This window comes from Caballeronia eucalypticola (assembly GCF_047608185.1).
Lineage (GTDB): Bacteria > Pseudomonadota > Gammaproteobacteria > Burkholderiales > Burkholderiaceae > Caballeronia.
Map to the genome: position 1 here is coordinate 1 of NZ_JBLKRU010000023.1, position 115,343 is coordinate 115,343.

The following is a 115,343-nucleotide window of genomic DNA, read 5'->3' on the forward strand; positions in this document are numbered from 1 at the left end:
ATTTCTGATATGACTTTCCGTGTCAAGCGTCGATGTTCAGATTTTTATTTCACTCATATTCGAGTGGGCGCTGCAATTTCCTGAGGGCGGCGTAGCAGTAAAACTCGACGGTGAATCAGGCTGATATTCGCGGGTTGGTTACCGCATTACAGAGATCCGTTTCGTGAGTCTGCCGCTAGCTTTGTGCGCAAGTCGGAATGAACCGTTGCCAAGAAATGACGCGGATAACTCGAATACCGGGCTACGCCGCCTTCAGGAAACTACCGTTTCATTGCGAACTGCTTTTTTGCTGCCTTCACCTGCCTTACTCCGAGCGCGGGCTCGCCTGCGCCATGCCCAACCGGCCGATGTCCCAGATGAAGCCCGCCAGTTCGCGAGCCACCGCGACGATGGCCACATTGGTGCTTTTGCCGCGCGCCACCAGCTTTCGATAGCGCCGGCACAGGCGCACCTGCGCGTCCCACGCCCGATCGACGATAACCTTTGGCAAGCCCTCATGACGACGCTGGATCTCGGGGCTCACTTTGGCCGTATGCCGATAACTCCAGGCCGCCTCGATGAGCAGTTTGCGGGCAAAGGAATTGCCGGTCTTCGTGATACCGCCTTGGCGCCGTTTGCCTCCCGAGGAATACTCCGAGGGCGTCACGCCAAGCCAGGCCATCAACTGTCGGGGGTGCGCAAAGCGACTCAAATCGCCTAACTCCGAGAGCAAGCCCACGGCAGCGGTGAACTGGATACCGCGCATCGATTGCAGAGCAAGCACGGCGGGATAAAAGCCCCAGCGTGGCACGGCATCGCGCATGGCCGATTCCAGACGCTGGCATTGTGCAAACCGATCCTCGATGGCGCGGCGTAACTCGTTAAACGCGAAATCCTGCCACTCGTTGCCAAACGAGAATTTGCTTAACCAGTTGCGGTGCGCCGGTCCCCAATTGGCCACCCCCACGTAGCGCACGCCGTGCGAGAGCAAAAATGCCTTCAGTGTCTGGCGCGCGCGCTTAAGCTCGTCGCGCGATTTTGCCCAGGTTCGGGCGAGATCGCGAAACGCTTCGTCTTCGACGGTGGGGATGTTGACGGCGCTGAGATCGCCGGCGCGCAGCGAGCGCACGAGCTTGATGGCATCGCGCCGGTCGGTCTTCACGCGATCGCCGGGTTTGCGCGGTATCTGCGTGGGGGCGCACACCATGCACTGGATGCCTTTGTCGCTCAGGCGCCGCTGCAAGACGTAGCCAAAGGGGCCCGCCTCATACACGACACGCACGTGCTTGGCCTTGGACAACAGCCGCTTGCACAGACGATCAAGATCGGCCTGAGTGGTGCCGATCTTGCCCAGCACCTCCACCTCACCGCCGTCCAGCGCGTAAGCGACGGTGATGGAATCCTTATGAACATCCAGTCCGACGAACAATGTGCTAACGTTTTGCATGCTGGCCTCCGGGTTGTAAATGAACACTTCGAGTGAGCGGTTCGCCCTCACTTTTACGGCTCTGGCTTTATGCTAACCCGCGCGGTTCAACTCTTCCTGTGGGGCCAGCCCTTACTTCCACGGAAGTCATACTGACTTAGCGGACAATTGCCCAGGAAGAACGGAGAGATTGAGTATCGAGGCAAGGTTGGCGCTCAGGTCGACGTGGCTTCGGCTCGCGCCGCCGCGCGGCTTTGCGCCGAGGCATGTGTTGCAGCGCTGGAAAGAGAGTTGGGGGGGCGAGACCGGATCGTTCGGATTCTGAAAATCACGGGCTTCGTCGCATCCGCGCCAGGGTTCAATGGCCAGCCTAATGTAATCGACGCAGCATCGGAAACGTTTATTGAACTGCTCGGCGATGCCGGCCGGCACGCGCGCAGTGCCGTTGGCGTGGCGGAGTTGCCCCACGACGCTTGCGTTGAAGTGGAGTTGATTGCCGCCATACGCTGATCGGTTATGCAAGGATCTCGTTCAACTAACTTTTCCGGCAATAACGCCATAATGTATGATCCAATCAAGCCGCATCGCAGCGTGAAACACCGGGGAAATGGTTATCGCTAAAACGATTTCGCTGCGAGCCGAGTGCTTCCTCAATCCCTTGGAGCGGATGCTCGGTCCAACAGATCGCGTGCTGACGACAGATCGGGACGGCGGAGCCACTTGTAACGTTCGGCGTGAAAAATCTACGCTACGGTGAAGTGCAGCGAGGCCTGGTCGCAGAAGAGGAAATTATGGCAACACGCAAAGCCGCTGTATCCCGCACCAAACCCTCTCGCGTTAAAGAGGTTGCCAAGACGAGCCCCGATGTCCGTGCCACGAAACGCGCGAAGGCAGACGTGGAAGAGGAGGCCGCCAGCCCCGAGCTCGGGATGTCGCAGACTGATGCAGCGCTCAATGCCATTCGGTCCCGTATCATCGATCTGACAATTCCGCCGGGAAGCCGGATCGATGAGCCGCTTCTGCTCAACAATTTCCTGCTCGGCCGAACACCGGCGCGCGAGGCGATCAACAGGCTGGTCGCGGAAGGGTTCGTCAATATTGTGCCAAACCGCGGTGGCACATTTGTTCGCAAGCTCGACTTCGAAGAGATAGGTGAGATTCTCGTCGCGCATCAACTGGCAGAAAATATTCTAGGGCAATTGTTGCGTTTCGAGGCGACGCTTGCCGACGATCTTTCCGCTATCCAGGAGCGGTATCGCAAGGAAGTGCGGGATCGCCGGTATCTGAACATCACGGCGTTGAACGAGCAGTTTCATATGCGCATGAATCAATCAGTTGGGAACAGTTTTTTTTATGAATTCGCTCAATCGACGCATCGGCATGTCCGGCGACTTCTCGTGCATCTTTACAAGCTCGAAGCAGCGGCCGAACCAGGCCAGCAAGACGAACAGTTCAAGCGCAACCTGGACGAACACGACCGCATTATCGAAATCGTGAGAAACAAAGACCGCGCCGCACTGGTCGAGCTTCTTCCCGATCACGCGCGCGCGACACAAGAGCGGTTCGTCCACATTCTTGCCGGTAAGACGGTCGATCCATTTCCCATCCTGCTTCAGCCGCTGGAAGAGCACAGCTAAAGCTCGCTCTTAACCGGGCACGGCATTCGCCGCCCGGCCGTTTTCTCAGTCCGTCCAAAGCGTCCGCATGCCCTCCTTGTGCTTCCACAAGGAGGCTGACCTAGGTCATCTTTCAATCGTAAAAACCATAGCAATTTCCGTCACTTAAAGTGTTGACCGCGATTTTGACGCGTGCCAGTATATGTCACGGATACGTCACTAGGGAGCACCATGTCAACCCCCGCCAAGTCTGGCAATAACGCGGTTTCACTTTTGAGTGCATTGGTCATCCAGGGTGTCGTAGACGAGTTCATCGTGCCTGCCTATACGGACGCGACGAAGATAAAGCTTATCGTCAAGTTCGATCCGACATCGATTCTGATGACGAGGATCAAGAGCGGCGAGCGCGGCGATGTGATCGTCGCAATCGACAGGAACATCGACGAACTCATTGAGGCGGGAATAGTGAGCGAACGGGGGCGTGTGCCGCTAGTGCGTACCGGAGTGGGTGTAGCGGTGCGCGCAGGTGCGCCCAAGCCCGACATCTCTACGGTGTCGGGCTTCACGCAGTCTTTGCTCAATGCGCGTTCAGTTGCCTATTCGCGCACTGGTGCGAGTGGTATCTACTTCGCGGCACTCATCGAAAAGCTGGGCATTGCCGACGAAATCAATTCGCGATCGACAATTATCGACAAGGGGCTGATAGCCGAGGCGTTGTTGACAGGAACCGCCGATATTGCCGTGCAACAGTTGAGCGAACTCGCAACCGTTGCTGGTGTTGATGTGGTCGGACCGTTGCCCGCGGAGATTCAGCACACCACCGATTTCTCGGTCGCGCTGTTTTGCACTGCTCTGGACAACCAGGCAGCGATCAAGCTGGTCTCCCTGCTGGTCTCGGAAGATGCGCAACGCGAGTATCGCCGGTTCGGTCTTGAGATTTTTTAGATTAAATATCAGTTATTTAAATAGCAATCCTGATAATAAGCCGATGAGGTAGTCATGATCTACAAGTTTGATTTCAGTTTCTTGCTGCAGTATTGGCCCGAACTACTGCGCGGTGTCTGGCTGACACTACGCATGACCTTACTCTCCATATTGCCGGGTTTTGCCGTGGGTACGCTGTGCGCGCTCGGGCGTATCTACGGACCGGTCAATCTCGCCAGAGCCATCAAGACCTATGTGGAACTGATTCGAAATACGCCGCTGATCATTCAGGTTTTCTGGCTATTTTTCGGTTTATCGGCTTTGCACTTTCGGATCTCCGCGTTGGCGGCAGCGGTCATCGCTCTGGTTGTCAATGTGAGCGCTTACACCGCGGAGATCATGCGCGCCGGATTCGAGGCTATCCCTAAAGGCCAGCTCGAGGCAGCATCCTGTCTGGCGATGAGCCGCCGCCAGATGATCTGGCATATCGAGTTGCCCCAAGCGGTGGAACGCGTCTATCCAGCCTTGGTCAGCCAGTTCGTCTTGATGATGCTGGCGACCTCGATCATGTCCCAGATCTCCGCTGACGAATTGACGGGCGCGGCGGACCTGATTCAGTCGTTCACGTTCCGCGGCTTTGAAGCTTATATCGTGGTCGCGGTGATCTACCTGATCATCGTTTCACTGATGCGCCTTGTGATGCTGGCGAGCGCAGCCATGCTGTTTCCGCGCCTTCGCGCGCTCCGCTCCCCGCTGTGAGACATCATGCTATTCAATCTGACTCCTGAACAGTTTTTTTATATCTTCAGAGGCGCCGGCTGGACGATTGTGCTGTCCATGCTGGGTGTTGCAGGAGGTGTGCTGCTGGGCATTCCAATCGCGCTTGCACGCGTGTCGCGGCATACCTGGCTCAAACGCGCCTCAGGTCTGTATGTGCAGATCAATCAGGCAATTCCTCTGCCGGTCACCATGTTCGTCGTGTATTTCGGCATGAGCATTGGCGGATATACTGTGCCTGTTCTGGTGGCTGCGGCACTTGCGTTGACGGTGAATGCGGCGGCCTATCTCGGTGAAATATGGCGGGGATCGATCGAATCCGTGCCGTCGACGCAATGGGAAGCGAGCGAGTCTCTGGCATTGAGCTATGTGCAACGCATGCAATACGTGATTCTTCCGCAGGCGTTGCGGATCTCCATCCCGCCCACCGTGGGATTTGTGGTGGCGCTGGTCAAGAACACTTCGTATGCGGTCGTCATTGGCATGTCGGAGCTCACGTACTCGTCTCGAGTGGTCAACAACACAACCTTCCAGCCGTTCGTGATCTTCACGATAGCAGCCGGACTCTATTTCATGATGTGCTATCCCTTGTCGGTCCTGAGCCTCAGGCTCGAGCGAATCGTAAGGCAGGCTTGAACTCAGGAGATGTCATGGCAAACGAAGAAAACGAAGCAACCGATTCGATGGTTCGGTTCGAGAAGGTCAGGAAATTCTACGGCGAAATCGAAGTGCTCAAGGGCATTTCCCTGAATGTCTCGCGCGGCGAGGTGATATCGCTGATCGGTCGCTCGGGCTCCGGCAAAAGCACGGCGCTACGGTGCATCAATGGTCTCGAGGCTATTAACGAAGGGCAACTGCATGTATGCGGCCGCGCGCTGCATGACGCCCACATTGACCTGCGCGCGCTGCGACGGGACGTGGGTATCGTATTTCAAAGCTATAACCTGTTTCCGCATCTGACCGTACTGCAAAACATCACGCTTGCGCCGAGAAAGGTACGGCGTTTACCGTTGAAAGAGGCGACGGATCTGGCGTTGCGCGTGCTGAATCAGGTCGGATTGTTCGAGAAGGCGAATGCCTATCCATCGGAGTTGTCGGGCGGCCAGCAACAGCGCGTTGCGATCGCACGCTCGCTTGCCATGGAGCCGCGCCTGATGCTGTTCGATGAGGTGACCTCTGCCCTTGATCCTGAACTGACGGGCGAAGTGCTGCGCGTGATCGAGAAGCTCGCAGCGGACGGCATGACGATGGTGATCGTCACGCATGAAATGGCCTTCGCCCGCTCAGTTGCGGATCAGCTAGTGTTTATGAATCAAGGCATCGTTTGGGAAACAGGCAATGGCGACATGTTGCGGCAACCGAGAACCGAAGAGTTGCAGCAGTTTGTGGGCAGCGGTCTTTGAATGAAACTGGACCATCATTGGAGTGGACCATGCCGCGTCTATGCGCGAACCTGAAGTGGCTATTTACCGAGCGCCCGTTTCTCGAGCGATTCAGCGCTGCCGCGAATGCGGGATTCACGGCCGTTGAATATGCCTCACCGTATGAGCATTCCGTTCCCCGGCTCAGGGAGCTGCTTAAAGCGTATGGCCTGACACAGGTTCTGATCAATACGCCGACTGGCGATCCGGCAAGCGGTGCGGGATCCGGACTTGCCTGCCTTCCGGGACGTCAACAGGAGTTCCGTGACTCCGTTAAAAAGGCGCTCGATTATGCGGTCGGACTCGAATGCGGCCTGGTGCATGTGATGGCCGGAATCCAGCTGGCTGGAACGTCCCGCGACGCTGCGTTCGCGGTCTATTTGACGAATATCGCGTGGGCCGCCGAACTCGCCGGACAGGCGAACGTGCGGTTGTCGCTAGAGGCAGTCAATCAGCATGACGCTCCGGGCTTCTTCCTCCAGACGCAGGAGCAGGGAGCCGCTGTTATCGCGGCGATTGGATCGCCGTATCTCGGCTTGCAATTCGATGTCTACCACTGCCAGATATCGCAAGGCGATGTGACGCGTCGAATGGAAGCAGTGATGCCCTTGATTGCGCATATGCAGATCGCGGACGCGCCGCTACGCAATGAACCCGGAACCGGCGAGATTGCGTGGGACTACGTGTTTCGACGTATCGACGAGCTGGGGTATCAGGGTTGGGTAGGCTGTGAATACCGTCCGGCGAGCGATACCGAGAGCGGCTTGAAGTGGCGCAATCGCTACGCGGTGTAACGGTCACTTGCTTGGCCAGCCTCGTCGCCGGTAGTTTGCTCCGACGCCAGTTACGATTGAACCTCAGCGAACAAGGCGTGACCCTCGGCAGGTGCAAGTCTCAGGCCGGTGACGTTCCGGCCTTTTCGTTCCTCCACGGCAACCATCGTCGCTTCAGTCTCACTCGTTTCCCCACCCTCCAGGCGTACCTCGATCGGCCGCATAGCGACTCCGATCGGTTGGCAACGTCGCCAACTTAGCTGATACAGCGAGCGTGCCAAGGCGGAACAGCCGGGCTCTTTTTATTGGAAGCTTCGCAGATTCCACACGCAGTATCCCATCGGATAGAGCGTGGTCTCGCCGTCTATTACTTCGTTCAAGTCTAAGGAAATAGCCTCCCGCGGTTTGGTTCACGCTCGTCTGCGCTGGAAGGCGGAAATCCGTTGGCGAAAAAAGCGCCTTGGTTAAAATTTTTTTGAATTATGTGCGCTCGGGGTGTTTCATTTTTGGATGAGAACAGTTATTGGTCGGCGAATGGTCACGGTTTTATGCTCGATTACGAGTTTGGTTTGCGATGCTGCCTGATTCACTGTCTGTCTATCTGTACGCCTGAAAGAGCGTGAACGCATCGGACGGGAGACCGGCGAACTCATGTCAGAATTGTGGAGTCCCGCGACTCAGGTAGCGCGGACCTATCGCATTTGCCCAGGAGCTTCGTTTCTCATGATCCTCATTGCGCTATTCGGTTGCGCCTTGTGCAGGGACCGGGTACGAAAGGCAGCTTGCGGAGAGGGCTGCTTGTTGCCGCGCTGCCAGTGACGGTGGCGCTCTCGCTTGCACTGATATCGGACATTGACAGTCCGGGTGGGGGATCGTCCATGTTCAACCACGGAATCCGGTGAGACGTCTCCTGTCATTGGGGAAATGATGCATGTTGACGTTATCAATGAGGCACTGATGAAAGACGTTGCAAGCGGGCCGGGTGAACATCAGTTTTCAGGGTTGATTTCAATCTCAGGCGCATATCGGGTCACGAAACACTGGTCTGCCCGACTCACGTGGAATCATGTGGTCTCGCGGTATGACCGTGACACTGACGTCATTTTGGCTGGTATCGGTTATCGATGGTAAGCAAATTCGAGCTCGTGGCTTTTAGCGATAAAGGGCCTGATATATGCGCCGCATGGCTCGATAGATTCGCGGACGAATTCGACAAGCGATGTATCGAGGACTTGAACGCGTAGACCAGCTCTTCGTGCTGACGCAGGTCGGCTACAACTTGACGCGTATGCGCACACTTGCGGGTTGAGGGGTAGGAAGCAACGAGTAACCCCGATATCGTGAACCCGCGAGCAACGTGGAGGGCCCGAAAACGTGTTCCGCGTTTCAAAAGTGCGAACCCGGCATCCGTCGTAATGCATCTGAGCGCATCAACGACCGATATTTCACCGGCCTGTTGCTCATCACATGAGCAAGGAAACCCCGTTTTGCAAACGGAAAGCATCGCGAATTGTATGAAGCTAAAATTTCCAGATTCGGGCAAAGATCTATCGTCTCGTGGTAATTTTTTACATTGAAACCGGTTGAAAAACAGTTGCAAATTGCCTGCGAAACTACTATTGGTACCTTCAGGTGAACCGTCGCGGGTGAAACACAGTGATGTGGTTAGTTACCTTTCTGCTTAAAGTTATCTGCGCCCTATGCGACGTTCTACTTGATTTCATCGATTGTGGAATCAGGGGCAGCGGTCTCCTCTCGTCATCGCCGACCGTTAAAGCGACGTGACCACGTGCCAAGGCATGTGACACGCTGGTCAATTTGAAGGCGTCATTACCTCGCGCAATGAGAACTACATAGGAATACTTCATGAAAATTGGTATGCGCCTCCTGAGCCAGCTTGAACCGCCGTTACGGATCTCGATGACACTTGTCGTGGCTAGCCTAATGAGTGTTGCTATTCAAGCACGCGCCATGACGTCAAATTCAACACGCTGATCGTGGGCGCAATGCTCAGGCGGCTCGCTATTCAGGCTTCATAGGGTACGGAACGTATGGCAGCGTTCGTCGATCATCCAGCGGTTCTTTTCATAGTGCTTTTCGCACTGTTTGTCTCCGCAGTTGCGTTTGGTGCGTTTGTCCTACGGCGTATCGCCGTGCTGTCCGAACAGGACCGCGAGGATTTCACCATTATCCAGACCTCTACGTTGACGTTGCTCGCGCTCCTCGTTGGATTTAGCCTGTCAATGGCGGTAGGCCGCTACGATCTGCGCAAGACGTTGGAGGAAGGCGAGGCCAACGCGATTGGAACCGAATATGCGCGATCGGATTTAGCTGACCCTATTGTCAGCGCAAAGATGAAGGCCCATCTCATCAGCTACACGAAGCTCAGACTAGCCGACTTCGGGACGCGTAACCCGCAGGAACTCGCCAGCATTGGCCGAGATACGGCAGCGCTTCAAACGGAACTTTGGCGCCTCGCCACTCAGGTAGCGCAAGACAAGCCAACGCCAATTGGAGCGCTTGTTGTCGCGGGGATGAACGACGTGCTCAATTCTCAAGATTATTCCGAGGCAGCACGCATAAACCATATTCCCCTCGGCGCATGGTTTCTCATGATCTTGATTGCACTATTTGGCTGCGCTGTGCAGGGATACGGTGCCAAGGGAAATGTGCGCAAGGGCCTGCTCATTACCGTTCTTCCCGTCACGGTCGCGTTATCGCTTGCCTTGATAGCGGATATCGACAGTCCGCGAGGAGGGATCATTCGCGTTCAAGCGCAGGATCTTACGAGGCTTCTTCATTCGCTGGAAGGGTAGCAGTTAAACACGCTCCTACTGGTCGCCGCGATGAATGCCGACTTTCGCCGGTCACCATTGGAGGCAACATGCTGCTTTGGATTTTCGCACTTACACGCTGCGTTGATTGGCACGGCTCGGGCTTTCGATGTGACAGGTTACTTGACAGGACTGCGTCGTGACTACCCTGATAATCAGACTCAAGGACGAGTTCAAAAAGGCGATCCCGCCGACGATCTTCTTCTTCGTCATTCTGCACATTGTTGCACTCATACGCGCCCTCATGATCAGAGGGACGGGCGTTTCGATTCCCGCATCAGCGTCTGTATTGATCGCATCTCTTGTGCTCGGCAAGTCCGTGCTGGTCGCTGACATGCTTCCTTTTATCAACCGCTTCCCTGACAAACCGCTTGTATGGAACGTCGGATGGAAGACTTTGATTTATACACTTGTCGCACTTGTTGTCCATTTCCTGGAGCGTCTCTTCGATTACTGGAAGGAAGCACCGAGCATTGCGGCGGCGAATCACAATTTGTGGGTTGAATTGAGCTGGCCGCGCTTCTGGGCGATCCAGATCTTGCTGGCTACCCTCATCCTCATGTACTGCGTGATCGTGGAATTGGCACGGGTCATTGGCCGTCAGAAGCTGAAGTCGATATTTTTTGGCCCGCTTCCAACCCGGCCTGAATAGTCGCGCGGCCGAACGGAGGTGATCTGCTGCGTAGGTCAGGCCGGTGTCGAGAAGACACCGATGGCTGCTTTTGAATGAGCCTGGCAAATCACGAAGCCCAAAGCCTCCCTGACATGTGATTGCAAGCTGAAACGAGTACGCTCACTGCGTGCAGCCGCTCAACGGGAGCCGCGCACTGTCACTCATTGCATATCACGGGACGCACATGTTCACTCGCTCGACAATCGGCATCGCAATCATCGTCATGGCGGTCTCCAGCACCGCCGCACTGGCGCAGGCTCCCGCGCCGAAGATCACCCGCATCCGGGGCGACATCGTCTCGCTAAACGGCAATACGCTGGTTGTCCATCGCAACAGCGGCGACACGGTCTCGATCACGCTCCCCCCCGATGTGCAGATTGGCGCCGTGAAAAGGATCAAGTTATCCGACATCAAGCCCGGCTCCTTTATCGGCACCGCGGCCACGACTGGCGTGAACGGCGAGATGACGGCTACGGAAGTGCACGTGTTCGACGAATCCGCGCGTGGTACCGGCGAGGGGCACCGCGCGTTCGACCTGGGTCCGAACAGCACGATGACGAACGCCAATGTCGATTCCGTGGTGAAGTCGACGAGCGGAAATGTCCTGCAACTATCGTACAAGGGCGGCACGAACACGGTGACCGTACCGGCCAACGTACCGGTCGTGTCATTCATTTCCGCGGATCGCTCCGACCTCACCGCCGGCAAGAAGGTCATTGCCACGGCCGCCCCAGCCGCCGGTGGCCAATTTACGGCGCAACGGATCCTCGTCGAGAAAAACGGCGTCGTACCGCCCATGTGATTTGCGATTTGGGTGAGCCGCACAGCCCGTGATACAACGCTCGAAGGGCGCGCACCTTCGGGCTTGAAGTCTAATCTCCACCTACGTCTGTAGGTCCTCGCGAATACGCCGTCACTATTCGGATAATCGTCAAGGTGAAAGGGCGGGGCTCAGCCTGTGTCGCCGCCGGCGACCGGCAACACCGAACCGGTGATGTACCCAGCCTCGTCTGAAGCCAGGAACAGGATGGGCGCCACCTGTTCATCGAGGCTGCCGTAGCGCTTGAGAAAAGTTGATTCGGTGACCTGCTTCACCGCTTCGCTCATCCAGGCCTTTTCCTGCTCGCTGTCGCCCGCGGTGTTACGCGGGACAAGGCGCGGCGGGGCATCGGTCCCGCCCGGGGCAGTCGCAACCACGCGAATGTTGTGCTCAGCGTATTCCATTGCTAACGACTGCGTCATGGCGTTGACACCGCCCTTGGCAGCCGAATACGGTATGCGGCGAATGCCACGCGTGGCATTGGAGGACACGTTGACGATGGTGCCGCCGCCGCGCCTGAGCAGATGCGGCAGCACTGCATGGCAGGCATACAAGGTGGGCATCAATGAGCGGCGGATTTCGGCGTCAATCTGCGCGGGCTCGAACTCGGCGAAGGGACGCATGCGAATTGCACCGCCTACGCCGTTCACCAGGATGTCGATGCCCCCAAATTGCTGAGCTGCGAACGCCAATGCTGACGCCGCCCCTTCGTATGTCTCAAGGTCTGCGACGAAACCTGCTGTCTCTGCCCCTTTCGCCTCGGCGGCGACCTCGGCGACGAAGCCGGCCCGGTCAACGAAGAGCACTCTGGCACCTTCCGCGGCCGCACGCAGTGCCACGCCGCGCCCGATGCCCTGGGCGGCGCCGGTGACGACCATGACCTTGCCCGTGAATCGTTGCGTGTTCATGCGGTCTCCGGCTCTGCATTAGGTGTGAACTTCTCATAGTGGAAACTATGAGGCTTCACGCCGTTGTCGTCGAAATACTTACGCACCGCGTCGACCATGGGCGGCGGCCCGCAGAGATAAACATCAACGTCCCCATCATTTAACGCGTCGGCCGGCATGTGCTGCGTCACCCAGCCTTTGCGGGGATGGGTCGAGTTCGCCTCGGCTACGACGGTGGCGTAACTGAAATTCGGCAGCTTCTTGGTATAGGCATCGACTGCTTCGACTTGTACCAGGTCGAGGTCGCGGGTCACACCATAAATTAGGTGGATCCTCTGTTTCGAGTCAGCTCGCGCGAGCACCTCCAGCATCGACAAGAACGGTGCGAGTCCCGTACCGCCAGCGAGCAATAACAGCGGCCGCTCAACGGCGCGCAGATAAAAGCTGCCAAGGGGACCGGTCAGCTCTGCCTTGTCGCCAGGCTGTGCAGAGTCGAGCCAGGTAGTCATGACACCACCGGGAATCTTCTTAATCAGAAAGCTGATTTTTGTCTCGCCAGGCGCCGATGAGAAGGAATACGAACGATGTTGGCCACTGCCAGGAACATCGAGGTTGACGTACTGGCCCGCCAGGAACACGGGTGCCGCGGTGTCCACGTCCAGCTCGAGAACGACAGCCGCGTCGTTATGCGGTTCGACCTTGGTTACCGTCGCGACAAACTTGCTTTTCTCGGTCTTGCATACAGCGGAAGATGCCGGCACAGCAATGACACAGTCGCTTTGCGGAACCATCTGGCACGTGAGCACTAGGCCGCTATTCTTTTCATCGTCGCTTAGCGCGTCTTCAATATAATCGTCGCCAAGGTCGTAGCGGCCGCTCTCGGCGCGGCACTTGCAAGTACCGCACACGCCATCGGAGCAATCCATCGGCAAGTTGATTTTTGCGCGAAAGGCCGCATCAAGTACTTTCTCACCCGGCTTGCATACGACGAAGCGGGTAACGCCGTCCTCGAAGTTCAGTGCAATGTTGTAGCTCGACATAGTGTCTCCTCTACTGCTAATAGCTTGCCGACGCGCAAATCAGACGTGGTACACGTCCAGTACCTGACGGATATAGTCGTTCTTCAACGCAATCCGCTTGTTCGAAATCAGCAAGTTGTCTCCAACCTGGCGCAAGGTAACGAACGTGGTGCCGAAGAAACAGTCGGTCATCTTGTAGCGGTGGCTTTGCGTGTTGAAGTTGTAACGCACGTCAACTTCGTTGCCGCGTTCGGCCAGCACTTCTACATTGGTAACGTTGTGACTCGTCCGGGGTTCAGGCATCGAAGCGCCACTGCGTTCGGTCTTGATGCGAAACACACGGTCTTCCAGGCCACCACGGTCCGGGTAATACATCAGCGAAATCTGGCTCTCATGGTCATCGGTCAGCCGGTCGTCGTCATCCCACGCCGGCATCCAATAGGTGACGTCCTCGGTGTAGCAAGCGAGCCAGTCATCCCACTCCCGGTCATCGAGCAGGCGCGCCTCGCGATATAGCACGGCGCATATCGTGTGATAGTCGAAGCTCATGCCACTGCCTCCCCTTGTTCTTTCTTCAGGGCGTCGCGCATCACCTTTACCCAGTACTCGTGCTGGGTGACGAAGAGACCTTCATCTTCACTGCGCTCGCCCGAGATGAGGGGCGTAAGACCCATGTTGTTTGCGTTCTTGTCCGGACCCTCGACCCACAATGGAGCGCCGCGAGACAGGTCGTTCCACAACGCAGTGGTGCCGGCGTAGCCAGCCTGGCAAGCGCGGAATTCCTCGAGGTCATCAGCGGTGCCCATTCCCGAGACGTTGAAGAAGTCTTCGTATTGGCGAATTCGGGTGGCGCGGTCGGCTGCGCTCTCGCCCTTCGGCGCGAAGCAGAAGATGCTGACTTCAGTCTGGTTAACGCTCAATGGGCGGACCACGCGAATCTGGGTACTAAATTGGTCCATCAAAAACACGTTCGGATACAAGCACAAATTGCGAGTTTGATTGACGATGAACTCTGCTTTTGCTTCGCCGACCCGCGCCTTGATTTCTTCGCGTTGGTGATAAACCGGACGCACTTCCGGGTTCATCGAATTGGTCCAGAGCAGGATATGCCCGTGGTCGAAGCCATACACGCCGGCTACGGACTTGCTCCAGCCATTCGCATCGACGGCCTTGGTGCCATCGTCTTTACGACGCCCCATCGTCGCAGCGTAATTCCAATGCACGGTGCTGACGTGGTAGCCATCGCAGCCGTTCTCCATCTGCATTTTCCAATTGCCATCGTAGATATACGAGGAATTGCCACGCAACACTTCCAGCCCGTCAGGCGCCTGGTCAACGATCTGGTCGATGATGACTTTGGTTTCGCCAAGGTAATCCTCAAGCGGTATGGCGTCGGCGTTGAGGCTGCCGAAGAGGAAGCCCCGGTAGCTTTGGAAACGCGGGACTTTTTTCAGGTCGTGCGAGCCGTTTAAATTAAATTGAATCGGATACTGCGTGGTCTTCTCATCCTTCACCTTCAACAGCTTGCCGGTGTTGGCGAAAGTCCAGCCGTGGAACGGGCAGGTGAAGCTGCCTTTGTTGCCATGCTTGCGCCGGCACAACATCGCACCCTTGTGAGCGCAGGCGTTAATAACAGCATGCAATTCGCCGCTTTTATCGCGGGTGACAACGATGGGCTGACGGCCGATCCATGTGGTGTAGTAGTCGTTGTTATTGGGAATTTGACTTTCGTGCGCCAGATATACCCAGTTGCTTTCGAAGATGTGTTTCATCTCCAGCTCATACAAATCGGCGTTGGTGAAAATATCCCGGCGGCAACGAAATACACCGGTCTGCTTATCATCCTGGACGGCGGTATGAAGCAGTTCATCCAACTGCCTGGACTTTTCAATAATTGCGGACATGCGGGCTCTCCCTATGCGAGCTCCAAACAGGGAGCCCTTGCATCGGCGACAATGATTTCTGCAGAGAAATAAGCGGCGGCGCTATTAAACCGCCGCTTATGGCAATTACGCCGTGACTGATACGCGGGGGCGCAGAACAACCTGGTTGTCCTTGCCCTGAACCAACGGACTCAACACGAAGTTGAATTCGATCTCCTTGTACGCGTCATCCTTCAAACCGAGCGCGCCGCCGCCGCTCTTTTCGACCACATGCGGTATCAAGTCCTCGCGAGTAGCGTAGGCAAAGTCGTCCCAAATCAGCGGGTCGCCTTCAATATTGATTTGCGTGGTCAGCTTGCGGTGATTGTCACCGCTGACGAAGAAGTGCACGTGCGCCGGCCGGTTGCCATGGCGACCGAGTACGTTCAGCAGTTGCTGGGTCGCGCCGTGCGGCGGGCAGCCGTAACCAACGGGCATAAGCGTACGGAACTCGTACTTGCCGTCGGCGCCGGTCTTGACCGCGCCGCGCAAATTGAATTCGCTCTGCGCCCCCGTCGGGTCGAAGTGAGAATAAAAGCCCTTCGAGTTGGCGTGCCAGCACTCCACAATTGCATTCGCCACGGGTTTGCCGTCCGTGCCGGTCACGGTGCCGCGGATGACCAGGGGCCCTGCGTCCTGATCGGGATTGATGTCAATCCTGGCGACGCCATCAAGTACCGGCGCACCGGCGACATACAACGGACCTTCGATGGTCCGCGGCGTGCCGCCATTGATTTCGGCTTCTTGGTCCGCGGCATCCATGCGAATGTCGAGGTACTTTTCTAAACCGAGGCCAGCAGCGAGCAATGCCGCTTCGCCATCTTGGCCAAGCTTATTGAAATAAGTGACGCCGGCCCAGATTTCATCGGGCGTCATATCGAGGTCGTCGATCGCTTTGAATAGATCACCTAGCAGGCGACTAACGATTTGTTTGGCTCGAGTATTGCCGTCCTGACTACCGACGTTTGTCGCAGCCTTCAGCAAGTCCTGCACTTCCGTCGTATCGAAAACTTTCGTCATTGTCTTCTCCAGAATCTTTGTGCTTTTGTGGGGGTTAACCCCTGTTTCAACGTGATTCCCTAAATGCTCGAAAGGTATAATCGGGCGTTGAACAGAGCGTAAAAGCAGGATAATTGACGTCAGAAAGGCTCGTCCAACACTGATTTAGTATCGGGCTATATCTAGGGGGTATTGAAATGGAACTCCGGCATCTTCGCTATTTCGTAGCGGTCGCCGAGGAACGCAATTTCACGCGAGCCGCTCAGCGACTCCATATGGCTCAACCGCCTTTGAGCCGGCAGATTCAGCAGCTCGAGGAGACACTCGGGGTGCAGCTCTTCGAGCGCAACTCGCGTCCGCTGAAGCTGACGGAAACGGGCAAGTTTTTCTATTCTCATGCCGTTCAGCTGCTCGCTCAAACGGCCGAGCTTGAATCAATGACCAGGCGGGTGGGCAATATCGAGCGAAGTTTGTCGGTCGGCTTTGTGGGTTCAACCTTGTACGGAATGCTGCCCAAGATTATCCGGCGCTTTCGCGATGAAAATACCACCGTCGAACTCAGCCTTCACGAGATGTCGACGATGGACCAAATCAGGGCGCTCAAAGACGGGCGCATTGACATCGGCTTCGGCCGTATTCGACTTGAAGACGCCAACATCCGTCGCGTGGTGCTTCGCGAGGAAAAAATGATCGTTGCCCTGCCGGAGGGGCATCCACTTTCCTTGAGCAAGCCGGTCCTTGCCCTTCGAGACCTGGTGAACGAGACGCTCATCATCTTTCCGAAGACGCCGCGGCCGAGTTATGCCGACCAGGTGTTGTCCGCGTTCCAGGACCGCGCTCTCAAGCCTCAGCGAATTTACGAGACGAGGGAGTTGCAAGTGGCGTTGGGACTTGTTGCGGCGGGCGAAGGCATTTCTATCGTGCCAAGCAGCGTGCACGGACTCAAGCGCGGCGACGTGAGCTATAAAGAACTGGACGATCCTACCCTCGTGTCTCCAATCATCATGAGCACGCGCTTGCTCGACGAGTCGCAGGACATCAGGGAAATACTTGAGCTTATTTATCGTCTGTACGAGGAGGAGCATATACCCTACGTTCCGCGTACTGACCTTGGGCGTTGAAGTTCGTCATACCGCAGGGGTATGACACTAGACGTCGACGGTGTTGGACAGGTCTTATTCGGGCGGGCAATACTTCAGCAGCCCAATAACTCCTTCATTTCAGGTATGAACGCCCAAATCACCTCAGTCGAAGCGATTCTGGTTGATCTTCCGACCATTCGCGCGCATCAGCTAGCCATGGCAACGATGCAGCAACAAACCCTGGTCATTGTCCGTCTGCGCACGAGCGACGAGATCGAAGGTCTTGGTGAAGCCACCACGATTGGCGGTTTGTCGTACGGCGAGGAGAGTCCCGAGGGAATCAAGCTCACCATCGACACGTACCTCGCGCCCGCGCTTATCGGCCTGGATGCGACCAATATCAACGGTGCAATGCTGAAGTTGAACAAGGTCGCTCGTGGAAACCGATTCGCGAAATGCGCCATCGAAACAGCTCTGTTGGACGCGCAAGGCAAGCGCTTGGGTGTGCCGGTATCGACCTTACTGGGCGGCGCCGTTCGAAAGACACTTCCGGTCCTGTGGACGCTTGCCAGTGGAGACACCCAGCGCGATATCGATGAAGCTGAAAAGTTACTTGCGGAACGCCGCCACAACACTTTCAAATTGAAGATCGGGCGTCGTGGCGTTCGCGAGGACGTTGCTCATGTTTCGACAATCAAGGCTGCGCTTGGCGACCGGGCCAAGGTCACGGTCGATGTGAATCAGGCGTGGAGTGAAACTGACGCCGCGCTGGGAATCGCAGCGCTTGAAGCGGCGGGCATCGACCTTATCGAGCAGCCCACGCCACGAGAGCAGCGAGGAGCGCTCGCCAGACTTGCATCACGGTTCATCGTGCCGATCATGGCCGACGAGGGCGTGACGGGCCCTGAGGACGCCCTTGAACTCGTGCGTGGCGCATGCGCGGACGTGTTCGCGCTGAAGATTGCCAAATCGGGTGGCATCTACGAAATGATGCGTACCGCCGCCATCGCCGATGCAGCCGGCGTGTCCTTGTACGGTGGCACGATGCTCGAAGGCAGTATTGGCTCGATTGCGTCGGCGCACGGATTCAGCGCGCTTCCACAGCTTGACTGGGGCACGGAACTATTCGGGCCGCTTCTGTTGAAAGATGACATTGTCACCGCACGGCCTCAATACCTGGACTTTGACCTGCATTTACCGGAGGGGCCGGGTTTGGGCCTTCATATCGATGAAGAAAAGCTCGCGTTTTATCGTCGTGACAAGAAAATTTGAATCCATGGTCAAGACGGTTTTAGCCGTATAGAACCATCCAAATTTCAAGCCTATGGACCTGAGAGACCCATACTTTAATGAGGGATGTTTATGCTGTATCTCGTAAGAATGGATGTACACCTGCCGCTCGATATGCCGACGGCTCAATCCGACGAAATCAAGGCACGAGAAAAGGCCTACTCGCAGGCGCTTCAACACCAGGGGAAATGGCAACAGCTTCATCGTGTGGTGGGTGAGTACGCGAACTACAGCATTTTCGACGTCGAATCTCATGACGAGCTGCATACGATTCTGTCAGGTCTGCCGCTGTTTCCTTATATGAAGATGAACGTGACTGCACTTGCGCATCATCCATCGTCCATCCGCTGACGTTGCGCGTGATGGCGCTGGTTTGCCTAAATTCCCAGCATCTGCGCCATCGCCCGTACTGCATTCGACGTTGAATTCAGCAGGCCCGATGCTTTCATCAGGTCTTGTCGCATGGCGGCGTCGCCATCGTGAAAAAACCGGTTCGGACCGGTCACGACGATAGCGCCCAGCGCGCGGCCGGACGGCGCGGTCAGCGCCGTTCCCACTGCGCTGATACCGGCGACGTTCTCGTTGTCGTTAGTCGCCCAGCCCCGGCCCCGTACCAAGTCCAGCTCCGCAAAAAGCGTGGTCCGGTCCGTGACGGTGCGTTCCGTGCGCGCCGCGTAGGGCTCCGGTCCGATCAGCGCGTCACGTTGCTCGGGTGTCCGATGACTCAGCAGAATCTTTCCTGAAACCGACGCATGGAGCGGCGCGCTAACCGTTGTGTCGAAATACGGCGCGACGCTGTAGTTGCCCGCGACGCATTCCAGTGTCGCCCGCAGATTGCCAAAGAACACGATCAACAGCACGGACGGACCATGGCGCTCCTGCAAGTCACGCATGAGTGGCGTCGTGTCCCGGCGCAAGCGGCTCAACGGATGCTCAAGCGGCAGCAGGCACGCCGCGCGGGGTGTCGGGCAATACAGCGGACCTTCCCGGTAGACATAACCGGCGAGATCGAGCGACTGAAGCAGCCGGTGACAAGTGCTCGCGGGCAAGGCCACGCTGTCCGCGATCTCCTGAAGGCTCAGCGGCCGGGCCGCCTCGTGCAGCCGCGAAAGGATGTTCAACCCGCGGGCAAGCGCGCCGCTGTCGGTATCGCGTCGCTCGGTGACGCCTTCGTCCCGGATAACGTCCGCCATGTCTAGCAAACTCCGGCCGAACAAGGGATAAGCCGGCAGTCTTGCAGGTACGCGCCAAAGCCGATTGAGCAGAATTGCATATATGAATTGCTTGGTTGGTGAGCTGGGGAAAGCCCCATAGAATTCAAAAAACGGAAAAAACATTCCGAAATATTGTACAGCCTAGTTTTCTTTCCGACAGCGTACAACGCCTGCTAATTCGCTGAAACAGTGCATACGCGTCCCCCGCGGGGTGGTGAGCGCCATGTGAATGGGCAGCGGACGAGTGACGTCTACTAAGTATGCCTAAGCAGATGGGTGCCTGTTCGTCACTCGCGCTTCTGCGCGAAGCCTGACGCCCATTAGCGCTTCATATGCCTACTCACGCTTCACCTTTCTATCCGGTGTGTCATGTCGATTCCGTCTCCCGCCAGTTTCCCTGATAGCCCGCTGTCCCGTGCGCTCGCCCAGCCGCTGATGCTGGGCCTCTTCCTGCCGATCCAGAGCGGCGGCTGGTCCATGTCGACCCTGCCGCGCACGACCGACTGGACCTTCGAGTACAACGCGCGTCTCACGCGCCATGCCGAGGCGCTCGGCTTCGACCTGGTGTTCGGTCTCGCGCAATGGCTGGGCAAGGACGGTCATGGCGGCGACATGCGCTACCGCCGCGAATCGCTCGACTCGTTCATGACGATCGCGTCACTCGCGTCAATCACCGAGCGCATCCTGCTGATATCGACGCTGCACATTCTCTATGGCAACTGGCATCCGCTGCATCTCGCGAAATTCGGCGCCACGCTCGACCATATCTCCGGCGGCCGGTGGGGCCTGAACATGGTCACGGGGCATTCGATCGATGAAGCCGAGATGTTCGGCCGCGACGGTCACTTCGAGCACGACACGCGCTACGAGATGGCCGCCGAGTTCGTGGACCTGATGCAGAAACTCTGGTCGCTTGACGACAACCTGACCTTCGACGGCAAGTGGTATCGCACGCGCAACGCTTTCGTTTCGCCGAAGCCGCGCTTTGGGCGCCCGGTGCTCGTGAACGCGACGAGTTCCGCTGCCGGGATCGACTACGCCGCGAAGCATTCGGACCTGATCTTTATTACGAGTTCCGCCGGCGCGCAGATCGACGCGGCGCTGGACGTGCTACCCGCGCACACCGCGCAGGTTCAGGCGGCGGCGCGCGCGAACGGCCGCGAGGTCCGCACGCTCATCAATCCGACGATCGTCTGCCGCCCGACGGAGCGCGAGGCGCACGTCTATCTCGATGCAATCGCGTCGCACGCGGATTTCGGCGCGGTCGATGGTTTTACGGGCCGCCGCAGCGACGCAAAAGCCTGGAAAAACCATCAACGCGAGCAGCGCGTGCTGGGAGGCAACATCCAGATCATCGGTTCGCCGGAGCACGTGGTGGATGACTTGCTGCGGTTGAAGGCGGCGGGTATCGACGGCGTCCAGCTGACTTTCTTCGATTTCGAGCCGGATCTGAAATATTTCGGCGAGGCTGTCTTGCCGCTGATGGAACAGGCCGGACTTCGAGTGCGCGTGCAATCGGCTGCGTGAACACCATATTATTCGTTAAGGAATCCTGCAGATGGGAATGACCGATTCGACATTGACGGAAGCATTGCGTGACAGCGCCGTGCAGCCCGGCTCGCCCGCGCTGCGCGAACTGGTGGCTGCCATCGCGGCGGGCGCCGAAGCGCGCGAGCGTGGCGAGGCCGACGCGCGCGAGCCCATCGCACTCGTGCGCGCGGCGCGTCTGGGCGTGTTCCGTTTGCCCAAAGAGGAGGGCGGGGCAGGCGCCACGCTGCCGCAGTTGTACGAACTGGTGCTGGATCTGGCCGAGGCCGATTCAAACATTCCGCACATCCTGCGCAATCACTTCGCGTTTATCGAAAAGGCGTTGCGCGCGCGCCATCTACCGCAATACCAGCGATGGAACCATCTCGTGCAGGACGGCGGCCTCTTCGGTCTCGGTGCGAGCGAACTCGGTACGCAGCATATCGGCGACGGCGATGGCAACACGCGCCTCGAGCCTGCAGAAAACGGATATCGGCTGACGGGGACGAAGTACTACAGCACGGGGAATCTTTACTTCGATCACATCATCGTGAATGCCAAGACGCCGAACGGGAAGTTCGTCGGCGCGCGCGTGTCGGTCGGGCAACCGGGCGTCGATGTGCGGGATGACTGGGATGGCATCGGCCAGCGCAACACGGCGAGCGGCACGACGGTGTTCACGAATGTCGATGTCGCAGCGGAGGATGTGCTGGTCCTCGCGGACGATACGAAGATCGCGCATCAGGCTACCTTCGCGCAGCTTTATCTCACGACGATCGTCGCCGGCATCCTGCGGCGCATTGCGAAGGATGCCGTGACGCTCGTGCAGAAGCGCGAACGCAACTATTACCACGCGGTGGCCGCGCGTCCCGCCGACGATCCGCTGTTGCAGGAAGCCGTTGGCGAGCTGCAGAGCGCGGCGTTCGTGGCCGAGGCCGCGGTGCTGAACGCGGCAAGCGCGCTTGGCGCGGCGTTCGACAGCGTGCTGGCGGGCAAGCCCGACGAAGCGTTGTTCGTTGAAGCCGCGCTGCGCAGCGCGAAGGCGAAGGTCGTGATCGATCAACTGGCGCTCCAGTCGGCGACCCGGCTATTCGATGTCGGCGGCGCGTCTGCCGCGCGCCAGGCGGCGCAACTGGATCGCCACTGGCGCAACATCCGCACGATCGCCTCGCACAACCCAGGTCTCTACAAGGCGCGCGCCATTGGCAACCATGCGGTCAACGGCGTGCCATTGCCTTCCGCAGCGTTCTTCTGAGCCGTCATCTCCCTATCGCCAAATCAAACAAGGCTTCCTTACGATGAGTCAAACGAACACGCCATCGATCACTCCCGCTGCATTGCGCGCCGCGCTGGCCGAACGCCGCGAACTTGCCATTCTCGATGTCCGCGAGGAAGGTGTCACGGCACGCCGCCGCCTGTTCTATTCGTCCATCGCGCCGGTTGGACGCCTGGGCCTGCTTGTCGCGCAACTGGTGCCGCGCTTTGCCACGCCCATCGTCCTGGTCGATGAAGCGGGCGAATATACGTCGCGCGCGGCGGCCTTGCTGGCAGGCTTCGGTTATACGGATGTCTCGATACTGGCCGGCGGCGTGAGCGGCTGGGAAGCGGCTGGATTCGAAGTGTTCAGCGGGACCAACGTGCCGGGCAAGGCGTTCGGCGAGGTGATCGAGCATCGGCTGAAAACGCCGAACATCGATGCATTGACGCTCAAGCGCTTGCAGGACGCGGGCGAGGATCTCGTCGTGCTCGACAGCCGTCCATTCCCCGAATTCAAGACGATGAACATTCCGGGCGGCGTCGAATGCGCGGGCGCTGAACTGGTCTATCGCGCGCTCGCGGCGGCGCCGTCGCCCGAGACGCTGATCGTGGTGAATTGCGCCGGGCGAACGCGCAGCATTCTGGGCGCGCAATCGCTCGTGAACGCGGGCATTCCGAATCCGGTCGCCGCGCTCTCCGGGGGATCGATGTCGTGGCTGTTGTCAGGCTTCGACCTTGAACACGGCCAGATTCGCACGGCGCCTCGTGCCGAGGGCGCTGCGCTCGACCAGGCGCGCACGCTGGCCAAGCGCACCGCCACGCGAGCTGGTGTGGTCGAGATCGATCGCGCCACGCTGACGCGCTTCGAAGCCGAAGCGAGCGTGCAGACGCTGTACCGGTTCGATGTCCGTGATCCGCTGGAGTACGTTGCGGGTCATCGCGCGGGATGGCGTTCGGCGCCCGGCGGCCAGCTCGTTCAGGCCACCGATGAATACGTCGGCACGCTCCACGCCCGCGTCGTTCTCACCGACGACGACGGCGTGCGCGCACGCATGACGGCGTCGTGGCTCGTGCAACTGGGCTATCTCAACGTGTTCGTGCTGGCCGACGACGACGCTTACCGGGCGCTCGAAAGCGGCCCCGAACCCGTGTCGGTATTCGGTACGCCCGAGCGTACGCGCTGGATCAACGCCGACCAGCTTGCGCTCGCACTAGACGCTGGCGGCGCGCAGGTCGTGGACGTGGACAGCAGCCTCGCGTTTCGCACCGCGCACATTGCCGGGGCACGTTTCGTCGTGGCGAGCGCGCTGGAAGACTGGCTGGAGAGGCTCGACCCGTCGCGACAGCTTGTCCTCACGTCCTCCGACGGCGTCCTCGCCGGGCTGCTGGCCAGCCAGTTGCGCGGACGTATCGACGGGGTGGCGGCGCTTCTGGGCGGCACGCAGCGCTGGCTGTCGCTCGGTCTACCTCATACCGCCGGCGACGAAGGCAACCTCACCGGCGACGACGACGCGTGGTACAGCCCGTATCACCACGCCCCGGATCAGGCGGCGAAACAGATGCAGATTTATCTCGCGTGGGAATTGCAACTGGTCGGGCAGCTCGAACGTGACGGCATTGCGTCGATCGACGTGATCGATTTCGACACGCCTACGCACGCTCGCAGCGAGCAGCGCCTCGCGGCGCTGCAAGGCTCGCCCAACCTCTTGTAAAGCGATAAAACCATGCGTGCGCCACGAACTCTGCATCTAAACACCAATATCACCGGCACGGGCCGCCATCCGGCCGGCTGGCGTACGCTCGACAACGCGAAGTCGATCATCGATCTCCAGTTTTTCACCGAGATCGCGCAGACCGCGGAGCGCGGCAAGCTCGACGCCGTGTTTCTCTCCGATGCCGTTGCGTTAAGCGGGCACGCGCACGGACCGGCCCAGTCGCTCGAACCCACCGTACTCCTAACCGCGCTCGCGGGCGTCACGCAACACGTCGGCCTGATCGGCACGGCGTCGACTACGTTCAACGATCCATACAACCTCGCGCGGCGTTTTGCGTCGGTGGATCATGTGAGCGCAGGCCGGGTTGCCTGGAACGCCGTGACGACCTACGACCCGAACGCGGCGGCGAACTTCAGCATGTCGGGCGCGCTGGACAAAGCGGCGCGTTATGCGCGCGCCGAGGAATTCGTCGATGTCGTGCTAAAGCTGTGGGATAGCTGGGAAGACGACGCGCTGATCGCCGACCGCGCGAGCGGACGCTACGCCGATCCGGCTCGCGTGCATGCAATCGAACACGCGGGCCATCACTTTCAAGTGCGCGGGCCGCTTAATCTTCCGCGCAGTCCGCAGGGACGGCCCGTGCTCGTGCAGGCTGGCGGATCGGAGGCAGGCGTCGCGCTCGCCGCCCGTTACGCCGATGCGGTCTTTACCGCGCAGACCACGTTCGAGAGTGCGCAGGAATTTTATGGCGACATCAAGGCGCGTGCCGTGGCACAGGGACGTCATGCCGATCATCTGCTCGTGCTGCCGGGGCTGTATCCCGTCATTGGCGGGACGCTGGCCGAAGCGCGCCGGCGCAAGGCCGACATGGACGCGTTGCTCGATCGCCGCGCCGAGCTGGCCAAGTTCGCGCGCGCGCTGGGTATCGACATTGACGATCTGCAACTGGACGCACCGTTGCCCTACGCATTAATCGACAAAGGCAACCGCGCCGATGTCTCCAACGGATTTATCCGCGCGACCGTCCTGCTCGCACGCAGCGACAACCTGACGGTGCGCGATCTGCTGGACCGTAATCCCGGCGCGCATCGGATGATCGTGGGCACGCCGGAGACGATCGCCGACGATATTGAACGCTGGTTCACCGGCCGTGCCGCCGACGGCTTCAACCTCAACGCGGACGTGTTCCCTTCAGGGCTCGCGGCGTTTGTGGATCACGTGGTGCCGCTATTGCAGCGCAAGGGCATCTTCCGCCGCGATTACGAAGGCACCACCTTGCGCGAACACTATGGGCTTGCACGTCCGGCAAGCCGCTACGCCGATCCCGATGCACGCCTGGTCGAGCACACGCCCGAAGCGCTCTCGTGAACGCTATTGAGCGCCATGCCTCGTCTTCGTATCCGTCACTCATTTCCTTTATTTCATTTCAAAGGTGCTTATGTCTAGCAGAGAATCCACTTTGAAGGCGACTGCCGCACCGGATATTGCTCCACCGGCGTTGGCGCCGGCGCCGCGTCGCGTGATATTGCGCGAGCCGCTCTTGCGGGCCGTCGTACCGGTGCTGTTGATCGTCGTGTGGCAACTCGTTTCGTCCCTGGGACTGGCCAGCGAGTTCGTGCTGCCTGCGCCCGCGTCGGTGCTCGCGGCTTATCGCGAGTTGTGGCAGTCCGGCGATCTCCAGGATGCGTTGAAGATATCGCTGGCGCGAGCGGCCGTGGGTTTGCTGATCGGTGGCGGTGCGGGCTTGCTGCTCGGCGTGGCGGCGGGTCTGAGCAAGTCCGCCGAACGCGGCTTCGATACCGTCCTGCAGATGGTTCGGACTATTCCCTTCATCGCGCTCGTCCCTATTTTCGTGGTGTGGTTCGGCATTGGCGAAGTGTCCAAGATCGCGCTGATCGTGGGCGCGGCCATCTCGCCGATGTATCTCAGCACTTATCACGCCATACGCGGCATCGACCCGAAGTTGCTGGAGCTCGGGCGCACGTTTCGCCTGTCGCGCGCGCATCAGATCCGGCTCATCATCTTGCCGACGGCGTTACCCGGCATTCTCGTGGGCGTGCGCTATTCGGCAGCCATTGCGCTGCTGGCGCTGGTCGCGGCCGAACAGATCAACGCGAACGCGGGCATTGGCTACATCCTGAATAACGCGAATCAATTCCAGCGCACGGACATCATCATCGCGGGCATTCTGGTCTACGCGGTTCTCGGGATCGGCGTGGATGCATTGCTGCGTTTCATTGAACGCAAGGTTCTGGTCTGGAGGGCGGCTCATGTCTGAACTCGCTTATCAAACGGAGCATGAGGCCGCGCCCGTCGTTGCGAGACTGTCCGGCGTGCGGAAGCGCTATGGTGAGAACACGGTGCTCGATAACGTCGATATCACCGTTCGAAAAGGGGAGGTCGTCGCGCTGGTCGGGCCGTCGGGTACGGGCAAGACCACGGTGCTGCGCCTGCTCGCCGGGCTCGAATCGGCATCGGGCGGCAGGACGGAAGTGACGGGCAACACGTCGGTTGTGTTTCAGGAGCCGCGTCTGATTCAGGCGCTGCGCGTATGGAAGAACGTCCTTCTCGACGATTCGCTCAAGCCTGATGCTCGCGAACGGGCGCTCACCGCGCTGCAGGACGTCGGCCTCGAAGACAAGCTGGAAAGCTGGCCCGTGAGTCTTTCGGGCGGACAGGCGCAGCGCGTGGCGGTTGCGCGGGCGCTGTATCGCCGTCCCGATCTCATGCTGCTTGACGAACCGTTCAGCGCGCTCGACGCGTTCACCCGCCGCAGCATCCAGAGTCTCGTGCTGAAGCTATGGGCGAAATACCGCTTCGGCGTTGTGATCGTCACGCACGATCTTGATGAGGCGCTGCTGCTTGCCGACCGCATCGTGATCCTGTCGAAAGGGCGGATCTGTCACGAGACGCACGTCGATCTGGCGCGCGAGCGCGACGTGACATCGCCAGAGTTCAATTCACTTAAACGCGACCTGCTCAGACAGTTTTCGCTCAGTCTCTCGTGACGTTTTTCAATCGATTTTCTCCATAGCTCATTTTCCACAGCTCAACCAAGGTATTTATGTCGCTGATGAAATCTTTGCTCGCCGGCCTGACGGGTCTCTTCGCCGTTACCGCGCTGACGCTTTCCGGCACGGCCGGCGCCCAGAACGCGCCGGACTTGAAAAGCACCAAGCTCGTGATTGCGTATCAAGACCCGGCGTTCCCCGCGATGATCCGCAAGTCCGGCGTGGTCAACGGGACGCCATACCAGATCGAATGGGTACTGCTGACTGGACCCGCCGCCAATCTGTCCGCGCTGTATGCAAACCGCATCGACCTGGGGCATATGGGCGACACGTCGCTCACGATCGAACAGGCCAACGCGCGCACCGACTGGACGAAGGATTCGACGCCGCTGCATATTGTCGCCGCGTGGCGCAACGCCTATTCGAAGGATTATCCCCCGGTCATCACGGCGGTTCGTTCGAGCGCGAACATCAAGAACGTGCAGGAGATCAAAGGTCACAAGGTCGGCTACAACTATGGCGGCTACAACCATTCGCAATACCTCGCGACGCTGGTCAAGGCCGGCGTGACGGATAAGGACATTGATGCCATCAAGTTCGCCGATGGCGCGACGTCCGCGGCAGGCTTCAATGCAGGCGAAGTCGACGTGTATTCAGGCGCGCTCGGTCCCGTACTGCCGACCATCAAGTCGGGCGCGGGCACTATTCTGCTGCGCGACCGCGACACGCAGATCCCGGCGCTCAACGTATGGACCACGACGTCGGCGGTGCTGAAGGATCCGGCGAAGACGGCTGCGCTTCAGGATTTTTTCTCGCGTCTTTCGGGTTATTGGGCGTGGCATGACGCGCACCGCGACGAGGTGATCGGCATTCTGAAGGACACGCTGAAAATCTCCGACGAGCGCGCGGCGTTCGAATATCAAGTGCGCAGCGGCAGCTTCGTCAAGTTCGACAAAGGTCTGATCGATCAAGAGCAGAAGATCGCCGACATCCTGTACGACGGCCACGCAATCAAGAAGAAGGTCAGGGTCGATGTCGAATACGATCCGCAATTCAACGCCGCGCAGAAGGCGGTCTGGCCGATCAAATCCAAGGATTGATTGTTCTTTCTACGCCTCGCGCTTGCTGCGCCCATACAGCAGCAGCATCGCCGCGATCACCACGCCATAGATAATCTGGCGCCCCGCCTCCGGCATCTGCGCAACCGAGAGGATCGACTGCAGCAGCGTGATGAGGATCGCGCCGGCAACTGTACCGAGGTACGAACCCCGGCCGCCCAGAATCGACGTGCCGCCGAGCACGACTGCAGCGATCGCCGGCAACAGGTAGGCATCGCCCATCGACTGCGCCGCTTTCGACGCATAACCCGCGAGTAACACGCCGCCGAGCGCCGCGAATCCGCTGCACACCGCGAACGCAGCCACCGTCACGAGCCGCGTATTGATGCCGGAAAGATACGCCGCGCGCTCTGTGTTGCCGATCGCGTACAGCGTGCGGCCGAAGGTCGTGCGCGCCAGCAGGAACATCGTGGCGCCGCCGATCAGCACCCACAGCGCGACGGCATTCGGTACGCCCGGTACGAGCCAGCCCGAGGCGAGCCATCGCATCACGAGTGGCGCGGAGTCCTGCGGCGACGATCCTCCCGTGTAGACGATCATGATGCCCTGCGCGACCGCGTTGGTTGCGAGCGTGGCGATCATCGAAGGAATGCGCAGGAGTGCGACGAGGATACCGTTGACGATGCCGATCAGCACGCCGCAACCGATCCCGACCGGAATCGCGAGGACGTAGCCGAGTTGGCCGTGCCCCGCGACGGCGCACGCCATCATCGCGCCGACTGTGATCGTCCACGGCAGCGACAAGTCGATGTGTCCGAGCAGGATCACCATCATCAGGCCGGTCGCGATGATGCCGAGGAACGCGCCGACCTTGAGCTGCAGCAGGATGTACTCCGGCGACATGAAGTTGCGCGAAAACATCCCGCCCACGAGCAGCAGCGCGACGATGCACCCGAACGCGATAACGATCGGCGGGTCGATCTTGCGCTTGAGCCGCGACACGAACGTGGTCCGGCTGGTTCCGGAAACGTCACTCATTGGAACCACTCCAGACGGTTGCGGACCCTGAACAACCCGCACGCGCCGATCGAAACAGCGAGCAGAAGAATCACGCCCTGGAACAGCGGCTGCCACAGTGCGTCGACGTTGAACACGAACAGCAAGTCGCCAATAGAACGGAACGCAAATGCGCCGAAGATTGCGCCGATCGCGCTGCCCTTGCCGCCGAGCAGCGACACGCCTCCGATGACCACGGCGGCAATCGAAAACAGCGTATACGAGTTGGCGCTGCCGAGGCTCGCCTCGCCGGTGTCGGTAAAGAACGTTAGAAAGAGGCCGCCAATCGCGGCGAGCAGGCCGGCCAGCGTATAGCTCGCGAACTTCGCGCGGCGGATTGGCATGCCGGACAGGAACGCTGCGGGTTCAGACGAGCCGGTCGCGTACGCCGCGCGCCCGACCACCGAACGTTTGAAAGGAATCCAGACGATCACCACAGTCGCGAGCAGGATCAGCAAGCTGGCCGGCACGCCGCCCGCGACCTTGCCGGTCAGCGCGTCGGCCAGGTCCTCGTTGATCGATCCGCCGGGAACCGGGCGCAGCAGCAGCGCCAAGCCGTAATAGACAGCGCCCGTCGCGATCGTCGTCACGATCGGCTGCAGACGGCCGTAAATGATGATGATGCCGTTGAGCGCGCCGCACAGTGCGCCGGTCGCGAGCACGCCAACGATGCCGAGCGTGCTATGCAGCGCGTCGCCCGTCACGATCCACGATCCAACGCAATTCGTCAGCACGAGCGTCATGCCGATCGACAGGTCGATGCCGGCTGTCAGCACGACGAGCGCCTGGCCCATCGATACCAGCGCGAGCAGAACCGCCTTGTTCGCTGCCGTCTGGAACACGTTCGCCGACAAGGTCGACGGATAGTTGCAGAGGTAGATCGCGAACATCAGGACGAACAGACCGAACGCGAACGTCGTCCCGCGATTTTCAGCGTACCAGTAACGCAGCCCGCTCATAGCGTGACTCCCAGGGAAGGAGAGACCTGTCCGACGGGCAGATCCAGTGCACTTGCAATCAGGTTTTGCTCGGTAATCTCCGGCCCGGCAAGTTCCTTCTTGATCCGGCCTTCATACAGCACGAGCACGCGGTCGCAGCAGCCGATCAGCTCGTCATAGTCGGTGGAATAGAAAACGATCGCGGCGCCTTTGTCCGCGAGGCGCCTGAGCAACTGATAGATCTCCTGCTTGGTGCCGACGTCGATGCCGCGCGTCGGGTCGCTGAGGAGCAGGATTCTCGGCTGGCGGATCAGCCACTTCGCAATGACCACCTTCTGCTGGTTGCCGCCCGAGAGCGAACTCACGGGCGCGTCGACGCTGAATGACTTGATTGCGAGGAGTTCCATCATCCGGTCGACAAACGATTGCTGGCGGTCGCGATCGATCACGCCTGCGGTGGACATGCGATCGAGCGCGGCAAACGACAGGTTCTCGCGCACCGACATCGGCAGCATCAGGCCTTCGGTCTTGCGGTCCTCCGGAATCAGCGCCATACCGATTTCGTTGGCGCGTGCGACCACGGGGCTCGCGATCGACACGGCCTTGCCGTTGATCTCGATCTTCCCCGCGCAACCGCGCAACACGCCGAACAACGCGAGGAGCAGTTCGCGTTGGCCTTGCCCATCGAGGCCGCCTAGTCCGAGGATTTCACCGGGCTTCAACGAAAAGCTGATGCCCTGCAGCGTGTCGTTCCAGGCGAGATCACGGCAGGCGAGAACCGGCTGAGCGGCGAGGCGGTGCTCGGGCGTGTTCGCGGGTTTGTCCGGGAATACGTGCTGGTACTTGCGGCCGATCATCATTTCGACAACCTCGTTGTCGGAGCGCGTGCCCGCATCGAAGCTCATCACATGACGACCATTGCGGTAGACCGTGCATTCGTCCGCGAGCGCTTTCACCTCGTGCATCCGGTGCGAGATGAAGAGCAGCGCGAGCCCCTCTTCGCGCAGGCGTTTGAGCACCTCGATGACGCGCGCCACGTCGGCCGCGGTCAACGCGGACGTAGCCTCGTCGAGGATCAGGATGCGCGGCTCGCGCGCAAGCCCCTTCGCGAGCTCGACCATCTGCTGGCGCGACAGCGGCAAGTCCCGGACTTTTGCTAGCGGATTGATGTCGCCCGCGCCTGCTCGTGCAAGCGCGGCTTCGGCCTGGCGGCGCTGGGCCCGGCGGTCGATCATGCCGAAGCGTCGCGGTGGGTTCGAAGCAAAGATGTTGTCCGCCACGCTCAAGTCAGGGATCAGCGACAGCTCCTGATACACGCAGACGATGCCGGCCGCGTTCGCTTCGGCGGGCGACGCGAACGAGACTTGATGACCATCGAGGTGCATCGTTCCCTCATCCGGCTGCACGACGCCGGACATCACCTTCAGCAGCGTGGACTTTCCCGCGCCGTTCTCGCCGAGGATCGCGTGGATGCGACCGCTGCGCACTGTCAGTTCCGCATGATCCAGCGCGATGGCGCCGCCGTAGCTCTTCGACACGCCGGACATCTGAAAGAACGACTGCTCTTCGCCCTGCCGCATGCTTCGTCTCCTGTCGATCGGAGTTAGCGCTTCAGCGCCTACTCCGATCCCATGCAGTTGCGGTCGATCGGAGTTAGCGCTTCAGCGCCTGCTCCGGTCCCATGCAACTACCATTACGCCGCCGGTCAACCCGATCACTGATTGCCCTGGTCCTGCTTCATGATTTCCTGCGCGGAGAAATTGATGCCGCACGTCGGAAACGAGTTGCCGACAAAGAAGTTGTCGGACTCACTCGGGAAATAGTTGACGCCCGCCTTAAGCTGCGAATCGTCGGTGACGTCGAGCGGCAGCTTGATCGCGACCGGGATTGTCTGGCCGTCCAGCGCAGCGAGCGCCGTCTTGATCGCCACGGCCACCTGCCCGGGTCCGCTGCCCGCTGACGTGCATTTCAGGCCCTGGCTCCCATACTGTGCACAGAGCTTGCGAAAGCCGTTCTCCGTTTCGCCACCGAACGGCACGAAAGGATGTTTCGCGTCGATCATCGCGCGCACGACTCCCGTGTCGCCACCCTGCGCCGACATTCCATCGAAATGGCCCTGCACGGCAATCGCGTCGGCGACGGCCTTCTGCGCGACCCCGTCGTCCCACTTGCCATAAACCTGGACGTTGTCCCATTTCTTGCCGGTCGCGTTCAACGTATTCTGGAAACCATTGTGCCGGTCAGTGTCGACCGACGTGCCCGCTACCCCGCGGATCTCGAGCACCTTGCCTCCGTTCGGCAAGTGGCCAGCGAGCCACTTGGCCCACAGCACGCCGAGCCCGTACTGGTCGACATCGACGTTGATCGCATCTTCGCTGTCTAGCGTGTTGTCGAACGCGATCAGCACGACGCCGGCTTTCTTCGCGCGGCGGATCGCGGGTCCGAATGAAGCGGGATTCTGCGCGTCAACGATGATCGCGTCATAGCCGGCATCGATGAAATTGTTGACGGCCGAGATCTGCGCCGGGACGTCCTCGCCCGTTGAGACAACCTTGAATTCCTTGAGCTTGGCGGCGACGGCCGGTTGCGCCGTATAGGCCTTGGCGGTCTTGATCATCTGGATCCGCCAGGTGTTCGCGATATAGCCATTCACGAGCGCGATGCGGTAGGGCCCGCTTTTCTTCGGATACTTAACGAATTTCGTATCGCTCTTCCATGGGACCATGCACGTGGGATCGCTGGGCGGCCCGGAAACGATCGATGCCTGCGCGAAAGACGTGCTTGCACACAGCGCCAATGTCGCGGTCGCCGCCGCTCGAAGCACCTGGATTCCTGAAAGCATGTTGTCTCCTGTTTTTTTGGATTGAACTTACCGGTTGCCGGCGCACATTGCTTGACGTGACTGACCGGCTCGGCGTGCGCAACGCAGGCAATCTTGCGGATGCTGCAGCGGGACCGAATCGGACTTGCCGAACCAGCGGCTTGGCCCCTTCAAAGATGCCCCTTCGAAGCGAAACCGGGGGCATACGCGGACGCCTCCCGGCCTGACAGTACTGGCATACCAATCCGCCCGCGATAGTGGTTTACCAGTGAGAAAGGGGCACTGCGCGATAGGGCTGAAACCCCGCCATTCCCTTGCTTGATGGGCGAATACAGTCCTGCGGCAAGCAGGCGCGGTGCTGCGCAAAATTGGTGTACCATTTCCGCGAACTTCAACCGCCGCCGGGCGGCTTCAACGATTTCGAGAATCCTGGATGGCCGATCTTTCGCACACGTCAACCGGCCGGGCCGCCGATGCGGACGCGGCCGACCGTACCTATGTCGGGCTGGCGAAACAGATATACGAACTGATCACGGCTGGCGGCGTCGGGCCCCGTGCCCGACTGCCTTCCGAGCGAACTTTAGCCGAGCGTTTCGGCGTAAGCCGCACGCTGGTGAGGGAGGCGATCATCGCGTTGGAAATGCAAGGCGTGGTCGAGGTGCGTGTAGGGTCGGGCATCTATGTGGCCGAAGCGCCCGAGGCGCGCTCGGTCACGTTCGAACTGCTGCGCGGGCCAGGCCCGATCGAGACGCTGCGTGCGCGGGGCGTGATCGAAAGCGGAATCGCGGCGCTCGCTGCGACCGAACGCAAGGATTCTGACCTCGACCTGCTCTTCGCTGCGTTGCGCGCAATGCGCGAAAACATGGATGACAAGGCGGCGAATGAGGCTGCTGACCGCGAGTTCCATCTGGCGATTGCGCGGGCGACGGGGAACGAAATGCTCTGGCTCGTGGTGAGCGCGATGTGGGACAACTCCCGGGCCGACCCGTTGTGGAAAAAGATTGAGGAGCACTTTCATACGCCGGCGTTGCGGTCGGCTTCACAGGAAGACCACCAGCGCATCTTTTCAGCCATCGTGGCACGCGACTCGGCCGCTGCGCGCTCGGCGATGCAGTCGCATCTCGCGCGCGTGATCGGCGAATTCACGAAGGCCTGGCGTTAGCTCAGCTTTGGCTATTCGAAATTCTGGCCTGGTTAAGCTTTCAAGCGAGACCGACGGGGCGTTTTTGCGCGGCTTGAGCGAACATATCGCTGAATTGATCGAGTACGACGAGCTCACCGCGGCCGGCGCGCGTGATGCGATAGAACGAGAACTCGACGGCGGGATGCATCTGGTCGACGCGCACTTGATAGTGCTGACAAATATGTTCGCAGAACGAGGGCATGACGGCGACGCCGAGCCCCGCGTGCGCCATGGCGATGGCAGTCTGCATATGAGCGACCACGATCCGCTTTCCAGAGGTCACCTCTTCCTTGGCAAGCGTTGCCTCGATCAGTCTTTGCAAAGGATTGTCCTTCGGCAACGTAATCAACGGCACACCTTCGAGCGCACGCCAGTTACCCTGAGTGGCATGACCCAGCTTGGCGTTGTCCAGCGCCGAAACCGCCACCAGCTGCACGGGAAAAAGCGGCACGCGGTCGATACCCGAAAGCTGGGAGAAGAAGATGCCAAACGCCGCATCCAGGTCGCCTTCCTCCACCATCCGGTGCAACTCCGACGGTGGCCGGTCGACGAGTTCGATCTGCGATTGCGGATGCGCTTGTGCGAAGCGGGCGAGAACGGGTGGCATTAAGCTGGCGGCGATCATCGGGGTACATCCGAGCAGCAGGGATGCCTGCTTCTGCCGGCCCAGCTCGTTCAGCTCGATCACCGACTTTTCGAGGGTCTCCACGATCTTGACCGCAGTCGGGAAAAACATCCGGCCTGCATCGGTCAGCGCCACCGTGCGCGTGGTTCGCTCAAGCAATCGGCACTGCAATTGCGTTTCAAGCTCACGGATGATGGCGCTGAGCGCGGCCTGGCTCAGGTGCATGCTCTGCGCGGTCTTGGTGAAGCTGGATGCGTTCGCCACGCCGAGAAAAACCTTGAGCTGCTTGAGGGACAAATTCATCTGCGACTTTTCCTTCGTATATCGGACAATCCGAGCGTAGGTGAATTCTACTCGTCCCGCCCGCACACGAACCGCTCAAGGCCGTGGCGCAACCAGCGCGCCCCAGCCTTGCATATCACCTCTTGACAGGCTCACCGCCCCTTCATGCGAACCCGTAACGCCCTTCTTCATCGCGGATGAGCGGGCGCTTCGCTGCAACATCTTCCAGCCAGCGGACGATTTCCCGGCCATCCCGCGTGCCGGTTGCGGACATCAGATCGACGAAGCGCTTGGGTCCATCTTCGAGCGCAGCCTCCAGTGTTTCAAACCGCGCGCCGGCATAGGCCGGCGGCGTCGGCACGCGGTGTTCAAGCGAGCGTTGCGTGCCTGGCTTGAGCAAGGGCAAGGTGAGGTCGAAGCCGGCTTTCGCGGTCTGCGTGGCGCCGTTGAGCGAAGGATCGAGCGGCATCGCGCGCAAGCCGCTTTGCAACACCAGGTCACGGTCCGCCTGGAAACGGGTAGCGAGCGCCCAGTCCATTTGTTCATCGGAGAAAATATCGATATCCGGATCCACGACGAACACATGCTTCACGTTTGCAAGCGATGCAAACACGGCGGCGATCGCGTTGCGTGCCTCGCCCGGCACACGCTGCTGCATGGCGACGCGCACGTTGAACATGCCGCCGGTCGCGGGTCCGGCATAGACCGCCTTGACTTCCCGCACGGCGGTTTCGAGCGCGCGCCAGACGGTCACCTCGGTGCGCAATGCCGCAAGCTGGGCGGTGTCTGTGCGTGCCATGCTGCGGCCGCCGATGGTGCAAGTCTGAAAGATCGCGTCGCGACGATGCGTGATGGCGGTGAGATGAAATACTGGATTCGTCTTGATGCCGCCGTAGTAGCCCAGAAATTCGCCGTATGGCCCTTCGGGCTCTGAATGGCCGCGTTCGTCCAGATAACCTTCGAGGATGAACTCGGCATCGGCGGGCACGCGCAGGGCGCTGGTCACGCATTTGACGACGCCCATTGGCGCGCCCCGGAGCGCCGCAACGAGCTCCAACTCGTCGGCGGGAATTCGCATGGTGGCGCCCACGTGATCGATCGGATGCGTACCGACGGCGAATGCAATCGGCAAGCGTTCACCGCGTTTGGCGTGCGCGATGGCAATGGCGCGCAGGTCCGACGGCGCGACCAAATCGATCCCCGCGGTGCGTCGGCCACGCAGCATCAAACGCCGCACGCCGACGTTAGTCCATCCGGACTCCGGATCAACGACAAAATCGATCGATGCCGAGATATAGGGGGCGCCATCGAGATCGTGCTGAAGGTGAACCGGCAGCTTGGTGAAATCGCATTCATCGCCGGTGAGCACGACTTGTTGAACCGGCGCTTGCTCGCGGCTGACTTCCACTAGTTGCCCCTTGGAGCGCAAACGCTCGCGCACGACGTCGAGCAACTTGTCAGGCTTGGTGCCGAATGCCCTGGCGAGGCGCGATCGGCTCGCGGTCACATTGCCTGCGAGGGAAGTGCTGTCGCCCGATGGCCGCTTGATCCACACCGCCCGTGCGTTGCCCTCCATCAGCGCTGCTATGTCGGCGAGTTCGACCGGGTTGTCGTGACGCTCGAGTTCGTCCCCATCGAGTGATTCAAGGAAGCGGCGTAGTCCGAACTGTTCCAGATCGGGTGGGCTCGCGCCGGTTGCGGTGTGTGGAATCTCAGCGCTGGATTTCAATGTCGTATTCCTTTCGTTCAATGTCGAGTACGTGACCGGTCATTCAGAAACGTGCCGATAGAGCCGTGGCCGCCAGGTGGGCGGCAAATCCGCTAGCGCTCGCGGCCGGCATTTCCGGCGCCAGATGCAGGAACTGCTTCACGGCGCGCAGTGTCACGGCGCTGCATGTCAACAGGGTCGCGGTAAGCGCGTCGGCTTCGGCATCCAGTTCGTCCGATGCCACCACGTGGCTGATCAACCCAGCCTGCAGCGCTTGCGTTGCGCTCAGCGACGCGCGGCTGAGCACCATGTGCGCGACCGTTTTCAACGGCACGCGGCCGATTAACGCGGACATGACCAGCGTCGGTGGAATGTCGCGTTCCATTTCGGGAATCTGGTAGATGGCGTCGTCGGCGCTCAGCGTGAGATCGCACACGCCCGCCAGCGCGCAGCCCACGCCAATCGCGCGGCCGCGCACGATGGCCAGCACCGGCACGCGCACGGCCTTGAGGGCATCGTAGAGTTCGAGCGGCGGCGCGGCCACGATTCTCCGCAGCGTTTCGGCGGAGGGTCGGGAGTCGGCAGCGGGCATTGGCGACTCGCGGCCGGTACAGAAATCGGCGCTGCTGCTGCGGATGCGCACGAGCTTCACTGCGTCGTCGAGATAGCTGATGGCGTCGATGATCGCCGTGCTCATGGCCGCGTTGAGCCGGTTGCCGTTGTCCGGACGATCGAGCACGACGTCGAGCACGTCGCCATGGCGCTGGATTGAAACGAGTTCAGATGACATGAGCGCTTCCTTGCTTGCGATGAATGAATTCCCACACGACGACAGGCGTCGCGGGCATGGCGAGTTCGTCGTTGCCGAATGGCCTCAGGGCATCGGCGAGCGCGTTGAAGATGGTCGCCGTGGCGGGCGTGATGCCGCTCTCGCCGCCGCCTTTTACACGTAGCGGATTACCGCTCGTCGGATCTTCGGTGAGTTCGACGCGCAGCGGCGGGACGCTGCCGGCGCGCGGCATGCCGTAGTCCATATACGAACCGGTGAGGACCTGACCGCTGTCGCGATCGAGATAGCAGCCTTCAGACAAAGCCTGGCCGATACCTTGTGCCAGTCCGCCATGCACTTGGCCTTCGACGATCAGCGGATTGATCGGCTGGCCGACATCGTCGACGGACGTGTAGTTCAGCAACGTGACAATGCCGGTGTCCGGGTCCACTTCGAGTTCGCAGATCGCCGCGCCGGTTGGATGCGCGGGGACACGCCCGTTGAACTCGGCTTCAGCGAAGAGCTTCTTCATCGATGGATTGTCGGGCAAGCCGTCGGACGCCACGTGGCCGGCGACATCGAAGAGACTCACTTGCTGGCCTGACGCGGAGTGGCTGAATTTACCCTCGGCGAAGTCGATGCATTCCGGCGTCGTATGGAACAGCGCCGCCGCGATTTGCTTGCCATGAGCGATGATTTGCGTGGAGGTATCGACGAGCAGCATGCCACCCAGCCGCATGGTCCGGTCTGAATGACTGCCGCCGCCGATGCTCACGAATGCCGTGTCGCCGGTACGCAATCGCACGGCCGACATGGATACGCCGAGGTATTGCGCGACGACTTGCGCGAAGGTTGTTTCGTGACCTTGTCCGGTGGATTGCGTGCCCGACACGAGATCGACCACGCCTTCCGGCAAGACGGTCATCTCGATGCGCTCACGCGGCGCGCCCACGGGTGATTCAATGTAATTCGCCATGCCGATCCCCCTCAAGCGCCCATTCGCGCTGGACGCGTTGCGTCGTGCGGGAAAACCGTTCCAATCGGCGAGTTCGAGCGCGCGTTCCATGTTCCTCGCGAAATCGCCGCTGTCATAGGTGAGGCCCATCGGACTCCGATACGGCAGCTTGTCGCGCGTAACAAGATTGCGCCGGCGCAGCTCGGCGCGTTCGATGCCGAGTTCAAGCGCCGCCAGATCAAGCATGCGCTCGATCACATGCGTGGCCTCCGGCCGGCCGGCGCCACGATACGGCGCCGTGGGCACGGTATTGGTCAGGACGGCACTCACATGGACAGCGGCCACGGGCACGTCGTAGACCGTTGTCATGATGCGTGTGCCATTGGACATCGGCACATAGGAGACGGTGTGCGCCCCGACATTGCCGATCCATTCGTTGTCGATGGCGAGAATGCGTCCTTCTTTCGAGAAGCCGATCGCGGAACGGATGATCTGGTCGCGTCCCTGGTAATCGGACAGAAACGCTTCGCTGCGATCGCTCGTCCATTTGACGGGACGCCTGACGTGACCTGCCGCCCAGACCACGGCAATCTGCTCGACGTAGACAAAGGAGCGCGGCCCAAAGCCGCCGCCCGTGTCCGGACACACTACGCGCAAGCTGGCTGGCGGCACGTTGAGCGCAGCCGCGATGCACAGCTTCTGGCGCACCGCGCCTTGACTCCCCGAGATCAGCGTGTACGTTTCGGCAGTTGCGTCGTAGCAGCCGATGGCGCTGCGCGGCTCCATCTGGCAATTCACGAGGCGGCTGTTATGAAATTCGCGCCGCACGACCAGGAAGGCATCGGCGATAATTTTTTGAGCGGCTTCACGGTCGCCTATCTGGGTCTGGAAACACAGGTTTCCCGGCGCTCCGTCCCAAAGCTGTGGCGCTTGTGGTTGCATGGCATCGGCGCCGTGCACGACTGCGTCGATCACGTCGTAATCCACGTCGATCAACTCGGTCGCGTTGCGTGCCTGAAGCGGCGTCTCGGCGATGACCATCGCGATCGCTTCGCCCACGTAGCGCACTTTATCGATTGGCAGCGGGATATGGCGCTGGTTGAAGACCGCGCCCGTGGTGGACGTGAGGAAGGCGGGCTGCGACGAAATCACGGCATCGGCCGGATTGGGGATGTGGTCGACACCTCTAAAACCCGCGTCCAGATAATCCTGACCGAGCAGCACGGCGAGAACGCCGGGCGCTTCTGCGGCCGCCGTGATGTCGATCGAGCGCAAGTGTGCATGAGCATGCGGCGAGCGCAGGAAGGCGGCGTGTGCCTGGCCGTCGATGTTGATGTCGTCGGTGTAATTGCCCTGGCCCGTGACGAAACGCCGGTCCTCCACGCGTGGAATGGGTTTGCCGATCATGACTTGCCGCTCCCCGGCGCGTCCAGCTCCGGATACATTTCCCGCGCTGCGTGCCGCACCGATTCAATGATGTTTACATAGCCTGTACAGCGGCAGATATTGCCTTCCAGCGCGTGGCAAATACTGGCTTCACTCAGCGAAGGCGGCTTTCGAAGGTAGAAGTCCACCGCCATGATCATGCCGGGTGTGCAGAAACCGCATTGCAACCCGTGACACTGCACGAACGCGTTCTGCACCGGATGCAATGTCTTACCTTCCGGCGCAGCGAGACCCTCGACCGTGACCACGCTGCCGCCGCTCGCCTGGGCCGCGAGGATGGTGCAGGACTTCACGGCGACGCCATCGAGATTGACCGTGCACGCGCCGCATTGGCTCGTGTCGCAGCCAACGTGCGTGCCGGTCAGCCGGCAATTCTGGCGTAGAAACTCTACGAGCAAAGTATGGTCCGGTACCGTGTATTGAACGCCGGCGCCGTTCACCTGCAATTGAACTTCAATCATGATGTGTTTGTGATCCTTGAACGAACCCGGTGAGCTGACTTAATACATCAACTTATGCACCGCAAAGCGTTACTTGACGACGGCTTCACTTACGTTGGCATTGAACCGCTTGAAGAATTCGGCGGCCAGCTTGTTGGCGACTGATGTTACGAGCCTGGAGCCTATCTGGGCCAGCTTGCCGCCGACTTGCGCGTCGGCAACATAGGTGAGCAGGGTGCCTTCGTCCGCGTCCGCGAGTGTGACCGTGGCAGTCATCTTGCCGAAGCCGGCGATCCCGCCTTCGCCGCCGCCAACGATCTTGTAGCCCTCGAGTTCGATTCGTTCTGACAGCACCAGCGTGCCTTTGAAGCGCGCTTTGACGGGACCGACCGATGCCACCACGACCGCCGCATATTCGTCATCGCTGACTGGCGTGAAAGCTTCGCATCCGGGCACGCATGCTTGCAAAACAGCGGGGTCATTCAAGCCTTTCCACACCAGTTCGCGCGGCGCCGCAATAGTCTGCGATCCGGTAAATTCCATGTTCGACTCCTGATTAGTTTGACTGTACACCGCGAGGTTGCAAAAGCGCCTGAAGCGCGCGGCGTGTGTAGGTTTTTATAAGGTGCGCGCGATAGGCGGCAGAACCGTTTGCATCGTTGGGAAGGTTCGACGAATCGACTTCAAGCGCAGCGATTGCTGCATCGGAGCAGTCCGTTTTCAGCGCGCTTTCCGCGTCGAACCAGCGGAATACCGACGGCCCCGCGCCCGTTACTGCAACGCGAATACCCGTGGGAAAGCACGCGATGAACACGCCGACCACGGCATAGCCCGACGCCGGATGCCGATACTTCGCATACGCCGCGCGCTCGGGGACAGGGAACTCGATGGCGACGATCAACTCACCGGGTTCGAGCGCGGTATCGAAGGTATCGATAAAGAAATCGTCGGCGGTAATCCGTCTCGCCGATGTCACGACGGTCGCGCCGAGCGCGAGCACAGCGCTCGGATAATCGGCCGCGGGATCGTTATTCGCGACTGAGCCGCCCAGCGTGCCGCGATTGCGCACTTGCGGATCGGCGATGATTCCCGCCAGTTGCGCCAGCGCCGGGATCGCCTGACTCACCTCGGGCGATGCAGCGACGTTCGCGTGAGTCGTGCTTGCGCCAATGCGCAACACACCATTCGCTGTCTGCACGCCGCGCAGTTCGGGCAGCCGCACGAGATCCACCAGATGCGTGGGCGCCGCGAGGCGTTGCTTCAGCGTGGGAATCAGGGTCATGCCACCGGACAACGGCCGCGCTTCCTCCTGCTCGCCAAGAAGCGCGGTGGCCTCGCTAAGGGATTCCGGCCGGATATAGATAGTCTCGTACATGCTTGTCTCCTGCGGATTGCGGCGCCGGACTTTTCCTGCGCCGTCCGGTCTTACGCCCGCTTCAAATAATTTTCCAGCGCCGTTGCGAGGGCGACCGGTACTTCGTGCATAGGATAGTGTGCCGCATTCGGCAGGACTTCCATCTCCGCGTTGCGATACCACGCAAGCCATGTGCTGCGCATCAACTCGGGAGTCAACGTCGGATCATGCTCTCCTATGAAGACTTTTACCGGTACAGGATGCCCCAACACGTCCGCTGACATGTCGCTTGCGGCCCATTGCGGCAGATAACCCGCGAAGGCCTCGGGCCGCGACAGGCGAGCCGATTCTTGCGCGAGGCGCGCGCTCCAGGCCGGTGATAAACGCTTGCCTGTAGAAAAGTCGATAATGGCCGCGCGCGCGTCAATGTCATTAACCGCGCGTTCGAACGCAGCCAGCCGCGCTGCATCCATCCGTGATCCACATGCCGGCACCGCCGCGATTCCCACCATCCGTTCAATGCGTTCAGGCGCGGCGAGCAGCACTTTCTGCATCGCCATGCCACCCATCGAATGGCCCAGCAGGCTGAAACGCGGCCAGTTCAGATGATCGGCCAGTTCGAGTACGTCGGCTGCCGCTTCAGCGAATGAGTGGTTGCCATTGCGCTCAATGGAACGGCCGTAGCCGCGATAGTCGAAGAAGACGTAAGTGAATGCGTCCAGGTCGAGCGCTGGCAGTATCGGCGTCCAGTCGGCGGAACTGCCGAACCAGCCGTTCATCGCGAGCACTTTGCGCGGACCGTTGCCAACTTTCAAAAAACCGTTGAGTGGTGTCATTGTTCGCCTGCATGCAGCGCGTGTGCCGCGACGATGCGGCCCCGGCATTCACCGAATCCGATCGATACAGCACCCGGATGGCTGGCACGCGCGGTCAGCGTGATTTCATCGCCGTCTTCGAGCGCAATGCGGGTCTCGCCGCCAGGCAGTTGCAATGGGTCCTTGCCTGCGTTCGTCAGCTCTGTGAGGCAGGCCCGCGACACTGCTGACTCGCCTGAAATAGTGCCGCTGCCGAGCAGGTCGCCGGTGCGCAGGTTGCAGCCGTTGCTGGTGTGGTGCGCGATCATTTGCGCGAAAGTCCAGTACAGGTTGCCCAGATGCGTCTGCGTGATGCGTTCCGGCGCCAACCCCGCTGAGCGCATGCGCACGGTACTCAGATACGCTTCCAGTTGAATATCGATACCACCCGCACGGCGATCCGCCGCGCTGTCGAGATGTGGCATAACGGCGGGGTCGCCGGCAGCGCGCACGGGTGCCGCAATACGAAACGGCGCAAGCGCCTCTTCGGTCACGATCCACGGCGACACGCTGGAATGAAAGCTCTTGCCAAGGAAGGGGCCCAAGACCTGCTCGAACCATTGGATGCTTTTCGCGGACCAGTCGTTGAGGAGGCAGTAGCCGAAGACGTGATCGAGAGCGTGGGCGGTGTCGACCGGTTGTTCGGGATCGTTGCCGCGCCCGATGAGCGCAGCCAGTTCCAGCTCGAAGTCGAGCGCCGGTGCGGGACCGAATCGCACTTGACCTTCCGCGTCGCGATACTGGCCGTGCGGGCGCCGCACATTTCCGCCGCTGACGCGAATCGATGAAGCCCGGCCATGATATGCAATAGGCAGCCACTTGAACGCGGCTGGAAGCGGCTCGGCGAGACCCTTGAAACGTCCATGCCGCTCTGTGTGATGCAGCGACGTCAGGAAGTCCGTGTAATCGCCAATATTGCATGCGAGCCGCATCTCGACATCGGACATGCGTGGCAGGATGAGTTCTTCAAGCTCGCGCAGACGGCCAAGGAGCGGTGTATCGCGGCTTAGCAGGCCAGACAGCGCGTGGCGCAGCGCTGACGGATAGCGCGGCTCGAGTGCCATCAACTCGTTGAGCTTGCCGTTCGCCGATGCAGTCATGCAGGCGACCAGCGCATCGCCGTCCACGAGCCGGGCCTCCGCCAACGCACGCAGGTCGATAATCTGCTCGCCGATCGCCACCCCCGTGCGCGCTTCGCCGTCACGGGTGAATGCGCCGAAGGGCAGGTTCTGGATCGGGAAGTGGCTGCCGGGCGCGTTGGCCAATTCGATCCAGCTGCGGCGCTCGGGATCATGTGTCTGATTCAATGAAATCATGCCGGGCGTTTCTGCGTGTGTGCGGTTTCTTCGGTCCATGCGTCGAGCGTGACGCGGGCGTCGGCTCTAAAGCCCGCCAGTTGCTCGGCGGGTGCAGTCGGCACGGTCAGTTCCAGGCGGATGCCGTTGGGATCGAAGAAATAGATGGACTGTACAAAATGATGATCGGTCGCACCCAGCACCTCAATGCCGGCGTCCAGGAGCCGCTTCTTCATGAATTCGAGTTCATCGAGCGCGCTGAGCCGCAACGCGATGTGATTGACCCAAGGCGGCGTATTCGGCGACGGCAGCGCGGCGGTGTTGTCGCCGAGATCGAAGAACGCGATGTTCGAACCGTCCGCCATTTCAAAGAAGAGATGCACGTACGGGCAATACTCGCCGGTGCTCGGCACGCGGTCCAGGCGAATCACATGGACCAGCGGCAGACCGAGCAGGTCTTCGTAAAACTTGCGCGTCTCTTCGGCATTACGGCAACGCCATGCGAAATGATGCAGGCCCAGGACGGGCGGAAGCTTGGACATTGTTTGTCTCCTTGATGACCGGGAAAGGGCGTTAGATCTCGACCGCGTCCACGTTGTATTCGAACAGCCAGTTGTACCGTTCCTTCACGCGCTCTTCGGTCCATTCCCGATCGACATACGCAGCGGCACCTTCGGCGTCGGCGAGTTGAGGATTATGGAAGCGCGTGGCATTGGCAGCCGATCCGCGCACAACACGTGCTGTTCGCTCCAGCCGCAACTCCGCATAGCGCGCCAGCGCCCGGGCGCGATCTGCTCCGTAGCGTTCGAGGCAACGTGCAAGCAGGTAACCATCTTCTATGGCCATGCCCGCACCTTGCGCGAGAAACGGCAGCGTTGGATGGCACGCGTCGCCGAGCAGCGTAATGTTGCCGGACGTCCAGTTGTTCATCGGCTCGCGGACCATGAGCGCCCACTTGTACGGGATATCGATCGCGGAAATCAGCGTGTGAATGTCCTCATGCCATCCTTCGAAGTCGCGGTGACATTCTTCGAGCGTGCCTTGTTCGGACCAGGATTCGACTTCCCAGCCGGACTTTTCCACTGCACCGACGAAGTTGATCAGCGTGCTTGTGCGCAACGGATAGTGGATGACGTGAGCGCCCGGGCCAACCCAGTTCACGCCATAGGGCGCGCGCAGATGGTCCGGCAAGCGGCTCGCGTCGATCACGCCGCGCCACGCCATGACGCCGGAGAATACGGGCTCATCGGGGCCGAACAACGCGCGCCGCACGGTGGAGTGAACGCCGTCGGCGCCGATCAGGAGGTCCGCCTCGTACGCCGCACCACCCACGGTATGTACGGTAACTTTCCCTGATTCCGTCTCCTGGTCCACCGAGGCCACTTTCTCGCCCAGCCTGATGGTGTCCGGGCTCAACGCGGCGACGCCTTCGGCGAGCGCCCGGTGCAGATCCGCACGATGCAGCGTGAAGTACGGGTAGCCGTAGATTTCGCGCGACTGGGTGCCAAGGTCGAACAGGCGCCATGACTGTCCGGTGTTCCACAGCCTGACCCGTTTGCCAAGCGGTTCGCACGCATCGTGCTCAAGCGTGCCGCCCAGGCCGAGCTGATACAAAACCCGCGTTGCGTTCGGACTTAATTGAACGCCTGCGCCTATTTCCTTAAGTGCCTGAGCCTGTTCGAGAATCGTGACGTCAAAGCCCTTCTTTAACAACGCGAGCGCGGCCGTCAATCCGCCAATGCCCGCTCCAGCAATAATTATTTTCATTCGTCTACCGATTTGTTTATCGTAAAAGTCGGTGTAATCGAGATTACTTATGAATCAATCGATAATTCCTATCAATCGTTCACTTTCTCGATGCCTGATTCGGTTACTTTAAAACAACCGTCCTTCCGGCTGAAGCAAATTAAACTGAATGACTTATCACTGAAATTTGATAATCGCAGAATAGGCGTGATTAGTCTGGGCATGACGATGGCGTCAGCAAACAAAGCCGGGTTAATCGGGTAAAAGCAAATTTTTATTCAGATTTAACAGCGTGGAAGTCCAGAGGTGGCGTTTAAACGCCCCAGCGGCGCACGGTGCTTGCCTCCAGGCCGAACAGGTCGAGCACGCGGCCAAGCGTGTGATCGACCATATCCTCGATCGATTCCGGGTTCGCATAGAAAGCCGGCACGGGCGGATAAACGATGGCGCCCGCTTCCGTGACCGCCGCCATGCTGCGGATGTGGCCAAGGTGCAGGGGCGTCTCGCGCACCATCAGTACGAGCCGCCTGCGTTCCTTGAGCATGACGTCGGCGGCCCGTGGGAGAAGGGCGCCCGTAATGCCTGTCGCGATTTCGGAGAGCGTCTTGACTGAACACGGAGCGACGATCATGCCCATCACCGGATAGGATCCGCTCGAGATCGCCGCGCCAATGTCGGCATTCGTGTACGCAACGCTGGCCATGGCGCGCACGTCGGCCACGCTGTAGTCCGACTCATGCGCAAGCGTGACTTGTGCCGAGCGGCTCATGACGAGATGCGACTCGATCTCCATTTGTCTTAACAACTGCAGCAAGCGCACGCCGTACACGACGCCCGACGCACCGCTGATACCGACGACCATGCGCCGTGGCGGAATTACTCTTGATTGCATTAGCTTCTCCGATTCCACTGTCAATGCTTTTTAGATCTGCATTCACATTTTCGGCGGATAGTAGCATGCCGGAGTCAAAGCGGAACACGCTTAATCCATATCAGCCAGTTAATTGGTAAAAACCCTTGTCAAGTAATCGGATTCTTTGATGAATCCATCGATAATTCGTGATTCAAATGCGGAACTGTCTTCGCTACACTCCGAGCTGCGTACAAGCCGCCTTGCCCGAAATTACAAAAATCTTGTGCGTTCAGGTTCATCCGACATCAGAGCGGAATAACGTAAATAAAAATTGGAGACGTCTTTGAATAAGCGATTTTTGATCGGCTGCAGCGTCGCCGCGTTGAGCGCGCCCGGATGGGCGCAGTCCTCGGCCACGATCTATGGGAGCGTCGACGTGGGGCTGGACTATGTCTCGAACTCCCGCAGCAGCCACCTGTTCCAGGAGTCGGCGGGCAAGCGCACGCCGGATCGTTTCGGGTTCCGCGTCGTGGAAGATCTGGGCGGCGGCAATTCGGTGGTCGCGCGCCTGGAGTCAGGCTTCCTGACCAACACGGGCGCGCAGATCAATCCCACCAGCTTCTTCAACCGGATGGCGATGGTGGGCCTTACGAACAACACCTTTGGGACCGTGAGCTTAGGCAATATTCCGGACTACATCTACGAGTACATTGGCGCGATCAACAACTCGGTTCCCGGCATTTCGTCGTTCTACACCGTGGGCAACCTGGATGGACTCGCGAACACGCACGCGCTGGTCAACTCGGTGAAATACGACACGCCGATTTACTATGGTTTCCAGGCCGGTGCGATGAACAGTTTCGGCGGCCAGGCGGGCAACTTCAGCGCAGGGCGCCAGTACAGTATTGGCGCGAAATACGCGCAAGGCGGTCTGAAGTTCGGTGTGGCCTACACCATGTCGCACAACCGTACCGCAGACGTATTTGGCGTGTTCAGCCTGCGGTCGCTGCTGGGACAGCAACTGCAGCAGGGGACCATGTTCAACGCCGCACGCTATAGCACGATTGCAGTGGCCGGTTCGTACGTGATCGGCCCGTTCACGCCGCATCTGACGTTCACCGACGTCAAGCTGCAGAACGCGAAGGGAAGCGCCTCGGAGCGCAATTATCAGGCGGGTGTCAACATCGACCTGACGGGCGAACGAATCTACGTGCTGGGCATTTCCTACAATCGCTCGCTCTTCGAGGACCTTACTTTCAATCAGTACAACCTCTTCTTCACCTACTTCCTCTCAAAGAGCACGCAGGTGTACGCGGGCGCCGGGCTGCAGCGTGCGTCGGGGCCGAACGCCCAGGCGGAACAGTTCGGCTACCTGCCCTCCAGCACAGGAAGCCAGACGGTGGCGCGCATTGGTATCAATCACTTGTTTTGAGGATGCAAGGCCGGATGTTGCGTCCGGCTCGAAAGAGGCATGCAGTTTCGTTCGAGGCTTTGTTCACCGTTTTCGATCACTTGATCACAAATTTTTGATTTTGTCGTAACGCAAGGCGCTTTATATTCACCTCGGCCCGATGGTCGAGTCCCGTACAAGAGAAACGAGCGTGTGCCGGGGCAGCCGAGGTGCATTTGACAATGAGGTTCATGGAAGACATGCAAGCAGATCGAACTTTCAATATCGCGAATCTGGTGGAAGAACAGAAGATCGGCCGGTTTGCCGTGGGCCTGTTGTTCTGGTGCTTTCTCGTCATGCTGATGGACGGCTACGACCAGACCGCCGTTTCATTCGCCGCGCCCTCGCTCATCAAGGAATGGCATGTCAGCCGCGGCGGATTCGGGTCCGTGTTCGGCGCCGGCCTGTTCGGTACGCTCATCGGCTCGTTCCTGTTTGGATACCTCGGCGATCGTCTTGGGCGCAAGAAGGCCATTGTGATTGGCACGCTGTTTTTCGGTGCGCTGACGGTGGCCTCGGTATGGAGCAACTCGCTCGACCAGTTGATGCTGCTGCGTTTTCTCGCGGGACTCGGGATGGGCGGCGTGATCCCGAATTCGGTGGCGCTGGTGGCGGAATACGCGCCCAAGCGGTTGCGCGCGACGTGGGTCACGCTGATGTTCTCGGGGTTTTCGATCGGGGCTGGATCGGGCGGGCTGGTGTCGTCGGCGTTGATCGGGCGCTTCGGATGGCCGGTCATGTTCGTGGTTGGTGGCGTCGGCTCGCTGCTTGTTGGCACATTGTTGATGTTCGTGCTGCCGGAGTCCGCAAAATTGCTGGTGGTCAAGAAGCGCAGTCCGGAGGTCGTGGCGCGGCTCGTTGCCCGTCTGCGCCCGGAGCTGAGCATCCCGGGCGACGCGCTTTTCATCGCCGATGAAGTAGCGCAAGTCAAAAAGCGTTTCGTGTTGAAGCTGATCTTCTCGGACGGCTTGCGCGCCATCACGCCGCTGCTGTGGATTGTGTTTATCGCCAATTCAATGGCGCTTTATTTTCTCCAGAACTGGTTGCCAATCCTGATGGAGGGTGTCGGTGTGGGCGCCCAGCATGCCAGCTTGATTACGGCGATGTTTTCGGTCGGCGGCGTGATCGGCGGTCTGATCCTTTGCCGCCATGTCGATCGCCACGGCGTGTTGGCCGTGATCGCGCTGCCCGCCATCGGTTGCCCGATTGTCGCGCTGCTGGGCACGGGGATGTCGGAGACATGGCTCACTATCGCCGTGTTTTTCACGGGCTTCTGCGTGGTCGGTGCGCAGTACGGACTCTATGCGGTGGCCGGGATGATTTATCCCACGTCGTTTCGTTCAGCGGGTGTCGGCAGCGCGATTTCGATCGGCAAGATCGGGTCGGTGTCGGGGCCGGTCATCGGGGGAATGCTGCTCTCCATGCATCTGCCGGTATCGGACCTGTTCTACGCAGCAGCGGTTCCGTTCGTCATCGTCGCGGTTTTTTCGGCCGTGCTGGCAACGTTGTATCGCGCCCGGTTCGGCGCTGATCACGCCGCGGGTGCCGCTTCGTCCGAGCGTGTCGAGCACTCAGTCAAGCCGTCGTGAGCGCCTGTCGGTAATGGCTTTTTCTAATTGACCCAGAAGGGAAGTTGATGGGCCGTACCCTCTACGACAAGATCTTCGAGGCCCACACGATCCGCGCGCAGGCGGACGGCATGTGCCTGCTTTACATCGACCGGCATCTGATCAACGAGGTGACGAGCCCCCAGGCATTCGAGTCATTGCGACTTGAACGGCGCAAGGTGTGGCGTCCGCGAGGGAACTTCGCGGTCGCCGATCACAACGTGCCAACCACCCGCCGCGACGAAGGTATCACCGACGAAATCTCGCGGATCCAGGTCGATGCACTGCGCGCGAACTGCGCGGCAAATGAGATCGTGCATCTTGGTATGGATAACGAACGACAGGGCATCGTCCATGTCGTTGGTCCTGAATTGGGCATCACCTTGCCAGGCATGACGATCGTGTGTGGTGATTCGCATACCAGCACCCATGGCGCGCTTGGGGCACTCGCGTTTGGAATAGGGACCTCGGAGATCGAGCACGTCCTCAGTACACAAACGCTGCTGGTCCGGCGCAGCAAGAATCTGCGCGTGACAATCGAGGGTCGTCTACCGGCAGGCTGCAGCGCGAAAGATCTCGCGCTCGCGGTGATCGGTCGTATCGGCACGGCCGGCGCGACGGGCCATGCGATCGAGTACGCCGGAGCGGCAGTGCGCGACTTGTCAATGGAAGGGCGCATGACACTCTGCAATATGTCGATAGAAGCGGGCGCCGTGGCCGGGCTGATCGCCGTCGACGCGACCACTCTGCAGTACTGCCGTGAACGGTTCTATGCGCCTCAAGGCAGCGACTGGGATCGCGCGGCGCTGGAATGGAGGGCGTTGCAGTCGGACCCGGATGCTCGATTCGATGCCGATGTGGTGATGAATGCGTCTGAGTTGTCGCCGCAGGTCACGTGGGGCACATCGCCAGACATGGTTGTGGATATCACCGGCGTGGTGCCCGATCCTGCTCTTGTCAGCGAGCCTGGGCGGCGCGCGTCCTGTGCGCGAGCACTCGAGTACATGGGTCTGTCGGCAGGCGTCCCGATCGAAAGCATCGCGCTGGATAAAGTGTTTATCGGTTCATGCACGAATGGCCGGATTGAAGACCTGAGGGCTGCGGCGAGCGTGTTACGCACGCTCGGTGGCCGTGTTGCTTCCACCATCAAACTGGCGCTCGCGGTCCCGGGTTCAGGCGCGGTCAAGCGTGAGGCGGAAGCAGAAGGATTGCACGGCGTCTTCATGGCTGCCGGCTTCGAATGGCGTGACCCCGGTTGTTCGATGTGTCTCGCGATGAACGCCGACCGCCTTGAGCCGGGAGAACGGGTTGCGTCGACGTCCAACCGCAACTTCGAAGGGCGCCAGGGCGCCGGCGGCCGCTCGCATCTCGTCAGCCCCGCGATGGCAGCCGCCGCTGCGTTGCGCGGGCATTTCACCGATATCCGTACTTTCGCCGTGAACGGGACGCTGCAATGATCGAAGCTTTTTCCAGCCACACAGGTTTGGCGGTGCCGCTGGATCGCGATAATGTGGACACCGACGCGATCATGCCCAAGCAATACATGAAGTCCATCGCACGCCTGGGATTCGGTCCTTATGTCTTCGACGAATGGCGCCATGAGGATGTTGGCTATTACGGCAAACCGACGAGCGAGCGTGTCATAGCAGCGGGTTTTGTGATGAATCAACCTCGTTATGCCGGCGCGTCGGTGCTGCTGACACGACGCAACTTTGGTTGTGGTAGTTCACGCGAGCATGCGCCGTGGGCGCTGTTTCAATACGGTTTTCGCGTGCTGATCGCCGAAAGTTTCGCCGATATTTTCTATAACAACTGCTGCAAGAACAAGATGCTCCCCATTGTCTTGAATGCGCAGGATATAGAAACGTTACTGGCACAAGTCAGTGCTGTTCCAGGTTACGCACTGAAGGTCGACCTGCCGGCTCAGACTGTCACTACGCCAGATGGCACGACCCTGCATTTCGATATTGCGGCCTCGGTCAAGGCGCGCCTTCTTGACGGCACGGACGACGTGGATGACACCTTGTTGCTGGCATCGGAGATCAAGGCGTTCGAGGAGCGGCGGCTGAACGAGAGGCCGTGGTTGTGAAGCTTTGGCGTGGTTCCGGGCGTGATGCCGACACGCGCTTTAGTCGCCGGATGTTGATGTACCGCTTGTTGACGCACCGTAAGACGTGCACTCAGTTTGCCTTTGCGCGGTCAATTTCTGTTGCGCCCGTTGCAGACTTTCGGGGTAATCAACCTGGTCGTTCGCGGTTGGATCGAATCCTGCCTGCTTGAACTGGATAAAGTCCGCCTTCACTGCTGCGCGAGTGGGTGTGCCGTTGTCTTGAGCGACGGCCAAAGCAGGGAATACGATTGCGAGGGCGAGCACTGCCGACGTAAAAAATAACCGGGTCATTTCATGTTCCTGCGAGCGGTGGTAGTAGTGGAGAATTTTTTTGTTAGCTGGCATCTTTTGCGATTCAGTATTTTATTAGTATAACTACCAATTGGTTTTTTTAAAAACTAAATAGTTGCGGAAAATTACACTTTGACCCAGCCGTAAAGCGCTCGACGGGCTTTAAACGCCAGCTTCTTTATGCGCGAGCCGTGCTTCGGTTTCGGCGAGTACGGTTATGGTGTGTTCTCCTGGCGCCGGAGTCCGAAGATCGGGTTTGCCGGGTTCGCGCAAGAAACGGATCGGCGTATTCAGGTGCAGGTCGCCGTTGCTGTCGGCGAGCAACATGCCTCGTTCGCGCACGTGCGGATGCCGCAGGGCCTGTGCGTAATCAATAACAGGCGCAACACCAATGGATCGTGCTTCCAGCCATTCGATCCACGCTGCCAGCGGTTTGAGCTTGAACGTCTCTGCCAGCAACTTGCGCAGGGGATCTTGTGCGGCTCCCGGCTTGCCCAGCGCCACGCTTATCAAGTCCGGGTGCCCGAGCCCTTCAAGCAAGGCCCTGGCAAAACGTGGTTCGCCAGCGCCCAGGCAGAGCCATTCCCCGTCAGCGGTCTCATAAGGTTCAAGCATCGCTTGGCCAAGTGCTAGCGTGGACTCCTGATGTTCTTGCGCGAGGGCGCCGAACAAGGCCCCCGGACGCGCGTTTAGCGCGACATCGTGCATCGACACATCCAGATAGTCGCCAAGACCCGTTGTCCGCGCCGAGAGCAATGCCATCAGAATGCCGGCGAGGGCACTGTGGGCACTGCACCAGGACGCCACCGAGACTGGCGGAATGACTGGCCTATGGGCGTCATCTCGGGGCAGGATACCCGCCAGCGCTTGCACGGCGGGATCGTGGGCCGCCATGTTGCGCAATGAACCGTCCTGACCAAATGCAGTGACCGAGCAATACACAAGCCGCGGATTGATCTCTCGCGCGATAGCCTGGCCGATACCGAGCCGCTCGGCGACACCGGGGCTGAATGATTCGATCAAAACGTCCGCGTCACGAATCAATTGTTTCGCCATCTCCCGGCCGTGCGCCTGCTTCAGGTCGAGCATGACGCTACGCTTGCCGCGGTTGAACACTGAAAAAGAGTCCCCCGCGTTTTGCGATGCGCGGCTGCGGCGGCCGCCGCGCGTAGGGTCGCCCTCCGGCGCTTCGATCTTCGTCACCTCGGCACCGTGGTCGGACATGATGGCCGAAATCAGCGGGCCGGCCATAAACCGGGAAAAATCCAGTACGCGGATGCCTGATAGTTTCAAACCGAACCCTCTGGTGAGATTGGAGAAAACTCACCGCCGGTCAGCGTGGTTTTGCGTAGACCGACGGTGCACGGATTGCAAGCGGCGCTTAGCGGCCCGTGAACTTGGGCGGACGTTTGTCGAGGAAGGAACGGATGCCTTCGGTGGAGTCACTCGATCCCACCAGCGAGGACTGCGCGAGGCGCTCGAATAGCCGTCCAGTTTCGGTATCGACGTTCTGGCAGGTATTGGTCACATGCTTGGCGATACCTACCGCGAGCGGCGCGCCGCGCATCAGCAGCCGCGCGAATTCGAACGTTTTTGCTTCGAGTTCTTCGTGCTCGACGACTGAGCGCACGAAACCCATGCTGCGAATTTCATCGGCGTCAATGGTGCGGCCGGTCATCACCAGATCCTTGACGTTTTCGATTCCGATCATCTGGATCATGCGCGAGCACGCGCCGGAAGCGGGGATCACACCGATAAAAATTTCCGGCAGCAAGAAGGTCGCGCGATTGGACGCGAAGCGGAAATCGCACGATGTGGCCAGTTCAATCCCGCCGCCTGCGCAGACACCATTGATTGCCGCGATGACAGGCTTCTCGATAGCCTCGAGATCGTCGAGCATGTCGTGGTTGGCGCGAACATAAGCGCGATAGTGCGGCAGCGGCATGCCGCGTTCGCCTTGCAGTTCCTTGACGTCGCGGCCCGCGCTGAAACCACGGCCCGAGCCGGTAATCACGATGACACGTACGCTCTCGTCGTAGTTCAGCCGCCACATCGCAGCGCGGATTTCACCGATCATCGCGGAGTTGGATGCGTTGAGTTTATCCGGGCGGTTCAGCGCGAGCTTCGCGACGCCTTCCACCGGCATCGTTACTTCGATCGTCTTGAATTCGTCGCTTTCCACCAGATATCCGCGCGGCCCCGCGGCCCGGTTCAATGTCCAATCCATGTGTGTCTCCTTCAGGGTAGTGTAAGAAAAACTACTTTGCTTAGCGGACCGCCGCAAACTGATCGCGGAGTTCGCGTTTGAGAATCTTGCCGACACTGTTCATCGGAAAAGTGGTGACGAAATGGATGGCTTTAGGAGACTTGTAGCCGGCAAGCTGCTTCCGCGCAAAGCCGATTAATTCGCTCTTCGATATAGTCCTCCCTTCATGCAGTATGACCATGGCAGTGACGGTCTCGCCCCATTCGTCACTGGGCAAGCCAATCACGGCTACGGCCTTGACGTACGGATGCTCTGACAGCACGGCTTCGACTTCCGCTGACGAAACGTTCATGCCGCCCGTCACGACCATGTCCTTGGCTCGATCTATTGCAAAGAGAAAACCGTTGTCGTCGAGATAACCAATGTCGCCGGTGTAGACCCATTCGCCTCGCAGCGTTTTTGCGGTTTCTTCCGCACGGTTCAGGTAACCAGAAAAATTGCTGGGCGAGCGCACCGTGATCTCGCCGGGTTCGTTGGCCGGCAGCGGCGTGCCATCCTGCAGATTGCGAATACAGATTTCCGCATACTTCGCGGGGCGACCGACCGACGCCAGCAACCGCGCGGGATCTTCCTGCAGGAGTGCCTCGCGATGATGCTCCGGCATCAGGTAAGACACGAGGCCGCCCATCTCGCCTCCGCCGAAGCCCTGGTAAAAGCCGCAAGGGAAGAGGTCAAGCGCGCGCTGGATGGTGCCCGGCGGCATTTTTGAGCCGGTATAACCAAACAGTTGCAACGAGCCGATGTCATAGGTCCCTATTCTCAGTTCATCGGCCAGGCGGCTCATCATGGTCGGCACGCCGCAAGTGTGAGTGACACCGTGGGCCTCGATCTTGTGCAGCGCATCCTGCGCGTCGAACTCGCGCGTCAGTACGTTGCCGACGCCGTGGTAAGCCGCAGCGATAGCCATCCAGATCCCGGCGCCTGAAAAGAGCGGCAACATCTGTAGGAACGGTCCGGTTTTCGGCACCGGGATCTGCGAGAAAAAATTGTCAATACTGGAGAGGATTTGCCGATGGGTCCCAAGACATCCTTTGGGTGCGGCAGTCGTGCCGCTCGTATAGCGGATCGTGCGGATTTCGTCGGGATCAATATGAACGGGTACCGTATTCTCGTTGCCGCGTTCCTCAATACTCCGATAACTCAGCCATCCTTCCGGCACGGCCGCCTCACCCCGGACAATGACCGTAACGCCGGGGCGCTTCAGAATACTCGCCAGGTTGTCGACGAATTCCGCATCAATGATGATGGCGTTCGGCTTTGAGTCGTCGAACAGGACCCCGATCTCACCGGTCGTCAATCCGTAGTTGATTGGCACAGCCAGCATGCCCACCTTGGCGATGGAAAATATCATCTGAACCGCCGATGCGCCGTTGCGGATAACGGTAGCAATACGGTCGTTCTTGGCAAGTCCAATGGCTGCCAGTCCATTAGCCATTCGATTGGTGCTTCGATCAAGCTCGCTCCAGGTGAGCACTTGGTCGTCTTCAATAAGGGCTACGGCATCGGGCGAGATCTTCGCGTTGCGAGCAACAAGATCACCGACTCGCAGATTAATCATCTTTCGTCTCCTTCAGTATTGGCGTGTAGTTCGTCAAGGCAGATCGGAATGTTATATCCGGCTGTATATAACGTGAATCAAATTATTCGCATTAATCCATTAGCAATCACCGAATAGTTGAGTTGCGCCGGGGAGCGGGGACGACGTAGCGCTCACCGGCTGTCCGCCGTGCCCATTTATCGACTTGTTCGATGACTTGATAAAAATTTGGTGATTCAGTGTGCGGATTACGTCCGCTACACTCGAATAGCATTCTTGCTGGCACTTCGCGCCCCGCCAAGTCTGGCGTGACCTAATAAAATACTCACAAAATATTCAGGAGACGAAATGCCGCTAATCCACGCACATCCGCTTTGGCTGGTGAGTTCATGTTAAATGTTTCTCAACTCGTGGAGGAACAAAAACTCGGTCGTTTTTCGATTGCGTTACTCGCATGGTGTTTCCTGATCGTACTGCTGGACGGCTATGACCAGATCGCGATTGCGTTTGCGGCGCCCGCCATCGCCCAGGTTTGGCACGTCAAGGCAGGCAGCTTCGCGCAGGTGTTTGGTGCGGGCTTGTCCGGCGTGCTGATCGGCTCGCTGGCGTTGGGATTCGCCGGTGACCGGTTCGGCCGGAAGCGGACCATAATCTATGGTTCCATATGGTTTGGGATACTAACCATAGTGTGTGCGTGGACCCAATCGATCGATCAACTTGTCGCCTTACGGTTTCTTGCCGGCATCGGGATGGGCGGCGTTGTACCCAACACGGTCGCGCTGGTGGCCGAATACGCACCGAAGCAGCGCCGCGCCACCTGGGTGACATTGATGTTCTCGGGGTTTTCGGTAGGAGCGGGAGGAGGGGGCGCGGTTTTATCGTGGTTATTGCCGCATTTCGGGTGGAGCGTTATTTTCTGGTTCGGCGGAGCGGCGGCGGTGCTGGTCGCGCTGGCATCGATCTTCGCGTTGCCTGAATCGATTCGATTTCTAGTGCTCAATCAGCGAGATCCTGTTCTGATCAAGCGACTCGTGCATCGAATGGACCCGAATCTCGACGTGTCGCAGATCACTACGTTCGTCCTGGACGATGAACCTGTGGGACGCGCCGGACCACGCGCTCTTTTCAGCGGACCGCTACGTTATGTGACGCCTCTGCTGTGGGTGGTTTTCATTCTTAACTCGCTGGCGTTGCATTTCCTGCAGAACTGGCTACCGCTGATTTTCGGTATTGCGGGGATTGCGCCTCGACAGGCCGCTATTGTTGCGATGATGTTTCCGGTAGGCGGGACCATTGGCGCGCTCGTCCTCAGCCGTTTTGTTGACCGTCACGGCATGGTGGCGATCGTGGCGCTGGCCGCGCTAGGGTGCCCGATCGCAGCGTCGCTCGGGCACCCCATGCCGCAACCGTTGTTGATGGCGGCCGTGTTCATGAGCGGCGTGTGTGTGATCGGCACTCAGTTTGGTCTTTATGCGCTCGCCGGCATCATCTATCCGACTTCGCTGCGTTCGGCGGGCGTCGGGACAGCAATAGGGATAGGCAAATTCGGCTCCGTCGCGGGTTCGATGCTCGGAGGCGTATTGCTCGCGATGCATCTGCCAATTGAAAGGTTGTTTATAAACGTGTCGATCATGTTTGTGTTCATCGCGGGATTTTCGATGATGCTCGGTTGGTCGCATCGGGCAAGCAAGGATTTGGCTACCGCGGCTATTCATCGCTCTTCATGATGTCAAATTTAGAGCGACTGAAGCGTTAAATTACGAGCAGGTGAGTCCGGAAATCACAATGGGCCGGGAATACATGGCAGACGCTCCCATCGCGACCGGCGACGACACTCTGCCACATTCGGACGACAACTTGACATAATTATTCGTCATCCTAAATATTAGGTTTGTTTGAGACCGCGCTTTCGCAACTTTGAAGCAAGACGCCGCAATACTTAGATTGACGCAAGTCTTCTACCGCAAGGGCGACAGTTCTCAACTTTATTGTCGCGAACTAGTTGCTCTGGATCGTGACGACGGCCCCCGGGACCTCGCTGTCATTGATCACGGAGTGTGCCGTCTATCGCGGTAGAGTAAGGTCAGAGAGGTCTTCAACGCCGCCAACTTGCCTGATCTTTCGGAAGTTGGCCATCCGGGTCGTTTACCTCGATAGAATTGCCATCGCCGAGGCGGTCGGTAAACACGACAACGTTGGTCCCGCTCGCGTGAGTTTGACTGGGAAACACGATACCGGTAAAGCCTTGCTCCCGAACCATGTCGCTGAGAACCCAGGTCGGGGGTTCGATGTGCAGATCGAATTTCAGGTGCCGCCAATCCTCGCGCCAGTCGTGCCAGAGATCGTCCCAGATTGGGCCGGGGTAGAGTTGCCGCAGGTCGACCAGATTACGCAGCGCGACGGTGTAAGAGCAGACCGTGCAGGGTGGCAGGAAGGGGGAGGTCTGCTGGTACTCGCGCAGCGCTGTCAGTTCTTCCAGCGACAAATACAGTGCCTCGATACCTTCTCGGTTAAAGCGCCCGCCCTTGGCTGCGGCGCCCGCCCCACTGGCCGGCCGACTCGCCCAGCGGGGAGCATGTGCGCGATAAAGCATGGTGCCCGCCGGCAAGTGCGTCAGAATCATCCAACAAATCCTGCACTGATCGACTCCAGATAGTCAATCGCATCCTCGGTCCGCCCGTCCTGAAGCAGTTGCAGGATAGTTTTGTGGCGAAACGTCGGAATGGGCTGGTTCTTGACCAGAAACAGCGCTCGCTCGAAGTCCGGCTGTACCGCCACAGCAGCCGACAGTACGCGCATTAGGTCACGCAAGGTGGACTGAAGCTTTGGCGACTCAGGATGGGTACGGAGCGTGTTGCGATGAACACCTGCCAAGTTTGCCAGGTCTTGTTGCTGCAATTCCATGACGTTGGCGAGGTTGACAGCGGATAGGCGGGACGTTCCCGCTTCGCGCGCGGACTCGAGCACGTCGGTAAAGGCGATGGCGCTCATGCATCACTCCAAGTAGCGAACTGTATGAGCACATTATACGCACAGTTTTCGCATAGCGCCATTGCCAAAGTCTAGAGGCATGCAACCTTTTTTCCGCGTCATCACGTGTTCGTTGTCCAACGGTCACGTTCACGTAATAATTTGACATAATACAAATTATCAACATTTTTAATTTAATGTCGATTGTCACGGGTGATAAATATATTTTCCGAGGCCACTGCCATGCTCGGAGTCCGAGAACGTAAAGTTCTAACCTGTTTCAAGTTTTCGCTTCATTTTCACCAAAGCTGTGCAATTTCTAGTTAGGTTCGTGAATTACTTCCGCAAGATGCCTGCCCCGAGAAGGTAGGAGTTTTACGTCCTACATTAAAAATGTCCTATGGTGAAAAGTGAGCTCTCGGGAATGTTTAAGCCTTCACCACAAGAGCGCAAAGCCGGCATACGTGGCCGTACACATCAGCTTCTGTTCACTCCTGATCGACATTTTTTGAGGAAGCCATGGAAGACGACGTATTTTTTTTCGAATGTGATGGATGCGGAGTGAGATTTTCGGCAGTGCTCTTTGAAATTGCACGGCAACTAGAGCGAGTCGATTTCGCATCGGTGATACCGACGATTCACATCCAGGACAGCGACGCTCTGTCGGCCTTCTGTTCGATTGAATGTCGTGCCAGCTCTCGCCGAGCAGTCATGGACCGTGAGGGCGTACCCCCCCGCGTCACCCATTAGCCGGCCCAAGTCAAGGGGTTAAATAAAATCCTCGCAATCCTCCGCGATAGTTAATACGGCCATCGCTCAGGTCTCCACATGAAATGATGTTCGTGCCCTTCGCCTCTTCGTGTGGTTGCATGAATCGCACCAGTCACCCATGTGGATCAAGCGGAAGCGTTGAAATCCTGTTCCACCCTGACGGCTGCGCCGTCCCAGAAGCATCTCGGTACCGTCTTGTGTCCAATTGTTGGGCAGACTTGTGGCTCCCGCGAGGCGGGTCCAAACACAGGTGGCTCGCAATCCGGACGACTCATTTCATTAAGACATGACACGATGGCAGACGGCGCGGCGTCCAATCAGACTAGGTGGCTCAAAGTCCAACGCAGGGCCTGGCTCGCTGGCCGTTGCCAAACTTAAGTAAAACAGCGCTCCACAGAGAATTCCTCTCCCGTTTTTAGCATCAGAAAGCAGGCACGCGCCAGTTTGTGCGCGACCGCTTTGGTCGCGACGATTCCATTCCGTTTGGCCTTCTTACGCTGGTAAAACTTGCGCGCCGGCTCGCAAAATCGGATGGCGAAATTGGCTGCCTCGATGTACGCCCACGCCAGATAGCGGTTGCCGTTCTTGGTGTTGCCTTCGCCTTTTTTCTTGCCGTTCGAGAGGTGGGTACTGCTGACACAGCGGCAATAGGAGGCATAGTTCCCGACGTCGGCAAAGCGTCCGACATCGCCCGTCTCCAGCAGGATGACGGTGGCCAGCGTTGCGCCGATGCCGGGCACGGTGTTGAGCAACCTATATCCCGGACTGTTATGGCAGTGCGCCATCAGCACCTTCTCGATGCCGTCGATTTGCGTCTGCAGCGCATCCATGACCGCCAGGTTGGCCTTGACGCCGATCGCTTCGGTGCTGCCAATCGGCATCTTGTCAATGTCAGCCTCCGTCAGCCGTTTGATGCTGTCGCCGCTGATCTGGCCACCCGTTTGCTGCGCCAGGCATGTCCCTATTGAGAGGAGCTGGGTGGTGCGCTGCTGCACCAACTGCATCCGTTTGCGTGACAGGTCGCGTACTGCGCGCAGGGGCGGCGGCATGATGTGTCCTTCCGGCAGAAGTCCGAGCCGTAGGATGTGCGCGAGGTGGCGGGCGTCGGATTCGTCGCCGCGGTACTTGAGGCCATCGTATTGCTTGATCGCTACGGTGTTGGCGAGGTGGACCGAATGGCCCGCCTCGATCAGGCCGTCGACCAGCCAGTACCAGTTGAATGTCGATTCCACGACGACGCCAAATAAATCCTTCAGATACGGGCTGAGCGCATCGCAGATTTCCGTCAGGTTGTTGGGGAGTCGCCTGGAGTACAACACCTTGTCGGCATCGTCGGTGACGACCACGACGCTGTTGTTCGAATGAAGGTCAATGCCACAAAATAACATGATGCTTTCTCCCAAAATGCCCCGCTGACCACCTCACAAACCATCACCCGTTAGCCAGAATTCTTTTCAATCCCTTGCAGACGACGTTGGGCAGTTCCGTTCTGCCGCGCTTCCAGCCATGCGTCGCTTGCCCCGCCATAAAGCGGGGTCCGGCCGCCCGACCGGCCGGACGACATGGGCTGGCCACGCTCGTCAAGGAACAGGCGATAAGTTCAGGAATCGTACTTTCACTGTAGTTCCCAGCGCTTGCCGAAGGGAAGGCCGGCTAGATGATTATCAGAATACTTGTCGCCCCGATAGAATCGACGAACCGGGGGCGATGATGAGAAAACGAATTGGCAAAATACGGACAAGCATTCAAGGACAGAGCGGTTGCGCGGTTGCTGCCGCCGGAGAGCGCGGCGTTGGAAGACGTTGCACGTGAGGTTGGCGTGGGAGTGGGGACGCTGGAGCGCTGGCGCAGTGATGCGCTGTCCAGGCCCGCTCGCGAGCGGGCCTGGACAGCGGCGGCCCGATTCGACGCCGTGCTGACGACCGCTGCGATGGACGAGGCTGGCAAGAGCGCGTGGTGCCGCGAGAACGGCGTGTATTCACAGGAGCTGGCCACCTGGCGGCAAAGCGCCACGCAAGCATTGGCTAAGCCCGAAGAGGCGCGTGCCAGCCCACAGCAAACCCAGCAGGACCGGCGGCGCATCAAGGAACTCGAGCGTGAGCTGCTGCGCAAGGACCGTGCGTTGGCTGAGACGGCGGCCCTGCTGGTGCTATCAAAAAAAGTCGCGGCGATCTTCCGCACGGGCGAGGACGAATGATCGGCCTCGAAGATCGCCAGTCCCTGGCCCATGACATCCATACCGCGCACAAGGCCGGCGCACGGCTGCGTCTGGCCTGCGAGACGGCCGGCATCGATGTGCGCACCCTGCAGCGCTGGAATGCCTGCGAGGGCCTCGTCTCGGGCGATGGCAGGCCCAATTCGGTACGCCCGCAACCCGCCCATGCGCTGAGCGCCGTCGAGCGTGCTGAAGTGCTTCGCGTGGCCAACGAGGCGCGCTTCGCCGATATGCCTCCTGCGCGCATCGTGCCAATGCTGGCCGACGAGGGCGTCTACATCGCCAGCGAATCCACCTTCGCCCGCGTGCTGCGCGAGCACGGGCAGAGCGCACACCGCGGCCGGGCCAAAGCGCCAAAGGCTGGCCGGCCGCCGACCACGCACATCGCTTGCGCACCACGGGAAGTCTGGTGCTGGGATATGACGTACTTGCCCGCCAAGGTCGTCGGTCAATGGTTTTACCTGTACCTGATCCTGGACCTGTACAGCCGCAAGATCGTCGGATGGGAGGTGCACGAGCGCGACGATGCCAGTCACGCTGCCCATCTGGTGCGGCGCACGGCGCTGGCCGAGGGCATCGCTACTCTGGCGGACAAGCCGGTGCTGCATGGAGACAACGGCTCCACGCTCAAGGCCACGACCGTGCTGGCCATGCTCCACTGGCTTGGCGTGAAGCCATCGTACTCACGCCCACGCGTCAGTGACGACAACGCCTATGCCGAGGCGCTGTTCCGCACGGCCAAGTACCGCCCGGAGTTCCCCGCCACGGGCTTCGCCGAGCTCAATGCTGCACGCAACTGGGCGAGCGACTTCGTGCATTGGTACAACTTCGACCACCGTCACAGCAGCATCCGCTACGTCAGCCCGGCGCAGCGCCATGACGGAGACGATCACGCGATCCTCGCCGCTCGTCACGAGGTGTATGTCCAGGCGCGGGAACGTAACCCGGCCCGCTGGTCAGGCTGCACGCGAGACTGGACGCCCATCGGTGCCGTCACGCTCAATCCGGAGCGCGAGTCAGTCGTCACGATGGCCTCACGCGCCACACTTAAACAGCCTTTGGCTGCATGACTGAGGCGACAAGTACCTTGACACGCGCCGGTACCAATAAGGCGCGTCGACGGTTGCGGCCCAATTGCACCGTGTGCGAAGTGCGGAAGACCGGTCGACATGACTGAGTTTCATGTTACGTATGTTGAGGATGACTTCAAAGTAACCACCTTGCAAAATTTGCAACCCATCGATTTCGACTGCCTTGCGGTTTTGTGCTCGAACTGTGGACCAGATAGAACGGCGTTAAACGTTAGCGTTTCCACCCAATGTGTATGAGCGATCCCTAGTATTAGCACCGAAATTCGCCTAATTTGATGTCAACGCGTACTACCTAGATCGTCCGAGATCGATATCGTCATCCAATTGGAAGCGCATTTGTCCGTCTGTTGTCTGTCTGTCGAGGGTGATAACTTTGCTTATGTAAAATTTAGGATATCAAATTATTTTTTGATGCTTTTTTAAGTCATACCGTAGAGTCGACGTAACAAGCTCTGTCAATGGTTGCCCACTTGACAGGTCCCCTTCCTTCTAACTGATGCTTGAGAACCCATCCGTTACAACGAGCGATGCGTGAATCATCAATGGGGAGGACGATACCCGCTCGATTGCCAATCGTGTGGCTGAACCCTTGTGGGGCGGTGTTTCACCCCCTCGTTTCGCGCCGATACCGCCAAGGATACCGAAGAATACTGCCAGTACTTATCGCCTCTCTGCGGACCGCAATGGAGAATCCGTGCCAACGTTGCCCAAACAATCTCGAAGATGGAGCATCTCGGGACGATTGGTGGTGACAATACCGTCATCGATAATGGCGGCTTTTATGCGGAACCAGCTTCTAGCCAGTGATTGCACGTTCTCGCCATGTTGAGATGATCAAGCACCAAAGAGTGTCCGCTCCAAATGTTCTTTCGATGGCACAGCCCGATCATCGAGGATCTTCCTCAGGATTCGCGCCAGCAGGTTGAATGTCTCTAATAGGTCATCGGTTTCGTGCCTGGGCTTGCCATGTGCTGCCGCCGAGCGCTTGTCGTAGAGCTTTGCGACGGCACGCTGCAGCGCATGTCGTGACGGACTCGGCGGTTCAAGGTAGGCGGCGATCAGGGCCGAGACCCGAAACTTCAGTTCAGATGTTGAGGGAGAGAAAAGTGCTTCTAAGGCTGCCCAGAGAGAGACCAGAGCGAGTGCTGATTTCTGAACGAACTGGCCCCCGTCGATCGCCTCAACAGCGAGCGCAAATTCGGCGCTTTCCTTTGTAAGCCTCAACGCAACCGGCCAGCGCTCGGCCACCCAGGCGGCTTCGGCGGGTCCTATTTCCTCTGAACCACCATCGAGGGGGAAGTAGCGCGGCTGGAACTCGTTCGGCCGAAGCCAGCTCTCGCGCTCTGGCCGATCGGCCATTGTTGAAAATGAGTGGTTTGCGAAGGCTGGCAGCCTCAGAGCCGGATGCATGTCAACGCTCCCCAGCACGCCGATCATGCGGACGACATCCGTCTGAGTGCCATAAGACGGGTCAACTGTGGCCGGGATCTTGATCTCGGCGTTGATGTCGAACGCAAATCCCCCGCCCAACGACTTCCAAGGCGGGATGAGGCTGATCATACTCGGCTGGCTTTTGAACGCCATGACGAACGGCGCCGTGAGATGCGCATAGGTTCGGTTCAGAACCACCCCATCGCCGAGATCGAAGGAGTCCTCCGCAAGCTCAAGCCCGGACACGCCCGCGTAGAGGTCAAACGTCGGTTTCGCCACGCGGTCCTCCAAACGTCAGCAGTGGCCATGGTGCCCCGGAGTCGATATCGGGGTGACGGGGCTCGCCAGACGCCACACCATGCCGATCGCGTAATTCGTCGATGTGAACAAGGCATGCCGACGCAAGCCTTGCCTCGTTGCTGGCGGAGGCGCGTGCTACTGCGAATAGGCGCTTTCTAAGCGACGGCGCCGGTGTGCTGATCTGTTCGTAGGCACCGACCCAATCTGATGAAGGTCGTTGCTCAACGACGAGGCGCTCAATTGCTGACCCGAGCACTCCATCAAATGCTCTCCCATCGGAGACATGGCTTCCGACGAGAAGCATGACCCCCGCCTCATCGGGAACCTCGGCCACGGCATATTCCACGATCGCCCTTGCATGCGGTGAGAGGCCCGACACCAACTTCGCGTAGACGTCCGCACGAAAATCCGGGCGCGACAGAATGCCGGCGGCGAGCCTGCGCCCAAACGTCCACATGTCCGGCGCGCCATGCCTGCCCTTCGCAGCGTCCTGACAGACAAGATTGAGCAGAATTTGCAGCGACGACAACGTGCCGCGCCTCGGTGCCAGCCGTCGTCAATGTCCTCAACGAACTGCGTCCCGAGCTTCCCCAAGCCGTCCGTGATCCGAGCGCGTCCGGGGAGGCCCGGTTCTTTCATGCCAACGCCTATAAAGGTCAGCGAACCAATGATAGACGCTCCAAAGAGGATGTGCCGCCGGAGCTAGCCCGCAGCATCCGCGAAAGTTTGACGGAGCGATTAAAGGGAGATGGTTGGGACTTGAGCAAAACCAAGGTGCTCATGCTTACGCACAATGTGCTGGCCACCGAGCAAGGCTATCCCAACATCGCGGAGATATTCAGCGGCCGCTCTGAACTATTCGCGAAGAAGGAAGACCCTGCCATCAAGTTTTTCGCCGAGACGGTAGAACCCATGTGCGAGGCCTATGCAGCATCTCGCTATGGCGACATGTTCAAGGCATTTGGCTCCGGCCCTGCCATCGTGAAGCATGCCGACAAGATTTCTTGGCGCAATAATATGGACAAGGTCCAACAACTTCGCACTGATGGGACGATCGGCCAAGTTATCGATCACTTGAAGGAAACCAGACGCCCAGCGCCGCCGGATCGCCTCTTACGGCGTGATGATGAGCTTGCCGCACTCAATGGAGAACCGATACCCGACGATGCCACCGCTCTTCTGCGTTACAGCAAACTCAGAAATGTTCGCTATACGGAAGTTATAGAACTGACTAGGTTTGTCGAAGGACAAACACCGTTCGCCACCCAGCATAGCGTCAAGGGTGCTGAGTTCGAGAACGTTCTGGTGGTACTTGGTGGCGGCTGGAATCACTACAACTGGCCGCAATTGCTTGAGCTTCTTGAAACCAAAGCGCTAAACGCCAAGAACACTAAAGGCTATTACCGCGCCCGGAATCTCTTCTACGTCGCAATCTCCCGTCCCATGACGCGGTTAGCCGTTCTCGCCACACAGACGATGTCAGATACGGCTTTGACTACGGCTGCTCGTCTCTTCGGAGATAAAAATGTTGAAGAGCTTTCTATTCCGACGTAGGCCTCGATGCAAGTTTGTGATGGTAATCCGATCCAGTTCGCCCATCTACTCCGCAGTGAGTTGTTCCGATAGGTGTCGAACTTCAACATATCTCCATACAGCCAAGCCCTGATGGAGCCAAATGTGGAGCCCATATCGTAACCATCCCACACCGGTATCAACGGCAATTTCCCCCTCGCTTTGCCAGGGACGGAAGCCTACGAAGCGTTGCCGCAATTTCCGAAACGCAACGATCTTCCCTTCCGCCGCACCATCCGCCGCCACGAATTGCGGGAGATCGTTCCCCTGGCCGAAACCTCGATCTACGAATTGGAGCGCTGCGGCGAGTTTCCGCGGCGTTTCAACCTGACGCGGCGCTGCGTAGTCTGGGATCTCGATGACGTGGAGGTGTGGATCGAGGCGCGCAAACAGGCTGCGCACGCGACTCGCGGCGCTGCATGCTCTAAACCGGATGTCCACTTACGAAAAAAACGCCCTGTCCGAGCAACTTCAAACCAGGGATCGGACTGAAAGCAGACATCCTTATCTTCCTGCCTGCACAGGCAAGAAAACCGCCGTAGCAGATCGCTCATAACAGCGTTCGGTCAGTTGAAAAAGTTTTCGGGCCAGAGAGGTTCGGGAAGATATCGACGAATTAGGTTTGCTTGCGCCTGATAACCCCTGGCCTCTAGCTCGCGAACAAAGTAAGGCCACGGCGGGATATTGCTCTTATAGACTCGAACAGAGGACGTAGACATTCCACCACCCGCAGACGTAGACAACCCACCGTACTGTGACGTTGAAAGCCCACCATATTGAGAGGTTGATAGCCCTCCGTATTGTGACGTTGACAGTCCACCATATTGGGATAGAAAGCCCTCCGTACTGCGAAGTGGACATCCCCCCGTACTGAGATGTAGACAGGCCACCGTACTGCGAAGTAGACGCTCCGCCATATTGAGAGGTCGACATTCCACCATATTGCGACGTTGAGAGGCCACCGCCTTGCGAGGTGCTAAGGTTCCGCGGCCAAGTTCTCATAGCCGGAATCTCTCGCCTTGCCATTGAAGTGCTCCCGAAGTAATTGGCGATGCTTGGCGCCTGCAGCAAACGGCGCTTGAATGTGAAGCACTAGATATCAACAGCTTGCCTTCGTCGAATTCCGAGATACTTGTACGGATGTCTCCTAGACCGATTCCGGCGCATACCGATCTAGACTTGATCTGCGGCAATACAAACAGCGGCGCGTTAAAACTCGACTCAGATTGAGTCACACACCACCTTGGCCAGCGCATCTCTCAAAAGAAAAGCGCAGGACTGACTGAGAACCGCTTGCTCAATGCCGCGATGTGGTCGCGAGTCAAGTTGCGGCCCCGGCCATTGAGAATCTTCGACACCAGCGACTTGCTACCGATCTCCGGTAGGTCGGCCACGCCCAGCCCATGCTGCTCCATCAGCAAGCGAAGCACATCGACGCCACCCAACTTCGCCACGCGTGCGTTGAATGCCGCAAACTCATCTGAGTCGTTTTCCCAGCTCTCGATGGAACGGGCCAGGATCTCGATCAGCGGGCGGTTGGCATCGTAGTCCTCGACCAATTCATCCATCAACGCCAGCGCCTGGGCGTAGTCCTCCTCATTGGCGATATGGCCAATGAAACCCGCCTCGTCGAACAAGGCATGGGCTCGTTCCTTGATGGCGGCAAATCCCATCTCAGTCACCCTCCTTCCGGTAGCGTTTGCAAAGCTTGTCGTACTCGGCGTGGGTCGCGATGTGCTTGACATACATCCGGTTGTCGCGGAACTCGATGAAGGCAAGCAACCGAAGATTGTTGCCGCCAATGTCCAACACCCACCACTTGTCCTTGTACTTGAAGTTGTCCAGCGACGGAAAAACCTGTCGCAGTGCCTGCGGCGTATCGAAATCGTCGGACCGAAGCACCCGGTAGGTACGATCGATCGCCTCGGCATCGTTCGGATAGGCCTTTGTTGCGTCGCTGAACGGCTTTCTGGATATGACGTGCATGTCGTTCCATGCTCACAGATGAAAGAATAGGCAGAAGTTGACTTTTTGTCAACTTCTGCCATCAAGCTAAGTCGGCCAGCTCAAACCATCGCGGTCATTGTCGGCACGACCACGTTCTCCGGCATCAGCTTCGGCACGTAGGTCTGGCCACCGCCCCAGGCATCGACCAAGTTGGCCCACTCTTGCAGCATGTGGCGCCGCTGCTCGGCGTACTCGGCCTTGTTGTAGACCGATCGCGAGGAACGTCCATCCTCGTGCGCCAGGCACTTCTCGATCCAGTCGCGGTTGACGCCGATTTCGTTCAACAGCGTCGAGCCGGTGCGACGCAAGTCATGGACGGTGAACGGTTGTATGGCCAACGCGTGCGCGTTGTTCCTCCGGTACCCGGAGATCGCGTTCAGGTTCCAGCACACATGCTAAATTCGCACCCGTCCCTCGCCAGTAGCCGAGCGTCCAGTGACTAATCCGCTCCGCCGCCTTGCTGCCCTTGCCATTCCAGACTAACCATTTGGCGTGGTCATTTCGTTCTCCGCCGACTCTCATTCCAGCGAGCCGATCATCTTGCTGCCGAACGCGGAACGCTGCGCCGCCTTGAACTTCATCGCGATCGACAGGCACGCTAAGATTTTCGCGACGGGCGTGGGCGGCTTCGTCGCGCCGTACAGGGTCGGGGGCCGGTCGCGATAGCGACTCAAATTGGCGTGCACTGCCGCCAGATCGTGTTCCGCCCGAATGAAGGCAAAGTCCCGGCCGCGGTTGTCACCATGTTCACCCGAGAACGCGGTCGGAATCGCAAGCCGCTCAAACGGCGCCAGCAGCGACGCCAATCCTTAGCTGCCGATCAAGACGACGTTGGCGAGACCCACGACCGGCACCAGCGGTTGCGTATCGACGTCCGCATCGAGATGCGCTTGCCCAGATCATTCTCGTGTGGGCGCAGCCAGGCGACGATCACGCCTGCGCGACCCGGACCGATGTGCGGCATCGAGCGCCACCAACTGCCGCGGTGAGAATTGCAGAATTCGACTAGTTCACCCAGGGTGTCGATCCCCTTCCCGATCAGTCTTTTGGTCACCAACGGCCGGAACCACAGACCGACCTGATGATTAAGCGATGGGTGGCCGCTGCCAGGGTCGAAGCCTGCTCGACCATCCGCAAAGTCACCGCCGTCAGCTTCGCGCTACGGCGTTGCTTGATCGACGCTTTCAGGTTCGACGCAAGCTCGGCCGAGCCGTTACGCAACTCAAGTTGCACCAGGTCGTCCGCCGCCGGGTAACAATGAACCGGTCACGCACCACGTCGGCTCAACTGCATCCAACGTCGGGTAGCAAGCACGACAAAGTCCTCAGTACCACGCGGCCTCCACCGGGTGCAGCAACCGCCGTACGCATGAGCATAAGCGCGTACAAAAAGTACTTCACGTTTTTCCGTTTGTTTGCCAAGCGCATTGAATACAAGCCCAAGTGGGGCCTGAACATTACGCGTGAGAAGAACTAAAGCTTTTTCGTTCGCGGTGAATGGCGCACCGGGCCACCGCTCTTGCGCGGGCCTGCTGTCGGCTTCGCTCTGGGCTTCGCTGCCGGCGCCCGCCGCTTGGCATCGGCATGCGTCGGTGACAGCGCCAGTTGGTCTCGCTGCTCACGCGCCTGCGCCGCTTCACTGACATAACGCGCGTTCGCGGTGCGCAGCGCATCCAGATTACCCTCCAGCACTCCGACCTGCTGACGCAGATCGCCGAGTTGACCCTGCAGCTTCTGCACGTCATCCCGATGCCGGCTACTGCCCTGCTCCATTTTACGGGTCGCTGCATCCAGTTCCTTCTGCAAGCGGGCGGCCGCCTGCCGCTCGCGCTCGATTTCCAGCAGCGCCCGGATCTCGGCGGCTTTGAGCCGCTCCTGCGCCAGCACGTTGTCGGCACGCAACTTGTTCAGGTCCGAGCCGAAGTCGCGTCGGGCGGTCTCCAGTGCCTGCTGCAAGTGCTGCTCGCCCTGCTGCGCGAGCCGTAGCTGATCCTGCAGCGTCGACGCCGCGGCGACGGAGATTGCCAGCGCTTGGTCCAGTTGAGTGATGCGAGTCTGCGCGCCGTCCAGCGCGGCCGCACTGCCCGTCAGTTCCTGAAGTAACTGGTCCCGTTCGGCCTCAGCCCGAGTCTGCCGTGCCTGCGCGTCCACGACCGAGCGTTGCGCCTCGAGCTGCGCGGCGGCAAGTTGGTCTTGCGCCATACCGACCGCCCGCGTCCAGAGCGCGGCCGCCAGTTCCCCGGTCGCGAACTGCAGTTCCGCGGGCAGGTCGGGATGCTCGATACGCACCCGGCTCTTTTCCCGCAGGGTGGCCCAAAAGCGCGCCAGCGCCTCGGATGGCGCGTTCATGCTGCCCTTCTTCACCAGTTGATAGAGCCGGTTCGCGGTGGGCGTGATGCCGTGCCGGAAAAACAGCAGCACACAGACCTCGCGATACAGCTCCTGGGTGCGCGGAAACTGCACGCGCAGCTGGTCGATTTCCGTCTGCAGTTGGGGCTCCAGGACGGGCGAAGCTTCCATGGCGAGCATTTCCGGAGAATTGATGTGTTGATAATATAACGTACTACGCTAATTATCTTGAAATAGAAGATTGAATTTAGACATTATGACGATAATGTCGAGTAAACTGGTTCATTATGTGAATTGACTGGGTCCTACCCACCATGCCGCTTCCTGAGACCCTCCGCGTGTCTGACGGCGCACTCGCGCCACTCGAACAGCTATCTCTACCGTCTGACCTGGACGGTGGCCACGGCACGAATCGCGCGCTCGGCGCCCGGTCCCAAATTACGGCGCAAAACGACGTCGATGCCATCAAGGCGTGGCTCGCGCGCTTCGTGGACACGAAGGCGACCTTCGACACCTATCGCAAGGAGTCCGAACGCCTGCTACTGTGGTCGACCACCGAACTGCGCAAGCCGCTCTCTTCGCTCACGCACGAAGACCTGCTGTTCTACCGGCAGTTTCTGGCGAACCCGCAGCCGGCACCGCGCTGGGTCATGACCGGCCGCAAAGTGGCCCGCGCGGATCCGCACTGGCGGCCGTTCGCGGGGTCCCTCTCGCCCGCGAGCGAACGCCAGGCGATTGTGATTCTGAATACGCTGTTCGCCTGGCTGGTGAACGCGGGTTACCTGGCCGGCAATCCGCTGTCTTTGTCGCGCCAGCGGGCACGCAAGGCCAAGCCCCGCGTGACGCGCTTTCTCGAGGACGATCTCTGGCAGGCCGTCAAGACCTCGATCGACGCGATGCCGCGTGACACGGCCCGCGAGCAGGAGCACTACGCACGCGTGCGCTGGCTGATTTCGCTCTTGTATCTGATGGGATTGCGCATCTCAGAAGTCGTGAGCAACCCAATGGGCGGCTTTTTTAGGCGGCGGAACCGCGACGGCCAGGACCGCTGGTGGCTGGCGATTACCGGCAAGGGCGACAAGGAACGTTTGCTGCCGGCAACGACGGAACTGATGACAGAGCTCGCACGGTATCGCCGACACTACGATCTCGCTGCCCTTCCCTACAGCGGCGAAACGACCCCGCTGCTGTTGCCTATCGGCGGCGCCCATCGGACGCTGACCCGCGGTGGTGTGCATCTGATCATCAAGCAGGTGTTCGACAATGCCATCGGGCACTTGCAGTCCACGGGCGAAGCGCACGAACGCGCCGCAGAACGGTTGCGCCAGGCATCCGCCCATTGGCTGCGGCACACCGCGGGCTCACACATGATGGACGGCCAGGTTGACCTGCGATACGTGCGGGACAACCTGGGACATGAATCGATCTCGACCACCAGTCAATACCTGCATGCGGATGACGACGATCGACATCGGGCAACAGAGGCCGGACTGAGACTGAATTGGTAGCAAGATGACTATCCTGTCGTATCCCGTCAATCGCGTGCGCGAACTCTTGTCGCTCTCCCGTTAAAACACCTCTACACCATGGAAATTCTAGATTCGCTTCGACAGGCGCCCAGTGCTGAGCTATACCGCCTCTATCTTGCGATCGGAAAATTGCTTGATGACCCCCGACGTACTCTCGAAATACGTCAACGCCTGCATCTGGGGATGGCCGTCAAGTACATTGGCGACGATCCGCTTGGGCCGCCCGCACAAGGCACGATCGTTGAACTCCGGCAGACCCAGGCGGTGGTTCTAGACAGCACAACTCGACGCCGTTGGGGCATGCCCTACGCGGCGATCATTCCCGACACCGCGATTAGCCCGGACCTCGTCGAACCGGCATCACCACCGAGAACGCAGCGTGAAGAGTTCTTTATCGGCGACACAGTCGGCTTCACCGACAAGCACCTAAGCGAGCACGTCGGCATCATCGTTAGGCTGAATTCTAAAACTGCATCCATCGCCGTCAATGACAGCGAGGGTCACTGGCGTGTTTCCTACGCTTTACTGAGAAAAATCGTCGAGATCTAGCGCCTCGCACGAGGAGATGGGAGTTCGGCCAGAGCCGCCACTGAGATGATGACGTCGGTGGGGCGGTTGCAGATTGCTTTTGCCGGCGCACGGCATGCACGCGAGAGGAGGCTTCACCGCCTGCGAATGCGTGCTCCCGACCCACTGCGGCCCGTCGGTCCAACGCGACATCTAAGGCGGCTTTCAAGGTACAACGGCCGTTCGTCAACTCTTGTCGGGAGACGGGACTTCGGCCAAAGCTGTCGTTGGCTCATCGGTCAAGAGATGGCTGCAGCAAACTGCTGAGCGGCCGTTCGTTAGTTGATTGACTCGGACGCCCGCTGACCTGTGGCATCTTGACTTAGTCACGGAAGCAGGTTGTGAGATCAAAAGAGCAATACTGGCACGCTGATACTTCTTTCTATTGTATGCTTACCGCCTATTGATTCGGCCTTATAAGGCGCGAAATTCACGATCCGGCCAGATTGTGACAGCAGGGAAAGTTTACACGTTTAACTATAATCTAAAATATTAGCGATGGACGATAAAGCAGAAGTATCGGTACAGTTTGAAGAGCTTAAAAGACTAAATATAAAAACAAGGAATCAGGTACGAGCTATTCTTGCGGCCGAACTTGGGGTTTCAATAAATTTGCTCAACAGATTACGTGCCAAAAGTCCGACACGCGAACTTTTGCAAATTGATAGGGTACTTCGCAATCCAGTCGTTCGGACCGGTCCGATAGTTCCACAACTTTTCCCGGACGAACCGCAAACATCCGAAGCTTATTTTCGCTTGGAACGGCTTCCGCTTGGGCAGCAGTTAGCAATAGTCGACGGCCTAGTAAAAGAGAATTTCACAAAGTTGCAGCGGCTTGCCCGCAATTTGCGTTCGATTGGCGATGACGTGATCGCTGGCGAACTCCGGGAAGCCTCAAAGCGTGTGCAGACGGTTTTTGAAGAGTTCGGTTACAGCCATGCGCTTCTGCGCAAAGCAGTTCTCATCCGAACGTTACTTGGCGACGAGGAGTCGCCGGAAGTCGAGGCGTTGCTTGTACGCGCAGGATTAGACCGCAACAATGTAATTGTCACTTCGCTAATTCATTGTTACGCGGAAGAGCAGGATTTATTGAATCTGAAAAAATCGATTCTGAATCTGGCTCGACGTGGTCGGTCCAACCAATTCACAAGGGATATCTGTCGGCTCCCATTCCATCCGTTGGCGAAAGACTCGGATGATCTGGTTGAGCTAGTTCAGAGCTGCCTTCAGTCGTCGTTGTACGATGCAGTTATGGTAACGAAAGTCAACGTTGATCTTGTGACCCAAGCTTCACCGATTTCAAGTTCGCTTTTCTCAATTTTTGCAAAAGTCGACGAAGAGGGTCCAGCCATTGACGCCATAGCATCGATGTACAACGCTAATGACTCTGAAGGCGAGGTCAATTTTTACAAACATTCGAGTGCATGGTTGGAAAATAACGAGATAGTTCGGTATCGACTTCTGCAAGACCATTTTTACGATGCGCCTGAATCATCTTATTTTGAAATAACGGATAACTTGGTCGCACGAATTCAGAACTGGGCAAAACCGACGAAGCTGGGAGAACTTGTCGATCTCGATGATTTGACTTTGCATCAATTTTTTCGCCTCAAAGGCCTAGAAAAATCTGGACCAATCACTCGGTCGTCGTTATTCAATTTTTGCATACATACGACAAGCGGTTATGATCAAATAAGCGAGAAGGACTTAATGGCGTTGATGGGCATAACCCGTGATCTGGATAAGACGATTAATGTCAAATATGCTCGCGCCTTGACCAAACTGGCGGACACAAAGCTTTCTAAATTGATTTTCTCGCTATTAATTGCGAGGAAAAGTAAGAGCGAGCGTGACGACCATCTCCTGCGCCGGATTCTTCAGGAACTCGCACACGACGGCTATAACGGAAACCTTGTAGCTTTACTCAACGCCCTAAGCGATCGGTCGGTTGCAATTGCGACTTATCTATACGAGACTTGTACCGAGGACTTTATAGCAAAGCTCTTTCACATCGTTAAAACCTCCTCAGATATAACGGAAACCCGTGCAGCGTTGCATAAGTGGATGGGTGGGTTTACGAAGGATCAGGCATACATTGATCGTGCGCGTACATTGCTAATCGATCACCAACTAAACAAAGTTCGTAATGAGATTGACGATAATCGCATATACGTTGACTCCGCACGCTTCTCGCAGTGGATAAACGACGAGATTACCCGTGACTTGAACGTTATCCTCACGGCTCTTGAACACCGGAATGCTCTTGGTCATGGCGATGATCCGCAATTGGTGGTGATCGTAGAGCGCTGTTATTTAAGTTTTTGCTCGAATACGATTTTTGGCATTGCTTCTTATCTGGGGCGGAGAATTCGCCATGGTACGTTCAAGGGCCATCTATATTCTACGGTCATCGCGTTGGAAAGAGATCCGAGGTATTCTACTCTGTTTTTACAAAGTGGATTTTCAGCGATATGGGGCCGCTGGAAGGCGGAGTACGAGGAAAAAATTATCGCGATAATCCGTGACAGATTGCACATCGAGTCACCTGGAAAGCGAGATGCTCTTTTGAAGCCGGGATTAAATAATTCGGCAAAACAGGAGATAGCATTGCTTTGTGCGAAATATATCGCTAAAGATTTCCTGGAAGCTAAAGCAGCAAAAGCGCAGTCTGCCGCCACTCAGATTTTTACTGAGTATTGCTGGCGTCTGGCCGAATATGATTTAAAGAACGTCAACATTTACATAAAAAATAGAAAATCCGACCTCGTTAACGGTGACCTGCTCGCGGAGCTCAGAAATTCTGCTTATTCCACGAATCTTGCGAAAGATTTCTGCAAGGATCTGCTTCGGACAATTGATGAGAAGCTGATAGCAATGTACACATGGTTCAAAAGACCGGCCAACGTGTCGCCGCGTGCATCGCTCCAATTGTTATACAAAGCCGTCGTAGCGGAAGTTCAAGACACGTATCCCGAATTCGAAACTTCGACTGATTTCGATGCGGCAGATGAAATTGACATTGTCGGCGGCGTCTACCACGTTCTTTATGATTCGCTATATGTCATCGTATTTAATGCCGCCAAACACGGAAAAGAGAAACAAGATATCGATCGCGAGTTTTTCTTCGCCATTGGTTCCGATGGCCAAAGCAGGCAGGTTACCGTAAAAATTTCCTCAGTTATTCGCGATGATCAGACTGAAGAATATGTGATTTCGCGGCTTGCGGTTAACGAAGACGACGATCTGGCGGACGCACAGATTTCGGAGACACGTAGTGGAATCCGCAAGCTCTATCACCTTGAGAAAACCAACAAGGGGTTCTTCATCGAGTCGGTCAAATGCGAAAATCGGAAGGTCACCGTAACCATGGCATTGCAGCTTGATTTTTTGGACATTGGGGGTTGAATATGCCAAAAATATTAATTGTAGAAGATGATCAGTTCAAGATGGATAATTTGATCGCTTTGGTCACAACCGTACTTCCGACGGTGCAGTTGGCGCAAGCGTCAGATGTTTCAACTGCTATTTCCGCGGTTAACCGCGAGCGATTTGATTTGTTAATTGTAGACATGGCACTCCCCAGTCACCCGGTTATTCCTGGTGGAGGTTCACCGATGTCATTATTAACCGGCGGATTAGAAATTTTGCTTGAACTTTCTGCGCTCGAACGAAATGACGACTGCATAGTTGTTACTCAATATCCTGAAATCGAAATCGCTGGCAGATTTTTTCCAGTCAATCGAGCGACGTTGGCAATAGAAGAGCATATAGGGTATTCCGGTGTCACTTGTCTTGAGTATTCAGAAGAGTCGGCTGAGTGGAAAAATGAATTTTTGGAAATGTTGAAAAAATATGAAAATACTTCTTCTTGAAGACGACCTGGGTAAAAAGGAATCAGTCGAGGCGGCACTGCTTTCGGTCGATAAAGAGATCTACGTGGAGTGTGTAGACAATTTTATGGACTTTCTCAAGCTTGTAGAACGAAACGTCTATGATCTGATAATCGCAGATTTGGTTGTTTTGCGGTCGCCCAGAGAGAGCGAGCCCGTGGATATGACAACGCAGATTATTGATGCGACACGCGATCATAGCAACCATAATTTTAGGACCCCTGTAATTGCCTTGACAAGATTCGATACTAAAGCAGAGGACAGTTTCAAAGATCTTAATTCCAAAGATATCACTGTCATTACGTTTGATGAAAGCGATCATAAGTGGAAGGAAAGTCTCGCGTACAAAGTCTCTTCTTGCATCCCTGCGCCCGAATATGATGTGGTGATTGTCTGCGCCTTGAAAAAGGAAGCGGATGCGTTTGCAACTGCTGGGTACATTGTTGGCGAAACTAAAGTTGTCGGTGGGCTATTGTCCCGCACGCTGCAGATACGCACTTATAGTTGCATCATCGTTACCGCGCCTCGGATGGGCCTGGTCAGTTGTGCAGTGACTACGACCCGTGCTATTGAACTCTTCAAGCCCAAGCTCGTCTGCATGAGTGGAATTTGTGGTGGCATCAAAGGTAAGTCAAAGATTTACGACGTGGTCATTCCAGAGACCTGCCATCAAAATGATGCCGGCAAGTGGGAGGACGGTGTATTGAAACCGGAGGTCTACAGCGTTCCTATGGATCATGCGTTTGCGCTGAAGCTGGATCACCTCGTCAGTCAGGAAAATTTTCCTGACCTGGTCGCGCAAGGTCTGAAGGTGCAAAAGTCCGAGCTTCCTGAGGAATCAGAGGAGCTGGATTTTGACATTTTCCTCGCACCAGCATCGAGTGGCAGCGCGGTCCTCGCCGACGCCAAAATTGTTCAATCTATCTCCGGGCAACAGCGCAAATTATCGGCGTTCGAGATGGAGTCCTTTGCGCTGTATGAGTCTGCAAGGCTCTCCCCCTTGAAGCCGCTTTATTTCAGTGCGAAAGCGGTCGTAGACGATGGAAGCACCAGCAAAGGCGACGCTTATCATCGCGTTGCGTGCATCCTATCGGCGAAGGTAGTGTACGAATGTATCGCGGCGGGCCTGTTTGTGAACTGAGTATGCCAAGTTTCCTCGCGGGCGTCACACCAAGGATCGCAAGTCGCTTGACCGCTATTGGACCGGCAGGCAACTCCCACCTCGACGACGGCGCATTTAGATAACTGCTTGCAGCACCGCTAGCGCTATTTCCTGCTCTTGAATCGACTGTTTTCATTCGGCTTCTGTAGCTGGCGTATTCAACCTTCGTCAGATAGTTGAACTATAGCGGACGCTGGCGTCATAATCGGCCAACGTCGGCTAAGGCCGATGATTTGCCGAACATGATCGTCAATGGAAGGTCCGTTAACTGAGTGGAACCGACGTTTGAGTGACCTTGTTCGCGCGAGGGCGAACGTCAGCAGTTCGCCACGAATTGCCCGAAGTCTGGCTCGCACTACAAGGCGGCAAGGGCCCTCAACCGAAAATCTCATCTAGCCAATCCAACACACGTCGGTTCACCAGTGAGCGGTTGCGCATCTCGCAATGCTCGCCGGCACCCTCGTCGCTGGTGAAGCGAACCAAAGTCTTGGGACAACGTAATGCGTCGAAGAAATGCTGTGTCCCTGAAGCGAGGGTATCGTCCTCAGCCAGCGTGAACAGCGTCGGGCAGTGAATGTCTTCGATACGCCCATCCATCGTGTAGCGTTCGACCGAAGCGAGGTAATCGCGCAGCGTTGCGACGCCATTCACCCAGAAGCCGCGCTTCGCCACGCTCCAGCGCAGCTTCGATCGTTCGCCACGACCTGCTCCAGACGTTCCATCAGCGCCGTAGGCATTTCACTAAGGTGCGCCGCCTCGTCACGACTTGCACCGAGGTTCATCGCGTATGCCCGGAATCCGTCCGCCACCGACTGCAGCGCGGGGTCCGCGACACAGGCCGCAAGACGATGCTCGCCGGACGCGGCACGCGGCGCCAGATAACCGCCCAGACTCCAACCGCACAACGCAATCCTTCTTGGGTCGACGTTCGGCAACGTGTGGGCAAAATCCACAACGGCCTTGATCACCGTTTCCCAGTCCGGTCTAAGCGGCATACCCTGTTTAATCAAGGTGGTGCCCTGGCCGGGACCATCGAAGATCAACGCGTGATAGCCCCGTCGAGATGCCGCGACGGCGGAGGCAAAGAACAGATCGGTGATGGTGCCGTCGTAGCCATTGTTGAAGATCAGCAGTGGCCGAATTTCGTCGGCGCGGCCTTGCGCGGGTATCACGTAGGTAAGTAGCGAGACTCCTTCGAACCGAATATGTTGCGGCGCAATGCTCTCTTCGCTCAACGCCAGCCCGCGCTCGAACGCGGCAATCTGTTTTTGCGAACCAGCAATTACACGCGGATCGACCGGCTGTCCGAACAACGGATGGAACGACTTACCGTAAAAGCACGCGGCCCTCAGGAAACTCTCGCGCGCGCTCGCCCAATGTCCCGCGGCTTCGGCGCGTTGTCCATGCTCCATCATCCGGTCCGCGGCTGCGGTCCACGCATCATGAAAGGCCGTGTCGTCCCCGCCGCCGACGGCCTGCGCGATAGCTTCGATTTCTCCGCAGTCAGCGCCGCCGTATGGAATGTAGCCAAGCGGCCATGTTCCGAGTTGATCGTGAAGCGCATCCTTGAAGATCGCAACCATGTTTCGCTCCTTTCGGTCTCCCTGACTTAACGACAGATTGGTTTTGCAAGAGTCGGGCATCTAGCCTGTGGCGTCAACTGCCCTTCGTGGCCGGCGACTGCCTCATGCTAACGGCATACGTCGCCAGAACCTCGCACGCGGGCACGATCGGCAGTACACGACCCGCAGCGGACTGATAGCCTTCCCGATTGCGGCGATTCGGCCTAGCGTTTTGCCGACTGCTGGCGGCAGCAGTCGGAACAGGATTCAAGCTACGCTAGGGCAACGCACTTGGTCATCGGCACGCAAGCCAATTCCAGTCCGCGCGACGTTCGGTACGTCGAAATCGAATCCCCCAACCAACCACAATAACGATAAAACGGTGCCGCGTTCAGCGTGGCATCGAGACAAGTCCGTGATCGCGAGCCAACGCTTCGAGTGACTGCAGCATCTTGCGTCCAATACCGCGCCCCATGTGAGACGGCCGGACGAAGATGGCGTCTACTTGCCCGTTTGCGACGGTACGCATCCCTGTGCCAACGACCAACCCTTCATCGACGGCCACGTAGAAATCGCGTTCGACGACGCCGGCCCATTTGTTGGTCGGCGAGCCAACAACCCACGCTGACAAGGAAGCTTCGGGATAAAATTTAGCGCAGGCAGCAAGGACCGGAGCCTTGCGGATATCCCACGTATCGAGCACATCGCCACTACTAGCTTTCCTTATCGTCAGTATGCCGCGCTCCTCGGCGCGATCGGCAAGAGCGGCTCAAATTAGCCAGTCAGAGACCCCAGCATTAAACTCTTTTGCATATTGAAAAAATCGGCGCGGGTGCTCAGGGTGCTTTCGCTTCCGCGCGCTGCTTAACCGCGTTATTCATCGCGTTAAAGTTCCGCTGAGTTTCCACGATTACGTCTTCCGTCAACCGTCCGACGAGCAATCCAGAGAAAGACTCCGTTTGCTCTAGACGCGTCCCGTCGGCCACCGCCGTGAGCTGGATGCAATGCGTACCGTCGAAGATGCCGCGAATCCATACACTGCCACGCCAGCAAAGGTCTTGTTCAGGATGAACGAGCAGAACAGTCGGCTTGAATACCATCGAATCCGGTCCAGTGCCTAGCGTAATTCGGATCGTTGCTCCTTCCCTGAAGTCGCCGTCGACCCGAGTAATGAAAGGATTCCAATTACGATACGCAGCGCCGTTCGAAACGACTTTCCAGACATCTGAAGGCGGCCGATTAATAAGAACGTCAGCATCCGCGCTGCTGTTTTTATGCAGAACAAAAAGGGCGCCAATTACGACGACAACACTAACAACCATGCCTTTTAGCAGCAATCTCCGTACGCTCATATTCGCCCCGCAGTTGGTTGCAAGTGCACAGGTGCATTCTTAAAAACGCAGATTGTCGGCGAGCTACCCAACGATGTCGAATGTGGCCGCTGCCGGCCAATGCGTCTTTCAAAGACGACCGGGAACGACCGGCCGCAGCGATACTTGCGATCAAATCGCTCTGGTAAGCGCAGTGCATCTCCCTTCTATAAGAGCCAGAATGTGCCGCGCATCGATCGTGGGGCAAGATGCAGTGCAAACCAACACTTAGGCGGGTGAGTCAGATCTCGGGACCTCAGAGCGATGCATTCGGGCGAATGACGCTTCATAGCTTGCAAACTACCCTCCGCGGATGACCCACACATGCCAGCTATTTAGTAAAACTCCACAGCTTTCGTCCGATGCTTGCCTTATTAAATCAATGCAAGTTTACGCCCGGACGATCGATCATGAATAACGGACGCCGCGCTATGGCCGCGTGCTGGCAGTTTCTTTATCGTAGCCGCCTGCCCCTCTCGCTACCGGATTAACGCGGATCGCTCTCACCCCCTCCCTTCTCGAGTCACTATGTATAACTACCTAAAGCAATGCGCTTGTGCATTGCTCACCACCACGCTACTGCTCTCACTATGCATTCTCAATGGATGTGGAAGTTCAAGCGCCTCCACCAATGCGACCATTGTCCTTGTACACGGCGCGTGGGCAGATGGCTCGAGCTGGTCATCAGTCGTTTCGATTCTGCAAAAACGCGGTCTGAAGGTGGTGGCGGTACAGTTGCCGCGAACCTCCCTACCAGACGATGCCGCCGTCGTCACTCAGGCTATCGACGCACAAAGCGGTCCCGTCATTCTCGTCGGTCACTCCTATGGTGGTGCGGTTATCTCGCAAGCTGGCAATGACGCGAAAGTTGCGGCGCTGGTCTACGTGTCTGCCTTCGCCCCGGCGGATAGCCAGTCGATTAACGACCTGACAAGTCCGTTTCCCAAGCCCACGTGGGAGAGCGGTCTCATCGTCAATTCAGCAGGCTACCTTACCCTGTCAACCGACACGTATCTGAATAGCTTCGCACCGGACGTCCCAAAGGATACCGCCGCCGTGCTGTCCGCCACACAAGGGCCACTCTTCGCGCACTGTCTCGATGACAAAGTCACAGTGGCCGCGTGGAAATCTAAGCCGTCGTGGTGGGTATATGGGGATCAGGACCAAATCATTCCACCGCAATTGCAGCAAGCAGAAGCGCAGACATTACACGCTCAACTTACGGTGATCCCAGGAGCCAGCCACCTTGCCCTGGTGACACAGCCAAATGCGGTCGCAAACGTCATCATCGACGCGGCGAGCAAGACGGGTAATCTTTAAATACGGGATAAACCTTCGGGCTCTGAGGCAAATGAACAGCTAGACAGCTTGTCGGAAAACAGGCGTTCGATGAGCACAGCTTGAACAGCGGTCAGGTCGGAATCGCCTCGTTCCACAGTATTCAAGCATCGAATGTGAAAGCGTCCTATACTTCATTTATTGAAGCCACTGCATTTGCAAACCGAGTTTTTTTCATCCTTTAGCCGGAGATATCCGGGAAACAACTCTTGTCCATGTGCTTACATGCACCCTTGTGATTGCACCAGGTCGCTCGGCGTTTGCAGGTGAAGCGCGGCGAGGACGCCAGTCTGATGTATCGACGCGCCAACCGACTTGTGCCCCCCAGAGCACAATTGACGCGCAACAACTGCCCCCTTGTTGACGCCCAGCGTCCAAACCTGGGTCATGAGTTAGAGAAGCTTTCACATACAGTGTCTGCCCGCCGGTAATCGCGGACTACAAATCATCTGAAGGACTGAACTCCCCGGGTATTACCCACATTATGGAAAAGGAACATCAGTCAACAGCGTCGGCAAGCGAGATCGAAGGAGAAGTTGATGGAAAAGATTGAAAGGTCCTTGCGTTTCATGGTTGAAAAATGGCTTGTGATGGCTCCTGCAATGTCGGTTCGAGTAAAACGGGGGCATCGTGCCCGCTCGAATCCAAGGGGCTACGTATGCGTCGAAGCACTCCAATCGGCGAACAAGTTTGCTATCTATTTCTTCCGTCATGCCGACGGTAGCTGGTGTGTATTCCCGCCCGATCTCGACCGCCCGGCGATGGGTATTCATTGATGTGCGGCGCGATTGAACATCTGCAGGCTTGACCCAAGGACGCTGCGCGTACGACCGAGCTGGGGTTGCTTTGTTCGACGAATGAAACCCTGAACCGCGTGAGTGTGAGCAAGATCTGGACTATTGATATTTCCGTAAAACATGACAACCAATTGGAGCCCGGCGCGTTATATCTTCAATGAACTGTTTGGGGGTATGAGGCATGGTCAAGAGGCTATCGGACGAGGCGACAAAGAAACGATTGCGTGCAGCGCGACTGCTGCTCAAGGGGAAAAAGCCTGCCGAAGTCGCACTCGAAGTGGGGGTGGCCCGGCAAACCGTGTACACGTGGAAGGCCTTGCTCGATGAAGGCGGGATCGAAGCGTTGCGTAGCGTGCCATCGAGGGGCCGTCCTGCCAGACTGGACGAGTCCCAGTTGGAAGGTTTGCGCCGAGCCATTCTGCAAAAACCTACCGAGCACGGCTTTGGTACAGAGCTTTGGACGCTCAAGCGTGTGGGAGTGCTTATCGAACGGCTGTACGACGTCAAGTTCGGCCAAACGCAAATCTGGCGAATCCTGGGCGCCTTGGGCTTTAGCGTGCAAAAGCCTGAGAAGCGGGCCATCGAGCGCGACGAAGATGCAGTGCGCAGTTGGAAACGCAGTACGTGGCCGGCTCTCAAAAAAAAGCCCGTCGAGAAGGTCGACTGATTGTCTTTGTAGACGAGTCCGGAATCAGCGAGCGCCCTACGCGCGTGCGCACCTGGGCGCTCAAGGGTCAGACGCCGGTCATCCAGTTTCACTTCAACTGGAATCACGTCTCGGTGATCGCCGGACTCACGCGCACCAACTGTTTGTTCAGATTGCACGAGGGCAGCATCCGCAAGGAAGAGATCGTCGAATTTCTCAAAGCACTCAAGGCCCATCTCAAGCAACCTCTGCTGGTAATCTGGGATGGTTTGAAGGCGCATCGCAGCCGCTTGGTGCGCGACTATCTCGATGCACTGAACGGGCACATCCAAATCGCCTTTCTTCCTCCCTATGCCCCGGACCTCAATCCGGTCGAATATCTGTGGGCGTGGCTCAAGCGACATGGGCTGGCCAACTACTGTCCTAACGATCTGAGCGAGTTGCAGTTCACCGCGCGCAACAAACTCAAGAGCGCTCAAAAGCGACCCTCGATCATTGCAGCGTGCTGGATGCAGGCTACGCTCTGGTAATGTCATGAATTATGGAAGTCTCAATAGTGGAGTTTGTAGACAACGTCCAGATCTTTAACAAACCCCAATCAAGAAATTCAGAGCGGCAGTTCGCGGATCGGCACACCGTCAAGCCAAGCTTGGATCGCTTCCACGATCTGCGGATAGGCGGTACGGTAAGTGTTCTCCGTCACGTAGCCAATATGAGGAGTCGCCAACACGTTGGGCAGGTACCGGTACGGATGTCCAGGCGCCAGCGGTTCTTCATCGAACACATCGAGTGCCGCACCGGCAATGAGGCGCGCCTTCAACGCTTCGATCAACGCCGCTTCCGAGACGATGGGGCCGCGTGACGTATTGACCAGAAATGCGCCTCGCTTCATCAGCGCCAGTTCGCGCTCGCCGACGATCCCGTAGGTGCGCTCGCCAAGTTTTAGGTGAACCGAGAGCACATCCGCATCGCGAAACAACTGATCCTTGTCCACGCGTTCGACGCCGTGCTCGACGGCCTGATCGGCGGTAAGGTTTTGGCTCCAGGCGATTACGCGCATCCCGAATGCCTGCCCCAGACGTGCGACCGCCTGCCCGATTTTGCCGAGTCCCAGCAAACCGAGCGTCTTGCCAGCTACGTCAACACCGAGACCCACCTGCCAACCGCCAGCACGCACCGAAGTTGCTTCTGCATGCAGGTTACGTGTAATGGCAAGGATCAACGCCCAGGTGAGTGCCGGGGTGGCGGCGGCGTCACCACCAGTAGTGCCTGAAACGACGATCTGTTTCTTGCGGGCGGCGTCAAGATCGATCGCCGCGTTCCACATGCCGACCGTTACGATCAACTTGAGTCGCGGCAGGCGCGCTAGCAGTGCAGCGTCCACGCGGGTGCGCTCGCGCATTAGTACTATCACGTCGAATGACCCAAGGCGCGCCGCGAGCGATTCGAGATCACCGTCGTGATCATGAAAGAAAACCACTTGTGCCCGGGACGACAAGGTGCCCCAGTCAGCCATAGAACGAGCGATTTGCTGATAGTCGTCGAGTACCGCGATGTTCGCGAAGGCGGAATGCACCATGTATTGGGTTCCTATCGTTAGTGAGAATAACGGCGTTGCCGAAGAAAGCACGCTCGGCAACGTGGTGCCACGTAACAAGAGTACGCTCGAACGAAGAACACTGCTTCGATAACCGGCACCGGTCGGGCAAGGTGATAGCTCGCGCCGTCCAAGATCCGTCGCAAACGTCGCCGCAACGGAACAAGTCGTCGATATCAACGCCGATATCGAGGGAAGATGTGCACCGTCGCTATCTTCGAAGAGCCCAATACTGTTCGGCCGCACCCTGCCCTGCGCTCAGAAAGCTCTGCATAGATTGCGGATTCGATTCTCCGTTTTGCGAAACGGCATAAGAATCAATCACCTTGTCGAAAACAGTGCTTCCGCTAGCCTGATCGGCAGCTACGCCCTGGACGAACTCACTCATGGACAGAGTTCCGTCTTTGGAAACGTCGAAACTTTGAAAGAGCGCCTGGGCTGCATCCGTCGCCATTCCTGCGCGTTTCATCAAATTGACGAATTCGCTCCCGGTTAGCTTGTTGTCGTTATCTGTATCTGCTTGGACGAAAAGCTGCGGAGCCCAAGCAACGGCAAGTGGCGTCGCAACGAGTGTCTCGGACAGCTCCGTCACGACGCTCGATCGGCCGTTGCTCAGAGTAACCACCGTGGACGATGACGATGAGCCAGATGTGGATGAACTATTTGATCCAGGATCTGAAGCAGCAAGCTGAGATTTCGCTGCACTGGTATTGGAGTCCGCATTGAAGCCGGGTGAGTTGCCTAAGGCCGAGATAGACACAGGATTTTCCTTTGGAGAGCAACGTTGACTACTTTCTTCGAGAGCGTCCGGAAGGATACTCAAATTGTCTATCGTCATAACTAACGCATACTTTAGGCAGCATCGAATAATATTGAAATGCGTTCTGATCTTTCACGCGACGGCCAGAGGCGAACTCCTTCAGTTGGCACGGGAAAGCGCCATACGCCCCATTGTTTCTTGTCCGCCACACAACACGAACACTCACGCTTTGACCGTCCTAACATCCATGTAGCTTCAACATTAAAAGTATATTTTTATTGACATTTTACACTTTTGTGCTTCACTTTATGAAGTTAAATATGACAGGACACCACATCGGCTAACTTCGGCATGATCTTTGATTTATTCGTGATCACCGGTTCGCGTCATTCCATTCGCGTAACAAAGATTAATAGATTTTAACTCGACCCTCTCTCAAATCTGTATCAAGCTTTGCCAGAGGTGAATGGTAACGAGGTTCGTAGCACAGTATTACCCTGCTCGACGAAGCATTTTCACAACCGAGCATCCGAAATTTTCGACTCGCCCTAACCAGAGCGCTTTTCACAAGCTTTGCCAAGTAATCGACAAAACGGCGGAGGAGCCGCTTCCTTCGCAGCTGCACGATGGTCGACGCGGACTCGACAGCGGACCAACTTTCCTCGCAAGGTTCTAGTCAAGGTTTATTTTCGACAAGCTGCCCATGGGTTTCGTTACCTGATAGCTGCACAGAGAATAAGCGGCGTGATTCGCAAGCGCCCTATTGAACCGGATCATCATTTCAACCGAACTCGATAAGCACCGTAAACCGCTTATTGATTACTCAATTCATTCAGGAGAGAAACATGCGTGCGCTAGATGGAAAAGTAGCGGTTGTCACCGGCGGCAGCAGCGGGATTGGCTTCGCCACAGCGGAGCGATTTGTCAAAGAAGGCGCCTACGTTTTCATTACCGGAAGACGTCAGAAAGAAATCGATCAAGCGGCTAGTACCTTGGGCGATAACGCAAGAGCGATTCAGGGGGACGTCTCCAGTCTCGAGGATCTCGACCGTCTCTTCCAGACAATCCGACGGGAGAAGGGACGTATCGACGTATTGGTGGCCAATTCGGGAATCATGGACCCCACGCCGCTGGTCGACGTAACTGTCAGCCATTTCGATGCAATCTTTGATGTCAATGCGAAGGGGGTGCTGTTCACAGTCCAGAAGGCGTTGCCCTTGATGCCCCCGGGTAGTTCTATCGTATTGATATCGTCTGTTGTCTCGGGCAAAGGCCTTCCGGGTTACGGGACATACAGTGCAACCAAGGCGTCGGTGCGATCGTTCGCGCGCACTTGGACAAGAGAACTTAAAGACCGCCGCATACGCGTTAATTCTCTTAGTCCGGGACCGGTCGATACCGCAATGATCGATGCGCGAGCGGTGAGCTCAGATGCAGCGGCTCAGTTGAGAGCCGGGTTCGCTTCCCTGATCCCGCTTGGCCGCATGGGTAGAGCCGAAGAAATTGCTGCGGCAGCGCTTTTCCTCGCGTCTGATGAAAGTAGCTTCATCGCTGGTATTGACCTATGTGTTGATGGAGGAATGGCTCAGGTATAGCGGCTCCTCAAAGGGATTGGCGACGGTACGCTGCTCCGATCACCGGGTCGGACGCGTTCCTTGATCAACCGGACTTGTGACATAGGGCGTGGCCTCCGCAATCAGTCGCGTCGCCGCAGTGACTAACTCACGTTCAAGATTAAATGAGTTTGTCATTGTCCCGGTCACATATGCTCCCTCGATGAGCAAAACAATCTGCCCCGCCACCAGATCAGGTTCATACGTTCCCAGCTTAATCAGAATATTTTGTATCCGGCGCCGAATTTCCTGCTTGTGGGCCCGTGCGATAGGTCGCCCGGGATGGCTATGATCAGGAAATTCTGTTGAAAAGTTCAGAAAAGGACAGCCGCGATAACCAGGCTGACCAATTCGTCTAGCAGTACCTGAGAGCACCGAAATCAGCAATTCACGCTGGTCGTCACCATTGCGTTCTTGCAACTCCTCCCACCAAGTCCAATAGTGCCTGTCTTCCTCGGTCATCACAGCAACGACCAACTCGTCTTTGGAAGCGAACGCACGATAAAGGCTAGTCTTGGAAACGCCCGACTCTTTGGCTACTGCGTCGACCCCAACCGCACGGATACCTTGCTGATAGAACAATGCGGAAGCCGCAACGATCAGCCGCTGGCGTGCGCTCGATTTAGCTTTCGTCGACGTGTGCGGCAGAGTCACCATTTCATCCTCAAGTGCCCGATAGCCTCTGGATTAGCCAGGCACCGGAGAAAAGTGCCGCAGGGTCTTACTGATTCTCAACACCATAACTGCAGCAAGCACGCACATGGCTCCGGAGATCATTGTGGCGACCGTATAGGTTCCTAAACTTGCTCTCAATGCGCCTGCGCCGAGTGCGGCGAAGGCCGCGCCCAGTTGATGCGCTGCGACGACCCAACCGAAAACAATGGGAGCAGAGTCCTTACCGAACGCATCCGTGACTAGTCGCATGGTAGGCGGCACCGTCGCGACCCAGTCCAAACCGTAGAAGATAGCGAAAACAGGAAGCCCAAAGAAGTCAATCCCGAAAGCTTGTGGCAAGAACACGAGAGAGAGTCCGCGCAAACTGTAATACCAGAACAGTAGGTAGCGAGCGTTGAACCTGTCCGATAACCAGCCGGACATCGTTGTTCCAAAAAGATCGAAAACGCCAATGATTGCGAGAACACTAGCACCCTTGACTTCGCTCAAACCATGATCGGCGCACATCGCAATTAAATGTGTGCCGATAAACCCGTTCGTAGTTGCCCCGCATATGAAAAAGCTCCCCGACAAAAGCCAGAAGTCCGATTTCTTGCTCGCGACCTTCAACATGCTGAAGGCTACGGCAACAGGATTACGTGCAGTTAGAGCAGCGGGCGGCGGTGCGTCGGCGGACTCCCCAAATGGGCGCAAGCCGAGGCTCGCAGGCCTCTCAGGCAGGAACTTGGCGACCAAGGGGATTACAAGCAATGTAGAAACGGCGATAACCAATACCACCGGCCGCCAACCAAAACGCTCGGCAATTGCGGCAAGTGCGGGGAGAAACACGAGTTGCCCTGTCGCTGAACTTGCCGTGAGAATCCCCATCGCAAGGCCTCGATGAGTGGAGAACCATCGGGTCACTACTGTCGCCGCAAGGGTCATTGCCCCTACCCCAGTCGCCCCGCCGACCAGCACACCCCATATCAGTACCATCTCCCACGGCTTAGTCATAAGCGCGGACAGGCCAACTCCGCCAGATAAAACTGCGAGCGCAACAAGCAGCGTTCGGCGCACACCAAAGCGCTGCATTGCAGCTGCCGCAAATGGTCCCGTCAAACCGTAGAGAGCAAGGTTGATAGAAATCGCCAACGAGATAGTTGCACGACTCCAGCCGAACTCCTTCTCTAGCGGAAGCATCATGACGCTCGGCGTCGCGCGTGTTCCGGCGGCCGCAAGCAGCACCAGGAACGCGACACCGAGCGCAATCCATCCATAGTGCAAGCGGCCAGAAAGCCGCCGTGTTACCCAGTTCATCGATCGCTCCACGTTTACGCCAATATTCCGCTGCCTCGCAGTCTTTGTATTGTACCTTCACTTTTAAAAGGTAGTATCCTATTCGTCATGAACGATTCAAGGGAACGTTATGGTCACGCACATGTGTCGACGGGAACCTGAGGAATTCTTATGATTTACGCTTGACCACCCTTCTTTTCAAAGTTAGTTTTACGGAAAGCCGACCCTCCTCCACGTCTAGCGCGCTTGTAATGCACGTTTGCAAATGGCGTTACTGTGGAGGTCAGATTGTTACCTACCCTTCCTATTCCTGGACGATGCAATGACCGCTTCCCATTATTCAGCCGAAGATTCCGCCATCCTTCTTGTAGATCCGTATAACGATTTCCTGGCTGCCGAGGGCAAACTTTGGCCGCTAGTGAAGGAGATCGCAGAGCAAGTCAATCTGCTCGATCACCTACGTGACATCATGGGCGCTGCTCGAAAAGCTGGGCTCAAGGTTTTCTTTGTGCCCCATCACCGCGCCGAGCCGACTGACTATCAAGGATGGAAGCACGTCAACAGTCAACAAGCTGCCGCCGGCAAGGGACAGGTATTCGCTAAAGGAACGTGGGGAGGCGAATTCCATGACGACTTTAAGCCACAACCGGGCGATGTAGTTATCAAAGAGCATTGGGCACAGAGTGGATTTGCGAACACGGATTTAGACCAGCAACTCAAGCAATACGGTATTCAGAAGTTGATTTTGATTGGCATGCTAGCCAATAGCTGCATAGAGTCAACAGCACGTTGGGGGATGGAGCTGGGTTACCACGTCACGTTGGTGACTGATGCAACCGCCGCGTTTGGACATGACGAGATGCATACAGCGCATAAGGTCAGTGGGCCGCTATACGCCCACGCCATGCATACAACGGCCGAACTGACCCAGGCACTGGCGCCGGCCTGATCCAATCCACAAGAGTGCTTGACGTGGTGAATCGCTACTGAGCGTGGCTTCCTTTACGTACCGCTCACTTCTTTTCACGCTTTGAAGTAAGCAGCGTATCGAATTGTCAACTGCAATCCGCGGGCACAATCATAGTTTCCGTCGCACAGGCGGTACGTCCCGCGAAGATCGATTGCGCGTTCAAGCCATAATTTCGATCTAACTGAGAGCATAGAAAAATGAGTGCCTATATCGTATTTACCCGGGACAGAACGTTTGACGAGGCTGAACTGAGCACGTACAACGCCATGGTCGCGCCGACGCTTGGCACTTTTGGAATGAAGTCTCGGGTGGTTTATGGTCAACACAAGGTACTCGAAGGAGCAGAGATCGAGGGTATGGTGATCATCGAGTTCCCGACGATTGAAGACGCAACCGCGTGGTATGAAAGCACGGCCTACCAGGAGGCGCGCGCGCATCGATTTAAGGGCGCCGAGTATCGGTGCGTGCTTGTACAGGGCGTTTAGTCCATACACATGACAGACGTAACCGTTCACGCGGATGTACGGCAAATTGAGACGGTACTATTTCTGCTGCTCGTGTTCGTTGTCGCGTTCGGGACGCTGGCTCGGCGACTTCGGATGGCATACCCGATCATCCTTGTTATTGCCGGGCTGGCTGTCAGCTTTGTACCCGGCCTGCCGAAGATCAGCCTCAACCCCGACATAGTGTTCCTCGCAATCCTCCCGCCTCTTTTGTTTCACGCGGCCTGGCAGACATCGTGGCGTGAATTTCATTACAACCTTGCGAGCATCCTGATGCTTGCTTTCGGCTTGGTCGGTTTTACCGTGCTCGGCGTGGGGCTCGCAAGCGGGACGATTTTCAGCCTTCTGACTTGGCAATCGGGGATTGTGCTTGGCGCCATAGTCGCACCTACCGACGCTATAGCAGCCACCTCTATCGCTCGTCGCGTCGGATTGCCTGAACGAGTCACACACGTTCTTGAAGGCGAAAGCCTTGTAAATGACGCTACCGGACTGCTAGCGCTCGAATTCGGCATTGCATTAGTCGTCAGTGGACATTCACCCACGTGGGACGCAGGCCTTTGGAGAATGACGTGGCTTATCACCGGAGGAATCGGGATTGGCGTTGTTGTAGGCTGGTTGGTGCATCGATTTGAACTGCTTATCGACGACGGACCGATAGAGATGACCGTCATTCTTATCACTCCGTTCGCCGCTTACTTTGCCGCTGTAGAAGCGCATGCGTCCGGCGTGCTAGCGGTAGTGGCGTGCGGGCTCTATCTGGGCCGACACAGTTCGGAATTCTATTCGCCTGGGGTTCGTCTTCAGGCGTCCGCGTTGTGGACTGCACTCGACTTTATTTTGAACGGGCTGGTTTTCATACTGATTGGTCTTCAACTTCCCGTCGTTCTAGCTGGGCTACATAAATATAGTTTTAAATTTTTGCTTCTGTACGCGAGTAGCTTCAGCGCACTAGTCATCATTTTGCGCATAATGTGGGTTTATCCTGGCGCGTACGCAGCCTACTGGATCCGCATACGCATCTTGAAGCAAAACGAAACGTTGCCTTCAAAAAAGGCACTGTTCGTTGTTGGATGGACAGGCATGCGAGGCGTAGTGTCCCTCGCGGCTGCGCTCTCGCTCCCCGAGACGATGGCTAACGGGCAAGCTTTTACCAATCGAAATTTGATCGTCTTCCTTACGTTCAGTGTAATTCTTGTCACTTTGGTCCTGCAGGGGCTAAGCCTGCCACCGCTGATTCGCGCACTCGGGCTCGTAAGAAAATCAGAACAAGACTTCGAGGAAGAAGAGGCCAGGCGGCTAATGATCGAGGCGGCCATTGCGTATATTCGCGATACGCAGTCGAACGAAAATTCTGATGATCCTCATCTCGCTCGCATGTTCGACACCCTTCTGGAGCATCATCGGGAACGGCTCAAAATCTTGCAGCACAAACACGAAAAAAACGCTTGGTCCGACGGATTCACCCGCTATACCAGGATCTCGCACGAACTGCTTCGCATCGAGCGTCAGACGGCGTTGACTCTCCGTAGCGACGGGCGGATAAATGACGTCGTGCTGCGTCGACTGGAACGCGAACTTGATCTAAGTGAGACAAGAATTAACGCCACGTGACATTAAGCGGAGTCAATCGACATGGACAGTCACAGCACCGATTAGAGACGCTGTGGCCAACGCTCCCGGCTAACCAATACTTAATTTAAGTGTTATGCCGGGAGCGGAGGTCTGAGAATATCTAAACTGTTATTACAGGATTCTCGCCGAACAAGGCGTGATTGAACTGAAGCGCGTACTCAGATGCCGATTGCTGGTTCTGACCAGTGATGAGCTTGCCGTCTACGACAACCCGAACACCTTGCGGCCCGACGTGAACGAAGTCGATGCCCGCTTTTTCCATCGCCGGCTGCGGATAGACGGGGACGAACTGCGCTCCATACAATGCCTCTGCCTCTATGTCCTCTTTAAGTGTGAAACCGGTCGCCGTCCGTCCCGCAACCCGACCCGGGTTATTGGCTAATGCTATCGAACCATGACAGATGGTGCCGATGAGCTTACCTGTCGCCCAAAAGTGCTCGAGGATTCTTGCCATCTGATCATTTGGAAACAGATCTTCGGCCGCGCCGGTCCCCCCCGCAACATGAATTGCATCGTAGTCCTCTGGATTAACGGTCTCGAGAGGGATAGTGGTTTCAAGCCGGGCAACAAGCGCCTTATCCGAGAGGAAACCCTTGCTGGGAAGGTCGTTTGCTTCGAACGAGCCGTCTGTAAATGGGTCGCTAAGCCGATCCCATACAATTGTCCCACCCGAGGGGCTAGCAAAATGAATTTCGCTGCCGCGTTCTGAAAGATGCCAGTACGGGCGTACGACCTCAGCGAGCCACGTGCCCCGCTTTGAGCTGGTAATGACAAAAAGAATTTTCATTTTTACTTCCAGGGATAGGGAAAAGAGGTCAGCCTAAGTACTGGATAAAGGCCGACCTGCCGAGTAACGCCGTCAATCTACTGCTTGTTACTTCAATAATTGACGTGTAAAAAAATTTACTGCTTCGCATGAAGCTTGTCCCGCAAGGCGGAGCAGGCTTGCATCAGCGCGGCCCGCGATGGCGATGTCTGCGCCAAATCATCGAGGCTAATGAAATCGTGAATGGTGCCCAGGTAGCGGGTGGCGGTGACTTCTACGCCTGCTTGCATGAGTTTTTTTGCATAGTGCTCACCCTGATCTCGAACCAAATCATTCTCAGCGGTGATCACAAGGGCTGCTGGGAGATCTTCCAACTCGGTGAAGTTGGCATTCAGGGGCAATGCGTTGAGATCGGTCTGTGACTCAGGCGGAAACTGCATGTCGACAAGACCTTGCATTGTTTTAGCTGTTATCCATGGACCGTTCTGAAACTCGTGATACGAGTTGCTGTCCATACTCGCCGACATCACCGGATAGAACATTACCTGGAGCGCTATGGCCGGCCCGCGCCTGCGCTTAGCGAGAATGGCGACGGCCGCCGCCATGTTTCCGCCTGCGCCATCCCCCACTATTGCCAGAGATTCCGGACTAAGCCCTAAAGCACCAGCATTCGCCGCAACGTGCGTCATTGCCGCATATGCTTCTTCGTTCTGAAGGGGAAACATCGCTTCCGGCGCCCGCGTGTACTCTACGAATACCACGGCGACATTCGATGTGATCGCAATCTCGCGGATTAGCCTGTCATAGGTATGACGATCCCCGGCGATCCATCCGCCACCGTGAAAGTAGATAACGACCGGCAGGGGCTGCATGGCGGTAGCAGGACGCACGATGCGCACGGCCACTGACCCGTTCGGACCGGTGGGTAGAAGCAAGTCTTCCACGCTCACCGCAAAATCGCGTTTGCTCTTGCCCTGCAGTCTTGCCAGTGCTTCACGTGTGGCGGCCGGGTCCTGTCGATAAAAAGACTTGTCCCCAGAGTCCGCCTGGGCATCGAGAAAGCTCTGCACATCGGCGTCAAGAATTGGGTGCGCCGAAGACGGCGACAATAGAGAATGCGTGCTGCCAGAATGTACAAACGGTTCCGCGTCGTGCGTCGTCATGGTGTTTTGTGTGAGCTTACGTGGACCGGCGATAATCATTCGCTAGGCGACCGCCGCTAAAAGCCAATGCTGCTGCCCAGTGAAATGATTGCGCGTTAGGTCCCCATTGTCGCCAAGACTGCAGACACAAGTAAGTTAAGCTTTGCAAAGCGTTATTAACGCCGCCGGCGATCCCGCATTCTTCACATGGAATTACATGAAAGTAGGCGCAACAACGCGCCTGCGGCCTGCGGATCCGCCGTGTTGTCCTCTTCGGTGAATGCCTGGCGAACACCGGCTAGGACGGCCTTGGCCGCGCTGAGCTCACCCTTTCGCTGCTTTAGTGAGGCAAGTGACATGGCGGTGCGCAGTGCCCACGCATGTGCTTTCTGCTCGGCAGCGACCTTTAGTGCGAGCAGCAAAGTCACTTCAGAATTCGAATCATTCCCACTGTCGAGCAACGCTTCGCGGCGAAGCAGTTCGGCACGGCACCAAGTTGTTTCCTCGGCTCGACGCAACTTGACCAGTTCAGCCATCGACGATTCTTCGCCACAGGTAGCGAAGATCTCAAGTTGGTAGAGCGTCGCCTGGCCTGTGTCAAATGGCGTGCCATGCATGATGGAATCGTAGCCGTCAGCCCACGTGTCCCAAAACCGCAAACCGTTCTTTTTGGTGCGGCTGCGCAGGATCTGAAGCAATTCAACACCGAAGGTCCGGTCTCCACACCATAAGGCGACAGGCAAAGCGCCCATTGTGAGGCAGAAGCACATAGAAAGATCGTGCCCGACCGTCAGTGACTCCTCAACGGCGGTTCTGGCCATCTTAAGCGCCTCGACGCTGCGTCCCTGCAACCACAAAAGCCGCATCGTCGACGTCCAAGCTGCAATTCGACCGTCCATCTGCGCCGCGTTTGCATGCCCCGCCCGGTCCACGATCAGAACGTCGTGCATCAGTTTAATAGATTCATCGAGTTCTCCGATCCGTTCCAAAGAGAGGGCAAGCGTGTGCTTCGCCGTCTGCGTGGTCGCTACCTGCAATGACATCGAGGCCATTTGCTGATAAGCCTGGGTAATCTCCAGGCTCTGCGGATACTGTCCGCTTTGCAGCTTTTGCGACCACATACCCCACATGCAACGCATGATTAACTCAGGGTCGTTCAGCACTTTCGCCTGCACAAGTCCTTCACCGAATGCGTCCGCCATAGCCTGAATCGGACCACGTGTGTGCCATATCGCGTGCCCGTAAGCGATTTTCACTTGAACGTGATCGATCGAGACGGTTAAATCCGCACGCGCGGAAGCCTCCATACCGCGTTCCGCCAGTCGTATGAACTCATACGGCAACGACAACTGGAGCCACAGCGGCGATGTCAACGCTGCAATCCTGACGGCGATGGTGGGGTCTCCTTTCAGCGACGCCGCCCAATCAAAAGCGGCACGTACATCGTCAATATTCGCGCTGTGAAGCACCGTGGACTCACGACTTTCCTTACCCTCCCACGCCGGGCCGGGGTCGACGAACAGCGAGCAAACGTATAGTGCGTGCCGTTTGTGAATCAACCTCTTCGGGTCGCTCTCGGATAGTTTTTCGAATGCGTAATGCCGCGTGGTTTCAAGCAGCCGGTAGCGCGTCGTACCCTTGTCCGACTCACTCACAAGCAAGGACTTGGCAACCAGATCCGCGGTTGCATCGACCACCATTAGGTCATCAATCTCGGCGTCTATAGAAACGGCGATAGCCGCGTCGATATTGAACGCGGATCGAAACAGCGACAGCCGGTTCAGAATGCTCTGGGTGCTGGGTTCAAGCAACGCATAGCTCCAGTCCAGCATCGCGCGCAGGGTTTGCTGACGTGGCAAGGCGCTCCTACGGCCGCGTGTCAGCAGCGCAAATCGGTCGACAAGCCTGCTTGCCAGCGTATGGGCATCCATCGACGCAATGCGAGCTGCGGCCATCTCGATCGCCAGTGGAATGCCATCGAGTTGGCGGCAGGTATCGCAGATAGCCGAGACATTATCGTCCGACAGTTGGAACGCGTCATGCGCCGCCATCGCTCGTTCAACGAAGAGCGCGATCGCTGGAAACGATATTGCGTCGGCAATCACAAGGCTTGAGCCGTCGCCCGGGCTTGCAAGCGGTGCCAGCCGATGCACCCACTCGCCCTCGGCACGCAGCGGCTCGCGGCTGGTGACGAGCAGGCGCAATCCGCTCGCGCCTCGCAGCAGGCGTTCAACCAGGGTGGTGATGGTGTCCACAAGGTGCTCGCAGTTGTCCAGCACCATGAGCGTCGGCTCGTTGTCTATCGCCTCGATGAGATATGGCAGCGGGTCATCCGTTGAAACCGGGACGCCCATCGCCAGCGCGATAGCGCTAATCGCTCGGGTTGGATTGGTCACTGGCGCGAAGTCAACGAAAAATACGCGCGTAGAAGTAGTGGCCCCGAAACGATGTGCGATCCCGAGCGCCACTGTGGTTTTACCGATGCCACCCGATCCCGCGATGGTCATCAGGCGACGATCCAGCAGCGAGGCACAAAGGCTCTCGATCACCGCATCGCGCCCCACGATGCGCCCCACGAGCATGGGCAGGTTCGGTCTCGTGGGCGGCTGCACGGACGGCATGCCCCCGCCCCCGGAGACAGTTTGCCTTGCAACCGCAACCGCCAGCCGATAACCGCGTCCCATTTCATTCACAATGAGACGCCCGCCATCACGGCCATCATCCAGCGCCTTGCGTAGCGCAGACATATGCACGCGCAGAGACCCCTCGTCGACCACCGTGGCAGGCCATACCTTTGCTACCAGCGCCTGGTTGCTGACAAGCTCGCCAAGAGCCTCCGCAAGCGTGACCAGAATGTCGAGAGCCCGGCTACCCAACTTGACCTCCACACCATCGCGTGAAAGGGTTCGCTGGGGAAACTCAATTTTGAATTGGCCAAATTCGAGAGCATATTGTTGAGTCATGGGGTTGCCTGCTATCGGATGCCGCGCGTGTTGTCGTTGTTGGGGAACGGAAAGCCACGCTCACTGCTACCGAGCACTAATAGTCGACGATATTAAGGGCGCGTCGCCCCAGCCCCCGCCCAACGCTCTGATCAAATTCACAGTCGAGATCGCCTGCACACCATAAAGCTGCACTGCGCTTCGTCGCGATTGGAGCACCGTGCGGTCAGCATCTATGACGTCCAGATAGGTGATGGCCCCCTCCTTGTACTGGGCGCGCGCGAGTTCCGCCGACCGGCTCGATGCCGTTACAGCCTGTTCCTGAGTCCCGGTTTGTTCCTCGAGGATGCGCAGGTCGGACAGGTTGTCTTCGACTTCACGGAACGCTATCAACACCTGCTGACGATAATTGGCCGCGTTTTCTTCCAGGACAGCGCGCGCGTTCGCGAGGTTTCCCTTTCTGCGCCCTCCGTCAAAAATTGGCAGTGTGAGCGCCGTTCCAGCGAGCGGGCCAAGTAAGAACGCCCGGCTTGACCAGTTGAAGAGATCGCCTAAAGTTGCTGCCTCGAATCCTGCGCTACCAGTTATCGAAAGGGACGGGAAATAGGCCGCTTTAGCGACCCCGATGCGCGCGTTCGCCGCTTCCATGGCACGCTCGGCTGCGGCCACATCGGGCCGACGTTCCAATAGCGACGAGGGCACGCCCGGAGGAATATGTACGCGTACCGGCACGAGAGGACTCGAAGCCATTGAGAATTGTGCAGGCGCTTCGCCCAGCAGAATTGCCAGGCTGTGCTCGGATGCCGCCCGCAATCTTCGCACGGTCATACCATCTGAGCGGGCCGTCGCGAGCTCGGCCTTGGCCGTCGCCACATCGAGTTCGGAAACCTGCCCCGCATCGAAGCGGCTTTGTGCAAGTTTGAGAGTCTGCTCGCGTAACGACACGGTCTGCATGTAGACATCCAGCTCAGCGTCTAGCTCACGTTCGCTGAAATAGTTCTGCGCAACGTCGGCCTGCAGCGCGAGTTGAACCGAGCGCAAGAGCGCTTCACTTTGTTCGCTCTCGGCCTGCGACGCTTTCACGGAATCAGAGACCCGACCGAACAGGTCTGTTTCATACGAAGCCGTGCCCTGCGCTCGCCAGACGGTCTGTGCAGGCACATTGACCCCATCTGGCTCGAACAACGATGTGGGCGAAACCTTTTCGCGACTTGGCCCGAAGCCGGCTCCGATGGTTGGGAACAGGTCCGCCCGCGTCGTTTGCAAAATGGCCCGTGCCTCTTTGACCCTGGCGGTCGCCGCCTTCAGATTCTGATTGGCATCTAGAGCCGTCTGCTCCAGCCGATCGAGCACGGGATCCTGAAATACAGTCCACCACTGTCCGCGGGCGATTTGATCCGACGGCTGGGCGATCTTCCAGTCACCGGTAATTGCGGACCCCATGGCAGGTGTTTCCTTGAACGCAGCAGGTGCATTGACGTCCGGGCGTACATAATCGGGCGCAAGAGAACAACCACTTACCAGCGCCATTGCGGAGATCACAGCCAGGTGACTGAATGCATGCCGATTGGTAGATCCGTTGATCGTGCCCATTTCATGCTTCCAGGGGAGCATCGACACCCCCCAGATGAGGATGATTACCGTGCTTGTCCACTAGATGTCCACCACCCGCGAGATTGCGGAGCACGACATAAAAGACCGGCGTCAGCATCAATCCGAAAAGCGTAACACCCAGCATGCCGAAGAAAACGGCCACGCCCATGGCACGCCTCATTTCCGATCCGGCTCCGGAAGACAGAACGAGAGGCACTACGCCCATGATGAAAGCAATTGACGTCATCAAGATAGGACGCAAACGCATGCGGCTGGCTTCAATCGCGGCATCGATAATGGAAAGACCCTGCATCTCCAGCTCGCGCGCAAACTCGACGATGAGAATCGCATTCTTGGCTGAGAGCCCCACCAGAACCATCAAGCCGATCTGGGTAAAGATATTGTTATCACCGTGAGTGAGCCAGACGCCCACAAGAGCGGACAAGATGCCCATCGGCACGATCAGGATGATTGCCAAGGGCAGAGTCAGGCTCTCGTACAGGGCCGAGAGAACCATGAACACCAGCAAGACGCTGATTGGAAACACCCACAGCGCAGCACTTCCAGCCAGGATTTGCTGATAGGTCAAGTCGGTCCATTCAAATTTTATGCCTCGTGGAAGCGTCTGCGCGGCGATTCGTTCGACAGCGGCCTGTGCTTGGCCCGAAGAGAAACCTGGCGCCGGTTCCCCGTTCACGTCGGCGGCCGTGTAGCCGTTGTAGCGGACCACGGAATCGGGTCCGTAAGTTGGACTGACCGTAACGAGGGAGGAAAGCGGCACCATGTCGCCTTTATCGTTGCGGGTTTTCAACAGGCCAATATCTTCCGGATGAGCACGAAACTGCGCATCCGCCTGAACCCTTACCTGATAGACCCGACCAAATTTGTTGAAGTCGTTCACGTAGAGCGATCCGAGATACACCTGCATAGTGTTGAAGACATCGGTCACCGCGACTCCCAGTTGCTTCGCCTTGACCCGGTCCAGATCTACATTCAGTTGCGGAACATTGATCTGGTAACTTGAAAATGACGGGCCGAGTTCAGGCGTCTGCGCCGCGCGTTTCAGAAACGCCTGAGTGGCGTCGTTGAGCGCGGTGTAACCAACCCCCTGACGGTCCTCGATCTCAAGCTTGAATCCGCCGAGAAAACCTAGCCCGAGAACCGGAGGTGGTGGAAATACAGCGACGAAAGCGCCCTTGATACTCGATAGCCTCTTGTTTAATTCGGCCGCGATGTGAATGCCATTCATTGAAGACGACTTTCGATCTTCGAAGGGCGTCTCGCCCAAAAAAACGACCGCTGCACTCGATGAGCTCGCGAAACCGTTGATCGATATGCCGGGGAACTGAACGGCGGACTCAATGCCCGGTGTCTTTAGTGCAATATCCCCGAGCTCACGAACGACCTCCTCCGTGCGATCTAGCGAGGCACCGTTAGGCAACTGAACGATGGCGACCAGATACTTCTTGTCCTGTCCCGGCACGAACCCTCCCGGTACAACCCTGGACATCAAAAACGCGCTACCGAGCAACACGGCGTAGACGCAGAGAACGATCGTCTTGCGATTCACAATCCTCGATACACCCTTCCCGTACCCCTCTGATCCGCGACGGAATATGCGGTTAAAGGCAGCAAAAAATTTGCCGAAAATTCGGTCCATCACACGGGTCAACAAGTCTTTCGGCGCGTCGTGACCTCTTAAAAGCAAAGCGGCCAATGCAGGTGACAGCGTGAGGGAATTGAACGCGGAAATCACGGTCGAGATCGCGATCGTCATTGCAAATTGTTTGTAAAACTGCCCTGTCAAACCGCTCATGAACGCCAACGGTACGAACACCGCAATGAGGGTCAGCGCAATCGCTATGATCGGCCCGCTTACTTCTTGCATTGCTTTGTAAGTCGCATCTCGCGGGGACAACCCGAGCGCTATGTTCCTCTCGACGTTCTCCACCACGACGATCGCGTCGTCGACGACAATCCCAATGGCAAGCACCATCCCGAATAGCGACAGTGCGTTTATCGAAAAACCAAATGCGAGAAGTAGCGAGAAGGTTCCCACGATCGACACGGGAACCGCGAGAAGCGGGATGATCGAGGCTCGCCAGGTCTGCAAAAATATAATGACGACAAGAACAACCAGTGCAATTGCTTCAGCGAGCGTATGAATCACCGCTTCAATACTTGAACGCACAAACTGAGTTGGGTCGTACACAATTTCATACTTGACACCCGACGGCATGTCGACCTGCAGATCCTTCATCGCCTCGCGCACGTGATCCGAGATTTGCAGCGAATTAGCGCCCGGAAGCTCGTAGATGGTCAAAGCGACTGCGGATTTGTTGTTTAGAAGCGAACGTCGCGAGTATTCCGATGCACCCAGTTCGATACGCGCAACATCTTTCAAGCGGGTGACGGCGCCATCGGGTGCGGTCTTTAGAACGATATCGCCGAACTGACCTTCAGTCTGCAGACGTCCGCGTGTATTCACGTTCAGTTGCAGCGGCACGTCCCGTAAAGTAGGTGATGCTCCGATCTGGCCTGCTGCGACCTGTACGTTTTGCTCCTTGATCGAATTGACTATGTCGCTCGCAGCCAGACCGCGAGCGGCGACTTTCTGCGGGTCTAGCCAGACACGCATTGAGTAATCGCCTGCGCCCCATAGAGTCACTTGTCCGACCCCGGGGATTCGCTCCAGACGGTCACGCACATTGATCAGCGCGTAGTTGCGCAGATAAGTAATGTCGTATTTGTCGCTCGGCGAAACCAGGTGGACGACCATTGTCAATGTGGGAGACGATTTGATGGCCGTCACGCCAAGTCGCTGTACATCTTCGGGTAACCGGGGCAAAGCTTGTGCAACCCGGTTTTCCACAAGCTGCTGTGCGAGATCCGGATTGGTCCCTAACTTGAACGTCACTGTCGTCGTCATGTTCCCATCGCTAGTAGCTTGGGACTGCATATACAGCATGTTCTCAACACCGTTGATTTGCTCTTCTAACGGCGACGCTACCGTCTCGGCAATGACCTTCGGATTGGCACCGGGATACTGCGCTGTCACGACCACGGATGGCGGGATAACAGCCGGATACTCCGAAACGGGCAGGTTCACCATGGAGATCAGACCTCCCAGCAAGATGGCGGATGACAAAACTCCGGCAAAAATGGGACGATCGATAAAGTACTTTGAAATGTTCATGGCTCTCTATAGTTCCAGGCGAAACCCTACGGCCGTACGTCTGACGGCGGTCGAAACTCGGACACTTGGCAACACCGAAATGCCTATCGCGCGCGGGCTAAGACGCATCTTTGGCGGTGACTTCGGTGTGTGACATCGGAACCATGTTTGCCTTGACGCTGTCGTTCGGATGAACCCTCTGCAGACCGCTCAACACGATGCGCTCGTTTGGCTGCAGGCCTTTTTCGATTACCCGCAAGCCGTCATGCTCGGTTCCCAGAACGACCTCCCTGTATTGCACTTTGTTGTTCTTGTCGACCACCATCACGAACTTCTTGTCTTGATCCGTGCCAACCGCAGCGTCGTCGATGAGGATCGCCCGATGGGGGGCGCCACCGCCCACCTTGACCCGCGCATACAAGCCCGGCAACAGCGCTCCATCCTTGTTCTCGAAGTTCGCTCGGACACGGATGGTCCCGGAGTTCGTGTCAAGACGGTTATCAACTGATTCAACGCGTCCCTCGCGAGAAAACCCGGTCTCGTTTGCAAGTCCAAGCGACACAGGCACGGCCCGTTGCGAGTCATGGCTCAGGTATTTGAGGTAAGTTTGTTCATCGACGTCAAATGACGCATAGATCGGCGTCACGGAGACCAGCGTGGTTAGCAACGGTGAGCTGGCGCCGGTCGACACGATGTTTCCGACAGTCAGCTCCGCGCGCGAAACACGGCCCGACACAGGCGCAACGATATTTGTGTAGGCCAGATTAATCTTGGCAGTCTCCAGAGCTGCTTGGGCCGCCTTCACTTCCGCCGACGCCTCGTGGGCAGCATTTTGCGCCAGGTCATAATCGCGCTTTGCAATGGCATTGTCGGTCAGCAAACGCTGAGCTCGAGCGGCATCGGTGCTCGCGTATCCGTTACGCGCCAAAGCAGCGGCCAACTGGGCATCGGCACGATCCACTTCGGCCACGAAGGGCCGTGGATCGATCGTAATCAAGGAATCGCCCTTCTTCACCAGTGCACCATCCTTGAAGTGCACAGCGACGATAGTCCCTGATACCAGCGGTCGTACCTCGACCTTGTCAATGGCCTCAAGCCGGCCAGAGTAAGTCTGATAATCAGTGATGGACTGCGTAAGAACCAGAGCCGCATCAATCTCGGTTAGCGGCACAGCGTTCGCGGCGGTCGCCGTGCTCATTACAAGGCTGCCCGACCCCCGATAGATTCCAATCGCTCCCGCCGCGATCAAACACACAACGGCGACTCCCAACGCAGCCTTCCAGTTGATTCGGATGAACATCTGCTACTCCACGATTAAGTCAAATTGACGTGCATCGCTCACTTGTCGCGAGGACGAGCTTCGGCCCAACGGGAAGTTATGCGCAATAGAAACGATAAGTCGCCGCAACACGCAGTGGATGGCGTGGGCGTAACCAGTATGGCGAAGCTAGATCATCAAGGCGACCAAGCAGTCGCGCGTGTCGCCTACCTGGTTGCGTCAGCCCTCACCATGCCCCGACACGCTACGCGCGTGTCGGGCACCAGTTCGGCTGGAACGGATAAAACATAAATAAAAAGGCCGCTGGGAAATTCGGAACCTGCACCAATCGCCGTATCCCACGCATCTGAGATGATTTCAATCAAGCGACTTGTTCATGCCGGATTTTGACCGAAGGGAATGAATAGATAAATGGTTACAGACTAGAACACAATTTATCTAAAAAAAAGAATCGGATTCCTTAGTTCTTGAATGTACCTCCGTTTCTATCTTGCCTCTACGATCCGAGGCCTCGGCCAGCACCGCATCAAAATGAAGAGGGTGCCCACTGCAAGGAGACCCATGCCCGCGCAGCATACCCCGCGCCATCCCGCAGTGGTCCAGGCCCACGAACCCAGCGTGGTGCCGAGTGCACCGCCACTAAATGTGAACACCATATAGACCGTATTCAGACGAGCTCTCGCAGCAGGGTCAAGCTTGAAGATTCTGGCCTGATTTGCAATCTGGTTGGACTGCACGCCAAAGTCCAGGAGATTGACGCCGACTACGACCGCCAGCATGGACACATCGCCAGCAACCAGGAACAGCGCGAACCCAATGGCAGCCGTAACAAGAGATATTGCGTTAACGGTTGTCGAGCCATATTTGTCCGATAAGCGTCCGCACAAGGGCGCGAGAACTGCTCCTGCTGCACCGTATAACCCGAACAAACCCGCCTGCGCAGTCCCGAGGTTAAACGGCGGTAAAGCAAGATGAAAGGCAAGCGTGGCCCAAAACGCCGAGAACGCTCCGAATACCGTCGCGCCGAGAACAGCGGACAGACGTAGATCACCCCATTTGATAAACAGCCGGGGCAACGAGGCCAACAGGGATCGATAAGACACGTTAGATGCAGCGGCTGCATGAGCCCGCTTGGGAAGATAAAGTGGCAGTACCAGAAACAGAATTCCACTCAGCGTCGCACTCAGGAAATACGACGCTCGCCACGTGCCACTGAACTGCGCGATTGCGCCAGATACCGCGCGGCAAAGCAATATTCCGAGGACCAATCCCGTCTGCATGGCACCAATTACTCGCCCCGACTGTCCCTCGGCCGCACTCGACACTGCAATCGGAATCAGAACCTGCGGAATGACGGTCACTGTGGCCACCAACAGGGTCAGCAACGCCAACACATGTACGGAAGGACTCAATCCGGCGCAGATAAGCATCAGGCACGTCAGCCCGAGCAGGATGCGGATCAGTTTACGCGGGTCCGCGCGGTCAGCGACCGGAATAACAAAGAGAATTCCAACCGCGTATCCGATCTGCGCTCCCGTTGCCACCAGCGCAGCAGCCCCGGCCGTTACGTGGAACGTGGAGGCCATTGCAGGTAACAGTGGCTGGCACATGTACACGTTGCCCACCGTGATTCCACATCCAGCGGCCATGACGCCTACTGCACCACGGCGCGATTGCACAGGTGAGGAAGACATCACTCCGAGACCTTCCAAGGTTCCAGGACAACCTTGCCCGTTGTAAGCCGCGCCTCGATTGCACGGTGTGCAAGTGCGGCTTCATTCAACGCAAACCGGTGGCCGACCCGCACTTTTAACTCGCCCCGGAGCACGGATCCCACCAACGCAAGGCTCGCTTTGTTGATCAGTGGCAAATGGATCTTGTCGAAATAGCCCGGGAGATAGAAACCGCGGAGTGCCTGGTTTTTCCCGAGCAGATTCGAGGGATCAAGCGTCAGACTTTCGTCGACACCGCGCCCGAACTTGACCAAGGTGCCAAATGGCCCCAGGCATTTGAGCAACTCTGTGAACATGGCGCCTGAGGATTCGTAAGCAATGTCGAGACCCTCGCCGTCAGTAGCATCGAGCACCTCTTGTGACCATCCTGGCGTCACTGAACTCACCATAAGATCGACACCGTTGTGTAGTGCCAGATCTCGTTTCTCCTGCGAACTCGCTGACCCCACAATAAAAATTGCACCCCGTGTGCGGGCCATCTGGACCATCTGCATTCCGACTCCTCCCGACGCGGCCTCGATGAACACCGACTTGCCGCTCAGGTTTGCTGCATCGTGAGTCAGCAGGTAAGCAGTCAAACCTTGCGCGAGCAGAGCAGTCGCATCGCCGAACTCGATCGATTCGGGCAAGGCGATGGCTGAAGCAGCCTCAGCGAGCGTGTATTGCGAGTAACCGTGCGAAGCGACCCGACACAGGACGCGGTCGCCTTTACCTAAAGTAGAAACGCCCTGCCCCAATGCAGCGACGGTTCCGGCAACCTCAGTTCCAGGCGCATAAGGAAGAGGCGTCGGCGTAATGTATTTGTCGGTCCGGCGCATGATGTCGCCATAAAGAACGCCGGCCGCCTCGACGCGCACGAGAATCTGTCCCAGACCTGGCGACGGAATGACCACGTCGATCACTTTCAAAACGTCCGGTCCGCCAAATCGATCTACTATGACCTGCTTTGCCGATTCCATGGTCAGTCCTTTCCTCTGTCGAAGTTCGTCTTTAGTAGCGGCGCAGCTTAACGTCGAACCCGGTATTTCTGGAAATCGAAAAAGCTCTCGCTTCCTATCGGTTCGATGAATAGCTTCCTTTTTAGAAGGTATAGCTTGCGGGAACGGGAAAAGCAACGCTTAGTTTTCTGCGCAAAACATTCTTATCTGATCTCGAAACCACATTCTGGCTGGGTGTGCGTGCGTACGGTCATGCCAGACCATGGATATGCTGAAACCCGAAACATGAACGGGCGGCTCAAAGGTATCGACACGATCTGTGTACCGCGCAACCAGCCGCTCGGGCGCGAGTGCAATCAGATCGCATCTGGAAACCGCCTCGATCAGGAACACGAAGGATGAGACCGCAAACGCAACTTTCCGGGTGAGACCGAAGGCGGACAACGCGTCATCTGTCGGTCCGACGAATCCCTCCGCGTTCGGAGACACGATGATGTGTTGCGCCTCCATGAAACGATCAATCGGCATAACACCATCATCTACCGTGTGCTTGCGCGCAATGCCGATGTACCGCTCAGTCAAGACGTCCAGGTTTCGCAGGTCGCGCCCTTCCACATCCCCGGATTGCGTGAACGCCACGTCGACCTCCCCGCGTTCGAGTTCGGTCGCAGCCGCTCGAATGTCTCCCAGCCTTACCATCACCCGCAGCCCCGGTGCGCTGCAATTCAACTGGAGCAGAAACGGCAGCAGGATCGCCACCTGCATGTAATCGCTGGCAGAGATTGAAAATGTCATGTTCGCGCTGGCTGGATCGAACATTTGGGCGCGACTAACGAGGGCGCGAGCCTGGTCGAGTGCCAGGCGCAGCGGCATCTCGAGATCCAAAGCCATCACGGTTGGGAGCATGCCCCTTGAGGTCGGTATCAGGAGTTGGTCGCCAAAGATTTTTCGAAGCCGCGAAAGTTGTGCGCTCAACGCGGGTTGACTGAGATTCAGCCGTCTCGCTGCCCGCGTGACGTTCAATTCAGCAAGCAACGCTTCCAGGGCTAGTAGCAGATTTAAGTCGAGTCGCTTGTCATCCATATCGGTGATACCTACACCATAAATTTTCAATTTCATCCGGGGAGTTCTCCGGCCTTATGCTGCTTCTCATGGGCGTCATAAACCAGGTGACCTGAAGTTTCAAAAGCAGATCTGTCTTCAACATCAACAGCAGGGAGAAGGGATGACCAGTGTTGCAATCGTTTATTCGTCGGGTCACGGACACACTCGCACCGTCGCTGAGCACATCAAGCAGGGAGCAGACGCGTTCCCCGGTACAACGACCGAGCTAATTGAGATTAAGTCCAGTCAGTTGCAAGCTGATGGTCGCTGGCACGATGACGAAATCATGACCCGTCTGACTAAAGCCGATGCCATCGTATTCGGTGCCCCGACCTACATGGGATCCGCCCATGGGTTGTTCAAATTGTTTCTCGAAACCGGTTTCACCCCGTGGCTCGGTCAAGAGTGGAAAGACAAGATCGCGGCCGGCTTTACCAACTCGGCATCACGCTCAGGCGACAAGCTCATCGCTTTGGAACAAATGGCGATCTTTGCAGCGCAGATGAGCATGGTGTGGGTTGGTGTTGGCGACCAGCCGGGTGGCAACTATTCCGCCAGTCAGTACACGGACGTCAACGTCAATGGCGCCTGGCTAGGCCTGATTGCTCAAAGCTTCGGCGATGGCACGCCTGAAAACGCACCGCATCCCGGCGATTTATTGACCGCAGAACGCTTTGGCCGCCGGATAGCGCGCGCCACCGCGCGGTGGATGATGGGCGCGGAAGCCTTTCCCCCTCAACCCGTCAGCGAAAGTGAATCCCGGCGACGCAATGTCGCTGGGATGCAGGAGTGGAGAAGGTTCGACGACTGAACCCAATACACACGTTGCCCGCAACGTGTAATCCCGGTAGCCGCTTCAGGATTTCGTGTCGGATCGAAGATGAGCCTCGAATCCAATCTGCCCTGGAGCGACCTCCGGCCTTAATGTCAGTGCGGGAATGTCGTAGTCTCCTCCGTTTTGTGATCGAAACGGAATTGGCTCGGCCGTCCAGAATTCATCAATTCGTTTTCCAAGTGACTCTGTCAACGAGACATACAGGTCGGCATCTACTCGCCCGAGTCCGATCTTGTAAGCGACGAACGGAGGAAGCACGTCGAATCCCGGGTAGTAAAGAATGCCGTGGTGGATCGGAAACAGTAGATCATCCATCGGTCCATTGACGCCACGCGGGCTATAGTGGGACTCTTTGCCACCTGCCGTCACGAGCAACATTGCACGTTTTCCGGCCATCTTGCCCTCGCCGAAGCGATCGCCCCAGCGCTTATCCGAATGTTCGCCGACGCCATACGCAAACGAGTAGGCGTAGACGCGCTCGACCCAGCCTTTCATGATCGCTGGCATTGAGTACCAGTACAACGGGAACTGCATGACCACCGCGTCAGCCCACAGAAGTTTCTCCTGCTCTCGCGTAATGTCGTCGGTCTGTTGACCGGCCGCATAGGCCCGCTTGGAATCACGCATGGCGTCGAAAGGCGCACCAGGATCGCGATTCAGGAAGTCGTCCGCATCCAACGTAGGCTTCCACTTCATGGCATAAAGATCCGAAACTTGAACCGTGTGGCCACCGCTTTCAAAGCGTTTGACCATGAACTCCAACAGCGAGCCATTGAGTGACGTGGGTTCCGGATGTGCGTAGACGATAAGGACGTTCATATATACCCTGATAAGATTGACTGTGCTTCCAAGCGTATAGCCGAGGCTGGTATAAATGAAATGAATTCTGGAAATATCAGGTATAGACGTGCACAATTTCCATCGACTTGATCTAAACCTTCTGATTACACTCGACGTGTTGCTCAACGAACGCAACGTAACGCGTGCCGCCGCGCGTCTCAACTTGTCTCAACCCTCTGTCAGCGTTCAACTAGCCAAGTTGCGAGAAGCCTTCAATGACCCTCTCCTGCTGCCAGGCCCCAGAGGCATGTTGCCCACTCCGCGCGCCGACGAGCTGCGCGAGCCGTTGCGGGCCGCGCTCGAAAACGTGAGGCGCGTCGTGATGGCGAACGAGGTGTTCGACCCTGCATCTGCCTCGAACACGTGGCGGGTGGCAGCAGCAGATTACGGAGAACTGGCTATTCTCCTTCCGACGCTCAAACGGATTCGAATCAGCGCTCCCGGAACGCGCCTGGCTGTCCTGGAGAGCAATCCGGGGCACATGGCCAAGCGGGCAGAAGACGGCGAGATCGATTTAAGTTTGCAAACCATGGACTCCGTGCCAAGCGGGCTGAGGGCACAAAAAATCCTCGATGAGCACTACGTTTTGGTTGGACGAATCGGCCACCCGCAGCTCAATCGGCGCCCTACCATCAAACAATTCTGCTGCATGGAGCACGTCGTCATTTCGCCAAGCGGTGGCGGTTTTCAGGGCGTGACCGACGCGGTCCTGGACGCAGCAGGATTGTCGCGCCGTGTGGTGCTTTCCGTTCCACACTTTTTGGTCGCGATCTCCGTGATTGAAAATACCGACCTGGTGGCGATGTTACCGTCTCGACTCGTATGCGACAGGCTTACGCTGAAGCGAGTTAACGCCCCGATCAACGTGCCCGGTTTTACAATGGGAATGGTGTGGCACGAACGTTCACATCGCGATCCTTCGCACCGATGGCTGCGCGAGCAAATCGTGGAAGCGATGGCACTTGATCCCGGACTCAAGTTCAAATCCGGGTCCTAGCACGAGCCTAGCCTCTTGAGCGCGCCACCCGCGGTGGCAAAATAAGCGAAGTCACTCCCCCGGCTTGCAAATGGCCGCCAGGAATTCGTCAACGGTCAGGACTTCGTGGCCAAAAGTCGGGTAAGAAATTTCGAGAGCGGCCTTGTGAGCTTCTTCGGTGAATTCCGCAACTGCGTCCTTCAGGAAGGTCAGGTGATAGCCCGCCTCGGTTGCGTGTCGGCCCGTTCCCTCAACACAGGTCTGCGATGTCAATCCAGCCAAGATCACCTTTTCGATGCCACGCTCCTTGAGCTGCGCGTCCATGTCGGTACCCATAAAGGCGTCGAATGTCTTGTGACGACCCGTCACAATGTCGCCAGGTTGGGGGCGAAACGGCTCATAGAAGTCAGCGCCGAACTCTCCTTCCCAGAACATCTTATGTTCCATCGCTCTTTGCATTCGCACTGGAACATATTTGAAATTATCGAAACTGTGTTCATGCAATCCATGTGGCGCATAGACAATCTGCACGCCTGCAGCCCGCGCGCCAGCGATCAAACGGGTCAGATTTTCGATCAAATTGACTTTCTCTATCTGATCCTTGATTCCAGGATTGATCTTGCCTTCCGGTGACAGAAAGTCGTTGAGGACGTCGACCAGAATCAATGCTGAGACGTTCGTAGGGTAGGTTGGGTTTGTCATATGGATCTCGGGATTGGTGTTACAAAACCATGGAAGGTCTCGCGAATTAACAACGCAACGAAAACCTGCGAGCTTGTTAAGCTTTTACCTTGCTGCATGCCATTCGTAAGCAGTCGAAAAGCACGAGGCTGTAATTTATACTTCAAATATTGAAGCCATAAACCATTGATGTCAAGAAACGTTTGACACCTTAAAGAAAAGAACCGCTCGGGTCGTACGGAAACGGGCGATTGAAGTCCGCCAGGCAGTTCGGATTGGCTTCTGAAGCGTTCGCTTATTTTTTTGGAGTAAGTCCAAAAACTATCTTGCGAGCCCCGTCGAACCCCACGCTCCCGGCACGCGCAATAGGTTGCCTCGACCCGTTTCTGCCAATGCTACGCGCAAGCATGCGCAAGACTCAGAGTGAATCGGTGAAATGACAATTACCTGGGCGTGAACGATGACCAATCGGGCTGGCACGGTGGCACCCCGAAGCGGTTGGTATTCTCCCGCCTCGCCCAAATGGATAGCTGGGGTAACAACCATTAATACCATTTAACTCGACGTTCCTTCCCGCGCACACCAACATTGCGACAAGCGGACGAATGCAAGCGATGCGCCGCCCACACGACGTAATTGTCATAATCGCATTCGGTCCGCAAGCGGGCCAACTTGGAGAGTAGCAATGGATCGCCTGAAAGCACTCGAGGTCTTTAAAGCCATCGTCGAACATAAGGGGTTTTCACGGGGGGCCGACGCGTTGAACGTCTCCCGATCGATTGCTACCCGAGTAGTTCAGGATTTGGAGTCGGAACTGGGAGCACGTCTTATAGTGCGTACCACTAGAAAATTGTCTTTAACGCCATTTGGACAGTGTTTCTTCGAGCGCGCGACGGCCGTCATCGGTTCATATGAAGAGCTGGCTTTCATGGGAAAGCAAAACGCCACGGACGCATGTGGCTGCGTTCGGATCGATGCACCTGCGCTGTTTGGCCTGCAGCGTCTTGGCGGTATGCTTGCGATGTTTATGAACGAGAATCCCAACATCGATGTGGACCTTCATGCGAACGACAGCGACATCGATGCCTTGAGCGATCTTGCCGACATCGCTATCTCGGTTGACCGTGTCATCCCCGATATGTTGATCGCACGCTCGCTGAAACCGCTACAAACCGGACTGTATGCAAGCCAAGCGTATCTGGATCGCGTAGGCAGGCCTCGCCATCCGAGCGAGCTAATACCCGAGGACTGCATGGCGCTTTCGAGTCGAGCGACCTGCGGAGCGCTTGAACTTTTCGAAGCGTCCGGCTCCGGTCGGTTCTCGATTCCGAGGAACGGATCACTGAGGGCCAATAATGCGGACGCGCTAATTGGCGCGGCCATCCACGGTGCCGGCATAGCGCTTGTGCCTTCCTTCCTGGCGCAACAGGGAAACTTGCTGCCAGTGCTTTCCGGATGGGCGTCGAAATCGCTTGAAGTCAACCTTGTTTATCGGCCACGGCGACTTGAACCCATGCGGGTGCGCAGGCTCATCGATCATCTCATTGACGAACTTGCACCCACCTCAACAAACAATCAAGTCACCAGTGACAAAGGAGGACCTGCAGTTTTCATGAAGCTTCCGAACCGCGCGATGGAATCTGGAAGACTGATGGCTGCATAATGGAAGATATTGCTTGCATCAATAGAACGCGTTCGAGCAGCGTCTCATCTCGGAGTCTTGTCTGACTGGGGAATACCGCATTCCCTGGTCGTTGTAATCGGACATCCGAGTCCTCAAGCTGGCCAAGTGCCAAACTGCCAACGCAGATCCCTCTCGCGTGTAGTCGCGTATCTTTTCACGGCGGCCTTGAACTAAGGGCTAAGACCCTGCCTAACGGCCATTTCTTCCCGATCACGTCACCCCCGTCCTCCAAAAAATCGAGCCACACGCCGTTTGAGGTTATCGTCGACAAGCGTCCGAAAAGGCACGTCGCCCGAACTCGAACGCGCCACGCTCCGGCCCTGAGCTATAATATATATGGATAGCACCTATTTTTTCGTGCCTTCATATTAAAGAGCTACTCAGCGTCTCGGTCCAAAGATAGCGGTCGTTTCAAGGCTATAGTGACAGAGCGGCGGTGCTAAGTAGACGGCGCGAATTATTTGGAAGGAAATTGCGATGAGCTGGGATTCGACGTCAGAGAGTGTTTGCGATATTGCCCGTGGCTTGTCGGTCTTTGGGGATCGATGGACACTGTTGATCATGCGAGAAATCAGCATGGGTGTTCGGCGGTTCGAGGACATCCAGGCGCAGACCGGCATGTCTTCGAACCTTCTCTCCATGCGGCTGAAGCGGCTAGAGGAAGACGAGGTCATCGAGCGTCGACAATACAGTGAGCATGCGAGGCGTTTCGAATATTACGCCACCCAGAAAGGCAAAGAACTAGACGGCGTCTTGCTCGCAATTCGGGCTTGGGCTTTGCGCTGGGGTGGACCACACGAAGGAAATGAGCCGGCCGTCGCATTGGTCTATAGAAAAACGGGAGAGACCATGGATGCATTGTGGCAAGTCCCGCGAAGCAAAAAGCCGTTTTCTTTCGCTGACACCGAAAGTAGGGTCAGCAAGGCCTTTACTAAGGAGCGGGAAGCGAGGGTTGCCGCTTTCAAGGCGAACAGGGGAAAACCCATTGATACGCCTGCAAAAAAAACTGCGGTGACTACCAAAACTAAAGCTAAAGCGGTGGCTGTCAAAACTAAAGCTTCGCCAAAAGCAAAGACGGGGGGTCCACTACACCGCAAGTCAAAACCGCCAAACCGGTTGCAAAAAAAGTTCAGCTGACGGTCGCTCGGGTGCCTGGGGAAAAGAAGGTAGCGCTAATCAGGAAGGTGTCGAGAACGGCATAGTCGTGTAGGTCAGCGGACCCGGCCGACGGCTTCACGAATCGCATGACGCAAATTCATCGATCTGGATGGACCCCATCCCATCCACCGCCAAGCGCCCGCAGCAGCGACACAGTAGCGACCGCCTGCGCCTGATGAGTCCGGATTAGTTGGCGCTTAATGGCGAGGGCGCTGCGGTCGGAATCCACGACCTCGAAATAGCTTACGTAGCCATGTTCGTATCGGCTGCGCGAAAGTGCTGCGGCTTGAGAAGACGCGACCGACGCGGCACCATAGTCATCCGCCTGAAGACGTTGCGCGGCGATATCGTTGAGAGCATCCTGCACTTGGCGGAACGCTTGAAGTGTCGTTGAACGGTAGTCCGCCTCTGCAATAAGGTATCCGGCTTTTGCTGAATCCACCGCGGCTTGACGTCGTCCACCATCGAACACTGTTTCAACCACACTAACTCCCAACCCCCACATCGAGTTATTGCGGTCAAGAAAGCTTCGCAAGCTGTCGCTTGCGAATCCGCCGCTTGCAGTCAGGGTCAGCGACGGCAGGAATGCCGTTTTCGCCACACCGATCTGTAACGACGCTACGTCCAGGCGGCGCTGAGCTGAATAGACATCCGGGCGATTTTCCAGGATATCAGACGGCAATCCCACCGGCACCGCGGGGACGACCACCTCATCCAGCCTGTTCGCGATTGACAGATCGGTAACTGACCTTCCCGTCAGCACAGCGATAGCATCGACTAGATTTTCGCGGAGCCGGTCACTTTCTTCCAGTTCCGCAGAGGCGGTCTTCAATTCTGTCGTAGCGCGAAGGGCGTCGAGATCGCCTGCCGAGCCCGCCCTCACTCGCCTGTTGATCAAGTCGAGCGCAGTCTGGCGAAGCTCGATTGAATGCAGCAACTCGGTGCGATCGAAATCAACAAATCTGAGTGTCAGATAATCACTCGCAACCTCAGACGAAATACGTAGGGTCACTGCATCAGAGTCGGCTTGTGAGGCAAGAAGACTCTCGCGACCCGAGGCTACCTCACCCCTCAAACGCCCCCACAGATCGACTTCATAGCTTGCATCCACCGGCAAGGCCCAGTTGTGAAGCGTTCGCTGCGGGAGTGCTTCATCAACAGTGCCAGAGACACGGCCTCGATTGAAGCCCGGACTCGTACGCACGGTGGGAAGGATGTAAGACTTGTCGACGTCCAACAGCGCCCTGGACTGGGCAATGCGGGCGTTGGCAGACTTGATTTCCAGGTTCTCCCGCAGGGCGGAATCTACCAGAGCAGTCAGTTGCGGATCAGCAAAAAGAATGACCCAATTCGCCGGGCCCGAGGCAGCGCCAGGTTGCGCAACATTTCCAGCAATCACCGCTGCTTCGCTGTGTCGAAAAGGCTGACCGCTCAGGGCCAGATCTGGCAGCGGCTGAGTACTCAAAGTACACCCTGATGCTACGCAGACTGCACCCAGCAGCCAAAGGTATGGCCGCGTCATGGGCTCTTGCCTTGGGCACTTAGCCTGGCGGTCACAGACATGCCAAGCGCTATGTGCCGGCTTGCAAGATCTGGATCGTCGATCAGTATCTTTACTGGAACGCGTTGGACCACCTTGGTGAAGTTACCAGTCGCGTTATCCGGTGGCAACAGCGCAAACTGCGCTCCAGTGGCAGGCGCGAAGCTTTGTACGTGCCCCGTCAGCACCAAATCCGGCATTGCGTCGAAGCGAAGGCTCACCCTATCGCCCACATGCACGTGCTTCAATTGCGTCTCGCGAAAATTGGCGACCACCCACGCGTCCTTCTCAACCACGACGAGCAAGGCCTGACCCGGTACGATTCGCTGTCCGGTCTCAACAGTCTTCTTGCCGACGAAACCGTCAACAGGTGAGACAACATCCGTATAGTTCAATTGAAGGGAAGCATCGCGCAGGTTCGCCCTGCCTTGAGTCTCAGTGGCGACAGACGAAGCCAGTGTGGCTTCGGATATGACTAGTTGCGCCTGAGCCTGAAGCACGCGTGCGGCAGCGGATTTCCTTGTTGCATCGGCTGCGTCATATTCTTGTTGTG

The 115,343-nt window shown here is 57.7% G+C and carries 104 protein-coding genes and 2 pseudogenes (1 of these 106 running past the window's edge); 46 read left to right on the forward strand and 60 right to left on the reverse strand.

The window, feature by feature from the left end; translation table 11 throughout:
- Window positions 1-304: 304 nt before the first annotated feature.
- The gene (locus ACMX25_RS24095) at window positions 305-1,426 is read right to left on the reverse strand and encodes an IS110 family RNA-guided transposase (protein ID WP_414949685.1); all 1,122 of its coding nucleotides are present in this window, start codon (window positions 1,424-1,426) and stop codon (window positions 305-307) included.
- Between the two features lie 147 nt (window positions 1,427-1,573).
- Between ACMX25_RS24095 and ACMX25_RS24100 the strand changes: the two genes are divergently transcribed.
- The 10 genes from ACMX25_RS24100 to ACMX25_RS24145 all read left to right on the forward strand — a co-directional run bounded on the left by ACMX25_RS24100 (window position 1,574) and on the right by ACMX25_RS24145 (window position 11,225).
- On the forward strand, window positions 1,574-1,915 hold the full coding sequence (locus ACMX25_RS24100) for a RidA family protein (RefSeq protein WP_414952563.1): 342 nt from the start codon (window positions 1,574-1,576) through the stop codon (window positions 1,913-1,915).
- A 281-nt stretch (window positions 1,916-2,196) separates the two neighbouring features.
- Window positions 2,197-3,042 carry a GntR family transcriptional regulator gene (locus ACMX25_RS24105; RefSeq protein WP_414952564.1) on the forward strand — a complete coding sequence of 282 codons (846 nt, stop codon included), beginning with the start codon at window positions 2,197-2,199 and terminating at the stop codon, window positions 3,040-3,042.
- Window positions 3,043-3,252: 210 nt separating this feature from the next.
- Complete coding sequence (locus tag ACMX25_RS24110) at window positions 3,253-3,966, forward strand: substrate-binding domain-containing protein (RefSeq protein ID WP_414952565.1); 714 nt, start codon at window positions 3,253-3,255, stop codon at window positions 3,964-3,966.
- Window positions 3,967-4,020: 54 nt separating this feature from the next.
- On the forward strand, window positions 4,021-4,704 hold the full coding sequence (locus tag ACMX25_RS24115) for an amino acid ABC transporter permease (RefSeq protein WP_414952566.1): 684 nt from the start codon (window positions 4,021-4,023) through the stop codon (window positions 4,702-4,704).
- Between the two features lie 6 nt (window positions 4,705-4,710).
- Window positions 4,711-5,358, forward strand: a complete 648-nt coding sequence (locus ACMX25_RS24120; protein WP_414952567.1) for an amino acid ABC transporter permease — start codon at window positions 4,711-4,713, stop codon at window positions 5,356-5,358.
- Window positions 5,359-5,372: 14 nt separating this feature from the next.
- Window positions 5,373-6,125 (forward strand): amino acid ABC transporter ATP-binding protein, encoded by a 753-nt coding sequence (locus ACMX25_RS24125; protein WP_414952568.1) that lies wholly within the window; start codon window positions 5,373-5,375, stop codon window positions 6,123-6,125.
- 29 nt (window positions 6,126-6,154) lie between these two features.
- Window positions 6,155-6,937 carry a hydroxypyruvate isomerase family protein gene (locus tag ACMX25_RS24130; RefSeq protein WP_414952569.1) on the forward strand — a complete coding sequence of 261 codons (783 nt, stop codon included), beginning with the start codon at window positions 6,155-6,157 and terminating at the stop codon, window positions 6,935-6,937.
- Between the two features lie 2,030 nt (window positions 6,938-8,967).
- The gene (locus tag ACMX25_RS24135; protein WP_414952570.1) at window positions 8,968-9,732 is read left to right on the forward strand and encodes a bestrophin-like domain; all 765 of its coding nucleotides are present in this window, start codon (window positions 8,968-8,970) and stop codon (window positions 9,730-9,732) included.
- A 157-nt stretch (window positions 9,733-9,889) separates the two neighbouring features.
- Complete coding sequence (locus tag ACMX25_RS24140) at window positions 9,890-10,402, forward strand: hypothetical protein (protein ID WP_414952571.1); 513 nt, start codon at window positions 9,890-9,892, stop codon at window positions 10,400-10,402.
- A 205-nt stretch (window positions 10,403-10,607) separates the two neighbouring features.
- Window positions 10,608-11,225, forward strand: coding sequence for a hypothetical protein (locus ACMX25_RS24145; protein ID WP_414952572.1), 618 nt, complete (start codon window positions 10,608-10,610; stop codon window positions 11,223-11,225).
- A gap of 149 nt (window positions 11,226-11,374) precedes the next feature.
- Here ACMX25_RS24145 and benD read toward each other — a convergent pair whose 3' ends face one another.
- The 5 genes from benD to catA all read right to left on the reverse strand — a co-directional run bounded on the left by benD (window position 11,375) and on the right by catA (window position 16,091).
- Complete coding sequence (benD, locus tag ACMX25_RS24150) at window positions 11,375-12,151, reverse strand: benzoate diol dehydrogenase BenD (RefSeq protein ID WP_414952573.1); 777 nt, start codon at window positions 12,149-12,151, stop codon at window positions 11,375-11,377.
- Window positions 12,148-13,170 (reverse strand): benzoate 1,2-dioxygenase electron transfer component BenC, encoded by a 1,023-nt coding sequence (benC, locus tag ACMX25_RS24155; protein WP_414952574.1) that lies wholly within the window; start codon window positions 13,168-13,170, stop codon window positions 12,148-12,150. Before benC ends, benD begins: the two co-directional genes overlap by 4 nt.
- A gap of 39 nt (window positions 13,171-13,209) precedes the next feature.
- Window positions 13,210-13,698 carry a benzoate 1,2-dioxygenase small subunit gene (gene benB / locus ACMX25_RS24160; RefSeq protein WP_414952575.1) on the reverse strand — a complete coding sequence of 163 codons (489 nt, stop codon included), beginning with the start codon at window positions 13,696-13,698 and terminating at the stop codon, window positions 13,210-13,212.
- Window positions 13,695-15,053: a Rieske 2Fe-2S domain-containing protein gene (locus ACMX25_RS24165; RefSeq protein WP_414952576.1), complete on the reverse strand. Its 1,359-nt coding sequence runs from the start codon at window positions 15,051-15,053 to the stop codon at window positions 13,695-13,697. Before ACMX25_RS24165 ends, benB begins: the two co-directional genes overlap by 4 nt.
- A 105-nt stretch (window positions 15,054-15,158) precedes the next feature.
- Window positions 15,159-16,091 (reverse strand): catechol 1,2-dioxygenase, encoded by a 933-nt coding sequence (gene catA / locus ACMX25_RS24170; protein WP_414952577.1) that lies wholly within the window; start codon window positions 16,089-16,091, stop codon window positions 15,159-15,161.
- A gap of 176 nt (window positions 16,092-16,267) precedes the next feature.
- Here catA and ACMX25_RS24175 point away from each other — a divergent pair, with 176 nt between their 5' ends.
- The 3 genes from ACMX25_RS24175 to catC all read left to right on the forward strand — a co-directional run bounded on the left by ACMX25_RS24175 (window position 16,268) and on the right by catC (window position 18,793).
- On the forward strand, window positions 16,268-17,191 hold the full coding sequence (locus tag ACMX25_RS24175; RefSeq protein ID WP_414952578.1) for a LysR family transcriptional regulator: 924 nt from the start codon (window positions 16,268-16,270) through the stop codon (window positions 17,189-17,191).
- Window positions 17,192-17,296: 105 nt separating this feature from the next.
- Window positions 17,297-18,424 carry a muconate/chloromuconate family cycloisomerase gene (locus tag ACMX25_RS24180; RefSeq protein ID WP_414952579.1) on the forward strand — a complete coding sequence of 376 codons (1,128 nt, stop codon included), beginning with the start codon at window positions 17,297-17,299 and terminating at the stop codon, window positions 18,422-18,424.
- Window positions 18,425-18,514: 90 nt separating this feature from the next.
- Window positions 18,515-18,793, forward strand: a complete 279-nt coding sequence (gene catC, locus ACMX25_RS24185) for a muconolactone Delta-isomerase (protein ID WP_414952580.1) — start codon at window positions 18,515-18,517, stop codon at window positions 18,791-18,793.
- 26 nt (window positions 18,794-18,819) lie between these two features.
- On the opposite strand, the gene ACMX25_RS24190 is transcribed toward catC, so the two are convergent.
- On the reverse strand, window positions 18,820-19,635 hold the full coding sequence (locus ACMX25_RS24190; protein ID WP_414952581.1) for an IclR family transcriptional regulator: 816 nt from the start codon (window positions 19,633-19,635) through the stop codon (window positions 18,820-18,822).
- Between the two features lie 390 nt (window positions 19,636-20,025).
- On the opposite strand from ACMX25_RS24190, the gene ACMX25_RS24195 reads away from it, so the two are divergent.
- The 7 genes from ACMX25_RS24195 to ACMX25_RS24225 all read left to right on the forward strand — a co-directional run bounded on the left by ACMX25_RS24195 (window position 20,026) and on the right by ACMX25_RS24225 (window position 28,266).
- Complete coding sequence (locus ACMX25_RS24195) at window positions 20,026-21,183, forward strand: LLM class flavin-dependent oxidoreductase (RefSeq protein WP_414952582.1); 1,158 nt, start codon at window positions 20,026-20,028, stop codon at window positions 21,181-21,183.
- Between the two features lie 37 nt (window positions 21,184-21,220).
- A complete protein-coding gene (locus tag ACMX25_RS24200) occupies window positions 21,221-22,438 on the forward strand; it encodes an acyl-CoA dehydrogenase family protein (RefSeq protein WP_414952583.1) in 1,218 nt (405 codons plus the stop codon).
- Between the two features lie 43 nt (window positions 22,439-22,481).
- On the forward strand, window positions 22,482-24,152 hold the full coding sequence (locus ACMX25_RS24205) for a rhodanese-like domain-containing protein (protein WP_414952584.1): 1,671 nt from the start codon (window positions 22,482-22,484) through the stop codon (window positions 24,150-24,152).
- Window positions 24,153-24,164: 12 nt separating this feature from the next.
- On the forward strand, window positions 24,165-25,523 hold the full coding sequence (locus tag ACMX25_RS24210; protein WP_414952585.1) for an LLM class flavin-dependent oxidoreductase: 1,359 nt from the start codon (window positions 24,165-24,167) through the stop codon (window positions 25,521-25,523).
- 70 nt (window positions 25,524-25,593) lie between these two features.
- Window positions 25,594-26,433: an ABC transporter permease gene (locus ACMX25_RS24215; RefSeq protein ID WP_414952586.1), complete on the forward strand. Its 840-nt coding sequence runs from the start codon at window positions 25,594-25,596 to the stop codon at window positions 26,431-26,433.
- The gene (locus ACMX25_RS24220; RefSeq protein WP_213766913.1) at window positions 26,426-27,163 is read left to right on the forward strand and encodes an ABC transporter ATP-binding protein; all 738 of its coding nucleotides are present in this window, start codon (window positions 26,426-26,428) and stop codon (window positions 27,161-27,163) included. Before ACMX25_RS24215 ends, ACMX25_RS24220 begins: the two co-directional genes overlap by 8 nt.
- Before the next feature lie 65 nt (window positions 27,164-27,228).
- The gene (locus ACMX25_RS24225; protein ID WP_414952587.1) at window positions 27,229-28,266 is read left to right on the forward strand and encodes an ABC transporter substrate-binding protein; all 1,038 of its coding nucleotides are present in this window, start codon (window positions 27,229-27,231) and stop codon (window positions 28,264-28,266) included.
- A 9-nt stretch (window positions 28,267-28,275) separates the two neighbouring features.
- Here the strand turns inward: ACMX25_RS24225 and ACMX25_RS24230 are convergent, their stop codons facing one another.
- The 4 genes from ACMX25_RS24230 to ACMX25_RS24245 form a co-directional block, all read right to left on the reverse strand.
- Window positions 28,276-29,262, reverse strand: a complete 987-nt coding sequence (locus ACMX25_RS24230) for an ABC transporter permease (protein WP_414952588.1) — start codon at window positions 29,260-29,262, stop codon at window positions 28,276-28,278.
- Window positions 29,259-30,239, reverse strand: a complete 981-nt coding sequence (locus ACMX25_RS24235; RefSeq protein ID WP_414952589.1) for an ABC transporter permease — start codon at window positions 30,237-30,239, stop codon at window positions 29,259-29,261. Before ACMX25_RS24235 ends, ACMX25_RS24230 begins: the two co-directional genes overlap by 4 nt.
- Window positions 30,236-31,798: a sugar ABC transporter ATP-binding protein gene (locus tag ACMX25_RS24240; RefSeq protein WP_414952590.1), complete on the reverse strand. Its 1,563-nt coding sequence runs from the start codon at window positions 31,796-31,798 to the stop codon at window positions 30,236-30,238. Before ACMX25_RS24240 ends, ACMX25_RS24235 begins: the two co-directional genes overlap by 4 nt.
- 134 nt (window positions 31,799-31,932) lie before the next feature.
- On the reverse strand, window positions 31,933-33,060 hold the full coding sequence (locus ACMX25_RS24245; RefSeq protein ID WP_414952591.1) for a sugar ABC transporter substrate-binding protein: 1,128 nt from the start codon (window positions 33,058-33,060) through the stop codon (window positions 31,933-31,935).
- A gap of 412 nt (window positions 33,061-33,472) precedes the next feature.
- Here ACMX25_RS24245 and ACMX25_RS24250 point away from each other — a divergent pair, with 412 nt between their 5' ends.
- Complete coding sequence (locus tag ACMX25_RS24250; RefSeq protein WP_414952592.1) at window positions 33,473-34,201, forward strand: FadR/GntR family transcriptional regulator; 729 nt, start codon at window positions 33,473-33,475, stop codon at window positions 34,199-34,201.
- 40 nt (window positions 34,202-34,241) lie between these two features.
- On the opposite strand, the gene ACMX25_RS24255 is transcribed toward ACMX25_RS24250, so the two are convergent.
- The 12 genes from ACMX25_RS24255 to ACMX25_RS24310 all read right to left on the reverse strand — a co-directional run bounded on the left by ACMX25_RS24255 (window position 34,242) and on the right by ACMX25_RS24310 (window position 46,588).
- Window positions 34,242-35,150 carry a LysR family transcriptional regulator gene (locus ACMX25_RS24255; RefSeq protein ID WP_414952593.1) on the reverse strand — a complete coding sequence of 303 codons (909 nt, stop codon included), beginning with the start codon at window positions 35,148-35,150 and terminating at the stop codon, window positions 34,242-34,244.
- A gap of 142 nt (window positions 35,151-35,292) precedes the next feature.
- Window positions 35,293-36,858, reverse strand: a complete 1,566-nt coding sequence (locus ACMX25_RS24260; RefSeq protein ID WP_414952594.1) for a UbiD family decarboxylase — start codon at window positions 36,856-36,858, stop codon at window positions 35,293-35,295.
- Window positions 36,859-36,901: 43 nt separating this feature from the next.
- Complete coding sequence (locus tag ACMX25_RS24265) at window positions 36,902-37,627, reverse strand: enoyl-CoA hydratase/isomerase family protein (protein ID WP_414952595.1); 726 nt, start codon at window positions 37,625-37,627, stop codon at window positions 36,902-36,904.
- Window positions 37,617-39,968: a xanthine dehydrogenase family protein molybdopterin-binding subunit gene (locus ACMX25_RS24270; protein ID WP_414952596.1), complete on the reverse strand. Its 2,352-nt coding sequence runs from the start codon at window positions 39,966-39,968 to the stop codon at window positions 37,617-37,619. Before ACMX25_RS24270 ends, ACMX25_RS24265 begins: the two co-directional genes overlap by 11 nt.
- The gene (locus ACMX25_RS24275) at window positions 39,965-40,468 is read right to left on the reverse strand and encodes a (2Fe-2S)-binding protein (protein WP_414952597.1); all 504 of its coding nucleotides are present in this window, start codon (window positions 40,466-40,468) and stop codon (window positions 39,965-39,967) included. Before ACMX25_RS24275 ends, ACMX25_RS24270 begins: the two co-directional genes overlap by 4 nt.
- A gap of 69 nt (window positions 40,469-40,537) precedes the next feature.
- Window positions 40,538-40,990, reverse strand: coding sequence for an SRPBCC family protein (locus tag ACMX25_RS24280; protein WP_414952598.1), 453 nt, complete (start codon window positions 40,988-40,990; stop codon window positions 40,538-40,540).
- Window positions 40,991-41,003: 13 nt separating this feature from the next.
- Window positions 41,004-41,822, reverse strand: a complete 819-nt coding sequence (locus ACMX25_RS24285; RefSeq protein ID WP_414952599.1) for an FAD binding domain-containing protein — start codon at window positions 41,820-41,822, stop codon at window positions 41,004-41,006.
- A gap of 50 nt (window positions 41,823-41,872) precedes the next feature.
- Window positions 41,873-42,637 (reverse strand): alpha/beta fold hydrolase, encoded by a 765-nt coding sequence (locus ACMX25_RS24290; protein ID WP_414952600.1) that lies wholly within the window; start codon window positions 42,635-42,637, stop codon window positions 41,873-41,875.
- Entirely contained in the window at window positions 42,634-43,971 is a 1,338-nt protein-coding gene (gene fahA / locus ACMX25_RS24295; protein WP_414952601.1) for a fumarylacetoacetase, read from the reverse strand. The genes ACMX25_RS24290 and fahA overlap by 4 nt, the downstream gene beginning before the upstream one ends.
- Complete coding sequence (locus ACMX25_RS24300; protein WP_414952602.1) at window positions 43,968-44,492, reverse strand: VOC family protein; 525 nt, start codon at window positions 44,490-44,492, stop codon at window positions 43,968-43,970. Before ACMX25_RS24300 ends, fahA begins: the two co-directional genes overlap by 4 nt.
- A 31-nt stretch (window positions 44,493-44,523) precedes the next feature.
- On the reverse strand, window positions 44,524-45,717 hold the full coding sequence (locus ACMX25_RS24305) for an FAD-dependent monooxygenase (protein ID WP_414952603.1): 1,194 nt from the start codon (window positions 45,715-45,717) through the stop codon (window positions 44,524-44,526).
- A 292-nt stretch (window positions 45,718-46,009) separates the two neighbouring features.
- On the reverse strand, window positions 46,010-46,588 hold the full coding sequence (locus ACMX25_RS24310; RefSeq protein ID WP_414952604.1) for a UbiX family flavin prenyltransferase: 579 nt from the start codon (window positions 46,586-46,588) through the stop codon (window positions 46,010-46,012).
- A 304-nt stretch (window positions 46,589-46,892) separates the two neighbouring features.
- Between ACMX25_RS24310 and ACMX25_RS24315 the strand changes: the two genes are divergently transcribed.
- From ACMX25_RS24315 to leuD, 4 genes are all read left to right on the forward strand, one after another.
- A complete protein-coding gene (locus ACMX25_RS24315) occupies window positions 46,893-47,981 on the forward strand; it encodes a porin (RefSeq protein WP_414952605.1) in 1,089 nt (362 codons plus the stop codon).
- Window positions 47,982-48,199: 218 nt separating this feature from the next.
- Window positions 48,200-49,588 (forward strand): MFS transporter, encoded by a 1,389-nt coding sequence (locus ACMX25_RS24320; protein ID WP_414952668.1) that lies wholly within the window; start codon window positions 48,200-48,202, stop codon window positions 49,586-49,588.
- Between the two features lie 47 nt (window positions 49,589-49,635).
- Complete coding sequence (gene leuC / locus ACMX25_RS24325) at window positions 49,636-51,063, forward strand: 3-isopropylmalate dehydratase large subunit (RefSeq protein WP_414952606.1); 1,428 nt, start codon at window positions 49,636-49,638, stop codon at window positions 51,061-51,063.
- Window positions 51,063-51,695, forward strand: coding sequence for a 3-isopropylmalate dehydratase small subunit (leuD, locus tag ACMX25_RS24330; RefSeq protein ID WP_414952669.1), 633 nt, complete (start codon window positions 51,063-51,065; stop codon window positions 51,693-51,695). The genes leuC and leuD overlap by 1 nt, the downstream gene beginning before the upstream one ends.
- A 39-nt stretch (window positions 51,696-51,734) precedes the next feature.
- Here the strand turns inward: leuD and ACMX25_RS24335 are convergent, their stop codons facing one another.
- From ACMX25_RS24335 to ACMX25_RS24350, 4 genes are all read right to left on the reverse strand, one after another.
- Window positions 51,735-52,007 (reverse strand): DUF4148 domain-containing protein, encoded by a 273-nt coding sequence (locus ACMX25_RS24335; RefSeq protein ID WP_414952607.1) that lies wholly within the window; start codon window positions 52,005-52,007, stop codon window positions 51,735-51,737.
- A 162-nt stretch (window positions 52,008-52,169) separates the two neighbouring features.
- Window positions 52,170-53,300, reverse strand: coding sequence for a CaiB/BaiF CoA transferase family protein (locus ACMX25_RS24340; protein ID WP_414952608.1), 1,131 nt, complete (start codon window positions 53,298-53,300; stop codon window positions 52,170-52,172).
- Between the two features lie 88 nt (window positions 53,301-53,388).
- On the reverse strand, window positions 53,389-54,234 hold the full coding sequence (locus ACMX25_RS24345) for an enoyl-CoA hydratase/isomerase family protein (protein WP_414952609.1): 846 nt from the start codon (window positions 54,232-54,234) through the stop codon (window positions 53,389-53,391).
- Window positions 54,235-54,274: 40 nt separating this feature from the next.
- Window positions 54,275-55,831: a class I adenylate-forming enzyme family protein gene (locus tag ACMX25_RS24350; RefSeq protein ID WP_414952610.1), complete on the reverse strand. Its 1,557-nt coding sequence runs from the start codon at window positions 55,829-55,831 to the stop codon at window positions 54,275-54,277.
- Window positions 55,832-56,199: 368 nt separating this feature from the next.
- Here ACMX25_RS24350 and ACMX25_RS24355 point away from each other — a divergent pair, with 368 nt between their 5' ends.
- A complete protein-coding gene (locus ACMX25_RS24355; protein WP_414952611.1) occupies window positions 56,200-57,537 on the forward strand; it encodes an MFS transporter in 1,338 nt (445 codons plus the stop codon).
- Window positions 57,538-57,905: 368 nt separating this feature from the next.
- On the opposite strand, the gene ACMX25_RS24360 is transcribed toward ACMX25_RS24355, so the two are convergent.
- The 3 genes from ACMX25_RS24360 to ACMX25_RS24370 all read right to left on the reverse strand — a co-directional run bounded on the left by ACMX25_RS24360 (window position 57,906) and on the right by ACMX25_RS24370 (window position 60,939).
- Window positions 57,906-58,433: an RES family NAD+ phosphorylase gene (locus ACMX25_RS24360; RefSeq protein ID WP_414952612.1), complete on the reverse strand. Its 528-nt coding sequence runs from the start codon at window positions 58,431-58,433 to the stop codon at window positions 57,906-57,908.
- The gene (locus ACMX25_RS24365) at window positions 58,430-58,801 is read right to left on the reverse strand and encodes a DNA-binding protein (RefSeq protein ID WP_414952613.1); all 372 of its coding nucleotides are present in this window, start codon (window positions 58,799-58,801) and stop codon (window positions 58,430-58,432) included. Before ACMX25_RS24365 ends, ACMX25_RS24360 begins: the two co-directional genes overlap by 4 nt.
- 1,124 nt (window positions 58,802-59,925) lie before the next feature.
- Window positions 59,926-60,939, reverse strand: coding sequence for an IS110 family RNA-guided transposase (locus tag ACMX25_RS24370; RefSeq protein ID WP_414952614.1), 1,014 nt, complete (start codon window positions 60,937-60,939; stop codon window positions 59,926-59,928).
- 335 nt (window positions 60,940-61,274) lie between these two features.
- On the opposite strand from ACMX25_RS24370, the gene ACMX25_RS24375 reads away from it, so the two are divergent.
- A protein-coding gene (locus ACMX25_RS24375) for an IS3 family transposase (RefSeq protein ID WP_414952615.1) occupies window positions 61,275-62,836 on the forward strand; the annotation gives its coding sequence in 2 pieces (ribosomal slippage) (window positions 61,275-61,713 and window positions 61,713-62,836; 1,563 coding nt in all).
- 855 nt (window positions 62,837-63,691) lie between these two features.
- On the opposite strand, the gene ACMX25_RS24380 is transcribed toward ACMX25_RS24375, so the two are convergent.
- Window positions 63,692-64,567 (reverse strand): hypothetical protein, encoded by an 876-nt coding sequence (locus ACMX25_RS24380; protein ID WP_414952616.1) that lies wholly within the window; start codon window positions 64,565-64,567, stop codon window positions 63,692-63,694.
- Window positions 64,548-65,117 (reverse strand): hypothetical protein, encoded by a 570-nt coding sequence (locus ACMX25_RS24385; RefSeq protein WP_414952617.1) that lies wholly within the window; start codon window positions 65,115-65,117, stop codon window positions 64,548-64,550. Before ACMX25_RS24385 ends, ACMX25_RS24380 begins: the two co-directional genes overlap by 20 nt.
- A gap of 14 nt (window positions 65,118-65,131) precedes the next feature.
- Between ACMX25_RS24385 and ACMX25_RS24390 the strand changes: the two genes are divergently transcribed.
- On the forward strand, window positions 65,132-66,142 hold the full coding sequence (locus ACMX25_RS24390; RefSeq protein ID WP_414952618.1) for a P-loop NTPase family protein: 1,011 nt from the start codon (window positions 65,132-65,134) through the stop codon (window positions 66,140-66,142).
- 156 nt (window positions 66,143-66,298) lie between these two features.
- The gene (locus ACMX25_RS24395; RefSeq protein ID WP_414952670.1) at window positions 66,299-66,652 is read left to right on the forward strand and encodes a helix-turn-helix transcriptional regulator; all 354 of its coding nucleotides are present in this window, start codon (window positions 66,299-66,301) and stop codon (window positions 66,650-66,652) included.
- 767 nt (window positions 66,653-67,419) lie between these two features.
- On the opposite strand, the gene ACMX25_RS24400 is transcribed toward ACMX25_RS24395, so the two are convergent.
- From ACMX25_RS24400 to ACMX25_RS24425, 6 genes and pseudogenes are all read right to left on the reverse strand, one after another.
- Window positions 67,420-67,833 (reverse strand): helix-turn-helix domain-containing protein, encoded by a 414-nt coding sequence (locus ACMX25_RS24400; RefSeq protein ID WP_414952619.1) that lies wholly within the window; start codon window positions 67,831-67,833, stop codon window positions 67,420-67,422.
- A gap of 1 nt (window position 67,834) precedes the next feature.
- Complete coding sequence (locus tag ACMX25_RS24405; protein ID WP_414952620.1) at window positions 67,835-68,146, reverse strand: type II toxin-antitoxin system HigB family toxin; 312 nt, start codon at window positions 68,144-68,146, stop codon at window positions 67,835-67,837.
- An 80-nt stretch (window positions 68,147-68,226) separates the two neighbouring features.
- Window positions 68,227-68,499, reverse strand: a pseudogene (locus tag ACMX25_RS24410) (tyrosine-type recombinase/integrase); the annotation flags it as partial.
- A 186-nt stretch (window positions 68,500-68,685) separates the two neighbouring features.
- On the reverse strand, window positions 68,686-68,973 hold the full coding sequence (locus ACMX25_RS24415) for a hypothetical protein (RefSeq protein ID WP_414952621.1): 288 nt from the start codon (window positions 68,971-68,973) through the stop codon (window positions 68,686-68,688).
- Window positions 68,974-68,987: 14 nt separating this feature from the next.
- Window positions 68,988-69,221 carry a phage integrase family protein gene (locus tag ACMX25_RS24420; RefSeq protein WP_414952622.1) on the reverse strand — a complete coding sequence of 78 codons (234 nt, stop codon included), beginning with the start codon at window positions 69,219-69,221 and terminating at the stop codon, window positions 68,988-68,990.
- Window positions 69,218-69,400: a hypothetical protein gene (locus ACMX25_RS24425; RefSeq protein WP_414952623.1), complete on the reverse strand. Its 183-nt coding sequence runs from the start codon at window positions 69,398-69,400 to the stop codon at window positions 69,218-69,220. Before ACMX25_RS24425 ends, ACMX25_RS24420 begins: the two co-directional genes overlap by 4 nt.
- Before the next feature lie 24 nt (window positions 69,401-69,424).
- Here ACMX25_RS24425 and ACMX25_RS24430 point away from each other — a divergent pair, with 24 nt between their 5' ends.
- On the forward strand, window positions 69,425-69,643 hold the full coding sequence (locus tag ACMX25_RS24430; RefSeq protein WP_414952624.1) for a hypothetical protein: 219 nt from the start codon (window positions 69,425-69,427) through the stop codon (window positions 69,641-69,643).
- On the opposite strand, the gene ACMX25_RS24435 is transcribed toward ACMX25_RS24430, so the two are convergent.
- Window positions 69,640-70,686, reverse strand: a complete 1,047-nt coding sequence (locus tag ACMX25_RS24435) for a DNA-binding protein (protein WP_414952625.1) — start codon at window positions 70,684-70,686, stop codon at window positions 69,640-69,642. The two genes, ACMX25_RS24430 and ACMX25_RS24435, sit on opposite strands and share 4 nt — an antisense overlap.
- Window positions 70,687-70,829: 143 nt before the next feature.
- Between ACMX25_RS24435 and ACMX25_RS24440 the strand changes: the two genes are divergently transcribed.
- The 5 genes from ACMX25_RS24440 (at window position 70,830) to ACMX25_RS24460 (ending at window position 77,642) form a co-directional block, all read left to right on the forward strand.
- A complete protein-coding gene (locus tag ACMX25_RS24440) occupies window positions 70,830-72,023 on the forward strand; it encodes a tyrosine-type recombinase/integrase (RefSeq protein WP_414952626.1) in 1,194 nt (397 codons plus the stop codon).
- 78 nt (window positions 72,024-72,101) lie between these two features.
- Window positions 72,102-72,593 (forward strand): hypothetical protein, encoded by a 492-nt coding sequence (locus ACMX25_RS24445; protein WP_414952627.1) that lies wholly within the window; start codon window positions 72,102-72,104, stop codon window positions 72,591-72,593.
- Window positions 72,594-73,109: 516 nt separating this feature from the next.
- Window positions 73,110-76,016, forward strand: coding sequence for a hypothetical protein (locus tag ACMX25_RS24450; RefSeq protein WP_414952628.1), 2,907 nt, complete (start codon window positions 73,110-73,112; stop codon window positions 76,014-76,016).
- A gap of 2 nt (window positions 76,017-76,018) precedes the next feature.
- Entirely contained in the window at window positions 76,019-76,483 is a 465-nt protein-coding gene (locus ACMX25_RS24455; protein ID WP_414952629.1) for a response regulator, read from the forward strand.
- Complete coding sequence (locus ACMX25_RS24460) at window positions 76,464-77,642, forward strand: phosphorylase family protein (RefSeq protein WP_414952630.1); 1,179 nt, start codon at window positions 76,464-76,466, stop codon at window positions 77,640-77,642. The genes ACMX25_RS24455 and ACMX25_RS24460 overlap by 20 nt, the downstream gene beginning before the upstream one ends.
- 396 nt (window positions 77,643-78,038) lie before the next feature.
- Here ACMX25_RS24460 and ACMX25_RS24465 read toward each other — a convergent pair whose 3' ends face one another.
- The 4 genes and pseudogenes from ACMX25_RS24465 to ACMX25_RS24480 all read right to left on the reverse strand — a co-directional run bounded on the left by ACMX25_RS24465 (window position 78,039) and on the right by ACMX25_RS24480 (window position 80,577).
- The gene (locus ACMX25_RS24465) at window positions 78,039-78,335 is read right to left on the reverse strand and encodes a hypothetical protein (protein WP_414952631.1); all 297 of its coding nucleotides are present in this window, start codon (window positions 78,333-78,335) and stop codon (window positions 78,039-78,041) included.
- Window positions 78,311-79,246 (reverse strand): alpha/beta hydrolase family protein, encoded by a 936-nt coding sequence (locus ACMX25_RS24470; RefSeq protein ID WP_414952632.1) that lies wholly within the window; start codon window positions 79,244-79,246, stop codon window positions 78,311-78,313. The genes ACMX25_RS24465 and ACMX25_RS24470 overlap by 25 nt, the downstream gene beginning before the upstream one ends.
- Before the next feature lie 251 nt (window positions 79,247-79,497).
- Window positions 79,498-79,961, reverse strand: a pseudogene (locus ACMX25_RS24475) (GNAT family N-acetyltransferase).
- Window positions 79,962-80,061: 100 nt separating this feature from the next.
- The gene (locus ACMX25_RS24480; RefSeq protein WP_414952633.1) at window positions 80,062-80,577 is read right to left on the reverse strand and encodes an SRPBCC family protein; all 516 of its coding nucleotides are present in this window, start codon (window positions 80,575-80,577) and stop codon (window positions 80,062-80,064) included.
- A 546-nt stretch (window positions 80,578-81,123) separates the two neighbouring features.
- Between ACMX25_RS24480 and ACMX25_RS24485 the strand changes: the two genes are divergently transcribed.
- The 3 genes from ACMX25_RS24485 to ACMX25_RS24495 all read left to right on the forward strand — a co-directional run bounded on the left by ACMX25_RS24485 (window position 81,124) and on the right by ACMX25_RS24495 (window position 83,906).
- Window positions 81,124-81,915, forward strand: coding sequence for an alpha/beta fold hydrolase (locus tag ACMX25_RS24485; protein WP_414952634.1), 792 nt, complete (start codon window positions 81,124-81,126; stop codon window positions 81,913-81,915).
- A gap of 557 nt (window positions 81,916-82,472) precedes the next feature.
- Window positions 82,473-82,709: a hypothetical protein gene (locus ACMX25_RS24490; RefSeq protein WP_414952635.1), complete on the forward strand. Its 237-nt coding sequence runs from the start codon at window positions 82,473-82,475 to the stop codon at window positions 82,707-82,709.
- Window positions 82,710-82,911: 202 nt separating this feature from the next.
- Window positions 82,912-83,906, forward strand: a protein-coding gene (locus ACMX25_RS24495) for an IS630 family transposase (RefSeq protein ID WP_414952636.1) whose coding sequence is annotated in 2 segments (ribosomal slippage) — window positions 82,912-83,377 and window positions 83,377-83,906 — 996 coding nt in all. Because the reading frame shifts where the segments join, the coding sequence is not laid out codon by codon here.
- 77 nt (window positions 83,907-83,983) lie between these two features.
- On the opposite strand, the gene ACMX25_RS24500 is transcribed toward ACMX25_RS24495, so the two are convergent.
- Together ACMX25_RS24500 and ACMX25_RS24505 are read right to left on the reverse strand one after the other, a co-directional pair.
- A complete protein-coding gene (locus ACMX25_RS24500; protein WP_414952637.1) occupies window positions 83,984-84,955 on the reverse strand; it encodes a D-2-hydroxyacid dehydrogenase family protein in 972 nt (323 codons plus the stop codon).
- Between the two features lie 229 nt (window positions 84,956-85,184).
- A complete protein-coding gene (locus ACMX25_RS24505) occupies window positions 85,185-85,811 on the reverse strand; it encodes an EF-hand domain-containing protein (protein ID WP_414952638.1) in 627 nt (208 codons plus the stop codon).
- A gap of 767 nt (window positions 85,812-86,578) precedes the next feature.
- Here ACMX25_RS24505 and ACMX25_RS24510 point away from each other — a divergent pair.
- Window positions 86,579-87,328 (forward strand): SDR family NAD(P)-dependent oxidoreductase, encoded by a 750-nt coding sequence (locus tag ACMX25_RS24510; protein WP_414952639.1) that lies wholly within the window; start codon window positions 86,579-86,581, stop codon window positions 87,326-87,328.
- A gap of 39 nt (window positions 87,329-87,367) precedes the next feature.
- Here ACMX25_RS24510 and ACMX25_RS24515 read toward each other — a convergent pair whose 3' ends face one another.
- Together ACMX25_RS24515 and ACMX25_RS24520 are read right to left on the reverse strand one after the other, a co-directional pair.
- Window positions 87,368-88,003 carry a TetR/AcrR family transcriptional regulator gene (locus ACMX25_RS24515; protein WP_414952640.1) on the reverse strand — a complete coding sequence of 212 codons (636 nt, stop codon included), beginning with the start codon at window positions 88,001-88,003 and terminating at the stop codon, window positions 87,368-87,370.
- A 30-nt stretch (window positions 88,004-88,033) separates the two neighbouring features.
- On the reverse strand, window positions 88,034-89,317 hold the full coding sequence (locus ACMX25_RS24520) for an MFS transporter (protein WP_414952641.1): 1,284 nt from the start codon (window positions 89,315-89,317) through the stop codon (window positions 88,034-88,036).
- Between the two features lie 301 nt (window positions 89,318-89,618).
- On the opposite strand from ACMX25_RS24520, the gene ACMX25_RS24525 reads away from it, so the two are divergent.
- From ACMX25_RS24525 to ACMX25_RS24535, 3 genes are all read left to right on the forward strand, one after another.
- Window positions 89,619-90,245 (forward strand): cysteine hydrolase family protein, encoded by a 627-nt coding sequence (locus ACMX25_RS24525; RefSeq protein WP_414952642.1) that lies wholly within the window; start codon window positions 89,619-89,621, stop codon window positions 90,243-90,245.
- 218 nt (window positions 90,246-90,463) lie between these two features.
- Entirely contained in the window at window positions 90,464-90,751 is a 288-nt protein-coding gene (locus ACMX25_RS24530; RefSeq protein WP_414952643.1) for a DUF1330 domain-containing protein, read from the forward strand.
- A 9-nt stretch (window positions 90,752-90,760) separates the two neighbouring features.
- Window positions 90,761-92,383, forward strand: a complete 1,623-nt coding sequence (locus ACMX25_RS24535) for a Na+/H+ antiporter (protein ID WP_414952644.1) — start codon at window positions 90,761-90,763, stop codon at window positions 92,381-92,383.
- A gap of 121 nt (window positions 92,384-92,504) precedes the next feature.
- Here the strand turns inward: ACMX25_RS24535 and ACMX25_RS24540 are convergent, their stop codons facing one another.
- The 9 genes from ACMX25_RS24540 to ACMX25_RS24580 form a co-directional block, all read right to left on the reverse strand.
- A complete protein-coding gene (locus ACMX25_RS24540) occupies window positions 92,505-93,191 on the reverse strand; it encodes a type 1 glutamine amidotransferase domain-containing protein (RefSeq protein ID WP_414952645.1) in 687 nt (228 codons plus the stop codon).
- 116 nt (window positions 93,192-93,307) lie between these two features.
- Window positions 93,308-94,333, reverse strand: a complete 1,026-nt coding sequence (locus tag ACMX25_RS24545) for an alpha/beta hydrolase (RefSeq protein ID WP_414952646.1) — start codon at window positions 94,331-94,333, stop codon at window positions 93,308-93,310.
- A 182-nt stretch (window positions 94,334-94,515) separates the two neighbouring features.
- A complete protein-coding gene (locus ACMX25_RS24550; protein ID WP_414952647.1) occupies window positions 94,516-97,275 on the reverse strand; it encodes an ATP-binding protein in 2,760 nt (919 codons plus the stop codon).
- Between the two features lie 66 nt (window positions 97,276-97,341).
- Window positions 97,342-98,847, reverse strand: coding sequence for an efflux transporter outer membrane subunit (locus tag ACMX25_RS24555; RefSeq protein ID WP_414952648.1), 1,506 nt, complete (start codon window positions 98,845-98,847; stop codon window positions 97,342-97,344).
- A 1-nt stretch (window position 98,848) separates the two neighbouring features.
- A complete protein-coding gene (locus ACMX25_RS24560) occupies window positions 98,849-102,043 on the reverse strand; it encodes an efflux RND transporter permease subunit (RefSeq protein ID WP_414952649.1) in 3,195 nt (1,064 codons plus the stop codon).
- 97 nt (window positions 102,044-102,140) lie between these two features.
- Window positions 102,141-103,322: an efflux RND transporter periplasmic adaptor subunit gene (locus tag ACMX25_RS24565; RefSeq protein ID WP_414952650.1), complete on the reverse strand. Its 1,182-nt coding sequence runs from the start codon at window positions 103,320-103,322 to the stop codon at window positions 102,141-102,143.
- Between the two features lie 464 nt (window positions 103,323-103,786).
- A complete protein-coding gene (locus tag ACMX25_RS24570; RefSeq protein ID WP_414952651.1) occupies window positions 103,787-104,995 on the reverse strand; it encodes an MFS transporter in 1,209 nt (402 codons plus the stop codon).
- Entirely contained in the window at window positions 104,995-105,993 is a 999-nt protein-coding gene (locus ACMX25_RS24575; RefSeq protein ID WP_414952652.1) for a zinc-binding dehydrogenase, read from the reverse strand. Before ACMX25_RS24575 ends, ACMX25_RS24570 begins: the two co-directional genes overlap by 1 nt.
- A gap of 159 nt (window positions 105,994-106,152) precedes the next feature.
- Window positions 106,153-107,091, reverse strand: coding sequence for a LysR family transcriptional regulator (locus ACMX25_RS24580; protein ID WP_414952653.1), 939 nt, complete (start codon window positions 107,089-107,091; stop codon window positions 106,153-106,155).
- 106 nt (window positions 107,092-107,197) lie between these two features.
- Between ACMX25_RS24580 and ACMX25_RS24585 the strand changes: the two genes are divergently transcribed.
- Window positions 107,198-107,887, forward strand: coding sequence for a flavodoxin family protein (locus ACMX25_RS24585; RefSeq protein ID WP_414952654.1), 690 nt, complete (start codon window positions 107,198-107,200; stop codon window positions 107,885-107,887).
- 45 nt (window positions 107,888-107,932) lie between these two features.
- Here ACMX25_RS24585 and ACMX25_RS24590 read toward each other — a convergent pair whose 3' ends face one another.
- Complete coding sequence (locus ACMX25_RS24590; RefSeq protein ID WP_414952655.1) at window positions 107,933-108,730, reverse strand: NAD(P)H-dependent oxidoreductase; 798 nt, start codon at window positions 108,728-108,730, stop codon at window positions 107,933-107,935.
- Between the two features lie 88 nt (window positions 108,731-108,818).
- On the opposite strand from ACMX25_RS24590, the gene ACMX25_RS24595 reads away from it, so the two are divergent.
- The gene (locus ACMX25_RS24595; RefSeq protein WP_414952656.1) at window positions 108,819-109,748 is read left to right on the forward strand and encodes a LysR family transcriptional regulator; all 930 of its coding nucleotides are present in this window, start codon (window positions 108,819-108,821) and stop codon (window positions 109,746-109,748) included.
- A gap of 51 nt (window positions 109,749-109,799) precedes the next feature.
- Here the strand turns inward: ACMX25_RS24595 and ACMX25_RS24600 are convergent, their stop codons facing one another.
- Window positions 109,800-110,429 (reverse strand): cysteine hydrolase family protein, encoded by a 630-nt coding sequence (locus ACMX25_RS24600; protein ID WP_414952657.1) that lies wholly within the window; start codon window positions 110,427-110,429, stop codon window positions 109,800-109,802.
- A gap of 664 nt (window positions 110,430-111,093) precedes the next feature.
- On the opposite strand from ACMX25_RS24600, the gene ACMX25_RS24605 reads away from it, so the two are divergent.
- Complete coding sequence (locus ACMX25_RS24605; RefSeq protein WP_414952658.1) at window positions 111,094-112,071, forward strand: LysR family transcriptional regulator; 978 nt, start codon at window positions 111,094-111,096, stop codon at window positions 112,069-112,071.
- 498 nt (window positions 112,072-112,569) lie between these two features.
- On the forward strand, window positions 112,570-113,229 hold the full coding sequence (locus ACMX25_RS24610; protein WP_414952659.1) for a winged helix-turn-helix transcriptional regulator: 660 nt from the start codon (window positions 112,570-112,572) through the stop codon (window positions 113,227-113,229).
- Window positions 113,230-113,347: 118 nt separating this feature from the next.
- Here the strand turns inward: ACMX25_RS24610 and ACMX25_RS24615 are convergent, their stop codons facing one another.
- Entirely contained in the window at window positions 113,348-114,772 is a 1,425-nt protein-coding gene (locus tag ACMX25_RS24615) for an efflux transporter outer membrane subunit (RefSeq protein WP_414952660.1), read from the reverse strand.
- Window positions 114,769-115,343: the 3' portion of an HlyD family secretion protein gene (locus ACMX25_RS24620; protein WP_414952661.1), read on the reverse strand. The gene runs 448 nt beyond the window's last position; the window shows 575 of its 1,023 coding nt (coding positions 449-1,023); the start codon falls outside the window, past its right edge; it ends in the stop codon at window positions 114,769-114,771. The genes ACMX25_RS24615 and ACMX25_RS24620 overlap by 4 nt, the downstream gene beginning before the upstream one ends.

Bases quoted from the DNA above. Each gene is read 5' to 3' on its own strand.
- ACMX25_RS24095 (WP_414949685.1), bottom strand. From the start codon at position 1,426: ATGCAAAACGTTAGCACATTGTTCGTCGGACTGGATGTTCATAAGGAT.
- ACMX25_RS24105 (WP_414952564.1), top strand. From the start codon at position 2,197: ATGGCAACACGCAAAGCCGCTGTATCCCGCACCAAACCCTCTCGCGTT.
- ACMX25_RS24110 (WP_414952565.1), top strand. From the start codon at position 3,253: ATGTCAACCCCCGCCAAGTCTGGCAATAACGCGGTTTCACTTTTGAGT.
- ACMX25_RS24115 (WP_414952566.1), top strand. From the start codon at position 4,021: ATGATCTACAAGTTTGATTTCAGTTTCTTGCTGCAGTATTGGCCCGAA.
- ACMX25_RS24120 (WP_414952567.1), top strand. From the start codon at position 4,711: ATGCTATTCAATCTGACTCCTGAACAGTTTTTTTATATCTTCAGAGGC.
- ACMX25_RS24125 (WP_414952568.1), top strand. From the start codon at position 5,373: ATGGCAAACGAAGAAAACGAAGCAACCGATTCGATGGTTCGGTTCGAG.
- ACMX25_RS24130 (WP_414952569.1), top strand. From the start codon at position 6,155: ATGCCGCGTCTATGCGCGAACCTGAAGTGGCTATTTACCGAGCGCCCG.
- ACMX25_RS24135 (WP_414952570.1), top strand. From the start codon at position 8,968: ATGGCAGCGTTCGTCGATCATCCAGCGGTTCTTTTCATAGTGCTTTTC.
- ACMX25_RS24145 (WP_414952572.1), top strand. From the start codon at position 10,608: ATGTTCACTCGCTCGACAATCGGCATCGCAATCATCGTCATGGCGGTC.
- benD (WP_414952573.1), bottom strand. From the start codon at position 12,151: ATGAACACGCAACGATTCACGGGCAAGGTCATGGTCGTCACCGGCGCC.
- benC (WP_414952574.1), bottom strand. From the start codon at position 13,170: ATGTCGAGCTACAACATTGCACTGAACTTCGAGGACGGCGTTACCCGC.
- benB (WP_414952575.1), bottom strand. From the start codon at position 13,698: ATGAGCTTCGACTATCACACGATATGCGCCGTGCTATATCGCGAGGCG.
- ACMX25_RS24165 (WP_414952576.1), bottom strand. From the start codon at position 15,053: ATGTCCGCAATTATTGAAAAGTCCAGGCAGTTGGATGAACTGCTTCAT.
- catA (WP_414952577.1), bottom strand. From the start codon at position 16,091: ATGACGAAAGTTTTCGATACGACGGAAGTGCAGGACTTGCTGAAGGCT.
- ACMX25_RS24175 (WP_414952578.1), top strand. From the start codon at position 16,268: ATGGAACTCCGGCATCTTCGCTATTTCGTAGCGGTCGCCGAGGAACGC.
- ACMX25_RS24180 (WP_414952579.1), top strand. From the start codon at position 17,297: ATGAACGCCCAAATCACCTCAGTCGAAGCGATTCTGGTTGATCTTCCG.
- catC (WP_414952580.1), top strand. From the start codon at position 18,515: ATGCTGTATCTCGTAAGAATGGATGTACACCTGCCGCTCGATATGCCG.
- ACMX25_RS24190 (WP_414952581.1), bottom strand. From the start codon at position 19,635: ATGGCGGACGTTATCCGGGACGAAGGCGTCACCGAGCGACGCGATACC.
- ACMX25_RS24195 (WP_414952582.1), top strand. From the start codon at position 20,026: ATGTCGATTCCGTCTCCCGCCAGTTTCCCTGATAGCCCGCTGTCCCGT.
- ACMX25_RS24200 (WP_414952583.1), top strand. From the start codon at position 21,221: ATGACCGATTCGACATTGACGGAAGCATTGCGTGACAGCGCCGTGCAG.
- ACMX25_RS24205 (WP_414952584.1), top strand. From the start codon at position 22,482: ATGAGTCAAACGAACACGCCATCGATCACTCCCGCTGCATTGCGCGCC.
- ACMX25_RS24210 (WP_414952585.1), top strand. From the start codon at position 24,165: ATGCGTGCGCCACGAACTCTGCATCTAAACACCAATATCACCGGCACG.
- ACMX25_RS24215 (WP_414952586.1), top strand. From the start codon at position 25,594: ATGTCTAGCAGAGAATCCACTTTGAAGGCGACTGCCGCACCGGATATT.
- ACMX25_RS24220 (WP_213766913.1), top strand. From the start codon at position 26,426: ATGTCTGAACTCGCTTATCAAACGGAGCATGAGGCCGCGCCCGTCGTT.
- ACMX25_RS24225 (WP_414952587.1), top strand. From the start codon at position 27,229: ATGAAATCTTTGCTCGCCGGCCTGACGGGTCTCTTCGCCGTTACCGCG.
- ACMX25_RS24230 (WP_414952588.1), bottom strand. From the start codon at position 29,262: ATGAGTGACGTTTCCGGAACCAGCCGGACCACGTTCGTGTCGCGGCTC.
- ACMX25_RS24235 (WP_414952589.1), bottom strand. From the start codon at position 30,239: ATGAGCGGGCTGCGTTACTGGTACGCTGAAAATCGCGGGACGACGTTC.
- ACMX25_RS24240 (WP_414952590.1), bottom strand. From the start codon at position 31,798: ATGCGGCAGGGCGAAGAGCAGTCGTTCTTTCAGATGTCCGGCGTGTCG.
- ACMX25_RS24245 (WP_414952591.1), bottom strand. From the start codon at position 33,060: ATGCTTTCAGGAATCCAGGTGCTTCGAGCGGCGGCGACCGCGACATTG.
- ACMX25_RS24250 (WP_414952592.1), top strand. From the start codon at position 33,473: ATGGCCGATCTTTCGCACACGTCAACCGGCCGGGCCGCCGATGCGGAC.
- ACMX25_RS24255 (WP_414952593.1), bottom strand. From the start codon at position 35,150: ATGAATTTGTCCCTCAAGCAGCTCAAGGTTTTTCTCGGCGTGGCGAAC.
- ACMX25_RS24265 (WP_414952595.1), bottom strand. From the start codon at position 37,627: ATGTCATCTGAACTCGTTTCAATCCAGCGCCATGGCGACGTGCTCGAC.
- ACMX25_RS24270 (WP_414952596.1), bottom strand. From the start codon at position 39,968: ATGATCGGCAAACCCATTCCACGCGTGGAGGACCGGCGTTTCGTCACG.
- ACMX25_RS24275 (WP_414952597.1), bottom strand. From the start codon at position 40,468: ATGATTGAAGTTCAATTGCAGGTGAACGGCGCCGGCGTTCAATACACG.
- ACMX25_RS24280 (WP_414952598.1), bottom strand. From the start codon at position 40,990: ATGGAATTTACCGGATCGCAGACTATTGCGGCGCCGCGCGAACTGGTG.
- ACMX25_RS24285 (WP_414952599.1), bottom strand. From the start codon at position 41,822: ATGTACGAGACTATCTATATCCGGCCGGAATCCCTTAGCGAGGCCACC.
- ACMX25_RS24290 (WP_414952600.1), bottom strand. From the start codon at position 42,637: ATGACACCACTCAACGGTTTTTTGAAAGTTGGCAACGGTCCGCGCAAA.
- fahA (WP_414952601.1), bottom strand. From the start codon at position 43,971: ATGATTTCATTGAATCAGACACATGATCCCGAGCGCCGCAGCTGGATC.
- ACMX25_RS24300 (WP_414952602.1), bottom strand. From the start codon at position 44,492: ATGTCCAAGCTTCCGCCCGTCCTGGGCCTGCATCATTTCGCATGGCGT.
- ACMX25_RS24305 (WP_414952603.1), bottom strand. From the start codon at position 45,717: ATGAAAATAATTATTGCTGGAGCGGGCATTGGCGGATTGACGGCCGCG.
- ACMX25_RS24310 (WP_414952604.1), bottom strand. From the start codon at position 46,588: ATGCAATCAAGAGTAATTCCGCCACGGCGCATGGTCGTCGGTATCAGC.
- ACMX25_RS24320 (WP_414952668.1), top strand. From the start codon at position 48,200: ATGCAAGCAGATCGAACTTTCAATATCGCGAATCTGGTGGAAGAACAG.
- leuC (WP_414952606.1), top strand. From the start codon at position 49,636: ATGGGCCGTACCCTCTACGACAAGATCTTCGAGGCCCACACGATCCGC.
- ACMX25_RS24335 (WP_414952607.1), bottom strand. From the start codon at position 52,007: ATGACCCGGTTATTTTTTACGTCGGCAGTGCTCGCCCTCGCAATCGTA.
- ACMX25_RS24345 (WP_414952609.1), bottom strand. From the start codon at position 54,234: ATGGATTGGACATTGAACCGGGCCGCGGGGCCGCGCGGATATCTGGTG.
- ACMX25_RS24350 (WP_414952610.1), bottom strand. From the start codon at position 55,831: ATGATTAATCTGCGAGTCGGTGATCTTGTTGCTCGCAACGCGAAGATC.
- ACMX25_RS24355 (WP_414952611.1), top strand. From the start codon at position 56,200: ATGTTAAATGTTTCTCAACTCGTGGAGGAACAAAAACTCGGTCGTTTT.
- ACMX25_RS24360 (WP_414952612.1), bottom strand. From the start codon at position 58,433: ATGATTCTGACGCACTTGCCGGCGGGCACCATGCTTTATCGCGCACAT.
- ACMX25_RS24365 (WP_414952613.1), bottom strand. From the start codon at position 58,801: ATGAGCGCCATCGCCTTTACCGACGTGCTCGAGTCCGCGCGCGAAGCG.
- ACMX25_RS24370 (WP_414952614.1), bottom strand. From the start codon at position 60,939: ATGTTATTTTGTGGCATTGACCTTCATTCGAACAACAGCGTCGTGGTC.
- ACMX25_RS24400 (WP_414952619.1), bottom strand. From the start codon at position 67,833: ATGGGATTTGCCGCCATCAAGGAACGAGCCCATGCCTTGTTCGACGAG.
- ACMX25_RS24405 (WP_414952620.1), bottom strand. From the start codon at position 68,146: ATGCACGTCATATCCAGAAAGCCGTTCAGCGACGCAACAAAGGCCTAT.
- ACMX25_RS24430 (WP_414952624.1), top strand. From the start codon at position 69,425: ATGAACCGGTCACGCACCACGTCGGCTCAACTGCATCCAACGTCGGGT.
- ACMX25_RS24435 (WP_414952625.1), bottom strand. From the start codon at position 70,686: ATGGAAGCTTCGCCCGTCCTGGAGCCCCAACTGCAGACGGAAATCGAC.
- ACMX25_RS24440 (WP_414952626.1), top strand. From the start codon at position 70,830: ATGCCGCTTCCTGAGACCCTCCGCGTGTCTGACGGCGCACTCGCGCCA.
- ACMX25_RS24445 (WP_414952627.1), top strand. From the start codon at position 72,102: ATGGAAATTCTAGATTCGCTTCGACAGGCGCCCAGTGCTGAGCTATAC.
- ACMX25_RS24450 (WP_414952628.1), top strand. From the start codon at position 73,110: ATGGACGATAAAGCAGAAGTATCGGTACAGTTTGAAGAGCTTAAAAGA.
- ACMX25_RS24455 (WP_414952629.1), top strand. From the start codon at position 76,019: ATGCCAAAAATATTAATTGTAGAAGATGATCAGTTCAAGATGGATAAT.
- ACMX25_RS24460 (WP_414952630.1), top strand. From the start codon at position 76,464: ATGAAAATACTTCTTCTTGAAGACGACCTGGGTAAAAAGGAATCAGTC.
- ACMX25_RS24470 (WP_414952632.1), bottom strand. From the start codon at position 79,246: ATGGTTGCGATCTTCAAGGATGCGCTTCACGATCAACTCGGAACATGG.
- ACMX25_RS24480 (WP_414952633.1), bottom strand. From the start codon at position 80,577: ATGAGCGTACGGAGATTGCTGCTAAAAGGCATGGTTGTTAGTGTTGTC.
- ACMX25_RS24485 (WP_414952634.1), top strand. From the start codon at position 81,124: ATGTATAACTACCTAAAGCAATGCGCTTGTGCATTGCTCACCACCACG.
- ACMX25_RS24490 (WP_414952635.1), top strand. From the start codon at position 82,473: ATGGAAAAGATTGAAAGGTCCTTGCGTTTCATGGTTGAAAAATGGCTT.
- ACMX25_RS24500 (WP_414952637.1), bottom strand. From the start codon at position 84,955: ATGGTGCATTCCGCCTTCGCGAACATCGCGGTACTCGACGACTATCAG.
- ACMX25_RS24505 (WP_414952638.1), bottom strand. From the start codon at position 85,811: ATGACGATAGACAATTTGAGTATCCTTCCGGACGCTCTCGAAGAAAGT.
- ACMX25_RS24510 (WP_414952639.1), top strand. From the start codon at position 86,579: ATGCGTGCGCTAGATGGAAAAGTAGCGGTTGTCACCGGCGGCAGCAGC.
- ACMX25_RS24515 (WP_414952640.1), bottom strand. From the start codon at position 88,003: ATGGTGACTCTGCCGCACACGTCGACGAAAGCTAAATCGAGCGCACGC.
- ACMX25_RS24520 (WP_414952641.1), bottom strand. From the start codon at position 89,317: ATGAACTGGGTAACACGGCGGCTTTCTGGCCGCTTGCACTATGGATGG.
- ACMX25_RS24525 (WP_414952642.1), top strand. From the start codon at position 89,619: ATGACCGCTTCCCATTATTCAGCCGAAGATTCCGCCATCCTTCTTGTA.
- ACMX25_RS24530 (WP_414952643.1), top strand. From the start codon at position 90,464: ATGAGTGCCTATATCGTATTTACCCGGGACAGAACGTTTGACGAGGCT.
- ACMX25_RS24535 (WP_414952644.1), top strand. From the start codon at position 90,761: ATGACAGACGTAACCGTTCACGCGGATGTACGGCAAATTGAGACGGTA.
- ACMX25_RS24540 (WP_414952645.1), bottom strand. From the start codon at position 93,191: ATGAAAATTCTTTTTGTCATTACCAGCTCAAAGCGGGGCACGTGGCTC.
- ACMX25_RS24545 (WP_414952646.1), bottom strand. From the start codon at position 94,333: ATGACGACGCACGACGCGGAACCGTTTGTACATTCTGGCAGCACGCAT.
- ACMX25_RS24550 (WP_414952647.1), bottom strand. From the start codon at position 97,275: ATGACTCAACAATATGCTCTCGAATTTGGCCAATTCAAAATTGAGTTT.
- ACMX25_RS24555 (WP_414952648.1), bottom strand. From the start codon at position 98,847: ATGGGCACGATCAACGGATCTACCAATCGGCATGCATTCAGTCACCTG.
- ACMX25_RS24560 (WP_414952649.1), bottom strand. From the start codon at position 102,043: ATGAACATTTCAAAGTACTTTATCGATCGTCCCATTTTTGCCGGAGTT.
- ACMX25_RS24565 (WP_414952650.1), bottom strand. From the start codon at position 103,322: ATGTTCATCCGAATCAACTGGAAGGCTGCGTTGGGAGTCGCCGTTGTG.
- ACMX25_RS24570 (WP_414952651.1), bottom strand. From the start codon at position 104,995: ATGTCTTCCTCACCTGTGCAATCGCGCCGTGGTGCAGTAGGCGTCATG.
- ACMX25_RS24575 (WP_414952652.1), bottom strand. From the start codon at position 105,993: ATGGAATCGGCAAAGCAGGTCATAGTAGATCGATTTGGCGGACCGGAC.
- ACMX25_RS24580 (WP_414952653.1), bottom strand. From the start codon at position 107,091: ATGAAATTGAAAATTTATGGTGTAGGTATCACCGATATGGATGACAAG.
- ACMX25_RS24585 (WP_414952654.1), top strand. From the start codon at position 107,198: ATGACCAGTGTTGCAATCGTTTATTCGTCGGGTCACGGACACACTCGC.
- ACMX25_RS24590 (WP_414952655.1), bottom strand. From the start codon at position 108,730: ATGAACGTCCTTATCGTCTACGCACATCCGGAACCCACGTCACTCAAT.
- ACMX25_RS24600 (WP_414952657.1), bottom strand. From the start codon at position 110,429: ATGACAAACCCAACCTACCCTACGAACGTCTCAGCATTGATTCTGGTC.
- ACMX25_RS24605 (WP_414952658.1), top strand. From the start codon at position 111,094: ATGGATCGCCTGAAAGCACTCGAGGTCTTTAAAGCCATCGTCGAACAT.
- ACMX25_RS24610 (WP_414952659.1), top strand. From the start codon at position 112,570: ATGAGCTGGGATTCGACGTCAGAGAGTGTTTGCGATATTGCCCGTGGC.
- ACMX25_RS24615 (WP_414952660.1), bottom strand. From the start codon at position 114,772: ATGACGCGGCCATACCTTTGGCTGCTGGGTGCAGTCTGCGTAGCATCA.